Annotated in this window: 98 protein-coding genes, 3 rRNA genes and 2 pseudogenes (2 of these 103 running past the window's edge); 39 read left to right on the top strand and 64 right to left on the bottom strand. The window is 73.5% G+C overall.

The window, feature by feature from the left end:
• Positions 1-305, bottom strand: the beginning of a protein-coding gene (locus KSE_RS28425) for a CTP synthase (protein WP_014138813.1). Its footprint begins 1366 nt before the window's first position; the window shows 305 of its 1671 coding nt (coding positions 1-305); its start codon is at positions 303-305; its stop codon lies off the left edge, out of view.
• Between the two features lie 397 nt (positions 306-702).
• Here KSE_RS28425 and KSE_RS28420 point away from each other — a divergent pair, with 397 nt between their 5' ends.
• Positions 703-2649 (top strand): glycoside hydrolase family 15 protein, encoded by a 1947-nt coding sequence (locus tag KSE_RS28420; protein WP_014138812.1) that lies wholly within the window; start codon positions 703-705, stop codon positions 2647-2649.
• 7 nt (positions 2650-2656) lie between these two features.
• Here KSE_RS28420 and KSE_RS28415 read toward each other — a convergent pair whose 3' ends face one another.
• From KSE_RS28415 to yczE, 3 genes are all read right to left on the bottom strand, one after another.
• Positions 2657-3814 carry a glycosyltransferase family 4 protein gene (locus tag KSE_RS28415; protein ID WP_014138811.1) on the bottom strand — a complete coding sequence of 386 codons (1158 nt, stop codon included), beginning with the start codon at positions 3812-3814 and terminating at the stop codon, positions 2657-2659.
• A 126-nt stretch (positions 3815-3940) separates the two neighbouring features.
• Entirely contained in the window at positions 3941-5674 is a 1734-nt protein-coding gene (gene recN / locus KSE_RS28410; protein ID WP_081539917.1) for a DNA repair protein RecN, read from the bottom strand.
• Positions 5675-5775: 101 nt separating this feature from the next.
• Positions 5776-6462 carry a membrane protein YczE gene (gene yczE, locus KSE_RS28405; RefSeq protein WP_014138809.1) on the bottom strand — a complete coding sequence of 229 codons (687 nt, stop codon included), beginning with the start codon at positions 6460-6462 and terminating at the stop codon, positions 5776-5778.
• A gap of 113 nt (positions 6463-6575) precedes the next feature.
• Between yczE and yczR the strand changes: the two genes are divergently transcribed.
• Positions 6576-8048: a MocR-like transcription factor YczR gene (gene yczR / locus KSE_RS28400; protein ID WP_033259921.1), complete on the top strand. Its 1473-nt coding sequence runs from the start codon at positions 6576-6578 to the stop codon at positions 8046-8048.
• Positions 8049-8189: 141 nt separating this feature from the next.
• On the opposite strand, the gene KSE_RS28395 is transcribed toward yczR, so the two are convergent.
• The 4 genes from KSE_RS28395 to KSE_RS38820 all read right to left on the bottom strand — a co-directional run bounded on the left by KSE_RS28395 (position 8190) and on the right by KSE_RS38820 (position 11485).
• Complete coding sequence (locus KSE_RS28395) at positions 8190-9092, bottom strand: NAD kinase (protein WP_014138807.1); 903 nt, start codon at positions 9090-9092, stop codon at positions 8190-8192.
• Between the two features lie 92 nt (positions 9093-9184).
• Positions 9185-9991, bottom strand: coding sequence for a TlyA family RNA methyltransferase (locus tag KSE_RS28390; RefSeq protein ID WP_014138806.1), 807 nt, complete (start codon positions 9989-9991; stop codon positions 9185-9187).
• 37 nt (positions 9992-10028) lie between these two features.
• Positions 10029-10238, bottom strand: a complete 210-nt coding sequence (locus KSE_RS43255) for a hypothetical protein (protein WP_033259920.1) — start codon at positions 10236-10238, stop codon at positions 10029-10031.
• Positions 10239-10345: 107 nt separating this feature from the next.
• Positions 10346-11485, bottom strand: coding sequence for a hypothetical protein (locus tag KSE_RS38820; RefSeq protein WP_014138804.1), 1140 nt, complete (start codon positions 11483-11485; stop codon positions 10346-10348).
• Between the two features lie 126 nt (positions 11486-11611).
• Here KSE_RS38820 and KSE_RS28375 point away from each other — a divergent pair, with 126 nt between their 5' ends.
• Positions 11612-11959: an SCP2 sterol-binding domain-containing protein gene (locus KSE_RS28375; RefSeq protein WP_014138803.1), complete on the top strand. Its 348-nt coding sequence runs from the start codon at positions 11612-11614 to the stop codon at positions 11957-11959.
• 15 nt (positions 11960-11974) lie between these two features.
• On the opposite strand, the gene KSE_RS28370 is transcribed toward KSE_RS28375, so the two are convergent.
• The 4 genes from KSE_RS28370 to KSE_RS28355 form a co-directional block, all read right to left on the bottom strand.
• The gene (locus KSE_RS28370) at positions 11975-12550 is read right to left on the bottom strand and encodes a nucleoside-diphosphate kinase (RefSeq protein ID WP_014138802.1); all 576 of its coding nucleotides are present in this window, start codon (positions 12548-12550) and stop codon (positions 11975-11977) included.
• A 123-nt stretch (positions 12551-12673) separates the two neighbouring features.
• A complete protein-coding gene (locus tag KSE_RS28365; protein ID WP_148283168.1) occupies positions 12674-13201 on the bottom strand; it encodes a hypothetical protein in 528 nt (175 codons plus the stop codon).
• Between the two features lie 258 nt (positions 13202-13459).
• A complete protein-coding gene (locus tag KSE_RS28360; protein WP_014138800.1) occupies positions 13460-14506 on the bottom strand; it encodes an HAD-IIA family hydrolase in 1047 nt (348 codons plus the stop codon).
• 68 nt (positions 14507-14574) lie between these two features.
• Positions 14575-15084: a tetratricopeptide repeat protein gene (locus KSE_RS28355; protein ID WP_014138799.1), complete on the bottom strand. Its 510-nt coding sequence runs from the start codon at positions 15082-15084 to the stop codon at positions 14575-14577.
• Between the two features lie 111 nt (positions 15085-15195).
• Between KSE_RS28355 and KSE_RS28350 the strand changes: the two genes are divergently transcribed.
• On the top strand, positions 15196-16551 hold the full coding sequence (locus KSE_RS28350; RefSeq protein ID WP_014138798.1) for a DUF1015 family protein: 1356 nt from the start codon (positions 15196-15198) through the stop codon (positions 16549-16551).
• Between the two features lie 87 nt (positions 16552-16638).
• Here the strand turns inward: KSE_RS28350 and KSE_RS28345 are convergent, their stop codons facing one another.
• The 5 genes from KSE_RS28345 to tyrS all read right to left on the bottom strand — a co-directional run bounded on the left by KSE_RS28345 (position 16639) and on the right by tyrS (position 26208).
• Positions 16639-17526: a tetratricopeptide repeat protein gene (locus KSE_RS28345; RefSeq protein ID WP_014138797.1), complete on the bottom strand. Its 888-nt coding sequence runs from the start codon at positions 17524-17526 to the stop codon at positions 16639-16641.
• Positions 17527-19184: 1658 nt separating this feature from the next.
• Positions 19185-19301 (bottom strand): 5S ribosomal RNA (rrf, locus tag KSE_RS28335).
• Positions 19302-19409: 108 nt separating this feature from the next.
• Positions 19410-22516, bottom strand: a 23S ribosomal RNA gene (locus tag KSE_RS28330).
• A 291-nt stretch (positions 22517-22807) separates the two neighbouring features.
• Positions 22808-24331, bottom strand: a 16S ribosomal RNA gene (locus KSE_RS28325).
• Together the 16S, 23S and 5S rRNA genes form the textbook arrangement of a ribosomal RNA operon.
• 611 nt (positions 24332-24942) lie before the next feature.
• Positions 24943-26208 carry a tyrosine--tRNA ligase gene (gene tyrS, locus KSE_RS28320; RefSeq protein ID WP_014138796.1) on the bottom strand — a complete coding sequence of 422 codons (1266 nt, stop codon included), beginning with the start codon at positions 26206-26208 and terminating at the stop codon, positions 24943-24945.
• Positions 26209-26433: 225 nt separating this feature from the next.
• On the opposite strand from tyrS, the gene KSE_RS28315 reads away from it, so the two are divergent.
• On the top strand, positions 26434-26961 hold the full coding sequence (locus KSE_RS28315) for an HNH endonuclease (protein ID WP_014138795.1): 528 nt from the start codon (positions 26434-26436) through the stop codon (positions 26959-26961).
• A gap of 102 nt (positions 26962-27063) precedes the next feature.
• On the opposite strand, the gene KSE_RS28310 is transcribed toward KSE_RS28315, so the two are convergent.
• The 6 genes from KSE_RS28310 to KSE_RS28285 all read right to left on the bottom strand — a co-directional run bounded on the left by KSE_RS28310 (position 27064) and on the right by KSE_RS28285 (position 32811).
• Positions 27064-28950, bottom strand: coding sequence for an outer membrane protein assembly factor BamB family protein (locus tag KSE_RS28310; RefSeq protein ID WP_014138794.1), 1887 nt, complete (start codon positions 28948-28950; stop codon positions 27064-27066).
• Between the two features lie 124 nt (positions 28951-29074).
• Complete coding sequence (locus tag KSE_RS28305) at positions 29075-29371, bottom strand: 4a-hydroxytetrahydrobiopterin dehydratase (RefSeq protein ID WP_014138793.1); 297 nt, start codon at positions 29369-29371, stop codon at positions 29075-29077.
• Positions 29372-29464: 93 nt separating this feature from the next.
• Positions 29465-30232 carry a sulfite exporter TauE/SafE family protein gene (locus KSE_RS28300; protein ID WP_014138792.1) on the bottom strand — a complete coding sequence of 256 codons (768 nt, stop codon included), beginning with the start codon at positions 30230-30232 and terminating at the stop codon, positions 29465-29467.
• Between the two features lie 204 nt (positions 30233-30436).
• The gene (locus tag KSE_RS28295; RefSeq protein ID WP_014138791.1) at positions 30437-31471 is read right to left on the bottom strand and encodes an SPFH domain-containing protein; all 1035 of its coding nucleotides are present in this window, start codon (positions 31469-31471) and stop codon (positions 30437-30439) included.
• Positions 31472-31481: 10 nt separating this feature from the next.
• Complete coding sequence (locus KSE_RS28290) at positions 31482-31916, bottom strand: NfeD family protein (protein ID WP_014138790.1); 435 nt, start codon at positions 31914-31916, stop codon at positions 31482-31484.
• 103 nt (positions 31917-32019) lie between these two features.
• Positions 32020-32811 carry an ABC transporter ATP-binding protein gene (locus tag KSE_RS28285; protein WP_014138789.1) on the bottom strand — a complete coding sequence of 264 codons (792 nt, stop codon included), beginning with the start codon at positions 32809-32811 and terminating at the stop codon, positions 32020-32022.
• A 132-nt stretch (positions 32812-32943) separates the two neighbouring features.
• On the opposite strand from KSE_RS28285, the gene KSE_RS28280 reads away from it, so the two are divergent.
• A complete protein-coding gene (locus tag KSE_RS28280; RefSeq protein ID WP_014138788.1) occupies positions 32944-33744 on the top strand; it encodes a hypothetical protein in 801 nt (266 codons plus the stop codon).
• Between the two features lie 16 nt (positions 33745-33760).
• On the opposite strand, the gene KSE_RS28275 is transcribed toward KSE_RS28280, so the two are convergent.
• From KSE_RS28275 to KSE_RS28265, 3 genes are all read right to left on the bottom strand, one after another.
• On the bottom strand, positions 33761-34408 hold the full coding sequence (locus KSE_RS28275) for a response regulator (protein ID WP_014138787.1): 648 nt from the start codon (positions 34406-34408) through the stop codon (positions 33761-33763).
• Positions 34401-35540: a GAF domain-containing sensor histidine kinase gene (locus KSE_RS28270; RefSeq protein ID WP_014138786.1), complete on the bottom strand. Its 1140-nt coding sequence runs from the start codon at positions 35538-35540 to the stop codon at positions 34401-34403. The genes KSE_RS28275 and KSE_RS28270 overlap by 8 nt, the downstream gene beginning before the upstream one ends.
• Positions 35541-35680: 140 nt before the next feature.
• Positions 35681-38380 (bottom strand): FHA domain-containing protein, encoded by a 2700-nt coding sequence (locus tag KSE_RS28265; RefSeq protein WP_014138785.1) that lies wholly within the window; start codon positions 38378-38380, stop codon positions 35681-35683.
• Positions 38381-38667: 287 nt separating this feature from the next.
• Between KSE_RS28265 and serB the strand changes: the two genes are divergently transcribed.
• Positions 38668-39930: a phosphoserine phosphatase SerB gene (serB, locus tag KSE_RS28260; RefSeq protein WP_014138784.1), complete on the top strand. Its 1263-nt coding sequence runs from the start codon at positions 38668-38670 to the stop codon at positions 39928-39930.
• Positions 39931-40014: 84 nt separating this feature from the next.
• On the opposite strand, the gene KSE_RS28255 is transcribed toward serB, so the two are convergent.
• The 3 genes from KSE_RS28255 to KSE_RS28250 all read right to left on the bottom strand — a co-directional run bounded on the left by KSE_RS28255 (position 40015) and on the right by KSE_RS28250 (position 42119).
• Positions 40015-40542 (bottom strand): SixA phosphatase family protein, encoded by a 528-nt coding sequence (locus KSE_RS28255; RefSeq protein WP_014138783.1) that lies wholly within the window; start codon positions 40540-40542, stop codon positions 40015-40017.
• Between the two features lie 130 nt (positions 40543-40672).
• The gene (locus KSE_RS45940; protein WP_014138782.1) at positions 40673-40795 is read right to left on the bottom strand and encodes an SGM_5486 family transporter-associated protein; all 123 of its coding nucleotides are present in this window, start codon (positions 40793-40795) and stop codon (positions 40673-40675) included.
• A 10-nt stretch (positions 40796-40805) separates the two neighbouring features.
• Entirely contained in the window at positions 40806-42119 is a 1314-nt protein-coding gene (locus KSE_RS28250) for a CynX/NimT family MFS transporter (protein ID WP_014138781.1), read from the bottom strand.
• A gap of 81 nt (positions 42120-42200) precedes the next feature.
• Between KSE_RS28250 and KSE_RS28245 the strand changes: the two genes are divergently transcribed.
• Positions 42201-42872, top strand: coding sequence for a FadR/GntR family transcriptional regulator (locus tag KSE_RS28245; RefSeq protein WP_014138780.1), 672 nt, complete (start codon positions 42201-42203; stop codon positions 42870-42872).
• A gap of 73 nt (positions 42873-42945) precedes the next feature.
• On the opposite strand, the gene fabI is transcribed toward KSE_RS28245, so the two are convergent.
• Together fabI and fabG are read right to left on the bottom strand one after the other, a co-directional pair.
• Positions 42946-43713 (bottom strand): enoyl-ACP reductase FabI, encoded by a 768-nt coding sequence (gene fabI, locus KSE_RS28240; RefSeq protein WP_014138779.1) that lies wholly within the window; start codon positions 43711-43713, stop codon positions 42946-42948.
• Positions 43714-43715: 2 nt separating this feature from the next.
• Positions 43716-44435, bottom strand: coding sequence for a 3-oxoacyl-[acyl-carrier-protein] reductase (gene fabG, locus KSE_RS28235; RefSeq protein ID WP_014138778.1), 720 nt, complete (start codon positions 44433-44435; stop codon positions 43716-43718).
• A 245-nt stretch (positions 44436-44680) separates the two neighbouring features.
• Here fabG and KSE_RS28230 point away from each other — a divergent pair, with 245 nt between their 5' ends.
• From KSE_RS28230 to KSE_RS28205, 6 genes are all read left to right on the top strand, one after another.
• Positions 44681-45811: an MBL fold metallo-hydrolase gene (locus KSE_RS28230; protein WP_014138777.1), complete on the top strand. Its 1131-nt coding sequence runs from the start codon at positions 44681-44683 to the stop codon at positions 45809-45811.
• Between the two features lie 150 nt (positions 45812-45961).
• Positions 45962-47488, top strand: a complete 1527-nt coding sequence (locus KSE_RS28225; RefSeq protein ID WP_033258712.1) for a TldD/PmbA family protein — start codon at positions 45962-45964, stop codon at positions 47486-47488.
• The gene (locus KSE_RS28220; RefSeq protein WP_014138775.1) at positions 47488-48882 is read left to right on the top strand and encodes a metallopeptidase TldD-related protein; all 1395 of its coding nucleotides are present in this window, start codon (positions 47488-47490) and stop codon (positions 48880-48882) included. The genes KSE_RS28225 and KSE_RS28220 overlap by 1 nt, the downstream gene beginning before the upstream one ends.
• Before the next feature lie 50 nt (positions 48883-48932).
• Complete coding sequence (locus KSE_RS28215) at positions 48933-49481, top strand: RNA 2'-phosphotransferase (RefSeq protein ID WP_033258739.1); 549 nt, start codon at positions 48933-48935, stop codon at positions 49479-49481.
• A 106-nt stretch (positions 49482-49587) separates the two neighbouring features.
• Complete coding sequence (locus KSE_RS28210; RefSeq protein ID WP_033258711.1) at positions 49588-49980, top strand: DUF3099 domain-containing protein; 393 nt, start codon at positions 49588-49590, stop codon at positions 49978-49980.
• A 225-nt stretch (positions 49981-50205) separates the two neighbouring features.
• Positions 50206-50508, top strand: coding sequence for a hypothetical protein (locus tag KSE_RS28205; RefSeq protein ID WP_033258710.1), 303 nt, complete (start codon positions 50206-50208; stop codon positions 50506-50508).
• Between the two features lie 42 nt (positions 50509-50550).
• Here KSE_RS28205 and moaA read toward each other — a convergent pair whose 3' ends face one another.
• The 4 genes from moaA to KSE_RS28185 form a co-directional block, all read right to left on the bottom strand.
• Complete coding sequence (gene moaA / locus KSE_RS28200) at positions 50551-51540, bottom strand: GTP 3',8-cyclase MoaA (RefSeq protein WP_033258709.1); 990 nt, start codon at positions 51538-51540, stop codon at positions 50551-50553.
• A 104-nt stretch (positions 51541-51644) separates the two neighbouring features.
• The gene (locus tag KSE_RS28195; protein WP_014138770.1) at positions 51645-53252 is read right to left on the bottom strand and encodes a solute symporter family protein; all 1608 of its coding nucleotides are present in this window, start codon (positions 53250-53252) and stop codon (positions 51645-51647) included.
• Entirely contained in the window at positions 53249-53626 is a 378-nt protein-coding gene (locus KSE_RS28190; RefSeq protein WP_014138769.1) for a DUF485 domain-containing protein, read from the bottom strand. Before KSE_RS28190 ends, KSE_RS28195 begins: the two co-directional genes overlap by 4 nt.
• Positions 53627-53860: 234 nt before the next feature.
• The gene (locus KSE_RS28185) at positions 53861-54904 is read right to left on the bottom strand and encodes a zinc-dependent alcohol dehydrogenase family protein (RefSeq protein WP_014138768.1); all 1044 of its coding nucleotides are present in this window, start codon (positions 54902-54904) and stop codon (positions 53861-53863) included.
• Between the two features lie 135 nt (positions 54905-55039).
• Between KSE_RS28185 and KSE_RS28180 the strand changes: the two genes are divergently transcribed.
• On the top strand, positions 55040-56029 hold the full coding sequence (locus KSE_RS28180) for a DEDDh family exonuclease (protein WP_014138767.1): 990 nt from the start codon (positions 55040-55042) through the stop codon (positions 56027-56029).
• Positions 56030-56060: 31 nt separating this feature from the next.
• Positions 56061-56852, top strand: coding sequence for an SURF1 family cytochrome oxidase biogenesis protein (locus KSE_RS28175; RefSeq protein ID WP_014138766.1), 792 nt, complete (start codon positions 56061-56063; stop codon positions 56850-56852).
• A gap of 6 nt (positions 56853-56858) precedes the next feature.
• Here the strand turns inward: KSE_RS28175 and KSE_RS28170 are convergent, their stop codons facing one another.
• A complete protein-coding gene (locus KSE_RS28170) occupies positions 56859-59159 on the bottom strand; it encodes a SpoIIE family protein phosphatase (RefSeq protein WP_033258708.1) in 2301 nt (766 codons plus the stop codon).
• Positions 59160-59287: 128 nt separating this feature from the next.
• On the opposite strand from KSE_RS28170, the pseudogene KSE_RS45040 reads away from it, so the two are divergent.
• From KSE_RS45040 to KSE_RS28160, 3 genes and pseudogenes are all read left to right on the top strand, one after another.
• Positions 59288-59755, top strand: a pseudogene (locus tag KSE_RS45040) (carbohydrate binding domain-containing protein); the annotation flags it as partial.
• A 66-nt stretch (positions 59756-59821) separates the two neighbouring features.
• Positions 59822-60847 (top strand): right-handed parallel beta-helix repeat-containing protein, encoded by a 1026-nt coding sequence (locus KSE_RS45030; RefSeq protein ID WP_407927475.1) that lies wholly within the window; start codon positions 59822-59824, stop codon positions 60845-60847.
• A gap of 58 nt (positions 60848-60905) precedes the next feature.
• A complete protein-coding gene (locus KSE_RS28160) occupies positions 60906-61661 on the top strand; it encodes an SDR family oxidoreductase (protein ID WP_014138763.1) in 756 nt (251 codons plus the stop codon).
• Positions 61662-61691: 30 nt separating this feature from the next.
• Here KSE_RS28160 and KSE_RS28155 read toward each other — a convergent pair whose 3' ends face one another.
• From KSE_RS28155 to KSE_RS28115, 9 genes are all read right to left on the bottom strand, one after another.
• A complete protein-coding gene (locus KSE_RS28155) occupies positions 61692-62327 on the bottom strand; it encodes an Asp23/Gls24 family envelope stress response protein (protein WP_014138762.1) in 636 nt (211 codons plus the stop codon).
• Positions 62324-62845, bottom strand: coding sequence for a DUF6286 domain-containing protein (locus tag KSE_RS28150; protein WP_051055404.1), 522 nt, complete (start codon positions 62843-62845; stop codon positions 62324-62326). The genes KSE_RS28155 and KSE_RS28150 overlap by 4 nt, the downstream gene beginning before the upstream one ends.
• Positions 62846-62934: 89 nt before the next feature.
• Entirely contained in the window at positions 62935-63267 is a 333-nt protein-coding gene (locus tag KSE_RS28145) for a hypothetical protein (RefSeq protein ID WP_014138760.1), read from the bottom strand.
• Positions 63267-63458, bottom strand: a complete 192-nt coding sequence (locus tag KSE_RS28140; protein ID WP_014138759.1) for a hypothetical protein — start codon at positions 63456-63458, stop codon at positions 63267-63269. The genes KSE_RS28145 and KSE_RS28140 overlap by 1 nt, the downstream gene beginning before the upstream one ends.
• A gap of 61 nt (positions 63459-63519) precedes the next feature.
• Positions 63520-63999 carry an Asp23/Gls24 family envelope stress response protein gene (locus tag KSE_RS28135; protein WP_014138758.1) on the bottom strand — a complete coding sequence of 160 codons (480 nt, stop codon included), beginning with the start codon at positions 63997-63999 and terminating at the stop codon, positions 63520-63522.
• A gap of 139 nt (positions 64000-64138) precedes the next feature.
• On the bottom strand, positions 64139-64939 hold the full coding sequence (locus tag KSE_RS28130; protein ID WP_014138757.1) for an enoyl-CoA hydratase/isomerase family protein: 801 nt from the start codon (positions 64937-64939) through the stop codon (positions 64139-64141).
• Positions 64940-65178: 239 nt separating this feature from the next.
• Positions 65179-65412, bottom strand: a complete 234-nt coding sequence (locus KSE_RS28125) for a helix-turn-helix domain-containing protein (RefSeq protein WP_014138756.1) — start codon at positions 65410-65412, stop codon at positions 65179-65181.
• Between the two features lie 396 nt (positions 65413-65808).
• Complete coding sequence (locus tag KSE_RS28120) at positions 65809-67407, bottom strand: ABC-F family ATP-binding cassette domain-containing protein (RefSeq protein WP_014138755.1); 1599 nt, start codon at positions 67405-67407, stop codon at positions 65809-65811.
• Positions 67408-67524: 117 nt separating this feature from the next.
• Entirely contained in the window at positions 67525-68418 is an 894-nt protein-coding gene (locus tag KSE_RS28115; protein ID WP_014138754.1) for a PQQ-binding-like beta-propeller repeat protein, read from the bottom strand.
• A 199-nt stretch (positions 68419-68617) separates the two neighbouring features.
• Between KSE_RS28115 and ypfJ the strand changes: the two genes are divergently transcribed.
• Positions 68618-69505 (top strand): KPN_02809 family neutral zinc metallopeptidase, encoded by an 888-nt coding sequence (ypfJ, locus tag KSE_RS28110; RefSeq protein ID WP_014138753.1) that lies wholly within the window; start codon positions 68618-68620, stop codon positions 69503-69505.
• Positions 69506-69610: 105 nt separating this feature from the next.
• Positions 69611-70693 (top strand): glycoside hydrolase family 26 protein, encoded by a 1083-nt coding sequence (locus KSE_RS28105; RefSeq protein ID WP_014138752.1) that lies wholly within the window; start codon positions 69611-69613, stop codon positions 70691-70693.
• Here the strand turns inward: KSE_RS28105 and KSE_RS28100 are convergent.
• The 9 genes and pseudogenes from KSE_RS28100 to KSE_RS28060 all read right to left on the bottom strand — a co-directional run bounded on the left by KSE_RS28100 (position 70670) and on the right by KSE_RS28060 (position 81845).
• Positions 70670-71851, bottom strand: coding sequence for a GNAT family N-acetyltransferase (locus tag KSE_RS28100; protein WP_051055402.1), 1182 nt, complete (start codon positions 71849-71851; stop codon positions 70670-70672). The genes KSE_RS28105 and KSE_RS28100 overlap by 24 nt on opposite strands.
• Positions 71848-72537: a YveK family protein gene (locus KSE_RS28095; RefSeq protein ID WP_014138750.1), complete on the bottom strand. Its 690-nt coding sequence runs from the start codon at positions 72535-72537 to the stop codon at positions 71848-71850. The genes KSE_RS28100 and KSE_RS28095 overlap by 4 nt, the downstream gene beginning before the upstream one ends.
• 725 nt (positions 72538-73262) lie before the next feature.
• Positions 73263-74390 (bottom strand): annotated as a pseudogene (locus tag KSE_RS45025) (glycosyltransferase); the annotation flags it as partial.
• Positions 74387-75187 carry a polysaccharide deacetylase family protein gene (locus KSE_RS28085; RefSeq protein WP_014138748.1) on the bottom strand — a complete coding sequence of 267 codons (801 nt, stop codon included), beginning with the start codon at positions 75185-75187 and terminating at the stop codon, positions 74387-74389. The gene KSE_RS28085 and the pseudogene KSE_RS45025, both read right to left, overlap by 4 nt.
• Entirely contained in the window at positions 75177-76943 is a 1767-nt protein-coding gene (locus tag KSE_RS28080) for a lipid II flippase MurJ (protein ID WP_014138747.1), read from the bottom strand. The genes KSE_RS28085 and KSE_RS28080 overlap by 11 nt, the downstream gene beginning before the upstream one ends.
• A complete protein-coding gene (locus KSE_RS28075) occupies positions 76940-78262 on the bottom strand; it encodes an O-antigen ligase family protein (RefSeq protein WP_014138746.1) in 1323 nt (440 codons plus the stop codon). The genes KSE_RS28080 and KSE_RS28075 overlap by 4 nt, the downstream gene beginning before the upstream one ends.
• Positions 78263-78266: 4 nt before the next feature.
• Complete coding sequence (locus tag KSE_RS28070; RefSeq protein ID WP_014138745.1) at positions 78267-79826, bottom strand: sugar transferase; 1560 nt, start codon at positions 79824-79826, stop codon at positions 78267-78269.
• Between the two features lie 295 nt (positions 79827-80121).
• The gene (locus KSE_RS28065; protein WP_014138744.1) at positions 80122-81285 is read right to left on the bottom strand and encodes a glycosyltransferase; all 1164 of its coding nucleotides are present in this window, start codon (positions 81283-81285) and stop codon (positions 80122-80124) included.
• A 119-nt stretch (positions 81286-81404) separates the two neighbouring features.
• Positions 81405-81845 carry an SRPBCC family protein gene (locus tag KSE_RS28060; RefSeq protein ID WP_014138743.1) on the bottom strand — a complete coding sequence of 147 codons (441 nt, stop codon included), beginning with the start codon at positions 81843-81845 and terminating at the stop codon, positions 81405-81407.
• 113 nt (positions 81846-81958) lie between these two features.
• On the opposite strand from KSE_RS28060, the gene KSE_RS28055 reads away from it, so the two are divergent.
• Positions 81959-82858, top strand: a complete 900-nt coding sequence (locus KSE_RS28055) for a HipA family kinase (RefSeq protein ID WP_014138742.1) — start codon at positions 81959-81961, stop codon at positions 82856-82858.
• Positions 82859-82928: 70 nt separating this feature from the next.
• On the opposite strand, the gene KSE_RS28050 is transcribed toward KSE_RS28055, so the two are convergent.
• Positions 82929-84407 (bottom strand): S8 family peptidase, encoded by a 1479-nt coding sequence (locus KSE_RS28050; protein ID WP_014138741.1) that lies wholly within the window; start codon positions 84405-84407, stop codon positions 82929-82931.
• A 191-nt stretch (positions 84408-84598) separates the two neighbouring features.
• Positions 84599-87526, bottom strand: a complete 2928-nt coding sequence (locus KSE_RS28045; protein WP_014138740.1) for a glycoside hydrolase family 48 protein — start codon at positions 87524-87526, stop codon at positions 84599-84601.
• A 346-nt stretch (positions 87527-87872) separates the two neighbouring features.
• Between KSE_RS28045 and KSE_RS28040 the strand changes: the two genes are divergently transcribed.
• Positions 87873-89441 (top strand): cellulase family glycosylhydrolase, encoded by a 1569-nt coding sequence (locus tag KSE_RS28040; protein WP_014138739.1) that lies wholly within the window; start codon positions 87873-87875, stop codon positions 89439-89441.
• A 363-nt stretch (positions 89442-89804) separates the two neighbouring features.
• Here the strand turns inward: KSE_RS28040 and KSE_RS28035 are convergent, their stop codons facing one another.
• Both KSE_RS28035 and KSE_RS28030 read right to left on the bottom strand, forming a co-directional pair.
• Positions 89805-90125: a YrdB family protein gene (locus KSE_RS28035; RefSeq protein ID WP_051055400.1), complete on the bottom strand. Its 321-nt coding sequence runs from the start codon at positions 90123-90125 to the stop codon at positions 89805-89807.
• A complete protein-coding gene (locus KSE_RS28030) occupies positions 90122-90469 on the bottom strand; it encodes a hypothetical protein (RefSeq protein ID WP_014138737.1) in 348 nt (115 codons plus the stop codon). Before KSE_RS28030 ends, KSE_RS28035 begins: the two co-directional genes overlap by 4 nt.
• Positions 90470-90528: 59 nt before the next feature.
• Between KSE_RS28030 and KSE_RS28025 the strand changes: the two genes are divergently transcribed.
• Complete coding sequence (locus KSE_RS28025; protein WP_014138736.1) at positions 90529-90975, top strand: MarR family winged helix-turn-helix transcriptional regulator; 447 nt, start codon at positions 90529-90531, stop codon at positions 90973-90975.
• Positions 90976-91217: 242 nt separating this feature from the next.
• On the opposite strand, the gene KSE_RS28020 is transcribed toward KSE_RS28025, so the two are convergent.
• A complete protein-coding gene (locus KSE_RS28020) occupies positions 91218-91976 on the bottom strand; it encodes a DeoR/GlpR family DNA-binding transcription regulator (protein WP_014138735.1) in 759 nt (252 codons plus the stop codon).
• Positions 91977-92025: 49 nt separating this feature from the next.
• On the opposite strand from KSE_RS28020, the gene KSE_RS28015 reads away from it, so the two are divergent.
• Positions 92026-92442: a hypothetical protein gene (locus KSE_RS28015; RefSeq protein WP_014138734.1), complete on the top strand. Its 417-nt coding sequence runs from the start codon at positions 92026-92028 to the stop codon at positions 92440-92442.
• Entirely contained in the window at positions 92439-93134 is a 696-nt protein-coding gene (locus tag KSE_RS28010; protein ID WP_014138733.1) for an NUDIX domain-containing protein, read from the top strand. Before KSE_RS28015 ends, KSE_RS28010 begins: the two co-directional genes overlap by 4 nt.
• 127 nt (positions 93135-93261) lie before the next feature.
• Here the strand turns inward: KSE_RS28010 and KSE_RS28005 are convergent, their stop codons facing one another.
• From KSE_RS28005 to KSE_RS43020, 3 genes are all read right to left on the bottom strand, one after another.
• The gene (locus tag KSE_RS28005) at positions 93262-93822 is read right to left on the bottom strand and encodes a GNAT family N-acetyltransferase (protein WP_014138732.1); all 561 of its coding nucleotides are present in this window, start codon (positions 93820-93822) and stop codon (positions 93262-93264) included.
• 96 nt (positions 93823-93918) lie between these two features.
• Positions 93919-94401, bottom strand: a complete 483-nt coding sequence (locus KSE_RS43025; protein WP_014138731.1) for a MarR family winged helix-turn-helix transcriptional regulator — start codon at positions 94399-94401, stop codon at positions 93919-93921.
• A gap of 245 nt (positions 94402-94646) precedes the next feature.
• Complete coding sequence (locus tag KSE_RS43020) at positions 94647-95234, bottom strand: hypothetical protein (RefSeq protein WP_014138730.1); 588 nt, start codon at positions 95232-95234, stop codon at positions 94647-94649.
• A 152-nt stretch (positions 95235-95386) separates the two neighbouring features.
• Here KSE_RS43020 and KSE_RS27990 point away from each other — a divergent pair, with 152 nt between their 5' ends.
• Together KSE_RS27990 and KSE_RS27985 are read left to right on the top strand one after the other, a co-directional pair.
• Complete coding sequence (locus KSE_RS27990) at positions 95387-95923, top strand: SigE family RNA polymerase sigma factor (RefSeq protein ID WP_014138729.1); 537 nt, start codon at positions 95387-95389, stop codon at positions 95921-95923.
• Between the two features lie 196 nt (positions 95924-96119).
• Positions 96120-97388: a hypothetical protein gene (locus tag KSE_RS27985; protein ID WP_014138728.1), complete on the top strand. Its 1269-nt coding sequence runs from the start codon at positions 96120-96122 to the stop codon at positions 97386-97388.
• A gap of 69 nt (positions 97389-97457) precedes the next feature.
• Here KSE_RS27985 and KSE_RS27980 read toward each other — a convergent pair whose 3' ends face one another.
• A complete protein-coding gene (locus tag KSE_RS27980; RefSeq protein ID WP_014138727.1) occupies positions 97458-98807 on the bottom strand; it encodes a type I glutamate--ammonia ligase in 1350 nt (449 codons plus the stop codon).
• Between the two features lie 337 nt (positions 98808-99144).
• Between KSE_RS27980 and KSE_RS27975 the strand changes: the two genes are divergently transcribed.
• Both KSE_RS27975 and KSE_RS27970 read left to right on the top strand, forming a co-directional pair.
• Positions 99145-99780 (top strand): TetR/AcrR family transcriptional regulator, encoded by a 636-nt coding sequence (locus KSE_RS27975; protein WP_014138726.1) that lies wholly within the window; start codon positions 99145-99147, stop codon positions 99778-99780.
• Positions 99781-99921: 141 nt separating this feature from the next.
• Positions 99922-101415 carry an MFS transporter gene (locus KSE_RS27970; protein ID WP_033258706.1) on the top strand — a complete coding sequence of 498 codons (1494 nt, stop codon included), beginning with the start codon at positions 99922-99924 and terminating at the stop codon, positions 101413-101415.
• A 73-nt stretch (positions 101416-101488) separates the two neighbouring features.
• On the opposite strand, the gene KSE_RS27965 is transcribed toward KSE_RS27970, so the two are convergent.
• On the bottom strand, positions 101489-102070 hold the full coding sequence (locus KSE_RS27965; RefSeq protein WP_014138724.1) for a Uma2 family endonuclease: 582 nt from the start codon (positions 102068-102070) through the stop codon (positions 101489-101491).
• A 422-nt stretch (positions 102071-102492) separates the two neighbouring features.
• Here KSE_RS27965 and KSE_RS27960 point away from each other — a divergent pair, with 422 nt between their 5' ends.
• The 9 genes from KSE_RS27960 to KSE_RS27920 form a co-directional block, all read left to right on the top strand.
• Positions 102493-104292: a 3-hydroxyacyl-CoA dehydrogenase family protein gene (locus KSE_RS27960; protein ID WP_014138723.1), complete on the top strand. Its 1800-nt coding sequence runs from the start codon at positions 102493-102495 to the stop codon at positions 104290-104292.
• A 206-nt stretch (positions 104293-104498) separates the two neighbouring features.
• A complete protein-coding gene (locus KSE_RS27955; RefSeq protein ID WP_014138722.1) occupies positions 104499-105401 on the top strand; it encodes a TetR family transcriptional regulator in 903 nt (300 codons plus the stop codon).
• 369 nt (positions 105402-105770) lie between these two features.
• Positions 105771-107108 carry a crotonyl-CoA carboxylase/reductase gene (ccrA, locus tag KSE_RS27950; protein ID WP_014138721.1) on the top strand — a complete coding sequence of 446 codons (1338 nt, stop codon included), beginning with the start codon at positions 105771-105773 and terminating at the stop codon, positions 107106-107108.
• Positions 107108-109132 carry a protein meaA gene (locus tag KSE_RS27945; protein ID WP_014138720.1) on the top strand — a complete coding sequence of 675 codons (2025 nt, stop codon included), beginning with the start codon at positions 107108-107110 and terminating at the stop codon, positions 109130-109132. Before ccrA ends, KSE_RS27945 begins: the two co-directional genes overlap by 1 nt.
• Before the next feature lie 21 nt (positions 109133-109153).
• On the top strand, positions 109154-110113 hold the full coding sequence (locus KSE_RS27940; RefSeq protein WP_014138719.1) for an HpcH/HpaI aldolase/citrate lyase family protein: 960 nt from the start codon (positions 109154-109156) through the stop codon (positions 110111-110113).
• 4 nt (positions 110114-110117) lie between these two features.
• Positions 110118-110615: a MaoC family dehydratase gene (locus tag KSE_RS27935; RefSeq protein ID WP_014138718.1), complete on the top strand. Its 498-nt coding sequence runs from the start codon at positions 110118-110120 to the stop codon at positions 110613-110615.
• A gap of 163 nt (positions 110616-110778) precedes the next feature.
• Positions 110779-111981 (top strand): acyl-CoA dehydrogenase family protein, encoded by a 1203-nt coding sequence (locus KSE_RS27930; protein WP_014138717.1) that lies wholly within the window; start codon positions 110779-110781, stop codon positions 111979-111981.
• A 378-nt stretch (positions 111982-112359) separates the two neighbouring features.
• Positions 112360-113037: a phosphatidylserine decarboxylase gene (locus KSE_RS27925; RefSeq protein WP_014138716.1), complete on the top strand. Its 678-nt coding sequence runs from the start codon at positions 112360-112362 to the stop codon at positions 113035-113037.
• On the top strand, positions 113024-113304 hold the beginning of the coding sequence (locus KSE_RS27920) for a CDP-alcohol phosphatidyltransferase family protein (RefSeq protein ID WP_407927454.1). The gene runs 595 nt beyond the window's last position; the window shows 281 of its 876 coding nt (coding positions 1-281); the start codon lies at positions 113024-113026; its stop codon lies beyond the right edge, outside the window. The genes KSE_RS27925 and KSE_RS27920 overlap by 14 nt, the downstream gene beginning before the upstream one ends.

The following is a 113304-nucleotide window of genomic DNA, read 5'->3' as shown; positions in this document are numbered from 1 at the left end:
GCCGAGCCGTGCAGGTTGGTGTCGAGGAAGCGCTCGTAGTGGCCGATGTCGAGGTCGGTCTCGGCGCCGTCGTCGGTGACGAAGACCTCACCGTGCTGGAACGGGTTCATCGTGCCCGGGTCCACGTTGAGGTACGGGTCGAGCTTCTGCATCGTCACTCGCAGGCCGCGGGCCTTGAGCAGGGCGCCGAGGCTGGAGGCGGTGAGCCCCTTGCCGAGCGAGGAGGCGACACCCCCGGTGACGAAGAGGTGCTTGGTCGTCACGGCGCGGCCGCTGGCCGACTTGCCGGAATGGGGCTGTGCCAAGAGGGGGCTCCCGTGGGTCGCGTGTCGGAGGGTGACGCCGGTGGAGGGGCTCCCGGCCCTCGTTCCCACCAGTTCCACGGGATACCAGCGTATCAGTGCCCCGGCGAGTGCTCGCCCGCGTCCGGGTGCACCGGCCCCGGACGGGTCGGCCGGACGGCGCATCGGGGCTGCTCGGACGGGGGTTGCCCGGTAGGGCGGGCGGCGCGCGCGGGCGGCGGGCGGCGCGCGCGAAAGCGGCCCAACCCCCCGGATCCACGTATTCTGCTCGAAGTCGACAATCCCCTCCCGGGGTCCCGGGCCTCCGGGAACCCGGACCCCGGGACGCCCCCTCCCGAGGAGCCCCCCGCCCGACCCGTGCGCGCCCGACCGCCGCGGGGCCCGCACGGAACGGAGCACCATGGCCGGTCGCATCGAGGACTACGCGCTGATCGGGGACATGCAGACCGCCGCGCTGGTCAGCCGGGACGGCGCGGTCGACTGGCTGTGCCTGCCCCGGTTCGACTCGCCCGCGGTCTTCGCCGGGCTGCTGGGCACCGACGAGCACGGCTTCTGGCGGATCGGCCCCGCGCTGCCGGTCGAGCCGCCGCCGCCGGCGCCCGCCGACCGGCCCCGGGCCGGCCTGCTCGACACCGGGGAGCTGCGGATCCCGCCGGTCACCGCCGCCGCCCCCGCGCTGCCCTGCGACCGGCGCCGCTACCGGGGCGACTCGCTGGTGCTGGAGCAGGAGTGGGACACCCAGGGCGGCACCGTCCGGGTGATCGACTTCATGCCGCCGCGCCACCTGCTCGGCACGCCCGACGTCCCGCAGATGGTCCGGATCGTCGAGGGCCTGGCCGGCACCGTCCGGATGCGCTCGGCGGTGCGGATGCGCTTCAGCTACGGCCGGGTCGTCCCCTGGGTGCACCGGGTCGAGCACCCGGAGGCCGGGCAGCGCACCGTCGCCGTGGCCGGGCCCGACTCGGTCTGGCTGGACGGCCACGCCGAGACGTACGGGCGCGACCTGACCACGTACGCCGACTTCACCGTCACCGCGGGCCAGCGGATCGCCTTCGGCCTGACCTGGAAGGCCTCGCACGAGCCCGCCCCGGCCCCGCCGGACGCCGAGGGCGCGCTCGCCTCCACCGAGCGGTTCTGGCGCGAGTGGGTCGCCCAGTGCACCTACCAGGGCCCCTACCGGGAGGCCGTGGTCCGCTCGCTGATCACCCTCAAGGCGCTCACCTACGCCCCCACCGGCGGCATCGTCGCCGCCCCCACCACCTCGCTGCCCGAGGACCTCGGCGGCGAGCGCAACTGGGACTACCGCTACACCTGGCTGCGCGACGCCGCGATCACCCTCTCCTCGCTGCTGCGCACCGGCTACCGCGAGGAGGCCCGGGCCTGGCGCGAGTGGCTGCTGCGCGCGGTGGCCGGCGACCCGGAGAACCTGCAGATCATGTACGGCATCGCCGGGGAGCGCGAACTCACCGAGTCCGAGCTCGACTGGCTGCCCGGCTACGAGGGCTCCCGCCCGGTCCGGGTCGGCAACGGCGCCGCCGGGCAGCTCCAGCTCGACGTGTACGGCGAGGTCGTCGAGGCGCTGCACCTGGCCACCATGTCCGGCCTGTCCCGGCACGACCACGCCCACCACCTGCAACTGCGCCTGATCGAGTACCTGGAGGGCCACTGGCGCGAGCCGGACGAGGGCATCTGGGAGGTCCGCGGCCCGCGCCGGCACTTCGTCCACTCCAAGGTGATGGCCTGGGTCGCCGTCGACCGCACCCTCAAGCTGCTCGCCCAGTCCGAGGAGCCGCCCACCGACCTGATCACCCGCTGGACGGCGCTGCGCGCCGAGATCCACGCCGACGTGTGCGCCCGCGGCTACGACCCGCAGCGCAACACCTTCACCCAGTACTACGGCGGCAAGGAGCTGGACGCCTCGCTGCTGCTGATCCCGCAGGTCGGCTTCCTGCCGCCGGACGACAAGCGGGTGATCGGCACCATCGAGGCGATCCAGCGCGAACTCGCCACCGAGGACGGCTTCGTGCTGCGCTACCCGACCCACGACGAAGGCCGGGGGAGCACCGCCGTGAATGTGGACGGGCTGTCCGGGCACGAGGGGGCGTTCCTGGCCTGCTCGTTCTGGCTGGCCGACGACCTGGCGATGATCGGCCGGGTCGGCGAGGCCCGCGAGCTGTTCGAGCGGCTGCTGTCGCTGCGCAACGACGTCGGGCTGCTCGCCGAGGAGTGGGACCCGCGGGCCCGCCGCCAGGTCGGCAACTTCCCGCAGGCGTTCAGCCACGTCCCGCTGATCGACACCGCGCTGCGGCTGACCGCGGCGGGCGGCCTCAACCTGTCGTCCGGCTGACGGCGGCTCAGCCCCGGCGCTGCACCAGCTCGTCGTAGATGGACAGCACCTGGGCGACGGTCGCCGCCTCGTCCGGCCAGGTCGCGGCCTGCGCCCGGCCGGCGGCGGCCATCGCGGCCCGGCGGGCCGGGTCGGCGAGCAGGTCGCGGACGGCCCGGCCGAGCGCCCGCGGGTCGGCGAACGGGACCAGCACGGCGGCGTCGCCGACCAGTTCGGGCACCCCGCCGACGGCGGTGGCCACCACCGGGACGCCGGCCCGCATCGCCTCCTGGGCGACCAGCGAGCGGGCCTCCCAGCGCGAGGAGAGCACCACCAGGTCGGCGGCGGCCAGCAGGTCGGGGATGTCCGCCCGGTAGCCGAGCAGTTCGACCGGCAGCCGCTCGGCCGCGACCCGCTCGCGCAGGCCCTGCCGCTCCGGCCCGTCCCCGGCCAGCAGGACGCGCGGCGCCGGGCCGCCGGGCGCGGCGAACTGCCCGGCGGCGTCGAGCAGCAGCGCGAAGCACTTCTGCGGGACGAGCCGGCCGATCGCCAGCACCACCGGGCGGCCGTCGTCGCCGCCGGGCAGCGCCGCGCGGGCGGCGTCCCGGTCGAGCGTGCCGGGCGGCATCGGCGGGGCGGCGACCGGGCCCAGCCGGGCGTCGGTGGCGCCGAGCTCGCGGGCCCGGGCGACCAGGTCGGAGGAGGCGCCCAGGACCAGGTCGGCGGCCCGCACCACCCGGCGCTCCATCAGCCGCTGGAGCCGCCGGTCCAGGCCGGTGGTGAGCAGCGCGTGGTGCGAGGTGACCACCAGCGGGGTCTCCGGGCGGATCCCGGGGAACCGGCCGGCGGTGCGCAGCGCCAGGTCGGACAGCAGGCCGGCCCGCAGGCCGTGGGCGTGCACGACGTCGGCGCCGGTGAAGGCCCGGCGCAGCTCGCCGATCGCGGTGGCGTCGCTGCGGGCGCCGGAGGTCGGGGTGATGTCGACGGTGTGCAGCCGGGCGCCGGCCGCGGAGAAGCCGAACAGCCGGTCGGTGCCCTCGGGCGCGCAGACCGTGACCGTGACGCCGTGCGCGACCAGGCCCCGGGTCAGCGAGCGCACGTGGGCGCCGATGCCGCCGGTCGCGGCGGCGAGGACGAGCACCACGTGCAGCTGGGGGGCGGCGGCCCGGGCGGCGGAATGGTCCACGTCTGTCTCGCTCCGACTCGTTGTCAGCTGGTGTCCGTTCGCCACGATGCCAGGTCCGTCCGCCTCTTGGACAGTCGGCACCGCCGCTGGCGCGTCGCCCGCGGCGGTGCCGGACCGTCCGGCCGGTCAGCGCGCCCGGGCGGTGCGGGCGGCCGCCAGCAGTTCCTCCGCGTGCGCCCGGCCGAGCTCGGAGTCCTCCAACCCGGCGAGCATCCGGGACAGTTCGCGCACCCGCTCCTCGTCGTTGAGGGTCTTCACACCGCTGCGGGTGACGGTGCCGTCGTTGGTCTTCTCCACCACCAGGTGCCGGTCGGCGAACGCGGCGACCTGCGGGAGGTGGGTGACCACCACGACCTGGGCGCTGCGGGCGAGTTTGGCCAGCCGGCGGCCGATCTCGACGGCGGCCTTGCCGCCGACGCCCGCGTCCACCTCGTCGAACAGGTAGGTGGGCACGGGGTCGGCGCCCGCGAACACCACCTCGACGGCCAGCATCACGCGCGACAGCTCGCCGCCGGAGGCGCCCTTGGCGATCGGGCGGGGCTGCGCGCCGGGGTGCGGGGCGAGCAGCACCTCGACCTCGTCGACGCCGTGCGGGCCGTAGGCGACGCTGCGGCCCTCCAGCTCGATGCCGGCCAGGTCGTCGACCTGGCCGATCGCGAAGGTCACCCGGGCGTGCGGCATGGCGAGTTCGGCGAGCTCGTCGGAGACGGCGGCGGCGAACTTGTCGGCGGCGGCGTGCCTGGCCCGCGACACCTCGGCCGCCAGGTCGGCCAGCCGGGCCCGCAACTCGGTCTCGCGGGCGCCGAGTTCGTCGATCCGCTCGTCGTCGCCGTCCAGCTCCAGCAGCCGCACCGAGCCGGCCTCGGCCCAGCCGACCACCTCGGCGAGGGTGCCCTCGGCGCCGCCGTACTTGCGCACCAGGTGTGCCAGGACGCTGCGGCGGTCCTCGACGGCGGCCAGCCGGACCGGGTCGGCGTCCAGGTCGTCGGCGTACCCGGCGAGGTCGCCGGCCACGTCGGCCAGCAGGTAGCCGCACTCGCCGAGCCGGTCGGCGAGGGCCGCCAGCCGCTCGTCGTGGTGGCGGACCGCGTCGACGGCCCGGCGGGCCTGGGCGAGCAGGGTGCCCGCGTCGACGCCCTCCGGGTCGGCCGGGTCGCCGGCCAGCGCGGCGTGCGCGAGCGTCGCGGCGGAGGACAGCGCGTCGGCGTGGCCGAGCCGCTCGGCCTCGGCCGCGAGCTCGGCGTCCTCCCCGGGCACCGGCTCGGCGGCGGCGACCTCCTCCAGGCCGAAGCGCAGCAGGTCGGCCTCCTGGGCCCGCTCCCGGGCCCGGGTGGTCAGCTCCTCCAGCGTCGCGGAGACCTCCCGCAGCTCCCGGTACACCTCCCGGTAGCGGGCCAGCGGCTCGGCGACGGCCTCGCCCGCGTACCGGTCCAGCGCGCCGCGCTGCCGGGACGGGCGCAGCAGCCGCTGCTGGTCGGTCTGGCCGTGCACCGCGATCAGGTCCTCGCCGAGCTCGGCCAGCAGCCCGACCGGCACCGACCGGCCGCCCACGTGCGCGCGCGAGCGCCCCTCGGCGGAGACCGTCCGGCTGACCAGCAGCTCGCCGTCGTCCAGCTCGGCCCCGGCCTCCAGCGCCCGCGCGACCACCGGCGAACCCGGGTCGAGCGTCAACCGCCCCTCCACCACGGCCCGTTCCGACCCGTTGCGCACCAGCGCCGGGTCGGCCCGCCCGCCGAGCAGCAGGCCCAGGCTGGTCACCACCATGGTCTTGCCCGCGCCGGTCTCGCCGGTGACGGCGGTGAACCCGGGGGCGAGTTCCACCACCGCATCGTCGATGACGCCCAGATCCCGTATCCGCATCTCGTCCAACACGGAGACGACCTTACGAGGTTCCACCGTCGCTTTGCGACGACCGCCCCCGGTTTCCCCCCTGAGTGGCGGCGCCGCCGGACGCCGCCGGGCTAGTGCCGGGCGGTTGCTCCGGGCACGGTCAGCCGGGGCAGCAGGAACTGCACCAGCGGCCCGATCGCCAGCGCGTACGCGACCGTCCCGACGCCGAAGGTGCCGCCGAGGGCGATGCCCGCGGTCAGGACGGTCAACTCGATGCAGGTGCGGATCAGCCGCACGGAGCGGCCGGTGCGCCGGTGCAGGCCGGTCATCAGGCCGTCGCGGGGGCCGGGGCCGAGCCGGGCGCCGATGTAGAGGCCGGTGGCGAGGGCGTTGAGCAGGATGCCGGCGGCCAGCAGCGGGATCCGGACGGCGAGGGCGTGCGGGGCCGGGACCAGCCCGAGGGTGGCGTCCATCGCGACGCCGAGGACCAGCACGTTGCCGACGGTGCCGACGCCCGGCTTCTGCCGCAGCGGGATCCACAGCAGCAGCACCAGCGCGCCGACCAGGGTCACCCAGGCGCCGACGCTGAGGTGCAGGTGCCGGGCCAGGCCCTGGTGCAGGACGTCCCACGGGTTGCCGCCGAGCGAGGAGCGCAGCACCAGGCCCATCGAGGCGCCGTACAGCACCAGGCCGACGGCCAGCTGGCCGAGCCGGCGGGGCAGCCGGCGGGCGGCGGCGGCCGGGGTCGCCCCGGCGCGGGTCGGGGACGGGGGCGGGGTCAGGGACGGGGACGGGGACGGGGTCAGGACGGCCGCCATCGGTGGACCTCTTCTCGGTGCGGTGCTTGCCGTTCTCCGGCACTGCGCGCCACTATGGGCAGTCCAATGCGCGGCCCGACAGGGCCAATCCGAACCGAGTGGACTGGTCGACGATGTCCGAGTGGCACAGCACGCTGACCCCGCACGCGCTGGCCCGCCAGCTCCCCGCCCCGGACGGCCGCCGCCCCGCCTACCGGACGCTGGCCGCCCAGGTCTCCCGGCTGGTCGCCGACGGCCGCCTCCCGGTCGGCACCCGGCTGCCCGCCGAACGCGAACTCGCCGCCGAACTGAACCTCTCCCGCACCACCGTCGCCGCCGCCTACGAGGCACTGCGCGCCGACGGCTTCCTGCACTCGCGGCGCGGCGCCGGCTCCTGGACCGCCCTGCCGGCGGGCACCGCGCCGCCCGCCGACGCGCTGCACCCGGTCTCCCCCGACCAGGACACCGTCCTCGACCTGGGCCTGGCCGCCCCCACCGCACCCGGGCAGCTCGCCGAGGCCGCCGCGCACGCCCTGGACCGGCTGCCCGCGTACACCGGCGGGCACGGCAACTACCCGACCGGGCTCCCGGTGCTGCGGGAGGCCGTCGCCCGCCGCTACACCGAGCGCGGGCTGCCCACCGGGCCGGAGCAGGTGCTGGTCACCACCGGGGCGATGAGCGCCCTGCACCTGGCCCACCAGGCGCTGCTGGGCCGCGGCGACCGGGTCGCCGTCGAGGCCCCCAGCTACGCCAACACGCTGCGCGCCCTGGACCGGGCCGGCGCCCGCCTGGTGCCCGTCCCGTTCGCCCCGGACGCCGCCGGGCGCACCGGCTGGGACCTCGCCCAGTGGCAGCGGGTGCTGCGCGGCGCCGCGCCCCGGCTGGCCTCGGTCATCCCCGACTTCCAGAACCCGACCGGCGCGCTCGTCGACGAGGAGCAGCGCCGCGCCCTGCTCGCCCACGCCCGGGCCGCCGGCACCACCGTGATCGCCGACGAGACCTGCGCCGAACTCGGCTGGGACGTCCCCGAGTCCGCGCTGCCCAGGCCGCTGGCCGCGCTCGACCGGGACGCCCAGGTGATCACCGTCGGCTCGGCCGGGAAGATCCTCTGGCCCGGCCTGCGGATCGGCTGGCTGCGCGCCCAGCCCTCCCTGGTCCGGAAGCTGGCCCAGGACCGGGCGCTGTACGACCTGGGCACGCCCGTCCTGGAGCAGCTGATCGCGGCCCGGCTGCTGACCGACCACCTGCCCGCCGTCCGGGCCGAGCGGCACGCCCAACTGCGGGCCACTGCCGAGGCGTTCGCCCGCGAGCTGCCCCGGCACTTCCCCGGCTGGCGGTACACCCCGCCGCCCGGCGGCCTCGCCCTGTGGGCCGCCACCCCCGGCCTGCCCGCCAGCGCGCTGGCCCGGGCCGGCGAACGCGTCGGCGTCCGGATCGCCTCCGGCTCCCGGTTCGGCACCGACGGCGCCTTCGAGGAGCACCTGCGGCTCCCGCTCACCCTGCCCGCCGCCCGCGTCCCCGAGGCCCTGCGCCGGATCGCCGCCGCGGCCGACCTGGCCCGCACCGAACGCCTCTCCGGCGAGGACCCGACCCCGGCCGCGCTCTGAACCCCCGGAGCGCCCACGGGCGTTGCCGGGTCCGGCCCGCCAACCCGCCGAAGATCACCGGCCGTTGCCGGGGCGGCCCCGCCAACCCGCCCGCGGGGCCGCCGGATCACCGGCCCGCGGGCGCCGACTACCGCCGCCCGCTCAGCAGTTGTCCGAGCGGCCGCGCCAACCCGTCACCGGGAGCGCGAACTTGGCGACCAGCCGGTCCGTGAACGGCGCCCGGTGCAGCCGGGCCAGTCGGACCGGCGTCTTGCCCCGGCGGACCTCCACCCGGGAGCCGGCCGGGAGTTCGGCCGAACGGCGGCCGTCGCACCACAGCACCCCGTGCTGGGTCTTCGGCTGCACCTCGACCGCCAGCACCGAGTCCGGCGAGGTCACCAGCGGACGGGCGAACAGCGCGTGCGCGCTGATCGGCACCATCAGCAGCGCCTCCACCTCCGGCCACACCACCGGCCCGCCGCCGGAGAACGCGTACGCCGTGGAGCCGGTCGGCGTGGACAGCACCACGCCGTCGCAGCCGAAGTTCGACACCGGGCGGCCGTCCACCTCGGTGACCACCTCCAGCAGCCGCTCCCGGGACGCCTTCTCCACCGAGGCCTCGTTCAGCGCCCAGTCCTCGTGCAGCACGTCACCGTTGGCGCGCACCAGCACGTCGATGGTCATCCGCTCCTCGACCTCGTAGTCCGCGGCGACCACCCGCTCGACCACGGTCGCCAGGTCGTCGCGCTCCGCCTCGGCGAGGAACCCGACCCGGCCCAGGTTGATCCCGAGCATCGGCAGCCCCGACTCGCGGGCCAGTTCGGCGCCGCGCAGCAGCGTGCCGTCCCCGCCCGCGACCAGGATCAGCTCGCAGCCGTCCGCCGCCCCGTGCCCGCCGGGCACCAGCTCGACCCCGTCCGGCAGGTCCAGGCCCACCGCCTCGGTCTCCAGCAGTCTGATCCGGATCCCCGCCCGCAGCAGGCCGTCCACCAGCCCCTCGACGCTGCGCAGCGCCGCCTCCCGGCCGGTGTGCGCGATCAGGAAGACCGTTCGACGATCGCTCATTCCCCGCTGCCCTCTCCCTACGCCCGCCGGGCCATTGCGGCACCGACCACGACCAGCCAGTCTGCGCAACGCCCGGACGCCTGCCAAGTACCCTACTGGGGCCCTTCCGCCACGGCCCGGTCCGCCGCCGCCGGATCCAGCGGCTCCGCGTCCCGGCGCAGCCACAGGAAGTACTCCACGTTCCCCGACGGCCCCGGCAGCGGCGACGCCGCCACCGCCCGCACGCCCAGCCCCGACCGCCACGCCTGCCCGGCCACCTGGCGGATCGTCTCGGCCCGCAGCTCCGGCGACCGCACCACGCCGCCCGAACCGAGCCGCTCCTTGCCGATCTCGAACTGCGGCTTCACCATCAGCACCAGGTCCGCGTCCGGCGCCGCGCAGCCCGCCAGCGCGGGCAGCACCAGGCCCAGCGAGATGAACGACAGGTCGCCCACCACCAGATCGACGAGCTGCCCGCCGATCAGCTCCGGCGTCAGCTCCCGCACGTTGGTGCGGTCCATCACCGTCACCCGCCCGTCGCTCTGCAGCGACCAGGCCAGCTGCCCGTAGCCGACGTCCACCGCCAGCACGTGCGCCGCGCCCGAACGCAGCAGCACGTCGGTGAACCCGCCGGTGGACGCGCCCGCGTCCAGCGCCCGCCGGCCCGCCACCACCAGGCCCAGCGGCACGAACGCCGCGAACGCGCCCGCCAGCTTGTGCCCGCCGCGCGACACGTAGTCCGGGTCCGCGTCGTCCTTCGCGACCACCACCGCCGCCGCGGTCTCCACCTGCGTCGCCGGCTTCGTCGCCACCGCCCCGCCGACCGTCACCCGGCCCGCCGCGATCAACTCGCTCGCGTGCTCCCGCGAACGGGCCAGCTTGCGGCGCACCAGCTCCGCGTCCAGACGGCGTCGTGCCACTGCCACTGCTACGTCAGCTCCCACATCGGACGGTCTGCTACCCGCGGTCCAGCGCCGCGAGGGTCGCGGCGAGCCGCGCATGGACATCTTCGTACACTTCGGCCCGCTCCTCCGACCCTGCCCCGTCCAGCTCCCCCAGCCGGGCCAGCGCCGCATCCACCTCCCGCTCCCCCGTCCACACCCCCGCCACCCCGGCCCCGGACGCCTCCACCACCGGACCCCCGGACGCCTCACCCACGGCCACCACCCGCCGCCACCCCGGCCCCGGACACCCGGCGCCACCCGCTCCCGACCGGACACGGAAACCCGGCGCCCGCCCCCGCCCCGGACGCCTTCCACCCCGCCCCGCGCAGCTCACTCACCGCCACCACCACCCGTCTCCGACCCGGACGCCGGGGCGGGCTTCGCCGGGGCGGGCTTCGCCGGGGCCTTCTTCGCGGCCGCACCGGCCCGGGGCGCCTTCTTCGCCGGGGCCTTGCGCGCACCCGCACCCGTGCCCGTGCCCGCGCCCGCGCCACCGTCGGCCGCCCCGCGCGGCGCCGAGCGCTTGGCCGGGGCCTTCCTCGCGGGCAGCGGCGCGCTCGGGGACTCCCCCGCCGACGCCGCGTCCGCACCAGCGCCCGCACCCGCGCCCGCCTGCGCCGTCGTCTTCTTCGCTGCGGTCTTCCGCCCGGCCGCACCGGCCGCCACCGCCCGCGGCGTGGGCACGTCCGCGCCGGTCGCGCCGCGCTTCGCCGCCGGGGCGTGCTTCGCGGGCGCCGGCGCCCCGGCCGCCTTGCGCGGCACCGAGCGCTTCGCCGAGGTCTGCTTCGCGGCCGCGCCCTTGCGCGCGGCGGTCTTCCGCGCCGGGGCACCGTCCCCCACCGCAGGGGCCTCCGCCGTCGGGGCCTTGCGCGCGGCGGCCTTCTGCACGTCCGCCGCCGAGCCGGCCGCCTGCTTGCGCGCCGCGGTCTTGCGGGCCGTCGCCTTCCGCCCCTTGGCGGTCGCGGCCACCGACTCGTCCGGGAGGTCCGGCTCCTCGTCCCAGCCCGCGTCGAACAGGCCCTGGGCCCGCGCCGCCGGACGGACCACCGGGGGCTGCTCGAACCCGCCCTCGAACTCGTCCCCAAAGCCGTCCCCGAAGCCGTCCCCGTCCGGCTCCGCGCCCGCCGCCGCGCTCCCGTCCCCGGCGCCCGCCGCGGGCTCGTCGACCTCGCGCAGCTTCGACTCCAGGAAGCTCAGCACCACGCCGACCTTCACCACCTGGTCGCCGACCTTCTCGAACACCCGCTCGGCCTCGCTCCGGGCGACCCCGGCGACCAGGTCGATCCCGGCCCGGCCGGCCGTCACCGCCTCGTTCGCCAGCACCCGCAACTGCTCGACGGCGGGCGGAAGTTCACCACCCTGCTTGAGCAGCTCCTCGGCCGTGCCCAGCACCCGGCGGCCCGCCTCCTCGGCCAGCTCGCCCGCCACCACCAGCACGCCCCGCACACCCCGCACCGCGTCCTGCAGCATCCGTACCCGCCTCCTCGTCGTCGCGACCGAACGCCGCCACCGACGCTACCCTCTCCGGGCCGCCCCCGTACGGCGCTGCGCTAGCGTGGAACGCCGAACGACCACCGACGGGAGCAAGCAGCGCACATGGCCACCATCGAGGAGTGCCGCACCGCACTGGAGCAGCTGAGCCGCAACCTGGCCTCGGCGGGCGGCGACGTCCGCAAGGCGGCCGCCCTCGACCGCTCGCTCAGCTGCCACCTCACCGACCTGGACCTGACCTTCACCGGCCGGCTCGCCGACGGCCGGCTGACCGGCGTCACCGACGCCCCCGGCCCGCCCGCCGCGAAGGCCGACATCCGGCTCGCCACCACCGGGGACGACCTGGTCGCCCTGGTCGACGGCAAGCTGCCGTTCCCCACCGCCTGGGCGACCGGCCGCCTCAAGCTGGACGCGAGCTTCCGCGACCTGCTGCGGCTGCGCTCCCTGCTCTGAGCGGGCCTGTCCCGCTCAACGGCAGTCGGGGCCCTGGCCTTCCGTCCCCAGCAACTGCGCCTCCTCCGTGGCCTCACCGGTCGGCCGGGTCACCGTCAGCACCACCCGGCCCCACTGCGCGGGGCTCCTGACCACGAAGTAGAAGGTGCGGACGCCGTCCCCCACCGGCCGGGCCCCGATCTCCACCAGCGTCAGCGGACCGCCCGCACAGCTCACCGCCCGGACCTGCTCCCCGTCCGCGTAGAGCCAGCGGAAGTCCTGCTCCCCGAGCGGGGCGCCGAAGCCGTCCCGGACCTGCGGCGGGTCGGCCGGCGGCCGCTCCTCGCCGTCCAGGCACCCCCACGCCATCGACCCTTCCAGCGGAACGCCCCCGCCGAAGCACAGGGCGCCGTCCGATGCCCTGCTCCACGCGAACAGGCCGCTCCGGCCCGACGCGTAGAGCAGCCTCAGCGTCCCCGGCGCCGGCTCGTTCGCGGAGGACGAGCCGAGCACCGTCCGCGCCCGCGCGAGCGCGTCCTGCGTCTCCAGCAGCCCCGCCTCCGGCCCCGCCGCGCACCACGCCGCCAGCGTCAGCGCCACCACGAGCCCCACGGCCCGCAGAGCCCGCCATGCCCGAATCCCCCGCGTCATCATCCCCCCGAACGACGAACCCCGCTCAGGGATACCCGGACCGCCGAACGGCCAACCCGCCGCGCGGCGGCCACTACCCGCCGCTCACCCGCACCACTTGGACGGCAGCCCGCCACCGACCGGCTCCTGCGGGACGTCCAGCACCGCCTCGCCCGGCTGCCCCCCGTCGACCAGCACGTGCGCCACCGGACGGCCCGTCAACTGCCAGTCGGAGAACACCAGGTAGTGCCGCCGGGCGCCGTTCGCGGAGAACTCGTCGCCGATCGGCACCACCTTCAGCCGCTCGCCCCCGCACTCCACCCCGACCAGCCGCTGCCGGTCCGCGTCGACCTGGACGTACCAGCGGCCGTCCGCCCGGCCGTCCGGGATCACCTTCAGCCCGGGCTGCTCCGCCAGCGGCCTGGACGCCTCGGTGTCGCACCAGCTGAACCGCCCGGAGGACTTCCCGCCCTCCGTCCGGCCCAGGCACTGCTGCCCGCCCGGCTTGCTCCAGACCAGGAAGCCGACCGCCCCCTCCTGGTGGACCAGCCGGACCGACTCCCGCACCGTGTCGTCCTGCGCCTCGATCCACTCCCGCATCCGCGCCACCCGCGCGTCGAGCTGCACGTCCACGGCCTTGACGTTGGCCTTGCCCGTCGACCCGGACCCGGACCCGGACCCGGACGGGCTCGCGGCCGCCGCCGGCCGCCCGTCCGAGGTGCACCCGACCGCCCCCGCCAGCACCGCACCGCACACGGCGGCCACCGCCACCGCTCTCCCCCGCACCATCACGCGCACGACTCCCCCTCCCCCGGACACTGCCGGACGCACCGTACACCGCGCGCCCGGCCACCCGCCGGTCAGATCAGGGAAGCCGCGGGAACGGCGGCGTCACCCCGCCGCCGGCAGCCCCGCCAGCGCCTTCGCGGACTCCGGCGCCGCGCCGCCGTGCGCGTCCGCCCACGTCCAGGCCGCCGCGCACAGCGCCCGCAGCGCGTCGATCCGGCTGCCCGCGCCGTCCAGCGCCAGCACCCCGCCGTCCGCGCCCGCCGTCCAGCCGCCGCAGCCGAACCGGCCGCCGCCCGCCGCCGCGACCTCGGGCTGCGCCTCCAGCAGGCCCCGCAGGTCCTCGGCCAGGTACGTCGGCCGGTGCCGCAGCGGCGCGGCCAGCACCTCCTCGGGGGTGGCGATGCCGGTGAACACCAGCAGCGAGTCCACCCCGCCGTTGAACGCGCCCTCGATGTCGGTGTCCAGCCGGTCGCCGACCACCAGCGGACGCTTCGCGCCCGTTCGCAGCACCGTCTCCCGGTGCATCGGCGGCAGCGGCTTGCCCGCGACCTCCGGCTCCACCCCGGTCGCCGCCCGCACCGCCGCCACCAGCGTCCCGTTGCCCGGCGCGATGCCGCGCGCCGTCGGAATCGACAGGTCCGTGTTCGAGGCGACCCACGGCAGCCCCCGGCCCACCGCGTACGAGGCTTCCGCCAGGTCCGCCCAGCCCACCGACGGGTCGTAGCCCTGCACCACCGCCGCCGGGTCGTCGTCCAGCGAGCGCACCGGCACCAGCCCGCGCTCCTCCAGCGCCTCCAGCAGGCCCGCCCCGCCGACCACCAGCACCCGCGACCCGGCCGGCACCTTCTCCGCCACCAGCCGCGCCGCCGCCTGCGCCGAGTTGATCACGTCCCCCGGCTCGGCCGGCACGCCCAGCTCCGTCAGGTGCCCGGCGACCACCCGCGGCGGCCGCGACGCGTTGTTGGTGACGTACGCCAACCGCATCCCGGCCGCCCGCGCCCGGTCCAGCGACTCCACCGCGTGCGCGATCGCGTGCGGCCCGGCGTACACCACCCCGTCCAGGTCCAGCAGCGCCGTGTCGTACGCCTCCGTCAGCGCCACCGCACTGGCCCCCGGCACGCTCCGCACCGCCGCGGCGTTCTCCGTCATCGCTGCTCCACCCTCGTCACCTCGAAGTCACCTCGAAGCCGTCCCGAACCGGACGGGCACCCGCCAGCCTAGGACCCCGCCGGGTCCTCCGGCCCCGCCAGGTACCCGGGCGCGCCCGGCAGCAGCGGCCCGTACGCCCCCGCCCGGGCCGCCAGCGTCGCCCGGGTCTGCCGCAGCGCCGCCTGGTAGTGCCGGTTGCCCGGCTGCATCGCGACCGCCAGCGCCAGGTGCTCCGCCGAGGTCTCGAAGTCGCCCAGCCGGGCCGCCGACACCCCCCAGCCGAACTGTGCGTAGTCGTCCGACGGGTCGGCCTCCGCGACCACCCGGAAGCTCTCCAGCGCCGGCCCGTACTGCCCCGCGTCGAACTGGGCCCGCGCCAGCGCCTCCCGGATCGACCCCGACCCGGGCTCCGCCTCCGCCGCCCGCGCCAGCAGCTGCACCGCCGCCGCCGGGTGCCGCTCCTCCAACAGCCGTACCCCGCGCCGGAACCAGTCGTACACGCCGCCGCCCGGCGCGCCGCCGCCGTTCCCGCCGTCCAGGCCGTTCACGCCGTCGCCCTCGTGCTCCCGGTGCCCCATCCGCCCTACCCCGCTTTCCCGTCCGCCCCGCTCGCCATCCCGCCCACAGCAGCCGGGCGGCCGTACCCAACGCGATCTCCCAACAAGGACTACCCGACTAACATGCCCAGAATGAGCGCCCCTCGTGCCGAAAGCGGCAACGAGCCCTCGGGCGGTCCCGGAGACCCCGGGCACGTCGCCACCGCAGGGCTTTCCCTCTCCCCGTTCCGCGGCCTGCGCTACGACCCGCACCGGGTCGGCGACCTGGCCGCCGTCACCTCCCCGCCGTACGACGTGGTCGACCCCGGCCGCCGGCTCGACCTGGAGACCGCGGACCCGCACAACATCGTCCGGCTGATCCTGCCCCGCCCCGAGCCCGAGGACGCCGGCGACCGCCCCGACCGCGACACCCGCTACCGGCACGCCGCCCGCCTGCTCCGCGACTGGCGCCACCAGGGCGTCCTGACCGCCGACCCGGACCCGGCGCTGTACGTCTACGAGCAGCGCACCCCGTCCGGCACCCTGCAGCGCGGCCTGATCGGCGCCCTCGCCGTCAGCGGCCCCGAGGCCGGCGTCGTCCTCCCGCACGAGGACGTCATGCCCAAGCCGGTCGCCGACCGGGTCGGCCTGATGCGCACCACCCGCGCCAACCTCGAACCGCTGCTGCTCACCTACCGCGGCCACGGCCGCGCCGCCGACGTCATCGAACGCACCGCCGCGACCGAGCCGCTGCTCGCCACCACCACCAGCGACGGCACCCACCACCGCCTGTGGGCCGTCACCGACCCCGCCAACCTGGCCGCCGTCACCCGGGACCTGGCCGGCTGCCGCGCCCTGATCGCCGACGGCCACCACCGCTGGGAGATGTACCTGCGGCTGCAGCGCGAACACCGCCACCTCCCCCGCAGCCCGTGGGACCGCGGCCTGGTCCTGCTGGTCGACACCGACCGCTACCCGCTGCGGGTCCGCGCCATCCACCGCGTCCTGCAGCGCCTCCCGCTGGACGCCGCGCTGGCCGCCCTCGACCCCGCCGCCTGGAAGGCCACCGACCTGCCCGGCGCCCTCCCCGACGCGCTGCACGCCCTCGCCGAGGCCCACCGCACCCCCGGCAACTCCTTCGTCCTCACCGACGGCGCCGGCCGCTTCCACCTGCTCACCGGCCCCGACGAGGCCACCCTCGCCGCCACCGTCCGCACCGACCGCCCCGAGGAGTGGCGCCGCCTGGACGCCACCGTCCTGCACGCCGTCCTGCTCGACCGCACCTGGCACGTCCCCGACAGCCCCGAGCACATCGGCTACCTGCACTCCGCCGAGGCAGCCGTCCGCGAGGCCGCCCGCACCGGCGGCACCGCCGTCCTGCTCCACCCCGTCGAGGAACGCGTGGTGCGGCGCCTCGCCGAGCAGGGCGTCACCATGCCGCGCAAGTCCACCTCCTTCGGCCCCAAGCCGGCCACCGGACTCGTCCTGCGCTCCCTCGAACTCGGCTGACACCCCCGCCGACACCCCCGCGCCCACGGAAAAGGCCCCCGCTCCTACCCGGAACGGGGGCCTTCCCTCACTGCTCACGACGGCGCATCAGCCCTGCTTCGGCTGCTGCTCCTCGAACGAGTCCTCGTCGTAGTCCTCGTCGATCTCCTCGTCGTCCTCGTCGTAGAACTCCTCGACGTCTTCTTCGTCCTCGAAGATCATCCGGTCGTCGCCGACGTCGTCCTTGTCGATCTGGCGGCGCACCGGCTCCACGGCCTCCGCGCCCTCGTCCTCGGCCTCGGCGTCCTCGTCCAGCGCGTCGGTGAACTCGATGCCGTCGATCTCCGCCAGCCGCTCGGCCGCGTTGGTCGAGCCGTCGGTGTCGGCCTCCACGGCCTTCACGAACCACTCGCGGGCCTCGTCCGCCCGACCCGCCGCGATCAGCGCGTCCGCGTACGCGTAGCGCAGCCGCGCCGTCCACGGGTGGATCGCCGAGGACGCCAGCTCCGGGCTCTGCAGCGTCACCACGGCGGCGTCGAACTGCTCCAGGTCCGCCCGGGCACCGGCCGCGACCAGCCGCATCTCGACCTGACCGGCCTTGTCCAGCTGCTTCACCTCGGGCTCACCAGCCATCGCCAGCGCCCGCTCCGGCCGGCCCAGACCGCGCTCGCAGTCCGCCATCACCGGCCACAGGTCGACCCGCCCGGTCATCCGCTTCGCCGCCCGGAACTCGGTCAGCGCCTCCGAGTACCGCTGCGTCATGTACGAGGCGAAACCGGCCGCCTCACGCACGCTCGCCACCCGCGACGCCAGCCGCAGCGCGACCTTCGCGTAGTTGTAGGCCTCCTCCGGCTCGCTGTCGAGCAGCCGCGCCACCATCACCAGGTTGCGCGCCACGTCGTCCGCCAGCGTCTTCGGCAGGCTCTTCAGGTCCTGCTTGACGTCCGCGTCGATCTCGAACCCGGTCACGTCGTCCGGGATCGGCAGCCGCTTCACCGGCTCCTGACGCCGCTCGTCGTACCCGCCCCGGTCGTCCCGACGCTCGTACCCACCGCTGCGCTGCGGACGGTCGTCCCGCCCACGGAACCCGCCGCGGTCATCGCGACGCTCGTACCCACCACTGCGCTGCGGACGGTCGTACCCACCGCTGCGCTGCGGACGGTCGTCCCGGCCACGGAACCCGCCGCGGTCGCCGCCCTGCGGGCGGTCGTACCCGCCACTGCGCTGCGGGCGGTCATCGCGACGCTCGTAGCCACCGCTGCGCTGCGGACGGTCGTACCCGCCGCCGCCAGCGCCACCGCGCTCGTCCCGATCCCGCCCGTACGACGGCCGGTCCTCACGCGGACGGAACCCACCACGGTCCCCACCCTGCGGACGGTCGTACCCACCACTGCGCTGCGGCCGGTCATCGAACGACCGCTCCTCGCGCGGGCGGTAGCCACCACCCTGCGGCCGGTCGTCCCGCCCACGGAACCCGCCGCGGTCGCCGCCCTGGGGGCGCTCGTAGCCGCCGCTGCGCTGCGGACGGTCGTCGCGACGCTCGTAGCCACCGCTGCGCTGCGGACGGTCGTACCCGCCGCCGCCAGCGCCACCGCGCTCGTCCCGGTCCCGCCCGTACGACGGCCGGTCCTCACGCGGACGGAACCCACCACGGTCCCCACCCTGCGGACGGTCGTACCCACCACTGCGCTGCGGACGGTCCTCACGCGGACGGAACCCGCCACGGTCGCCACCCTGGGGGCGCTCGTAGCCGCCGCTGCGCTGCGGGCGGTCATCGCGACGCTCGTAGCCACCGCTGCGCTGCGGACGGTCATACCCACCGCCGCCGGCGCCACCACGCTCGTCCCGGTCCCGCCCGTACGACGGCCGGTCCTCACGCGGACGGAACCCACCACGGTCCCCACCCTGCGGACGGTCGTCCCGGCCACGGAACCCACCGCGGTCGCCGCCCTGCGGACGGTCCTCACGCGGACGGAACCCACCACGGTCCCCACCCTGCGGACGGTCGTCCCGGCCACGGAACCCACCGCGGTCGCCGCCCTGCGGACGGTCGTCACGCGAGCGGTAACCGCCGCCACCACCGCCGTACGACGGGCGGTCGCCGCCCTGCGAACGGTAGCCGCCACGGTCGCCGCCCTGGGGACGGTCGTCCCGACCACGGAAGCCACCACGGTCGCCACCGCCGCCGTACGACGGACGGTCATCACGGGAGCGGAACCCCCCACGGTCGCCGCCACGGTCACCGCGGTCGTCACGACCCCGGTAGCCGCCGCCTTCACCACGGTCGTCACGGCGCGGGCCACGGTCGTTGGACCAGCCCCCACGCGACCTGGGTTCGTAACCCCGGCCGCCGTCGTTACGGCGCTCGGGCCGGTCCTGGGGCGGGTTCGACATGCTGGTGACTCCTGTCTGCACACTGCGAGTTCGAGAGGCGCCACTGCCGTTCGACCGACACCAGCGCGCGAGATCCGGACGCCTCCGCCCCCACCGGGGTCCGGAACGTCCGCCTTGTCCATTGTCCGGCATACGGCAGGACACCGCGTCCGGGTGCCCCCGACCGCGCCGTCCGCCGGCCGTACGCGTGTCCGGCCGATGCCCAACAAAAAAGGCCAAGGCCCCAGCGAATCGCTGGGGCCTCGGCCTTTTGAAGAATTGTTCGGCGGCGTCCTACTCTCCCACAGGGTCCCCCCTGCAGTACCATCGGCGCTATGAGGCTTAGCTTCCGGGTTCGGAATGTAACCGGGCGTTTCCCTCATGCTATGACCACCGAAACCCTATCGGGTATTCAGCGAACACACTTTTCAATTGAAAGTGATGTTACTTGTTCGCCGGCGATAGCTGTTCGCTACCCGGGAACCACACAGTGAACGCGAGCGTCTGAGGACAAGCCCTCGGCCTATTAGTACCGGTCAACTCCACCCCTCACAGGGCTTCCATATCCGGCCTATCAACCCAGTCGTCTACTGGGAGCCTTACCCTCTCAAGGAGGTGGGAGTGCTCATCTCGAAGCAGGCTTCCCGCTTAGATGCTTTCAGCGGTTATCCCTCCCGAACGTAGCCAACCAGCCATGCCCTTGGCAGGACAACTGGCACACCAGAGGTTCGTCCGTCCCGGTCCTCTCGTACTAGGGACAGCCCTTCTCAACACTCCTACGCGCACAGCGGATAGGGACCGAACTGTCTCACGACGTTCTAAACCCAGCTCGCGTACCGCTTTAATGGGCGAACAGCCCAACCCTTGGGACCTACTCCAGCCCCAGGATGCGACGAGCCGACATCGAGGTGCCAAACCATCCCGTCGATATGGACTCTTGGGGAAGATCAGCCTGTTATCCCCGGGGTACCTTTTATCCGTTGAGCGACGGCGCTTCCACAAGCCACCGCCGGATCACTAGTCCCTACTTTCGTACCTGCTCGACCCGTCAGTCTCACAGTCAAGCTCCCTTGTGCACTTACACTCAACACCTGATTGCCAACCAGGCTGAGGGAACCTTTGGGCGCCTCCGTTACCCTTTAGGAGGCAACCGCCCCAGTTAAACTACCCACCAGACACTGTCCCTGATCCGGATCACGGACCCAGGTTAGACATCCAGCACGACCAGAGTGGTATTTCAACGATGGCTCCACCATGACTGGCGTCACGGCTTCAAAGCCTCCCACCTATCCTACACAAGCCGAACCGAACACCAATATCAAGCTATAGTAAAGGTCCCGGGGTCTTTCCGTCCTGCTGCGCGAAACGAGCATCTTTACTCGTAATGCAATTTCACCGGGCCTGTGGTTGAGACAGTCGAGAAGTCGTTACGCCATTCGTGCAGGTCGGAACTTACCCGACAAGGAATTTCGCTACCTTAGGATGGTTATAGTTACCACCGCCGTTTACTGGCGCTTAAGTTCTCAGCTTCGCCACGACGAATCGTGACTAACCGGTCCCCTTAACGTTCCAGCACCGGGCAGGCGTCAGTCCGTATACATCGCCTTACGGCTTCGCACGGACCTGTGTTTTTAGTAAACAGTCGCTTCTCGCTGGTCTCTGCGGCCACCACCAGCTCAGGGAGCTAAGTCCCGTCACCAGCAATGGCCCCCCTTCTCCCGAAGTTACGGGGGCATTTTGCCGAGTTCCTTAACCACAGTTCACCCGAACGCCTCGGTATTCTCTACCTGACCACCTGAGTCGGTTTGGGGTACGGGCCGCCATGAAACTCGCTAGAGGCTTTTCTCGACAGCATAGGATCATCCACTTCACCACAATCGGCTCGGCATCAGGTCTCAGACTACGTGTTGCGCGGATTTGCCTACGCAACGTCCTACACCCTTACCCCGGGACTACCACCGCCCGGGCTGGACTACCTTCCTGCGTCACCCCATCGCTCACCTACTACAGGCTTGGACCGGCGGCTCCACCACGTCCCATCGTCCGAAGACTCCGGGCCGGCTTCACGGCCTTAGCATCACCTGGTTCGACGTTGGCGCTTCAAAGCGGGTACGGGAATATCAACCCGTTGTCCATCGACTACGCCTGTCGGCCTCGCCTTAGGTCCCGACTTACCCTGGGCAGATCAGCTTGACCCAGGAACCCTTGGTCAATCGGCGCAAGAGTTTCCCACTCTTGTATCGCTACTCATGCCTGCATTCTCACTCGTGAACCGTCCACAACTCGATTCCTCGGCTGCTTCACCCGGCACACGACGCTCCCCTACCCATCACAGCCTCCGTTGGGAGTATTGCTGCAATGACACGACTTCGGTGGTGTGCTTGAGCCCCGCTACATTGTCGGCGCGGAATCACTTGACCAGTGAGCTATTACGCACTCTTTCAAGGGTGGCTGCTTCTAAGCCAACCTCCTGGTTGTCTCTGCGACTCCACATCCTTTCCCACTTAGCACACGCTTAGGGACCTTAGTCGGTGTTCTGGGCTGTTTCCCTCTCGACCATGGAGCTTATCCCCCACAGTCTCACTGCCGCGCTCTCACTTACCGGCATTCGGAGTTTGGCTAAGGTCAGTAACCCGGTGAGGCCCATCGCCTATCCAGTGCTCTACCTCCGGCAAGAAACACGCGACGCTGCACCTAAATGCATTTCGGGGAGAACCAGCTATCACGGAGTTTGATTGGCCTTTCACCCCTAACCACAGGTCATCCCCCAGGTTTTCAACCCTGGTGGGTTCGGTCCTCCACACGGTCTTACCCGCGCTTCAACCTGCCCATGGCTAGATCACTCCGCTTCGGGTCTTGGGCATGCAACTCGAACGCCCTGTTCGGACTCGCTTTCGCTACGGCTACCCCACACGGGTTAACCTCGCTACACACCGCAAACTCGCAGGCTCATTCTTCAAAAGGCACGCAGTCACAGCCCGAAGGCTGCCCCCACGGCTTGTAGGCACACGGTTTCAGGTACTATTTCACTCCGCTCCCGCGGTACTTTTCACCATTCCCTCACGGTACTATCCGCTATCGGTCACCAGGGAATATTTAGGCTTAGCGGGTGGTCCCGCCAGATTCACACGGGATTTCTCGGGCCCCGTGCTACTTGGGAGAAGCTCAAGCGAGCCGTACGGATTTCGTCTACGGGGGTCTTACCCTCTACGCCGGACCTTTCGCATGTCCTTCGACTACCCATACGGTTTCTGACTCGCCCAGCCGCCGGCAGACGACTGAAGAACTTTCCCACAACCCCCAAGCGGCAACCCCTGCCGGGTCTCACACCACTTGGGTTTGGCCTCATCCGGTTTCGCTCGCCACTACTCCCGGAATCACGGTTGTTTTCTCTTCCTGCGGGTACTGAGATGTTTCACTTCCCCGCGTTCCCTCCACATACCCTATGTGTTCAGGTATGGGTGACAGCCCATGACGACTGCCGGGTTTCCCCATTCGGACACCCCCGGATCAAAGCTCGGTTGACAGCTCCCCGGGGCCTATCGCGGCCTCCCACGTCCTTCATCGGTTCCTGGTGCCAAGGCATCCACCGTGCGCCCTTAAAAACTTGGCCACAGATGCTCGCGTCCACTGTGCAGTTCTCAAACAACGACCAGACACCCAAACCCGACACCCCCAAGACAGGGACGCCCGGCATGAGGCCGGCAACCTGAAGACAACGACCACTGGCCGTTCCCTCAGGACCCAACAACGTGCCCGACACACCCGCCTCCGGAACACCGCTTTCCACGCCCCGGAAGGGCAGTACTCGCGATCTCCATCACCGTGTGTGCCGAATAGTCAACGTTCCACCCATGAGCTAGCACTCCGGGACATTCGCCCGAAGCTGCCGTGTGCTCCTTAGAAAGGAGGTGATCCAGCCGCACCTTCCGGTACGGCTACCTTGTTACGACTTCGTCCCAATCGCTGGTCCCACCTTCGACGGCTCCTCCCCTCACGGGTTAGGCCACCGGCTTCGGGTGTTACCGACTTTCGTGACGTGACGGGCGGTGTGTACAAGGCCCGGGAACGTATTCACCGCAGCATGCTGATCTGCGATTACTAGCAACTCCAACTTCATGGGGTCGAGTTGCAGACCCCAATCCGAACTGAGACCGGCTTTTTGGGATTCGCTCCGCCTCGCGGCATCGCAGCCCTTTGTACCGGCCATTGTAGCACGTGTGCAGCCCAAGACATAAGGGGCATGATGATTTGACGTCGTCCCCACCTTCCTCCGAGTTGACCCCGGCAGTCTCCTGTGAGTCCCCATCACCCCGAAAGGCATGCTGGCAACACAGAACAAGGGTTGCGCTCGTTGCGGGACTTAACCCAACATCTCACGACACGAGCTGACGACAACCATGCACCACCTGTACACCGACCACAAGGGGGCTGATATCTCTACCAGTTTCCGGTGTATGTCAAGCCTTGGTAAGGTTCTTCGCGTTGCGTCGAATTAAGCCACATGCTCCGCTGCTTGTGCGGGCCCCCGTCAATTCCTTTGAGTTTTAGCCTTGCGGCCGTACTCCCCAGGCGGGGAACTTAATGCGTTAGCTGCGGCACCGACGACGTGGAATGTCGCCAACACCTAGTTCCCAACGTTTACGGCGTGGACTACCAGGGTATCTAATCCTGTTCGCTCCCCACGCTTTCGCTCCTCAGCGTCAGTAATGGCCCAGAGATCCGCCTTCGCCACCGGTGTTCCTCCTGATATCTGCGCATTTCACCGCTACACCAGGAATTCCGATCTCCCCTACCACACTCTAGCCTGCCCGTATCGAATGCAGACCCGGGGTTAAGCCCCGGGCTTTCACATCCGACGCGACAGGCCGCCTACGAGCTCTTTACGCCCAATAATTCCGGACAACGCTCGCACCCTACGTATTACCGCGGCTGCTGGCACGTAGTTAGCCGGTGCTTCTTCTGCAGGTACCGTCACTTGCGCTTCTTCCCTGCTGAAAGAGGTTTACAACCCGAAGGCCGTCATCCCTCACGCGGCGTCGCTGCATCAGGCTTTCGCCCATTGTGCAATATTCCCCACTGCTGCCTCCCGTAGGAGTCTGGGCCGTGTCTCAGTCCCAGTGTGGCCGGTCGCCCTCTCAGGCCGGCTACCCGTCGTCGCCTTGGTGGGCCGTTACCCCACCAACAAGCTGATAGGCCGCGGGATCATCCTGAACCGCCGGAGCTTTCCACCACCCCCCATGCGGGAAGCGGTCGTATCCGGTATTAGACCTCGTTTCCAAGGCTTGTCCCAGAGTTCAGGGCAGATTCCCCACGTGTTACTCACCCGTTCGCCACTGATCCACCCCGAAGGGCTTCACCGTTCGACTTGCATGTGTTAAGCACGCCGCCAGCGTTCGTCCTGAGCCAGGATCAAACTCTCCGTGAATGTCTTCACAAAGAGCGGCACGGCGACCAGCCGGAATAAGGCGGTCCCGCGCACTGCGTCCTCGCTAGTGTTACTTCATAAAGGAATCTCCAACCAACCGAACGAGTCGGCCGGCCGGGGATGTCAACATATCTGGCGTTGACTTTTGGCACGCTGTTGAGTTCTCAAGGAACGGACGCTTCCTTCGACCGGCCTTCCGACCGCATCTCCGGGCGCTTCGTTCTTTCGTGTTTCCAGCTTAGCAGATGTTTTCCGCTCCGTTTTCCGGAGTTTCATTCGATCTGCTTCGCTTTTGCCTTTCGGCGCTCCCGAACTCTACCAGAGTTATTCGGCCCGCTTTTCCGTCCGGAAATCCGAACGGACGCGCGACGAATCGCTCATCAGGGTTGGGGTGGGGTTTCGCCTCCCGGTCTGTCTCAGCCGGTTCAGGCGACTCGGACTACGTTAGGACACCGGAGCGGGCGAGTCAAACACCGAGGGGCCGGATCTGGCTGGATCCGGCCCCTGTTCGCGGTGTCCGCAGGTCAACTGCGGTCTGTTTCAGGCCCGCTGAGCGCCTGTCCGAGGTCTCCGGGGGCCTGCGGGGATGTTCGGCAGGCTCCGGGTGGGGGTTACGCGTCGGCGAGTTCGACGGCGGCGAGGTTGCGCTTGCCGCGGCGGAGCAGGATCCAACGGCCGTGCAGCAGGTCGGTGGTGGTGGCGACGGCCTCCTCGTCGGTGACCTTCGCGTTGTTGAGGTAGGCGCCGCCCTCCTTGATGGTGCGGCGGGCGCCGGAGCGGCTGGGGGCGAGGCCGGTTTCGACCAACAGGTCGACGATCTGGCCGAGTTCGGCGACCGTGGCCTTCGGGACCTCGGCGAGGGCGGAGGCCAGGGTGGCGGGTTCGAGGTCGACGAGGTCGCCCTGGCCGAAGAGGGCCTTGGAGGCGGCGACGACCCGCTCGTACTGGTCGGCGCCGTGGACGAGGGTGGTGAGCTCCTCGGCGAGGGCGCGCTGGGCGAGGCGGGCGGCGGGGCGCTCGGCGGTGTCGCGTTCGAGCTGCTCGATCTCCTCGCGGGTGCGGAAGGAGAAGATCCGCAGGAACTTGGCGACGTCGCGGTCGTCGGCGTTCAGCCAGAACTGGTAGAAGGCGTAGGGCGTGGTGAGCTCGGGGTCGAGCCAGACCGTGCCGGACTCGGTCTTGCCGAACTTGGTGCCGTCGGCCTTGGTGATCAGCGGGGTGGCGAGGGCGTGCACGGAGCGGCTCTCGGCCTTGCGGATCAGGTCGGTGCCGGCGGTGAGGTTGCCCCACTGGTCGCTGCCGCCGGTCTGCAGGGTGCAGCCGTAGCGGCGGTTCAGCTCCAGGAAGTCCATGCCCTGGAGGATCTGGTAGCTGAACTCGGTGTAGCTGATGCCCGCGTCGGAGTTCAGGCGGCGGGCGACCGCCTCCTTCGCGATCATGTTGTTGACCCGGAAGTACTTGCCGACGTCGCGGAGCAGCGAGATCGCCGACATGCCGGACGTCCAGTCCAGGTTGTTGACGATGCGGGCGGCGTACTCGCCCTCGAAGTCGAGGAAGCGGGAGACCTGGGCGCGCAGGCGGTCGACCCAGGCGGCGACCGTCTCGGGGTCGTTGAGGACGCGCTCGGCGGTGGGCTTGGGGTCGCCGATCAGGCCGGTCGCGCCGCCGACCAGGCCGAGCGGGAGGTTTCCGGCCCGCTGGATCCGGCGCATGGTGAGGAGCTGGACCAGGTTGCCGAGGTGCAGGCTGGGCGCGGTCGGGTCGAAGCCGCAATAGAACGTGACCGGGCCGTCCGCGAACGCCTTGCGCAGTGCGTCCTCGTCAGTGGACAGGGCGATCAGCCCGCGCCACTGCAGCTCGTCGACGATGTCGGTCACGGTCCCGCGTCTCCTTCGGTCGGGTGTCCGCGGCGCGGGGGGTGCGCCCGGACGGGTACGGCGGGCTGGACGGTACCAGCGGAGTAGAGCCTACGCGGTCGGGGGGTCCGGGGGTTTAGCCGCTGGTCGGTGCGGGGTGGCGGAAATTCCGTTGTTCGGCGGGGTGCGGGCGTTCACAGTGGTGCCACCGCCGTGCGGCGGGGCGAGCACCGGAGGTGGCCCGTTATGCGCAACACCCTTGTCCTGAACGCGAGCTACGAACCCCTGAGCACGGTGCCGCTGCGCCGGGCCGTGGTGCTGGTCCTCCAGGACAAGGCCGTGGTCGAACAGGCGCATCCGCTGCGGGTGGTCCGCGGTTCGGGGGTGCAGCTGCCGGTGCCGCGGGTGATCAGGCTGACCAGGTACGTCCGGGTGCCGTTCCGACAACGGGCTCCGTGGTCGCGGCGGGGGGTGCTGGCGCGCGACCAGTTCCGGTGCGCGTACTGCGCGCGGCGGGGCACCACGGTGGACCACCTGGCGCCGAGGTCGCGCGGCGGGGCGGACAGCTGGATGAACACGGTGGCGGCCTGCGCGGAGTGCAACCAGCGCAAGGCGGACCGGACGCCGGAGCAGGCGGGGATGCGGCTGCTGCGGCGGCCCTTCGAGCCGACGCCGGAGGCGACGTTGATGCTCGCGCTCGGGCTGCGGGCGGGCGAACTGGGGGAGCTGGCGGCCTGGCTGCCGGAGCCCGCCGAGGCGGCCGCGAGCGCGTGAGAGGCCGACGGGCCCGACCTGATCAGGGGACAGGTCGGGCCCGTCGTCGTGCGTACGGGGCCGGGCGGGCCGGGCGGGTCGGGAGAACCGGCGCGGGGGAGGTCAGCCCTTGCTGCTGAAGGCCGTCGCGACGCCGTAGTTGCCGGCGTGCTCGGGGACGGCGACCAGGTGGCCGGCGGCGTTGTGCACCCGACCGGTGGTGAGCAGCGAGCCGGTGCCCTGCGGGAAGGCGCCGCCCTGGGTCTCCTGGCCGCCGGTGAGGGCGAACCGGCTGAGGTGGGCGGGCTGCCCGGTGCGTTCGTCGACGGCGACGACCAGGCCGCCGGCGTCCACCCCGACCGGCCGGGCCTTGCCCTTCTCGGCGATCGGGGTGCGCCACAGCGACTTGCCGGTGCCCAGGTCGTACGCGGCGATCGCGCTCGGGTTGCCGCCGCCGTCGGGGACGACCGGGGCGAACATGGTGCCGCCCTGGAAGTAGGTGCCGGGCACGGCGGCGAAGCTGCCGTGGTCGACGTCGAGCCGGCCGCCGCCCTCGACGGCCAGCGGGATCTCGACGGCCGGGTCGCCCTCGGCGCCCCAGGCGAACACCCGCTCGTCCTCCGGCTTGGCGCCGGTGGTGAGGACGGCGGCGGGCTCTGCGGAGAGCACGGTGACGGTGGTGGGCTGGTTGTTCAGGCCGCGCCAGTACTTCACCTTGCCGTCGGCGAGGTTGAGCGCGACGGCCTGGTCGTGCGGGGTGCTGTCGGCGCAGGCGCTGTGCAGCAGCACGGTGGCGGCGCCGGCGCTGCCGGAGAGCGTGCAGAACTTGCCCTGGCCGGTGTACTGCCAGACCTCGGCGCCGTCGGCGGCGGCCCACGCGGCGGCCTTGTCCTCGCCGACCGCGATCACCTTGTCGTCGGTGACGGCGACGTGCGCGGCGTAGCTGTCCTTGGCGTCGGAGAGGGTCTTCGTCCAGACCGCCTGGCCGGACTTGGTGTCGACGGCGGCGAGGGTGCTGCACGGGCTCTTCGGGTCGGCGGCGGGGCGGTAGACGACCGCGCCGAGGCCGGACGCGTTGACGGCCGGGGAGAGCCCGCAGGGGACGGCGCCGTCGGCGGGGGCCTTGAGCGTCCAGACGGGCTTGCCGTCGGCGAGGCCGTAGGCGTGCACGCCGGTGCCGTCGGCGCGGACCACGGCGTCGGCCAGCAGCCAGCTGCCGGCCAGGGTGTCGTCGGTGCCCTGCGCGGCGGTGGCGGGGTCGGCGGCGACGGTCCAGGACTTGGTGTGGGCGACCGAGATGTTCTGGCCGCCGCCCTGGGCGGCCTGGCCGGCCGGGGCGGCCTCGTCCTCCCCGGAGACCGCGAGCACGCCGGCGGTGACCAGGACGGCGAGGGCGGCGACGCCCGCGCCGACCCGGATCGCCAGGCCCCGGCGGCTGGGCGCGCCCTCGCCGGAGAGCACCGCGGCGCGCGCCCTGGCGGCGAACCCGCGCGGCGCGGGCCGCTCCCGGCCGGGAACCTCGCCGGCGGCCGCGGCGGCGCTGATCGCGGCGGCCGACGCGCCGTCGGAGCCGGGGGCGAACGGGTCCTCGGCGCTGGTCCGCGGGTAGTCGGCGGGCGTGGCCGGGGCGGGCTCGGCGGCCGGCGCCGACTGCGCGTAGGCGGGCTCGTACGGGGCGTACGCCTGCTGCTGGGCGGCCTGCTCGGGGTAGCCGTACGCCTGCTGCTGGGCCGCCTGCTCGGCGTACCCGTAGCCCTGCTGCTGCTGCGGGAACTGCTGCCCGTACGCCTGCTGCTGCTGGGCGGCCTGCTCCTGGTGGCCGTAGACCTGCGGGTCGCCGTACGCCTGCTGCTGCTCGGCGTAGCCGTAGCCCTGCTGCTGCTGCGGGAACTGCTGCCCGTACGCCTGCTGCTGCTGGGCGGCCTGCTCCTGGTGGCCGTAGTCCTGCGGCTGGGGGTACCAGGGCTGCTGCTGGTCGTACCCGGGTGTCGTGGGAGGTTCCTGAGCCATGCGTTCCGTCCGTCCCGACTGCGGTCTGGCAAGGGGCCAGCATCTCACGGCGCGGGGACGGGATTTGCCGGGGCTTTGCGGTCGCTCGGGGGCGCTCGGGGGCCGGTGGCGGCGGGGCGGCCGGTCAGGCGGCGGCGTCGAGGGCGCGGTCGATGAGGTGGGCGAGGGTGATGTCGAGGCTGGTCAGGCCGCCCGCGCTGTGGGTGGTGAGGAGGAAGGTCAGGGTGCGCCAGCGGATGTCGATGTCGGGGTGGTGGTCGAGGGCCTCGGCCTGTTCGGCGACGGCGTCGACGACCTTGATGGCGGTGGGGAAGCTCGCGGTCTCGGCGGTGCGGGTGATCGCGTCGCCGGTGCGGGTCCACTCCGGGAGTTCGGCGAGGGCGTTGGCGAGCTGTTCCTCGTTGAGGCGGTCGCGGCTCATGGCGGTCTCCGTCCAGGGGTCCGGGGCCCGGGGGCCCGGGGGCCCGGGTGCCGTGCGGGCTGCTGTCACGGCCGAGCCTACGTCCGGGGGCGCTCAGGCGAGCAGCAGTTTGGTGACGGCGGCGAGGCCGACCAGCACGATCAGGGTGCGCAGCGCGACGGGCGGGAGGCGGCGGCCGATCCGGGCGCCGAGCGCGCCGCCGAGGGTGGCGCCGGCGGCGATCAGCAGGGCGGCGGTCCAGTCGATGTGCGAGGTGAAGAGGAAGAAGACCGCGGCGACGCCGTTGACGAGCATGGCGAGGACGTTCTTGATGCCGTTGATCGTCTGCAGGTCGTCGGGGAGCAGCATGCCCATCAGGGCGAGCAGCAGGACGCCCTGGGCGGCGCCGAAGTAGCCGCCGTAGACGCCGGTGAGGCCGATGCAGGCGAGCAGCAGCGGGCCGCCGTCGGTGCGGGCGGGGGCGGTGCCGGCGGCGCGGCGGGCGGCCATCGCGCGGGCGACCCGGGGCTGGATGACGACCAGCACGAGGGCGGTGAGGATGAGGACCGGGACGACGGCTTCGAAGGCGCTGCCGGGGAGGGTGATCAGCAGGGCGGCGCCGACGAGTCCGCCGATAAGCGAGGCGCTGCCGTAGCGGATCAGGCGGCGGCGCTGGCCGGCGAGTTCGGCCCGGTAGCCGATGGCTCCGGCGAGCGAGCCGGGGACCAGGCCGAGGGTGTTGGAGACGTTGGCGGTGACGGGCGGCAGGCCGACGGCGAGCAGCACGGGGAAGGTGATCAGGGTGCCGGAGCCGACGATGGTGTTGATGGTTCCGGCGGCGACGCCGGCCAGCAGGACGGCGGTCATCTCCCACAGTGTCATCGGCTTCCCCCTCGTTGGCTGCTGTCGCGCGCCGGTCGATCATGCCGGAGGGGTGCGCGGCTTGGCGAGGGGCGGTCCGCCATCCGGACCTGCCCTTCCGTGATGCGGAACGGCGGGCCGGCGGGAAAGGCGCGGGCCCCGGCCGACCGGAGGGGTCGGACGGGGCCCGCGCGGTGCCGTCACCGGGACCGGTCCCGGTGCCGGCTACTCGTCGATCTTGGGGTACTGCCGGGTGGGCTCGACCCGGGGCCGGGCCGTCTTGTTCTCGGTGTCGACCGGGCGGGGGCCGGCGGCCGGGTCGACCGGGACGCGGGCCGCGGGCGGCTGCACCGGGGCGGGGGCGGGCGCGGCCGGGGCGGCGCCGCCGCCGGTGACGCCCTGGAAGGCGCCGCCGAGGCCCTTGAGCGCGTCGCCGACCTCGCTGGGGATGATCCACAGCTTGTTGGCGTCGCCCTTGGCGAGCTCGGGCAGGGTCTGCAGGTACTGGTAGGCGAGCAGCTTCTGGTCGGCGTCGCCCTCGTGGATGGCCTCGAAGACGGTGCGGATCGCGGCGGCCTCACCGTCGGCCTTGAGGACGGCGGCCTGCGCCTCGCCCTCGGCCTGGAGCACGGCGGCCTGCTTCTCGCCCTCGGCGCGCAGGATCTGGGCCTGCCGGGCGCCCTCGGCGGTGAGGATCGCGGCGCGCTTGTCGCGGTCGGCGCGCATCTGCTTCTCCATCGAGTCCTGGATGGAGGTCGGCGGCTCAATCGCCTTCAGCTCGACCCGGTTGACCCGGATGCCCCAGCGGCCGGTGGCCTCGTCCAGGACGCCGCGCAGGCCGGCGTTGATGACCTCGCGGGAGGTCAGGGTGGACTCGAGGTCCATCGAGCCGATGATGTTGCGCAGGGTGGTGACGGTGAGCTGCTCGATGGCCTGGATGTAGCTGGCCACCTCGTAGGTCGCGGCGCGCGGGTCGGTCACCTGGTAGTAGATGACGGTGTCGATGTTGACGACCAGGTTGTCCGAGGTGATGACGGGCTGCGGCGGGAACGGGACGACCTGCTCGCGCAGGTCGATCCGGTTGCGGATGGTGTCGATGAACGGGACGACGATGTTCAGGCCGGCGCTGAGGGTCCGGGTGTAGCGCCCGAAGCGCTCCACGATCGCGGCGCTGGCCTGGGGGATCACCTGGATCGTCTTGATCAGGGCGATGAAGGCCACCACGACCAGGACGATCAAGACGATGAGGACGGGTTCCAACGCTTCTCCCCTAGACGACCAGGGCGGTCGCGCCCTGGATTTCGACGACGTCGACCTGCTGCCCCGGCTCGAAGACCGAACCCGGGTGGAGCGCGCGGGCCGACCAGATCTCGCCGTTCAGCTTGATCCGTCCGCCCTCTCCCCCGTCGACTGTTTCCTGTACCACCGCGGTGGCGCCGGTCAGCGCCTCCACGCCCGTGCGGTACCCCGGGCCCTTCTTCAGCTGGCGGTACGCGATCGGGCGCACGAAGACCAGCAGCGCCGCCGAGACGCCGACGAACACCAGGAACTGCGGGACCGTGCCGCCGCCGAGGCCCGCCGTCAGCGCGGCGGCGCCGGCGCCGATCGCGAACATGGCGAACTCGGGCATCGCGGTGACCACCAGCGGTATGCCCAGCGCGACGGCGAGCAGCAGCCACCAGATCCAGCTGTCCACGGGCTCCATCCTAGGGAAGTCGGTGCTCTCCCCGCGTAGCTTCCCGCAGGTGGGGCGACGGAAACCGGCCGCGTGTGCGACCGGTTGCCGCCGTGCGCCGCGGCGGTGCGATTCAGCCGAGCGGGAGGCCCTGCGCGGTCCAGCGGTCGCCGCGCCGCTCCAGGGTCAGCGGCAGGCCGAAGCAGTGCGAGAGGTTGCGGGCGGTGAGGGTGGTCTCGATCGGACCGGCCGTCATCACCTTGCCCTGGCGGATCATCAGCACGTGGGTCATGCCCGGGACGATCTCCTCGACGTGGTGGGTGACCATCACCATGGACGGCGCGTACTCGTCCTGGGCGAGCGCGGCGAGGCGGCGGACCAGGTCCTCGCGGCCGCCGAGGTCGAGGCCGGCCGCGGGCTCGTCGAGCAGCAGCAGCTCGGGGTCGGTCATCAGGGCGCGGGCGATCAGGGTGCGCTTGCGCTCGCCCTCGGAGAGGCTGCCGAACTTGCGGCCGGTGAAGCCGGCCATGCCGAGGCGGTCGAGCAGCACCAGGGCGCGGGCCTCGTCGGGGGCCTCGTAGGTCTCCTTGCCGTGCACGGTCTGGCCGTACGCGGCGGTCAGGACGGTCTCCAGCACGGTCTGGCCGGTCGGCAGCTTGTCGTACATCGCGGCGCTGGCCAGGCCGATCCGGGCGCGCTGCTCGAACACGTCGACCTGGTCGAGCTTCTCGCCGAGCACCACCGCGTCGCCGGAGCTCGGGAACAGGTAGGCGCCCGCGATCTGGAGCAGCGTGGTCTTGCCCGCGCCGTTCGGTCCGAGCACCACCCAGCGCTCGCCCTCCTTGACCGTCCAGGACACGTGATCGACGAGTGCGCGTCCCTCCCGGACCACGGAAACGTCCACCAGCTCCAGAACGTCGCTCATGCCTACGCCTTCCCCAAATGCAAGATTCCGGCCGTCCTTGGACCTGGGCGTGCGGTCCTCGGGGTGCGGTCCACCATGTGTCAGGGCAAACCTACGCCACCCGCTCGACGCAGTTGTCCGTAGGCTGGTCCGATGCTCGCCACTCCTGCCGACAATCCGTACCAAGAACCCCGTTCGGGGCGGTTCACCGCCTGGGGGAACGCCGTGCTGACCGGTGCCGCCTCGCCCGACGACGCGGCCACCGCCGTCCAGGGCGCGGACGACGCCCACCGGGTGACCGGGCTGCCCGGCGAGGCGCCGGACTCGCTGCACGGGCTGACCTGGGCGCTGGGGCGGCTGCGCGCGCGGGGCGCGAAGGGGCTGCGGCTGGCCCTCCCGGCGGCCGGGCACCCGCTGGGGCTGACCGGGCCGGCCGCGTTCAACGCGCTGGCGATGGGCGCGGGCGAGGCCGTGCTGGCGGTCGGCGTCCCGTACGGGCTGGTGCCGGAGGTCGAGGCGTACGGGCCGCAGGGCGACCAGGGCGTCCGGGTGCTGTGGCAGTGCCTGCCGGTGAACGACGCGCCGCCGGCCGACGTGCCCTCGCTGGACGAGGCCGAGCGGGAACTCGCCGACGGGCTGCGGCAGGCCACCGCGGCACTGGTCCGGCTGGACGTGGCGGGCGCCGGGCCGGAGGCGCTGCGCGCCCTGGACTCGCTGCGCCGGCAGGGCCACCGGGAGCTGCTGGCGCCCGGCTACCCGCCGCGCGCGGTCCGGGTGCTGGAGTCCGCCCGGCAGGTGTCGGCGCTGCTGCGGATCGCCGCCGGCGGCCACGGCGCGGCGGTCTCCGCCGGCGAGATGGCCGCCCGCCGGGAGGTCCTGGCCCCGCTCGACCGCACCGCCCGCCGGGCCCAGGTCGCGGCCTACAACGCGGCGGTGGACGAGCAGCGGCGCTGAGCGGTTCCGGGCGGCCTCAGGACGCCTGGTTCCGGACGGCCCAGAGGGCGGCCTGGGTGCGGTCGGCGACGTCCAGCTTCATCAGGATGTTCGACACGTGCGTCTTGACCGTTTTCTCCGACAGGTGCAGCGTGCGGGCGATCTCCCGGTTGGAGCGGCCGTCGGCGATGTGCGAGAGCACCTCGCGCTCGCGCTCGGTGAGGTTGCCGCCGCGGCCCTGCGGCGGGGCCGGGACGTCCTCGGCGAGCAGCGCGGCGGCCAGTTCGGGCTGGAGCAGGACGTGGCCGGCGTGCACCGAGCGGATCGCGCCGGCCAGCGCCTCCGGGTCGACGTCCTTGTACACGTAGCCCGCGGCGCCGGCCCGCAGCGCCGGGACCATCGTGCGGTGCTCGGTGAAGCTGGTGACGATCAGCACCCGGGCGGCGCTGCCGCGCTCGCGCAGCAGGCGGAGCGCCTCGATGCCGTCCACCCTGGGCATCTTGAGGTCCATCAGGACGACGTCGGGGGCGAGTTCGGCGGTCCGCTCGACCGCCTCGGCGCCGTCCGCGGCCTCGCCGACCACCTCGATGTCGTCCTGCACCTCCAGGAAGGTGCGCAGGCCGCGCCGGACCACCTGGTGGTCGTCCACCAGCAGCACGCGGATCGGGGGCGGGGTGTCAGGCACCGGGGACCTCCAGTTCGACCAGGGTGCCCCGGCCCGGGGCGGACTCCAGGGACAGCCGGCCGCCGACCGCGGCGGCCCGGTCGCGCATCGACACCAGACCGAGGTGCCGGCCCGCGCGGCGCACCGACTCCGGGTCGAAGCCGCGGCCGTCGTCGCGGACGGTCAGCCGGGCGCCGCGCGGCGCGGTGCCGGTCAGGGTGACCGTGACGGTGTCGGCGCCGGCGTGCCGCAACGCGTTGTGCAGCGCCTCCTGGGCGACCCGTAGGACGGCCGCCTCCTGGGCGGCGGGCAGCGCGCGGACGCCGGTGGCGGTGAAGGCGACCCGGGCGCTGTGCGCCCGGTCCAGCACCTGGGCCTGCGAGGCGAGGGTGGCGACCAGGCCGTCCTCCTCCAGCGCGGCCGGGCGCAGTTCGACCACCACCGCGCGCAGTTCGTCGGCCGCCTCGGCGGCGAGCCGGGCCACCTCGGCCAGGTTCTCGCGGGCCCGGGCCGGATCGCGGTCGACCTGCCGGGCGGCGGCGCGGGCGGTCAGCCGGAGCGAGAACAGCTTCTGCGAGACGGCGTCGTGCAGGTCGTGCGCGATCCGGGCCCGCTCGCCGGACAGGGTCAGTTCGCGGCTGCGCTCGTACAGCCGGGCGTTGCCGAGGGCGAGCGCGGCGTGCGCGACCAGGATCCGCAGCAGCTTCTCGTCCCGGTCGGTGAAGCCGCCCGGCTTGTTGGCCAGGAACAGCGCGCCGGCGATCTCGTCCTCGTCCATGATCGGCATGCCGAGGAAGTCGGTCATGTCCGGGTGGGCGTCCGGCCAGCCGCCGAACGCGGGCGCGGTGCGGACGTCGGTCAGCCGGGTCGGTTCGCGGTCGTGCAGCATCGACGCCAGGACGCCGTGCTGGCGCGGCAGCGGGCCGATCGCCCGCCACTGCTCGTCGCTCACCCCGTCGACGACGAACTGCGCGAACCCGCCGTGGTCGTCCGGCAGCCCCAGCGCGGCGTACTCGGCGCCGAGCAGCGTCCGGGCGGACGCGGTGATCCGCCGCAGCACCTCCCGCACCTCCAGCGGCCGGGACATCGCCAGCACGGCGGCGCTGAGCGCCTCGATCGCCTGCAGCGACGGATCGCACCGGGGAGTGTCCATGCCGCCCACGCTACCGCCGCGATCACGCCCGCCACCTCGGGCGCGGGGCCTAGGTCGCAGGGCCCGGGAGCAGCGCCCGGGGCCGTCCGCCGGAACGCCGAAGGGCCCCCGGAGGGGCCCTTCGGCGTGCGCGCGACGGGTCAGCCGTTCTGCATGACGTCCGGCTCGTGGCGCTTCTGGAAGCGCTGGATGGCCAGGCCCAGGCCGACCGAGATGAGGATCATGGCGGTCCAGTTGAGGAACATCATGCCCGCGGAGTGGTCCCAGAGGGAGTCGAGCGGGGCGACCTCCGGCGGCTTGGCGATCACGACCGGGGAGGTGTGCGCCAGGTCGAGGGTGTTGCCGCTGGCGGCGACGCCCCAGCGGGCGGGCATCAGCCAGGCGAGCTGTTCGAGGCCGGGCTTGTCGAAGAGCTGGAAGATCGCGCCGGTGAAGACCATCTGGACGATGGCGAACATGACCAGCAGCGGCATGGTCTTCTCGGCGGTCTTGACCAGCGAGGAGATCGCCAGGCCGACCATCATGGAGGTGAAGCTGAGCAGGATGACGCCGATGGACATCTCGGCGGCGGGCAGGTGCTTGAGGATCAGCCCCTCGGCGGGGAGCTTGCGGACCTTGAAGGCGATCGCGGAGATCAGGCCGCCCTGCAGGAAGCTGATCGCGCCGAGCACGATGAACTTCGAGGCCAGGTAGGCGGAGCGGGACAGGCCGGTGGCGCGTTCCCGTTCGTAGATCGCGCGTTCCTTGATGAGTTCGCGGACCGAGTTCGCCGAGCCGGCCAGGCAGGCGGAGAACGCGACGACCATCAGGATCAGCCGGGCGGCGTCGTTGCGGTGGCTCCCGGTGTCGCAGGCCGCCAGGCCGCACTTGTCGGGGATGACCGCGGAGACCGCGCCGAGCACCAGCGGCAGCAGCACGGACAGCGCGATGAAGCCCTTGTCGGAGGCGATCACCGCCAGGTAGCGGCGGATCAGCGTCCACAGCTGGGAGCCCCAGCTCTGCGGCTTGGGCGGGCGCAGCTGGGTGAGGGTGTTGGGCTTCTGGGCCTGGGAGACCGCGGCGTCCACGTTGGCCGAGTACTGCTGGTAGTGGACGGAGTTGCGGTAGCGGCCGGCCCAGTCGTGGTCGGGGTAGTTCTCGAACGCCTGGAAGACGTCGGCCCAGGTCTCGTAGCCGAAGAAGTGCAGGGCCTCGCCGGGCGGGCCGAAGTAGGCCACCGAGCCGCCGGGGGCCATCACCAGCAGGCGGTCGCAGAGCGCGAGTTCGGCGACCGAGTGGGTGACGACCAGGACGGTGCGGCCGTCGTCGGCGAGGCCGCGCAGGGTCTGCATGACCTCGCGGTCCATGCCCGGGTCGAGGCCGGAGGTGGGCTCGTCCAGGAAGATCAGCGAGGGCTTGGTGAGCAGCTCCAGGGCGACCGAGACACGCTTCTGCTGGCCGCCGGAGAGCGCGGTGATCCGGTTGTCGGCGCGCTTGTCCAGGCGCAGCTCGTACAGCACCTCGTCGATCCGGCGGTCGCGCTCGGCGGCCTCGGTGTCGCCGGGGAAGCGCAGCCGGGCCGCGTACTTGAGGGCGGTGCGGACGGTGAGTTCCTTGTGCAGGATCTCGGACTGCGGGACGAGGCCGATCCGGGAGCGCAGTTCGGCGAACTGGCGGTAGAGGTTGCGGCCGTCGTACAGCACGTCGCCGCGGTCGGCGGGGCGGTAGCCGGTGAGGGCGCGCAGCAGGGTGGACTTGCCGGAGCCGGACGGGCCGATCACCGCGACCAGGGACTTCTCCGGGACGGAGAAGCTGACGTCGTTGAGCAGGACCTTCTTGCCGCCCTTGAAGTCGACCTCGACGGTCAGGTGGTGGGCGGAGAAGGAGACCTCGCCGTTGTCGACGAACTCCTGGAGCTGGTCGCCGACCAGCACGAAGGAGGAGTGGCCGACGGTCAGCCGGTCCTGCGGGCCCATCAGCTGGCGGCGGGTGGGCTGGCCGTTGAGGAAGATCCCGTTGTGGCTGCCGAGGTCGACGATCTCCCAGCGGCCGTCCGGGAGTTGGCGCAGTTCGGCGTGGTGGCGGGAGACCTGGAGGTCGGAGACCACGATGTCGTTGTCGAGCGCGCGGCCGATCCGGATGGTGCGGCCGCCGGCCAGGCTGCGGATCATCGTCGGGTTGCCGAGCCCGCCGGCCGGGGCGCCCTGCTGCGGCGGCTGCTGGAACTGCTGCTGCTGCGCCGGGGGCTGCTGCTGGAACTGCTGCTGCGCCGGCTGCTGCTGCTGGAACTGCGGGGGCACCGGCTGCTGCTGGTAGGGCTGCTGGAGCGGCGGGTGCTGGACCGGCGCGGCGCCGGACTGCTGCTGCGGGAAGCCGGGGCGCGGGGTGGGCGCGTCCCAGCCCTGCGGGATCGGCTGCTCGACCGGCGGCGGGCGGTGGCCCTGCTGCGGTGCGGCGGCCGGCCCGGGGCCGAACGGCGGCTGCTGGAACGGGGCCTGGCCCGACTGCGGGCCGGGGGCCCGGCTGGTGGCGGCCTCGTGGATGCCGCCCTGCGGGACGGGGGCCGCGGCGGGCGCGGTGAAGGCGAGCCGGGGGCCGTTCTGGCCGTTGCCGAGGTGCACGACGGTGCCGGGGTGGAGCGCGGTCTGGGCGACCCGGGCCCCGGCGACGAAGGTGCCGTTGGTGGAGCCGTGGTCGGCGAGCTGCCAGGTGGCGCCGTCGAAGTTCAGGCTGGCGTGCCGCCAGGAGACCCTGGCGTCGTCGAACGGGAAGTCCGACGCCGGATCGCGGCCGATGGTGTAGGCGCGGCCGGGTTCCAGCACCCGCTGCCGGCCGTCGATTTCCAGTACAAGTTGCGGCAACTCTCCGCCCGCCCCGCTCTCCGGTCCCCCAGGATGTTGCATCTGTCAGGGGGGATCATTCCAGCCCCCCCGGTGTACTCGGAAGTCGGGCCGCGGATCCGTGACCGCCCGGCGGTCGGCCGGGGGCCTCGTCAGGATCACGTCACGACCTCGGCGGTTCCGCGCCGGAGCCCGGCGGAGCTCCCGGCGGAGCCCTGCCGGAGCCCTGCCGGAGCCCTGCCGGGGCGTCCCACCTCGCGGACGCCTGCGGTCGGCGCGGGGTCGGGCCCGGTAGCGTGGGGGGCACCATGAACGCAACCGCCCAGGCCGCCCAGGCCCTCTCCGCCGCGCCGCCCGTGCGCACCGACGCCGAGCGCACGCTGCTGGTCAAGGTGTTCGGCAAGGACCGCCCCGGGATCACCGCGGGCCTGTTCGACCGGCTCGCCGGCTTCGACGTCGAGGTGATCGACATCGAGCAGGTGGTGACCCGTGGCCGGATAACGCTGTGCGCGCTGGTCACCCCGCCGGCCGCGCCGGGCGCCGAGGGCGCGCTGCGGGTGACCGTGCACCGCTGGGCGGAGGAGCTGAGGCTCCAGGCCGAGATCATCTCCGGCACCGGCGACAACCGGGCGCGCGGCGAGGGCCGTTCGCACGTGACGGTGCTCGGCAGCCCGCTGACGGCGGGCGCGGTGGCGGCGCTGACCTCCCGGGTCTCGGCGGCCGGCGGCAACATCGACCGGGTCTTCCGGCTCGCCAAGTACCCGGTGACGGCGGTGGAGCTGACCATCTCCGGGGTGCCCACCGAGGAGCTCCGCGCGGTGCTGGCGGCGGAGGCCGCGGCCCAGCGGGTGGATGTCGCGGTGGTCCGCTCGGGCCTGCACCGGCGGGCCAAGCGGCTGATCGTGATGGACGTCGACTCCACGCTGATCCAGGACGAGGTGATCGAGCTGTTCGCGGCCCACGCGGGCTGCGAGGAGCAGGTCGCCGCGGTGACCGAGCAGGCGATGCGCGGCGAGCTGGACTTCGCCGAGTCGCTGCGGGCCCGGGTCGCGCTGCTGGCCGGGCTGGACGCCGGGGTGACCGAGAAGGTCCGCGCCGAGGTCCGACTGACCCCGGGCGCCCGGACGCTGATCCGCACCCTGAAGCGGCTCGGCTACCAGGTGGCGATCGTCTCCGGCGGGTTCACCCAGGTCACCGACCACCTGGTGGAGCGCCTGGGCCTGGACTTCGCGGCCGCCAACACGCTGGAGGTCGAGGACGGGAAGTTCACCGGCCGGGTCACCGGCGAGATCGTCGACCGGGCGGGCAAGGCCCGCTGGCTGGCCCGGTTCGCCGAGCGGGCCGGGGTGCCGCTGGAGCAGACGGTGGCGATCGGCGACGGCGCCAACGACCTCGACATGTTGAACGCGGCCGGTCTGGGCGTCGCCTTCAACGCCAAGCCGGTGGTCCGCGAGCAGGCCGACACCGCCGTGAACGTCCCGTTCCTGGACACCGTGCTCTACCTGCTCGGGGTGACCCGCGAGGAGGTCGAGGCGGCCGACGAGCTGGACGGCACGCCCACCGAGGACTGAGCACGCGGCGCGGCGGAGGGGCGGCACCCGTACCCCGGGTGCCGCCCCTCCGCCATGCGCTCGGGCGGTCGTGCGCTCGCGCGGTCAGTCCTGCGGCATGAAGTACGAGTCGAGCCGGGCGACGCCAGGCTCGACCAGCTTCCACGGGCCCTCGAAGCTGAGCACGGCCACCGCGGCGGGCGGGAAGCCGTTCAGGCGCAGCCGGTTGAGCGCGTCGGTGTCGCCCTCGTCGCCGGCCAGCACCTGGGTCAGGCCGAGGACGCCGGGGTTGTGGCCGACCAGCAGCAGGTCGGCGTGCTCCTCGGGGGTCTCCTGGATGACCTCGATCAGCCTGCCCGGCTGGGCCTCGTACACCCGGTCCTCGTAGACCGTCCGGCGGGCCCGCTTGGGGAGCTCGTGGGCGACCAGCTTCCAGGTCTCCCGGGTGCGCAGCGCGGTGGAGCACAGCACGTGGTCCGGGTTGACCCCGGAGTCCGCCAGCCAGCGGCCCGCGTCGGACGCCTGGCCGCGGCCGCGGTCGGCGAGCGGGCGGTCGTGGTCGCTGACCTGGTTGGGCCAGTCCGCCCGGGCGTGGCGGAGGACGATGATCCTACGGGGGTTGTCGGCGCTCATACCCCTAGAGCTTCGCAGAAAACCGCCGTCCGGTCGCGTGGTCCGGGAAGCTGCCACCCGCAGGGGTGGCGGCCGCCCGGAACCCGCACGGACGAGCGGTCCGGCCCCTCGCGTCCGCGCGGCGGACGGTTCAGCCCATCGCGTTCGCGAGGCTGGCGACGATCGCGATCACCGTCACGATGCCGGCGATCAGGCCGAGCATCTGCAGCAGCTTCTTCTGCCCGCCCTGCGGGTTGGGATCGAGTACTGGCATGCGGCCGAGCCTAACCGACGGCCTCGTCCTCGATGTGCCGGGCCCGGGCCGCCCGCAGGCCGACCAGCATCTGCGGCACCAGCAGCAGCGCGAGCAGGCCCAGCGGCAGGTACCACTGGCCGGTGCTCTGGTAGAGCGCGCCCATCAGGATCGGGCCCGGGATCGAGATCAGGTAGCCCAGGCTCTGCGCGAACGCCGACAGCTGGGTCACCCCGCCCGGGGTGCGGGCGCGCAGGCCGAGCATGGTCAGCGCCAGCGGGAACGCGCACATCGACAGGCCGACCAGGACCGCCCACAGCCACGGCACCGTGCCGGCGGCCAGCATCAGTCCGAGGAAGCCGGCGATCCCGCACAGGCCGAGCACCACCACGTACAGCCGCTGGTCGCCGCGGCGGGCCGCCAGGTTCGGCAGCAGGAAGGAGACCGGGACGCTGACCGCCATCACCAGCGCCAGCAGCACGCCGGACGCCGACTCGGAGACCCCGGCGTCGTGGTAGATCTTCGGCAGCCAGCCCATCGCGCTGTACGCGCTGGTCGACTGCAGGCCGAAGAAGAAGGCCAGCGCCCACGCGGTACGGCTGCGCAGGATCGGCAGCTTCACGTGCGGGCCGGCCGCCGGGGAGGAGGCGGCGCCCCGCTCCCGGCGCGCGAACAGCACCACCAGCCAGAGCGCCAGCGCGGCCAGCGCGAGCAGGCCCCAGACGCCCAGGCCGAGCCGCCAGTCGCCGCCCAGCGCGTTCGTCAGCGGGACGGTGGTGGCGGCGGCCAGCGAGGTGCCGACCGAGAGCGCCATCGAGTACAGGCCGATCATCGGCGCCACCCGGTCCGGGAAGTACCGCTTGATCACGACCGGGATCAGCACGTTCGCCAGCGCGACGCCCGCCAGCGCCAGCGCCGTCAGCAGCAGGAAGACGACGGCCGAGCCGGTGAACGAGCGGGCCAGCACGCCCGCGGTGATCGCCGCCAGCGCGGCCGTCACCACCGCGATCGGCCCCAGCCGGCGGGCCAGCGCCGGGGCGCAGATCCCCAGCACCGCGAAGCACAGCGGCGGCACGGCGGCCAGCAGGCCGGCCATCGTGGCGCTCATCCCCAGGCCGTCCCGGACCGGGTCGAGCAGCGCGCCCAGGCTGGTGACCACCGGACGCAGGTTCACCGCGGCGGCGGCCACGGCGACGGCGAGCAGGACGGCGGCGGCGTTGCGGGCGGGCGCCTCGGCGCGGGCGCGGACGCCGGCGGGGGCGTCGACGGGGGCCCCGGCGGGCGTTTCGGCGGTGGGTGGGCGGCTTCCGGTCTCGGTCGCGGAGGGCTCTGCTGCGGTAGGCATGGCGTAATCATAGAATCATGGGATGACTTAGCGCACGCCGGTATCCTGATGACGTAGACCACACAGAAAGCGAGCACGACCTTGGCGCTGTCGGCCACTCGCCGCACCCCGCTCTCCGACCAGGTGATCGCCCAGCTCCGGGCCCAGATCACCTCCGGCGAGTGGCCGGTGGGATCACGCATCCCCACCGAAGCCGAGCTCGTCGACCAGCTCGGCGTCGCCCGCAACACCATCCGGGAGGCCGTCCGCGCCCTGGCGCACAACGGGCTGCTCGACATCCGCCAGGGCTCCGGCACCTACGTGCTGGCCACCAGCGAACTGGCCGGCGTGCTGCACCGCCGCTTCGCCGACGCCGACCAGGACCAGGTCGCCGAGCTGCGCTCGACCCTGGAGACCTCGGCGGCCGGCTTCGCCGCGCTCCGCCGCACCCCGCGCGACCTCGAACTCCTCGACGCCGCGCTGGGCCGCCGGGACGCGGCCTGGCACGCCGGCGTCCCGGAGGACTTCATCCAGGCCGACGCCGCCTTCCACCAGGCCGTGGTCGCCGCCGCCCACAACGACGTGCTCGCCGCCGTCTACGCCGACCTCGGCGAGGTGCTCCGCGCCCACCTCCGGCACGACGTCGGCCCCGACCTGCTCCCGCACCGCTGGGTCCCGCACGACGCCATCCTCGACGCCGTCCGGGCCGGCGACCCCGAGCGGGCCGCCGACGAGGCCGGCCGCGCCATCGGCTTCTGCAAGAAGAACCCGTAGCAACGCGCGCGGGCGCGGCCGCCCCGGAAGGGGGCGGCCGCGCCCGTCGGTGGAGCGGCCCGGAGCGGAGCGGCTACGCGCCGATCGCGTGCAGCCCGCCGTCCACGTGGACGATCTCGCCGGTGGTCTTCGGGAACCAGTCGCTGAGCAGCGCGACGACGCCGCGGCCGGCCGGCTCCGGGTCGGTGAGGTCCCACTTGAGCGGGGAGCGGGTGTCCCAGGTGGCGGCCAGGTCGGGGAAGCCGGGGATCGACTTCGCGGCCATCGAGCCGATCGGGCCGGCCGAGACCAGGTTGCAGCGGATGTCGCGGGCGCCGAGGTAGCGGGCCAGGTACCGGTTGGTCGACTCCAGGGCGGCCTTCGCCGGGCCCATCCAGTCGTACTGCGGCCAGGCGAACTGCGCGTCGAAGGTCAGGCCGACCACCGAGCCGCCGTCCTGCATGAGCGGGAGCAGCGCGGTGGTGAGCGACTTGAACGAGTACGCGGAGACGTGCATCGCGGTGGCGACGGACTCCCACGGGGTGTCGAGGAAGTTGCCGCCGAGGGCGTCCTGCGGCGCGAAGCCGATGGAGTGGACGATGCCGTCGAGGGTGGGCAGGTGCTCGCGGACCTTGTCGGCGATGCCGTCCAGCTGCTCCGCACTGGAGACGTCGAGCTCCAGCACCTGGACGGGGTTGGGGAGCTTCTTGGCGATGCGCTCGGTGAGGCTGGGGCGCGGGAAGGCGGTGAGGATGATCTCCGCGCCCTGCTCCTGGGCCAGCCTGGCGGTGTGGAACGCGATGGAGGACTCCATCAGCACACCGGTGATCAGGATCCGCTTGCCTTCGAGAATTCCAGTCATGGTCAGTGGCCCATGCCCAATCCGCCGTCCACGGGAATGACGGCTCCGGTGATGTACGCGGCCTCGTCGGAGGCCAGGAACCGCACGGCCGAGGCGATCTCGGCGGGGGCGGCGTAGCGGTTCAGCGGGACGCCGGAGACGATCTCCTTGCGGCGCTCCTCGCTGAGCACGGCGGTCATGTCGGTGTCCACGAAGCCGGGCGCCACCACGTTGACGGTGATGCCGCGCGAGCCGAGTTCGCGGGCGAGCGAGCGGGCGAAGCCGACCAGGCCGGCCTTGGAGGCGGCGTAGTTGACCTGCCCGGCGGAACCGCTGAGGCCGACCACGGAGGAGATCAGCACGACCCGGCCCTTGCGGGCGCGGAGCATCTTCGCGGCGGCGCGCTTCACGACCCGGAAGGTGCCGGTGAGGTTGGTGTCCAGGACGGAGGTGAACTCGTCCTCGGACATGCGCAGCAGCAGGGTGTCCTTGGTGATGCCGGCGTTGGCGACCAGCACCTCGACCGGGCCGTGGGCGGCCTCGATCTCGGTGAAGGCGGCGTCGACCTGCTCCGTGTCGGTGATGTCGGCGCGGACGGCGAGGACGCCGTACTTGGCGAGTTCCTCCGGGACCTCGCCGTTGCGGCTGGTGATGGCGACCTTGTCGCCCGCCTCGGCGAAGCTCTGGGCGATCGCCAGACCGATGCCCCGGTTACCTCCGGTGACCAGTACCGAGCGGCTCAAGGTTCCACCTTCTTTCTGTCACTGTGCGCGCGCAGCAGCGCCCGCAGTACACCAGCGACGCTATCGGTAGGGTGCGAGCCGGGGCGAAGCGGCCTCCGACAGGGGCGTCCGGTGAGATCTGTCGCCTTCCCACAACGGGGTGTCCCGGGGGAAGGGGAACGCGGCGCGGCTGGCGGGCGTTGCCCCGGAGGTGTTCCGGAGAGTCCGGGACGCCGGTTCGAGGCGAGCCGATCGGAGCGGACGCGATGAGTGGTGCAGACCCTGGCCGGAAGGCCCGGCGGCGGCTGGCGGCCGCGGCGGCCCTGGCGCTGGCGGGTGCGGCGGCGTGGGCGCTGCGCGAGGTGCCGGCCCAGTTCGGGCGGCGGCCGGACGCGTCGGACCCGCGGCTGCGGGCGTCCCCGCAGTACCGGGACGGAGTGTTCCACAACGCGCCGTCCGAGGTGTCGGCCGGGGCCCCCGGTCGGCCGGACGGGGCGACGCTGCGCCGGATGCTGTTCGAGAAGGAGGGCCGGGTGCCGGACGGTCCGGTGCCGCTGGCGGTGCCGGAGGTGGCGGACGGGGCGTCCCGGGGCGTCGCGGTGACCTGGTTCGGGCACGCCTCGGCGCTGCTGGAGCTGGACGGCTGCCGGGTGCTGGTCGACCCGATCTGGTCGGACCGCTGCTCGCCCTCGCAGCTGACCGGCCCGAAGCGGCTGCACCCGGTGCCGGTGGAGCTCGCCGAACTGCCGCAGGTCGACGCGGTGCTGATCTCGCACGACCACTACGACCACCTGGACATGGCGACGGTGCGCCGGCTGGTGGAGCTGCAGTCGGCGCCGTTCGCGGTGCCGCTGGGCATCGGCGGGCACCTGCGCCGCTGGGGCGTGCCGGAGCACCGGATCATCGAGCTGGACTGGGACGAGACCTGCACGCTCGGCGAGTTGACGCTGACGCTGACCGCCGCGCACCACTTCTCCGGCCGCAGCCTGGTCCGTAACACCACGCTGTGGGGCTCCTGGGTGGTGGCGGGCCCGGAGCGGCGGGTGTTCTTCACCGGCGACTCCGGCTACTTCGAGGGCTTCGCCCGGATCGGCGAGCTGCACGGCCCGTTCGACGCGGCGCTGATGGCGATCGGCGCGTACGACCCGGCCTGGGCGGACATCCACCTGAACCCGGAGGAGGCGGTGCGGGCGCATCTGGACCTGCGCGGCGGGCTGCTGCTGCCGATCCACTGGTGCACCTTCAACCTGGCGCCGCACCGCTGGGCGGAGCCGGTGGAGCGGCTGCTGGCGGAGGCCAAGCAGCAGGGCGTGCCGGTGGCGGTGCCGCGACCGGGGCAGCGGGTGGAGACCGCCAACCCGCCGGAGCCGGACGGCTGGTGGGAGGCGCTCTCCTGACCTGGAGCTGACGGGGCGTCAGCGCGGCGCGGTGAATATTTGCTGGCCGAACGCCGTGCGGGCGGGGATGATGCGAGCGGGTGCGCCCTCGGCCGGGGGCGGGCCCGCCGCGTTGTGATCCTCGCCGTGACCCTCGACCCAGGGAGCCCGATGCCCCCCTCCGCGCTGGACCCTCAGTTCCTCTCCTACCCGTTGCGCCCGCTGGCCGACGCGGCCCTGTCGCGGGCCCGGCAGCTGGGCGTCTCGCACGCCGACTTCCGCCTGGAGCGGGTCCGTTCGGCGTCCTGGCGGCTGCGGGACGCCCGGCCGGCCGGCTCGTCGGACACGGTGCAGCTGGGCTTCGCGGTCCGCGTCCTGCTGGACGGCGCCTGGGGCTTCGCGGCCGGCGTCGACCTGACGCCGGAGGCGGCCGCGGCGGTCGCCGAGCAGGCGGTGGCGGTGGCCCGGCTGTCGGGCGGGATCAGCCGGGCGGCGGGCTCGGCCGAGCGGGTCGAGCTGGCCCCCGAGCCGGTCTACCCGGCCGCCGAGTGGGTCTCCGCGTACGAGCTGAACCCGTTCGACGTGCCGGACGCGGAGAAGACCGGCCTGCTGGCCGACTGGTCGTCCCGGCTGCTGGCCGCCGACGGCGTCTCGCACGTGTCGGCCGCCGTGCTGACCGTGCAGGAGAACAAGTTCTACGCGGACACCGCGGGCACCGTGACCACCCAGCAGCGGGTGCGCCTGCACCCGTGGCTGGAGGCCACCAGCGTGGACGAGCGGACCGGCGCGTTCGACTCGATGCGCACCATCGCGCCGCCGGCCGGGCGCGGTTGGGAGTACCTGCGCGGCACGGGCTGGGACTGGGACGCCGAACTGGCCGAGCTGCCCGAGCTGCTGGCGCAGAAGATGCGGGCACCGAGCGTCGCCGCGGGCCGCTACGACCTGGTGATCGACCCGTCCAACCTGTGGCTGACCATCCACGAGTCGATCGGCCACGCCACCGAGCTGGACCGCGCGCTGGGCTACGAGGCGGCCTACGCGGGCACCTCGTTCGCCACCTTCGACCAGCTGGGCAGCCTGAAGTACGGCTCCGAGCTGATGCACGTCACCGGCGACCGGACGGCCGAGCACGGCCTGGCCACCATCGGCTACGACGACGAGGGCGTGGCCACCCAGTCCTGGGACCTGATCCGCGACGGCGTCCTGGTCGGGTACCAGCTCGACCGCCCGATGGCCCGGTTGAAGGGCTTCGGCCGCTCCAACGGCTGCGCCTACGCCGACTCCCCGGCGCACGTGCCGGTGCAGCGGATGGCCAACGTCTCGCTCCAGCCGGCCGCCGGCGGCCCGGACACCGCGGGCCTGGTCTCCCAGGTCGAGAACGGGCTGTACATCGTCGGCGACCGCTCCTGGTCGATCGACATGCAGCGCTACAACTTCCAGTTCACCGGCCAGCGCGCCTACGCCATCCGGGACGGCGAACTCGCGGGCCAGGTCAAGGACTTCGCCTACCAGGCCACCACCACCGACTTCTGGGGCTCGATGAGCGCCGTCGGCGGCCCGCAGACGTACGTGCTCGGCGGGGCCTTCAACTGCGGCAAGGCCCAGCCGGGCCAGGTCGCCGCGGTCAGCCACGGCTGCCCGTCCGCGCTGTTCCGCCAGGTCAACGTGCTCAACACCCAGCAGGAGGCGGGTCACTGATGTCCCTCACGCACCCCCACGAGCTGGTGGAACGCGCCCTCGAACTCTCCCGCGCCGACGGCTGCGTGGTGATCGCCGACGAGGAGTCCACCGCCAACCTGCGCTGGGCCGGCAACGCCCTGACCACCAACGGCGTCACCCGCGGCCGCCGCCTCACCGTGATCTCCACCGTGGCCGGCGCCACCGGCACCGCCTCCGGCGTGGTCGCCCAGGAGGCCGTCACGCTCGACGAGGTCGAGCGGCTGGTGCGCGCCGCCGAGGCCGCCGCCCGGGCCGCCGAGCCCGCCGAGGACGCCCAGCCGCTGATCGCCGGCCGGGCCGCCGACCCGCGCTTCACCGAGGCCCCGGAGACCACCGACATCGGCGTGTTCACCGCCTTCGCCCCGGCCCTCGGCGAGGCCTTCGCCCGGGCCCGGGCCGGCGGCGAACTGCTGTACGGCTTCGCCCGGCACGAGCGCACCACCTCCTACCTGGGCAGCTCCACCGGCCTGCGGCTGCGCCACGACCAGCCCACCGGCACGGTCGAACTGAACGCCAAGACCGCCGACCTGTCCGGCTCGGCCTGGGCCGGCGCCGCCACCCGGGACTTCACCGACGTCGACGTCACCGCCCTGCACACCGACCTGACCCGCCGCCTGGGCTGGGGCCGCAAGCGGGTCGACCTGCCGGCCGGCCGGTACGAGACACTGCTGCCGCCCTCGGCCGTCGCCGACCTGATGGTCTACCTCTCCTGGTCGGCCGGCGCGCGGGACGCGGTGGAGGGCCGCTCGGTCTTCTCCAGGCAGGGGGGCGGCACCCGGATCGGCGAGCAGCTCAGCCCGCTGCCGCTGACCCTGCGCTCCGACCCGGCCGAACCCGGCCTGCAGGCCGCGCCGTTCGTCCTCGCGCACTCCTCCGGCGAGAACGACTCGGTGTTCGACAACGGCTCCCCGCTGGCCGCCACCGACTGGCTGCGCGACGGTCGGCTCGCCCACCTGCTGACCACCCGGCACTCCGCCGGCCTGGCCGGCCTGCCGCTCACCCCGCCGGTCGACAACCTGGTGCTGGAGACCTCCGCCCCGGGCGCGCCCACGCTGGAGGAGATGGTCGCCCGCACCGAGCGCGGCCTGCTGCTCACCTGCCTCTGGTACATCCGCGAGGTCGACCCGGCGACCCTGCTGCTCACCGGCCTCACCCGGGACGGCGTCTACCTGGTCGAGAACGGCGAGGTGGTCGGCGCCGTCAACAACTTCCGCTTCAACGAGTCCCCGGTGGACCTGCTCGGCCGGATCACCGAGGTGGGCCGCACCGAACGCTGCCTGCCCCGCGAGTGGGGCGACTGGTTCACCCGGGCGGCGATGCCGCCGGTCCGGGTGCCCGACTTCAACATGAGCTCGGTCAGCCAGGCCTCCTGAGCCCGGCCGGCCCGTACCCCGGGGGGACCCCGATGGACCCGATGGACCCGATGGACCAGAAACGCACCGTGAAGACGTCGAAGACGCTCTCCCGCATCCTGCGCCACGACCCGGGCGCCGTCGGGATCACGCTGGACGCGGCGGGCTGGGTGGAGGTCGACGCCCTGCTCGCCGCGCTGGCCCGGCACGGCCGGCGGCTGAGCCGGGCCGAGCTGGACCACGTCGTCGCCACCAACGACAAGCGCCGCTTCGCCTACTCCGAGGACGGCCGCTCGATCCGCGCCAGCCAGGGCCACACCGTCGAGGTCGACCTCGGCCTGCCCGCCGCCACCCCGCCCGACACGCTGTTCCACGGCACCGCCGAGCGGACGCTGCGCCACGTCCTGGCCGAGGGCCTGCGCCCGATGAGCCGACGGGACGTGCACCTCTCGGCCGACACCGAGACGGCCGTGAAGGTCGGCTCCCGGCACGGCCGCCCGGTCGTCCTGGCGGTCGACGCGGCGGCGATGGCCCGGGACGGGTACGAGTTCCGGGCGTCCGCGAACGGCGTCTGGCTGACCGACGCCGTCCCGGTCGGGTACCTGCGCCGGACGCCCTGACCACCCGCCGCGCGCCGACCCGACCCGGGTGGGTCCGATCGGCGTCAGCGGGGTTACGGTGGTCGACGGTGGGGCCGGACCGGCCCGAGGAGTGGATGGGGACGACATGTCCAAGAAGGCGGACGACGGCCAGGTCTTCCGGATCACCGGGGCCCGCAGCAGCCTCAGCGAGGACGTCCGGGGGCGGCAGCGCCGCTACGTCGTCTCCATGCTGATCCGCACCGCCTGCGTCCTGCTCGCGGTGGTCCTCTGGGACGTCCAGCGCTGGCTCGCCTTCGTGGCGCTGGCCGGCGGCATCCTGCTGCCCTACTTCGCCGTCCTGATCGCCAACGCGGGCCGCGAGCGCGCCCCCGGGCTGCCCTCGACCTTCGCCTTCGCCCCGGACACCCCGCTGATGCTCGGCCCCGGCGGCACGGGCGGCGGCGGTGCGGCGGCCGCCGCCGCCAAGGCCGCCGCCGCCAAGGCCGCCGCGAACGGCGAGAACCAGCCACAGAGCTGAGAATCCCTCAACCCTGAGGCCCGCTATGTCCGTTCATGCGGTGGTATGACCGTCCGAAAGCTCAGACGATCCTCAAATTAATCACCGGACAGGCCCACCCAGCCCCCTCCCGCCGTGCCATACTTCCTTAGCGCTCCGCATCCCCCGTCGGAGCGACAGACCGACGCCGGGCAGCTCCCCCCGTGGCTGCCCGGCGTCGTCATGCCCGGGCATAGGATCACACCCATGGACACCGCGCACCCCCTCTTCGGCACCCCCACCGGCCCCGACGGCCCCGTCGGCCCCCCGAAGTGCTCCGCCAAGGGCTGCCGCGACCTCGCCCGCTGGTCCCTGCTGTGGAACAACCCCACGCTGCACACCCCCGACCGCCGCAAGTCCTGGCTCGCCTGCGACACCCACCGCGACAGCCTCAGCCAGTTCCTCGCCGTCCGCGGCTTCCTCAAGGAGACCGAGCCCTTCCCCGAGCCCGGCGCCCAGCCCGGCGCCCAGCCCGCCGCCGGGCCCGCCGGCGCACCCGCCTCGGAGTAACGCCGACCCCGGGTCCGCCCGCTCACCCGCCCGTACGGGCGCTCAGCCGCCGATCGCCGACATCGGCCGCTCGGGCTGGTGGAACTCCGGCTGGTCGATGCCCGCGCCGGCCTTCTTGCCCCACATCGCCGCGCGCCACAGCTCGGCGAGTTCCGCGTCGCTCGCGCCACTGCGCAGCGCGCCGCGCAGGTCGGTCTCGCCGGTCGCGAAGAGGCAGTTGCGGATCTGCCCGTCGGCGGTGAGCCTGGTGCGGTCGCAGGCGCGGCAGAACGGCCGGGTCACGGAGGCGATGACGCCGACCGTCGCGGGGCCGCCGTCGACGAGCCAGCGTTCGGCGGGGGCGGCGCCGCGGGCGGTGGACGGTTCGGGGGTCAACTCGAAGCGGGCGCGGAGCAGTTCGAGGATCTCCTCGGCGGTGACCATCCGGCTGCGGTCCCAGCCGTGCTGCGCGTCGAGCGGCATCTGCTCGATGAAGCGCAGCTGGTAGCCGTGTTCGATCGCCCAGCCGAGCAGGTCGGCGGCCTCGTGGTCGTTGACGCCGCGCATCAGGACGGCGTTGAGCTTGACCGGCCGCAGTCCGGCGGCCTCGGCGGCGGCCAGGCCGTCGAGGACGTCCTGGTGGCGGCGGCGGCGGGTGAGGGTGGCGAAGGTGTCGGGGTCGAGGGTGTCGAGCGAGACGTTGACCCGGTCGACGCCGGCGTCCCGGAGCGCGGGCGCGATCCGGGCGAGGCCGATGCCGTTGGTGGTGAGCGAGACCTCCGGCCGGGGTTCGAGCGCGGCGCAGGCGGCGATGATGCCGACCAGTCCGGGCCGGAGCAGCGGTTCGCCGCCGGTGAAGCGGACTTCGCGGACGCCGAGGGTGCCGACGGCGAGGGCGACCAGCCGGACGATCTCCTCGTCGGTGAGCAGTTCCGGCTTGCCGAGCCAGCTGAGGCCCTCTTCGGGCATGCAGTAGGTGCAGCGCAGGTTGCACCGGTCGGTGAGCGAGACCCGCAGGTCGACCGCCCGCCGGCCGTAGGTGTCGAGGAGCATCCCGGCGCCCGCCTCCCTGGAGGTCGAAGAAAACAGAACCGGCCCGGCCACCGTGCGGCGGCCGGGCCAGCTTAGCGCCGCCCTGGCGGGACGGGGCGGACGGCTCAGTGCGCGCCGAGGCCAGTGAGCGAACGGACCTCCAGTTCGGCGTACTTCGCCGGGTCGGCCTTCTCCCGGGCGAGGTAGGTGCCGATGACGCCGGCCAGGAAGCCGACCGGGATGGAGACCAGGCCGGGGTTCTCCAGCGGGAACCAGTCGAAGGAGCTGTGCGGGAACAGCGCCTTGGCGTTGCCGGAGACCACCGGCGAGAAGACCACCAGGGCGACCGAGGTGATCAGGCCCGCGTAGGTGGAGGCGACCGCGCCGGTGGTGTTGAACCGCTTCCAGAACAGCGAGTACAGCAGGGTGGGCAGGTTGGCGGAGGCGGCGACGGCGAAGGCCAGCGCGACCAGCGCGGCGGCGTTCAGCTTGTCGGCGAAGATCGACAGCAGGATGGCGACCGCGCCGATCGCGACGGCGGCGAGCTTGGCGCTGGCCACCTCCTCCTTCTCGGTGGCCTTGCCGCGCCGGATCACGTTGGCGTAGAGGTCGTGGGCGAAGGAGGACGAGGAGGCCAGGGTGAGCCCGGCGACCACGGCCAGGATGGTGGCGAAGGCGACCGCGGAGATCACCGCGAGCAGCACCGCGCCGCCGGTGGTGCCGGCGCCGCCGCCGAGGTGTTCGGCGAGCAGCGGGGCGGCGGTGTTGCCGGACTTGTCGGCGCTCAGCGCCTTGCTGCCGACCAGCGCGGCGGCGCCGAAGCCGAGGGCGAGGGTCATCAGGTAGAAGACGCCGATGATGCCGATCGACCAGAGCACCGACTTCCGGGCGGTGCGCGCGGTGGGCACGGTGTAGAAGCGCACCAGGATGTGCGGCAGCGCGGCGGTGCCGAGGACCAGGGCGATGCCGAGGCTGACGAAGTTGAGCTTGGTGGTGCCGTTGGTGCCGTACTTGACGCCGGGTTGCAGGAACTTGTCGCCGTGGCCGCTGGCCTTGGCGGCGGCGCCGAGCAGTTCGGAGAGGTTGAAGTGGAACTTGGCGAGCACCAGGACGGTCATCAGTCCGGCGCCGGCGATCAGCAGCACGGCCTTGATGATCTGCACCCAGGTGGTGCCCTTCATGCCGCCGATGACGACGTACAGCACCATCAGCGCGCCGACCGCGACGATGGTCCAGCGCTTGGCGGAGTCGCTCTGCGCGCCGAGCAGCAGCGAGACGAGCGAGCCGGCGCCGACCATCTGGGCCAGCAGGTAGAAGATCGACACCACGATGGTGGAGATGCCGGCGGCGGTGCGGACCGGGCGCTGGCGCATCCGGAAGGCCAGCACGTCGGCCATGGTGTAGCGGCCGGAGTTGCGCAGCGGTTCGGCGACCAGCAGCAGGGCGACCAGCCAGGCGACCAGGAAGCCGATGGAGTAGAGGAAGCCGTCGTAGCCGGCGAGCGCGATGGAGCCGGTGATGCCGAGGAAGGACGCGGCGGACATGTAGTCGCCGGAGATCGCCAGGCCGTTCTGGAAGCCGGTGAAGCTCCGGCCGCCGGCGTAGAAGTCGGAGGCGTCCCGGGTGCTGCGGCCGGCCCAGAGCGTGATGCCGAGGGTGGCCAGGACGAACACCCCGAACAGCGACATGATCAGGGTTCGGTGGTCGCTCGCGGAGGTGGCCAGCTGGTTCATTCGGCGGCCTCCTCGGCCACGGCGGTGTGGTCGGCGGGCTGCGCGGGCAGCGTGGCGTCGGCGCGGCCGCGGATGACGGCGGCCCGCGGGTCCAGCCGCCGGTCGGCGAACCGGGCGTACCAGGCGGCGATGGCGAAGGTGCTGACGAACTGCAGGATGCCGAGCACCAGCGCGAGGTTGATGTTGCCGACGACCTTGGTGCTCATGAAGCCGGGGGCGTAGCAGCTGAGCAGGACGTACAGCAGGTACCAGAGGACGAATCCGGCCGTGACCGGGAATGCGAAGTTCCGGAAGGAGCTGCGGAGTTGCCGGAACTCCTGGGATTCCTCGATACGTTGGAACGATTCGGGGACTGGCTCGGGCGGGGGTGCCACGCGGGGTCTCCTGACGTCTTCGGTGCGACGGACGATCAGATGGACGTGAGTGACGTCACGTTGGGTGCGCTGCATGCTAGATCCAGGAGCGGGTGTCGAGAAGCTCCCCCACGCGATGTGGCCGAAAACTGACCAGAACACGCCACCGGGGCGGCCATTTTATGGCTACCACGGTGTGATGATCCTTCAATTACCCCTGTTCACAGGGCATTTGGCGGCATTCTGACCGCCCGGTCAGAACGCGATCCGCACCTTCAGCGCCGTCCGCTCGTCCATCGCCCGGTAGCCCTCCGGCACCCCGTCCAGGTCCACCGTCCGGTCGAACACCGCGCCCGGCGCGATCGCCCCGGAGAGCACGTCGGGCAGCAGCTCGGGGATGTACGCCCGGGCCGGGGCGACGCCGCCGACCAGCCGCACGTTCCGGTTGAACATCTGGCCGATGTCCACGCCCGCGCTGCCGCCGTGCGGCACACCCACGTAGCCGACCGCGCCGCCGTCCCGGGCGATCGAGAGCGCGGTGCGCATCGACTCCTCGGTGCCGACCGCCTCCAGCACGGCGTGCGCGCCCTGGCCGCCGGTCAGCTCGCGGACCGCCTCGACGGCCGCCTCGCCGCGCTCGGGCACCACGTCGGTGGCGCCGAAGGAGCGGGCGATCGCGGTGCGGCCCTCGTGCCGGCCGAGCGCGATGATCCGGCCCGCGCCGAGCCGGTGCGCGGCCAGCACGCCGCACAGCCCGACCGCGCCGTCGCCGACCACCGCGACCGTCGCGCCGGGCCGCACGCCGGCCGAGACCGCCGCGTGGTGCCCGGTCGCCATCACGTCGGAGAGCGCCAGCAGCCCGGGCAGCAGCTTCTCGTCGCCGGCCGCCTCCTTGGGCAGCTTCACCAGCGTCCCGTCCGCGTACGGCACCCGGACCGCCTCGCCCTGCCCGCCGTCCGACCCGGGGGTGCCCCAGAAGCCGCCGTGCGGGCAGGAGGTCTGCAGGCCCTCGCGGCAGTACTCGCACACGCCGTCCGACCAGACGAACGGGGCCACCACCAGGTCGCCGACCGCGAAGCCGCGCACCTCGGCGCCCGCCTCCTCGACGAAGCCGAGGAACTCGTGCCCGATCCGCTGCCCGGCCTGCCGCTTGGCGACGCCCCGGTAGGCCCACAGGTCGCTGCCGCAGATGCAGGCGTTCAGCACCCGCACCACCACGTCGGTGGGGCGCTCGATCCGCGGGTCGGGCACCTCCTCGATCCGGATGTCCTGGGGGCCGTGGATCACGGTGGCGCGCATGAGGGGAGTCCTTCGTCGTACGGGTGCGGCGGGCGTCCGCGCCCGCCTTTCCCACTGTAAGCCGACGTTCACGTCCGACTGTTCCCGCCGCATCCCGTCCCGGGCCGCCCGCCGTTCCCCGTAAAGTGGTGCGTTATGTACGCGCCATTCCCGCCCCCGCCGCTCCCGGCACCGCGCACCGGCCCCGGCGGGGACGCCGGGCGCGGGTTCGCCGTGGTCGACGTGGAGACCACCGGTCTCGGCCGCTCCGACCGGGTCATCTCGGCGGGCGTCTACCAGCTCGACCCGGACGGCGAGATCACCGACCACTGGTACACCCTGGTCAACCCGCAGCGGGACCCGGGCCCGGTCTGGATCCACGGCCTGACCAGCGAGGTCCTGGCCGGGGCGCCGACCTTCCCGGAGGTCGCCGCCGAGTTCGCCGAGCGGCTGCGCGACCGGGTGCTGGTCGCCCACAACGCGCTGTTCGACTGGAACATGATCTCCCGCGAGTTCTCCCGGGCCGGCCTGCGCGCCCCGGTCGAGCAGCGGCTGTGCACCATGGTGCTGGCCCGCGACCTGCGACTGCCGCTGCCCAACGGCAAGCTCTCCTCGCTGGCCGCGCACTTCGACGTGCGCCAGCGCCAGGCGCACCACGCGCTGGACGACGCCCGGGTGCTCGCCGAGGTGTTCCGCCCCTCGCTGGAGCTGGCCCGCAGCGGCGGCGTCCCGCTGCCGCTGACCGCCTGCGTGGCGGTCACCGACCTCGGCGAGGAGTCGCCGGCCGCGGCGGCGGGCCCGGCCCGCGGCTCGTGGAGCTCCTCGTACCGCCCCAGCCGCAAGCGCCCGGCCTGCCCGTACCCGAACCCGGGCCGCTGGGCGGACGGCTCGCCGCTGGTGCAGGGCATGCGGGTGGCGATCACCGGCGACACCGCCACCGACCGCGAGCTGCTGGAGGACCGCGCCACCGAGGCCGGCCTGCACATCGCCTCCTCGGTGAGCCGGCTCACCAGCCTGCTGGTCACCAACGAGCCGACCTCGTGGAGCGGCAAGGCCCGCAAGGCCCGCGAGTACGGCACCCCGGTGGTCGGCGAGGACGCGTTCCTGCAGCTCCTGCGCGAGGTCGCGCCGCACCCCGGTGCCTGAGGGCGCGGTAAGGAGGGCTAGCGTGCCGGGTGTGTACCGATTCCTGCTGTCCGCGCGCTGGGCGGTCATCCTGCTGGTTGCCGCGGTGCTGGTCCCGACCATGATCAAGCTGGGCTTCTGGCAGTACCACCGGCACGAGGCGCGGGTGGCCCGCAACGACCTGGTGGCCCGCAACCTGGGCAGTGCTCCGGTCGCCTTCGACGCGCTCTCCTCCCCCGGCTGGTCCGTCCCCGGCGGCGAGGTGTGGCGCACCGTGACCGCCACCGGCAGCTACGACACCGCGCACGAGGTGGTGATCCGCGGCCGCACCGAGCCGGGCGGCTCGACCATCGGCTACTTCGTGGTGACCCCGCTGGTGCTCGCCGACGGCAGGGGCTCGGTACTGGTCAACCGCGGCTGGGTGGAGTCCGGCGCGGACGCCGCCAGCCTCCCGGACGTCCCGGCCCCGCCGTCCGGCGAGGTGACCGTCACCGGCCGGCTGCGCGCCGACGAGACGTACGCCTCGCTGGGCGTGAAGAACCGCGGCGGCCTGCCGGAGCGGATGTTCAAGGTGATCAACACCGCCGAGCAGGCCGGCTACGCGGGCAGCACCGTGCTCGGCGGCTACCTGGAGCTGGCCTCCTCGCGGCCCGCCGCCGGCCCGTCCCCCGAACCGCTGGCCGAGCCGGGCCACTCCGACATCGGCCCGCACATGGCGTACGCGATCCAGTGGTGGCTGTTCACCTCGCTGATCCCGGTCGGCCTGGTGGTGATGGCCCGCCGCGAGGCGAAGCAGAGCGCCGCCGAGCGGGAGCCCGCGGAAGAACTGGTCGCCGCCGGCTGAGCTGCGCTACCAGCCGAGCGGCGGCGGGTCGAAGGACTGCTCGGCCCAGATGGTCTTGCCGCCGCGGGTGTAGCGGCTGCCCCAGCGCTCGGTCAGCTGGGCGACCAGGTAGAGGCCGCGGCCGCCCTCGTCGGTGAGCCGGGCCCGGCGCATCCGCGGCTGAGTGGCGCTGGGGTCGGAGACCTCGCAGGTCAGCACCGAGGAGCGGATCAGCCGGACCATCACCGGCCCGCCCGCGTACCGGATCGCGTTGGTGACGAGTTCGCTGAGCACCAGCTCGGTGGTGAACACCAGCTGGTCAAGACCCCACCCCTCCAGCGTCCGGGTGGCGGCCTCGCGGACCCCGGCGACGGCGGCCGGGTCGGCGTCGATGGTCCAGGCGGCGGTGTCGGCGGGCGGCACGGGGTGCAGCCGGGCCAGCAGCAGCGTGACGTCGTCGCTCAGCCCGGCGGTGGACATCTCCGCGACGATCGCCCGGCCGGCCGCGGCCAGGTCGCCGCCGAGGTCGGCCTCGCCGAGCCGGGCGGCGAGCTGGGCCATGCCCTCGTCGAGGTCGCCGCCGCTGCCGCCGCCCTCGATCAGCCCGTCGGTGTACAGCGCCAGCACGCTGCCGCCGCGCAGCGCGCACTCGACGGCCTCGAACGGCAGTCCGCCGACGCCGAGCGGCGGCCCGGGGTTGACCGGCAGGTACTCGACCCGCCCGTCGGGGTGCACCAGGGCGGGCGGCGGGTGCCCGGCGCTGGCGGTCTGGCAGATCCCGGAGACCGGGTCGTAGACGGCGTACACGCAGGTCGCCCCGGAGGGGTCGGCGACGCCGCGCTCGCGCTCCTCCTCGCTGCCCTCGACGACCAGCTGGGAGACCAGGTCGTCGAGGTGGACGAGCAGCTCGTCGGGTTCCAGGTCGAGGTCGGCGAGAGTCCGCACGGCGGTGCGCAGCCGGCCCATGGTGGCGCTGGCCTGCAGGCCGTGGCCGACCACGTCGCCGGCCACCAGGGCGACCCGGGCGCCGGAGAGCGGGATCACGTCGAACCAGTCGCCGCCGACGCCGGTCGCGGTGTCGGTCGGCCGGTAGACGCTGGCGGTGGTGGCGGCGGGCACGGTGGTCTCGGCGGGCGGCAGCAGCGAGCGCTGGAGCCCGACGGCGGCCCGGTGCTCGCGGGTGTAGCGGCGGGCGTTGTCCAGCGCGAGAGCGGCCCGGGCGGCGATCTCCCGGAGCAGTTCGAGGTCCTCGTCCTCGTACGGGCCGTCGGCCTCGCCCCGGCGGACGGTGATCCGGCCGAGCGGGCCGCCGCGGGCGTGCAGCGGGGCGCTCATCGCGGGCGGTCCGGTGGTGGCGGCGGCCGGGCGGCCGAGCTGTTCGCGGCCGAGCGGGCCGAGCGGGCGGCTGTCGGGTCCGGGCGGCCCGGCGGTGGCGGTGCGGCGGACGGTGAGCAGGCCGTCGGCGCCGGGGGCGGGCTCGTCGCCGGTGAAGACGGCCTCGGCGATGTCGACCTCGGCGCGGTCGCCGAGGCCGGGCACCAGCACGCCGGCCAGGTCCTCGGCGGTGCCGACCACGGAGAGCGAGCCGCCGACGGCGGCGGTGGCCCGGTGCAGCACGTCGGCGCGCCGCCGGTAGCGGTGCAGCTCGGTGACGTCGCCGAACAGCGCGGCCACCCCGATCAGCGTCCCGTCGGGGGCCTGCAGCCGGAACGCCTGGACCTCCATCACCACCCCGGGGTCGGGGTCCTCCAGGGTGCGGACCGGCAGTTCGGCGCGGACCACCGGCTCCCCGCTGACCAGCACGCTCCGCAGGATCTCCTCGGTGGCCCGCGCGTCGGCGGGCTGCAGGAAGTCGCCCATCCGCAGCCCGTCCAGGTCGGCGGGCAGGCCGGTGTACGGGAGCAGGTGGGTGTTGGTGCGCAGCAGCCGCAGGTCGGTGTCGAAGAAGGCCAGGCCGATCCGGTCCTGGAGGAACAGCTCGCGGGTGAACGCCTCGTCCTGGCGCCGCCGGGCGACGGTGCCGGCCGGGGTGGCCAGCACCAGGGCGCGGATCTCGCCGTGCGCGCCGGAGAGCGGCAGCACCTGGTAGGCGACCTCCAGCGGGGTGCCGTCGCCGGTGCGCAGCCGCACCCCGCCGGCCCGCCGGCCGAGCGCGTGGGCGTCGGCCGCGCGGTCGGCCAGCAGCTCGCGGGCGGGGCGGCCGGTGACCTGGTCGGCCGACAGGCCGAGCAGCTGCTCGGCGGCGGCGGTCCAGCCCACGACGCGTCCGTCGCCGTCGACCAGGGCCGCCGCGACGCCGTCGATGTTCGGCAACCGCCGACTGTCCATGCGCTGCACCTCGGGTGGGTGGTCCGGTCCCCCCATCTTCGGACGGTTCCGGGCCGCGCGCCATCGACACCCGGTCGGCGCCCACCCATTGACGCCCTGTAAAGGTCTAGTCCAAATTGGCCGTGCACATGCCCCGCACCGCTCTTTCCCCCACACACCGGAGCGACCCCATGTCACACCGCACCCCCCGCGCCGCCGCCGCGGCCGGCGTCCTCGCCCTCGGCAGCGCCGTCCTCGCGCTGCTGCCCGCCCAGGCCGGCGCGGCCACCGAACTCCTCGGCAACGGCGGCTTCGAGTCGGCCGCGCTCTCCCCCTGGAGCTGCGCCGGCACCGCCGCCACCACCGCCACCGCCCCACACTCCGGCGCCGCCGCGCTGAGCGCCGTCCCGGGCTCCGCCGACCTCGCGCCGTGCACCCAGAGCGTCACCGTCCAGCCGAACACCGGCTACACCCTGACCGCCTGGGTGAAGGGCTCGTACGTCACCCTCGCCGCCGCCGGAACCGGCGTGTCCACCTCCACCTGGGCGAACGCCCCCGGCTGGACGCAGCTCACCCGCACCTTCACCACCGGCCCGACCACCACCCAGGTCGCCGTCACGCTGAGCGGCTGGTACGGCAGCCCCTACCAGGCCGACGACGTCTCGCTGACCGCGCTCGGCGCGATCCCGTCCTCGCCCCCGCCCACCAGCGCCTCCCCGTCCCCCTCCACCGCGCCGCCCTCCACCTCCCCGTCCGGCGCGCCGTCCAGCGCGCCGCCGACCTCCGCGTCCCCCTCCGCCTCCCCCGCCGCCTCCACGCCCGCCAACACCGTCCGGGTCTCCACCGCCAAGGAGCTCCAGGCCGCGCTGAGCGCCGCCGTCCCCGGCCGCACCATCCAGCTCGCGGACGGCACCTACACCGGCAACTTCAAGATCACCACGGCCGGCACCGCCGCCGCCCCGATCACCCTGACCGGCTCCCCGAACGCCGTGCTGACCACCGCCACCGGCGGCGGCTACGGCCTGTCGCTGGCCAACGCCCCGTACTGGACCGTCCGGGGCATCACCGTCACCAACGCCCAGAAGGGCATCATGGTCGACGCCTCCGACCACGTGGTGCTCGACGGCGTGACCGTGCACCACACCACGATGGAGGGCGTGCACTTCCGCAACTCCTCCAGCTACGGCGTGCTGCGCGGCTCCACCGTCCGCGACACCGGCACCGCGCACGACGGCAAGGGCGAGGGCGTGTACGTCGGCACCGCCAACACGCTCACCGACAGGAGCGACCACGTGCAGATCCTGGACAACACGATCGGCCCGAACATCGGCGGCGAGAACATCGACCTCAAGGAGGGCACCACCGGCGGCCTGGTCTCCGGCAACCGCTTCGACGGCAACGGCCTGACCAACGTCAACTACGACGACTCCTGGGTCGACGTGAAGGGCAACGGCTACACCATCGAGAACAACACCGGCGTCCGCACCATGAACGACGGCTACCAGACCCACACCCAGCAGCCCGGCTGGGGCTGCGGCACCGTCTTCCGCGGCAACACCTCCGACCTGACCGGCGCGAGCGGGAGCAACACCGCCAAGTACGCGATCGACGTCACCAACTACTCCGCCGACTGCCCCACCACCGTCACCGCCGACAACACCGTCACCGGCGGCACCGCCCTGGTCAACCCCGGCGTGCCGGTGGGCTGACCCACAGCCCCCACGCCCCCTGGCCCGGGATCCGTGCCGACCGGCGACAATGGTCGGCATGGATCTCGGACTCAAGGACAGGGTGTACGTGGTCACCGGCGCGACCCGGGGACTCGGCCACGCCACCGCGCGACAGCTCGTCGACGAAGGCGCCAGAGTGATCGTCACCGGCCGCACCGGCGCGGCCGCCGAAGCCGCCGCCGACGCCCTCGGGCCGAACGCCCACGGCGTCGGCGCCGACAACGCCGACCCGGCCACCCCGCAGCGCCTGGTCGACGCCGCCCGCGAGCGCTTCGGCGGCTTCGACGGCATCCTGATCAGCGTCGGCGGCCCCAGCGCGGGCCCGGTCGCCACCGCCACCGACGAGGCGTGGCGGGACGCCTTCGACTCGGTCTTCCTCGGCGCGCTGCGGCTGGCCAGGACCGCCGCCGGACAGCTCCCGGCCGGGGGCGTGATCGCCTTCGTGCTCTCCACCTCGGTCCGCCAGCCGATCCCCGGCCTCGGCGTCTCCAACGGCCTGCGCCCCGGCCTGGCGATGGCCGCCAAGACCCTCGCCGACGAGCTCGGCCCGCGCGGCATCCGAGTCCTCGGCCTGCTGCCCGGCCGGATCGACACCGACCGGGTCCGCGAACTCGACGCCCTCGCCCCCGACCCGGCCGCCGCCCGCGAGGCCGCCGCCGCCGGCATCCCGCTGCGCCGCTACGGCACCCCGGAGGAGTTCGGCCGGGCCGCAGCCTTCCTGCTCTCCCCCGCCGCCTCCTACCTCACCGGCCTGATGCTCCCGGTCGACGGCGGCGCCATCCGCGGCCTCTGAACGAACCCCCGCCGCCCCGGGCCGCGCCGGTCAGCGCACCCGGGGCGGCTTCTTCGCGCTCCGCTCCCGGCGCGGCTTGCCGCCGCGCAGCCGCAGCTCGGCGGGGAGCGCGGCCAGCCCGAGCGAGCGGCGGGCGTGCTCGACCGGGCCGGCGCCGTAGGCGGCGACCAGGGCGCCGGTGTCGGCGCCGGGGGCCAGCCGGACGGCGGTGCGGACCCGGGGGCGGCGGGCCGCGCCGACCACCTTGACGCTGACCCGGTCGACGTCCGGGAGCGCGACCGTCTCGGTCTCGACCGCCTCCTCGACGGCCCGGCTGCGCACGTGCAGCGCGAAGTGCGGCTCGCCGGGCGCGGCGGGCGAGGGCAGGTCGACGCCGGCCGGGCCGCCGCGGCGCAGCTGGGCGAACAGCCACCACAGGCAGCCGGCGATCACCAGCGCGGGGACGGCGATCGCCACCGGCCACCACCAGTCGCGGTCGGCCCAGCGGGTGCGGCTCTCGGCGCTGAGCACCGGCTGGTCGGGCGAGGTGAGCGGCCACCAGTCGGGCGGGGTGATCCCGAGGTGCCGGTAGGCGTCGAGCCCGCCGAGCAGCACCAGCGCCCCGCCGGCCAGCAGGCCGAGCCCGACCAGGCCCAGGACGGTGCGGTTGACGGCGCGTCGGCTCATCGGGGCGGCTCCAGCTCGGCGAGATCCCGGCGGCGGTGGCGTTCGTGGACGGGCCGGGTGCGGACGTCCAGCCGGTGCGGCGCGGCCAGCGGGATCCGGGCGAGTTCGGCGCGCAGCTCGCGTTCGGCGCCGGCCGGGTCGGTGGTGCCGGTCAGGGTGACCCGGGTGCGCCGCCGGCCGGTCTTCACCTGCCAGGAGTGCACGTCGGCGCGCTGCCGGGCGCGGCCGGCGATCAGCGCGGCGACCGCGCTGCGGTGGATCGCGGCGCCGCGCGGCTCCAGCGCGAGCCAGCCGCGCAGGCCGCGGGCGCACGCCAGCCAGAGCAGCAGCAGGCCGAGCGCGGCGGTGCCGCCCGCGATGCCGAGCACCCACGGGTCGTCCAGGTGCCGGGTGGCCAGCTGCTCGGACAGCTCCCGCCGCCACGGCCTGGCCTGTCCGCCGGCCCGCACCGCGACCACGTCGTACAGCAGCGTCCCGGAGGCCACCAGCAGCACCGCGACCACCAGCGCGGTCGGCACCGCCCGCTCCGAGCGCAGCCACCGGCCGGCCCCGCGCCGCGGCGGCCGTCGGGGTGCTTCCACCGGCTCCGGCGCCGGTTGGGCCGCGGTCATCCGGCGGCCGCCGGGTGCAGCCGGTCGACGATCACGTCGGCGCCGGTCACCGGCGTGCCGGTGAGCTCGGTGACGGTCCGGCAGGCCGCGTCCCGGGCGCTCCGGGAGAGCGCGCCGACGTCGGACGGGAACGGCAGTTCCAGGTGCAGGGTGAGTCGGACCCGGCCGTGCGAGAGCAGCGCCGAGACCTTCGGGTACGGGCCCCGGCCGGGCCGGCCCAGCCAGGCCGGGGCGAGCGCGTCGGCGGCGGCCTTGGCCGCGATCCGCCGGTAGACCCGGTCCGCGACCCGCTCGCCGCCGCGCTGCGCGACCACCCCCGGCCGGTCCATCAGCGCCGCCGGTCCCGGCCGCGCAGCAGGTCGCCGAGGTCACCGAGTTCGATGTCCCCCTCGATCAGCCGCCCGACCACGAAGCCGACCGCCCCGAGCACCGCCACCAGCAGGAACGCGGCGAAACCGCCGAAGTATCCGGCGAAGCCGAGGGCCATGCCCACGAGCAGGCCCACCAACGCCAGGTTCATCCACTGCTCCTTCGCGATCCTGCTCGGCTCTCGGGACGGTCAAGACTGCACTGCGCGCGGGTCACTGCACCCGGGGGCGCTTCCCGGAGGACGGGGTCTCCTCCTCGTCCTCCTCGTCGGGCTCGTCGGGCAGGTGGACGTCGTTCACGGAGATGTTCACCTCGACCACCTCCAGGCCGGTCATCCGCTCGACCGCCTCGATGATGTTGGCCCGCACCTCGCCGGCCAGCCTGGGGATCACCACCCCGTACTCGACCACCAGCGCGATGTCGATGGCGGTCTGCTTCTCGCCGACCTCGGCCTTGATCCCGCGCCCCACGCTGGACTTCGAGCCCGGTACCCGGTCCCGCATCGCGCCGAAGGTCCGGGAGAACCCGGAGCCGAGGGCGTGGATCCCGGAGACCTCGCGGGCCGCCATGCCGGCGATCTTCTCGACCACTCCGACGGCGAGCGCCGTGCGGCCGCGCTCGCCGCCGGACTGGCTGTCGGTCGCGTTCTTCTGGAGGTCGGCGGGGGTGGGGGTGTGGGGCTGCTGCGTCATCTCGGGTCTCCTGACGTTCGACACCAGCTATATCGCAAATCACCCCAACCCTGGCATTCAGCCACGCGGAGCGCATGGCAAGAAGGTGCGAACGGGGGGCCGTCCGCCCCGCGTCCGCACCTCCGGCGGGCCGCCGCCGCTACATCCCGGCGAGGTCCCGGAGCCGGCGCGCCTGGGCCTCGCGCTCGGCGGCCCGCTGCTGGTCGTAGCTGCGGTCGATCGCGCCGCGCAGCAGGGCCTTGGTCTCGATCACGGCGGCGCGCGGGGCGGCCAGCAGGGCGGCGGCGAGGTCGGCGGCCGCGGCGTCGAGGTCGGCGGCGGGGACGGCGAGGTTGGCGAGGCCGGTGGCGACGGCCTCCTCGGCGCCGACCCGGCGGCCGGTCGCGCAGATCTCCAGGGCCCGGGCGTAGCCGACGAGTTCGGTGAGCGGCTTGGTGCCGGCCAGGTCGGGGACGAGGCCGAGCGCGGTCTCCTTCATCGCGAACTGGACGTCCTCGGCGACGACCCGCAGGTCGCAGGCGAGGGCGAGCTGGAAGCCGGCGCCGACCGCGTGGCCGCGGACGGCGGCGATGGTGACCAGGTCGTTGCGGCGCCACCAGGTGAAGGCCGCCTGGTAGGAGGCGATCGCGGCGTCGAGTTCGGCGTCGGTGGAGGCGGCCAGCCGCAGGAAGCCGGTCTCGCCGGGGATGCCCTCGGGGGTGAACATGGCGCGGTCGAGGCCGGCCGAGAAGGAACTGCCCTCGGCGGTGAGCAGGACGACCCGGACGTCGCCGGGCAGCGCGCGGCCGACCGCGGCGAGGGCCCGCCACATCGCGGGGGTCTGGGCGTTGCGGCGGGCCGGGTCACAGAGGGTGACGGTGGCCAGCTCGCCGTCCAGCTCCAGGCGGACGCCGGCCTTCTCCCAGGCGGTGCGGTCGGCGTCGGGGATGTCGGTGCTCATGGCGGGTTACCTTCCAGCGGCGGGGAGGGGCGCCCGCCGACCCCGACGAGCTACTGGAGAGTAACAAAGCCTTCGGCGCGCGTACAGGGACGGCGGCCCGGGCCCGGAAACGGCGGTCGGCGGCTCGGGAGGTCCCGGCCGCCGATCCGTTGTGGAGCGTCGTGCGTGGCGAGCAGCGCGCTGGTGTGGCGCGGGCGGCCGAGGCTGCTCGGATGCCGCCCGCCCGGAGTGACGCCCCGTCAGGAACCGGCGGCGGCAGCGGCCTTGCCCTTGCCGCGGGTGGCACCGCCGCGACCCCGGAGGTTGACCCCGGACTCGCTGAGCATGCGGTGGACGAAGCCGTAGGACCGGCCCGTCTCCTCCGCGAGGGCGCGGATGCTCGCCCCGGAGTCGTACTTCTTCTTGAGATCGGCCGCGAGCTTCTCACGCGCCGCACCTGTTACCCGGCTGCCCTTTTTCAGAGTCTCGGCCACCCGTGCCTCCTCGTAGAGGTGATCGGTCAGAATCCCATGATCACCCATAGCAAGGCTCCTGGCCACCCATTCGACAAGGTCGGTCGCCGGAAAGCGGGCGCGGGCGGTGGTGCGCGCTCCGCACCAGGGCGCTCACGGAGGGTGTGCGCGCCCCTCCGCGATTCGCTCCCCTGAGCGAATCCGCTGCTCAGCCCGGACCGTCAGCGGGCAAACCGCGCGCTCCGACAGGAAGAACCGCCGGGGCCGTCCCGGTGTTCCCGTGATCGACGCGGGACGAGTTCCCCTCGTACCGAAAGCGGACCCCGCGTCTACGCGCGAGGTCCGCGCGGTGGCCCGGAGCGGGCCGGGAGGTGGCCGGCCGGGGCCCTCGGGCCGGGGAGGCGGCCGGCCGGGGGGTCAGGCCAGCGAGACCAGGTCGTGGTAGGCCGGGCTCCACAGGTCCTCGACGCCGTCCGGGAGCAGGATGATCCGCTCCGGCTGGAGCGCCTCGACCGCGCCCTCGTCGTGGGTGACCAGCACGACCGCGCCGGTGAAGGAGCGCAGCGCGCCGAGGATCTCCTCGCGGCTGGCCGGGTCGAGGTTGTTGGTGGGCTCGTCGAGCAGCAGCACGTTCGCGCTGGAGACCACCAGGGTGGCCAGCGCCAGGCGGGTCTTCTCGCCGCCGGAGAGCACGCCGGCCGGCTTGTCGACGTCGTCGCCGGAGAACAGGAACGAGCCGAGGATCTTGCGGATCTGCACCAGGTCGGTGTCCGGCGCGGCGGAGCGCATGTTCTCCAGCACGCTGCGCTCCGGGTCGAGCGTCTCGTGCTCCTGGGCGTAGTAGCCGATCTTCAGGCCGTGGCCGGGGATCACCTCGCCGGTGTCCGGCTTCTCCACCCCGGCCAGCATCCGCAGCAGGGTGGTCTTGCCCGCGCCGTTCAGGCCGAGCACGACGACCTTGGAGCCGCGGTCGATCGCCAGGTCGACGTCGGTGAAGATCTCCAGCGAGCCGTACGACTTGGACAGGCCGGCGGCGGTCATCGGGGTCTTGCCGCACGGGGCCGGGTCGGGGAAGCGCAGCTTGGCGACCTTGTCGGAGACCCGGGCCTGCTCCAGGCCGGAGAGCAGCTTCTCGGCGCGGCGGGCCATGTTCTGCGCGGCGACCGTCTTGGTCGCCTTGGCGCGCATCTTGTCGGCCTGCGCGTTCAGCGTCGCGGCCTTCTTCTCGGCGTTGGCGCGCTCGCGCTTGCGGCGCTTCTCGTCGTCCTCGCGCTGCTGCTGGTACTGCTTCCAGCCCATGTTGTAGATGTCGATGGCGGCGCGGTTGGCGTCCAGGTAGAAGACCTTGTTGACGACCGTCTCGACCAGGTCGACGTCGTGCGAGATGACGATGAAGCCGCCCTTGTAGGTCTTCAGGAAGTCCCGCAGCCAGACGATCGAGTCCGCGTCGAGGTGGTTGGTGGGCTCGTCGAGCAGCAGGATGTCGGCGTCCGAGAACAGGATCCGGGCCAGCTCGACGCGGCGGCGCTGGCCGCCGGAGAGGGTGTGCAGCGGCTGGCCCAGGATGCGGTCCGGCAGGCCGAGCGCGGCGGCGATGGTGGCGGCCTCGGCCTCGGCGGCGTAGCCGCCCTTGGTGAGGAACTCGGTCTCCAGCCGGGCGTACTTCTTCATCGCGTTGTCGCGGGTGGCGCCCTGGCCGTTGGCCATCCGCTCCTCGTTCTCGCGCATCTTCCTGAGCACGGTGTCGAGGCCGCGGGCGGACAGGATGCGGTCCCGGGCCAGCACGTCGAGGTCGCCGGTGCGCGGGTCCTGCGGCAGGTAGCCGACCTCGCCCGAGGAGGTGACCGAGCCGCCGGCCGGGAGGCCCTCGCCGGCCAGCACCTTCGTCAGCGTGGTCTTGCCCGCGCCGTTGCGGCCGACCAGGCCGATCCGGTCGCCGGGGGCGATCCGGAAACTGGCGGACTCGATCAGGACGCGGGCACCGGCACGCAGCTCCAGGGCGTTCGCGGAAATCATGGCTGGGGTCTCTCCTCGGCACGGGTATGGCTCTCAGCCATTGGAACCGAGTTTACGGGAGTATCGGCAAACTCTTTTTCGCGCCGGCCGCCGCGGCCACCGGGCCCGTGAGACCGGTCACTTGTCGCACGCCTGCCGGGCCGCCGCGAACGGGGTGCCGCCGGTGCCGCAGACCGCCTCCCGGCTGCCCAGGGCGGTGTCGTACACCCAGCTGCCGATCACCGGGCCGTCCTCGACCGAGACCCGGTGCCCGTCCAGCGGGCGCATCACCACGTCGGGGCCGGTGTTGAGGAAGTTGCCGTGGTCGGTGAGCGAGAACACCATGACGCCGCCGCCGCTGCCGGGCGGGCAGAGCCGGGGCACCAGCACCGCGTCGTCGGTCTCGGCGGTGCGCTGCGGGGAGAACGCGCAGCCGGTCGGGGGGCGGGAGTTGAAGCGCAGGTCGCCGTCGCGCTCGCGGAAGCCCATCAGCAGGCCGGGCGTGACCACCGTCACGAACGCGTCGTTGACCCGGTCCGCGGACGGGTGCAGGGCCTCGGCGGCGCGCTGCGCGGTCAGCTGCTTGCGCTGCTCCTCGGTGCGCGCCTCGGCGCCCGGCTCGCCGTCGGCGCGCAGCCAGTCGGCCAGGCCGGGGACGCTGCGGTGCCAGCGCACCGAGTGGTCGGCGGTGTTCACCGCGGTGACCATGCCGTCGTCCCAGACCACGGCAGCGTCGTCGCCGACCAGCTCCAGGTGCAGCGCGGTCGCGCCCTCGCGGCGGTAGGACCACAGCCGCTCGCCGGTGGCCTTGGCGTACGCCTCCACGCCGGGGCCGGTGCGGAAGTCGATCTCGCTCGGGCTGGGCGACTGCGCGCTGACCGGGCTGGCGTCGGCCGCGCCCGGGACCACCCGGTCGCCGAACGGCTCGGGACGGTTGGCGTGGGCCGCGGCGCCGGCGCCGAGCACCAGCAGGACGGCGGCGGCGGGCAGGACCGATCGGGGCGACAGGCTTCGCAGCGGGTTGGAGGACACGGCCGGAGTTTATCCGGCGGGTACGGACGGCAGCCCCCGGTTTACCGCCCGGCGGCCCCTGGCGTGTCCTTGGTCCAGACCTTTATCCGGCCCTCACGCGACCCGGCCCGACCTGCGCGGCAACGGGACCGGCCGAGGGTCCCCGGGCGGCTAGGGTACGGCTGCGGTGATCCACCGACTGTTACAGAGGTGAGACGGAATGCAGTTCGACGACGAAGCGGAGCTCGACGGCTCGCAGGTCCAGGACCGGCGCGGGGTGCCCGGCGGCGGCCTGGCGATCGGCGGCGGGGTGGTCGGCCTGCTCGGGCTGGTCGTGGCCCTGCTGTTCGGCGTCGACCCCGGGCTGTTCGGCGCCGCCGACCAGCCCGCCGCGCCGCCGGTCGGCAAGGCCACCAGCTCGGCCCAGCTCGGCTCGGCGTGCCGGACCGGGGCGGACGCCAACAAGCGGCAGGACTGCCGGATCCTGGCCGTGGTCAACAGCGTCCAGGCGTACTGGCAGGGCGACTTCGCCGCCCGCGGCCGCGAGTACGTCCAGGCGCCCACCGTGCTGTTCACCGACCGGGTGGCCACCGCCTGCGGCACCGCGACCTCGGCGGTCGGGCCGTTCTACTGCCCCGGCGACCGCAAGGCCTACTTCGACCTGGGCTTCTTCGACGACATGACCAGGCAACTGGGCGCCCAGGGCGGCCCGTTCGCCGAGGCGTACGTGGTGGCGCACGAGTACGGGCACCACGTGCAGAACCTGCTGGGCACCATGGACCGGGTCGGCACCGACCGGCAGGGCGCGAACAGCGCCTCGGTCAAGCTGGAGCTCCAGGCCGACTGCTACGCGGGGGTGTGGACGCACCACGCCACCACCACCCCGCAGCCGTCCACCGGCCGGCCGCTGATCACCCGGCTGACCGACCAGGACATCGCGCTGGCGCTGGACGCCGCCCAGTCGGTGGGCGACGACCGGATCCAGCGGCGGGCCACCGGGCGGACCAACCCGGAGACCTGGACGCACGGCTCGGCGGCGCAGCGCCAGCAGTGGTTCACCACCGGCTACCGGACCGGCGACCCGGCCGCCTGCGACACCTTCGGCTGATCCGCCACCGGGTTGACCCGTTGGGGTGACATGGGGCATTTCTGACAGTTCGTCAGGCTAGGCTCCTGGGGCCGGAATCACTCCCCGCACCCGTACGGAGATCCCATGCGTCTCGGCCGCCTGACCCTGGCCGCGGCCGCGCTGCTGCTGGTGACCACCGCGAGCGTGCCGTCCGGCACCCCGCTCAGCCAGACCGAGCGCCACGCGGCGCTCTCCTCGGACGCGGTGCAGCCGCGCGGGGCGGCGCCCCGGCCGGTGGTGCAGCGGGCGATGCACGAGGTGCCGTTCGGGGCGTTCGTCGGCTCCTGGGACAACTACATCCCGAACATCGCGCGGATGGCGTCCTGGCTGAACAACGCCAACATGCAGGTCGGGCACACCTACCTGGCGGGCAACGGCTGGCAGGACATCGAGGGCGAGCCGATGGTGCTCGGCCTGTGGTCGCAGTGGCGGCAGTCCGACCCGGGGCGGCGGCTGGTGCTGGGCGTGCCGATGCTCGTCCCGAACGAGGGCAACGTGCCGGACGCCGAGGTCGCCCGGCTGCTGGCCCGCGGCAACCAGGGCGAGTTCGACCAGCACTTCCTGCGGCTCGCCCGGAAGCTGGTGGCGTTCGGCGGCGGCGACACCGTCATCACCCTGGGCTGGGAGATGAACGGCGTCACCTACACCTCGCGCTGCAAGCCGGACCCGGCGGCCTGGAAGGCGTACTGGCGGCGGATCGTCGGCGTGATGCGCTCGGTGCCCGGGCAGCGCTTCTCCTTCGACTTCACCCCCACCCGCGGGCTGGACGCGATCCCCTGGACCCGCTGCTACCCCGGCGACGACGTGGTCGACATCATCGGCATGGACAGCTACGACCAGCCCGCCGGCGGCACCTTCGACGAGTACGTCGCGGAGCCGTACGGGCTGCAGGACCAGGTGGAGTTCGCCGCCAAGCGCGGCAAGCCGGTCTCCTACCCGGAGTGGGGGCTGTTCCGCAACGGCGACAACCCGGAGTTCGTCCGGCGGATGCTGGAGTGGATGCGCACCCACGACACCGCCTACCAGACCGTCACCGACTACTGCCCGCACGGCTTCTGGCAGTGCAAGGACAACCCGAGGTCGGCGACGGTCTACAAGCAGCTGATGGCGGGCTCCTCCGGCGCCGTCGGGCCGGTGAGGACCTCACCGCAGTCGGCGCTGCGCTAGCGCGTCCTTCAGCCGCGGCATCCGGGTGCGCAGCAGGTGGACGGCGGCGTTCCGGGCCCGGACCCGCAGCGCGCGGACGGCGGCGGCGGGGGCCAGCCGGCCCGGGCCGAGCACCAGGCGCTGGTTGTGCAGCCGGTCGGGCCGCCAGCGCTGCTTGTACGGCTCCTGGCCGCGCAACAGGCTCAACTGCGGTATCCCGGCGGCCCGGGCCTCGTCCAGGGCGGCGTTGAACAGCATCCCCGCGATGTCCACCTTGTCGCGCAGCTTCGGGTGCGCGCCGTACATGTAGAGGCCGCCGAACTGGGCGCCCAGGATCACCAGGTTCACCGCCACCACCTCGCCGTCCAGCTCGAACCGGTGTATGGCCGCCCGCCCGGTCGCCACCAGGCCGGTGGTCGACTCGGTCAGGTGCGCGGCGAAGCGCGCGGTGCGGTGCTCCGGGGTGACCCCGCGGTCCTGCCACTGGACGGTGTGCAGCCGCAGCAGCTCGGCGACCGTCTCCGGGACCTCGTCGGCGGTCGCGGAGTGCACCAGCACCCCGGCCTTGGCGATCTTGCGGAGCTTGACCCTGGTCCGCTGGGCGGTCTTGCCGGGCAGCCGCTTCAGCAGCTCGTCCATCTCGACGGCCGGCAGGTACTGGCAGAGCGAGTCGGCGTACCGGTGCCGGCGGCCGCGCCAGTGCGCGTACACCCGCTGCACGGCGGCCGAGGGGTGCACCTCGCGCAGCTCCAGGCTGTGCCAGAAGCGGCGCAGCGGGAGGGCGGCGGCCAGCTCGGCGGCGGCCCGGTCCGCGCAGTCGTCGTCGAGCAGCACGTCGGTGAAGTCGACCAGCCCGGCACCCAGGTTGGTCAGACCGCCGAACGGGCCGCGGCGGCGCAGCGCGGCGGCACCGACCAGCCGCCCGTCGCGGCGGACCAGCACCAGCACCAGCGCGCCGGGACGGCCGTAGCCGCGCCACCAGGAGCGCAGCCAGGGCGCGGCCTGGAAGGCGGTCGCGGTGGCGCAGCGGCGGTGCAGGCCGTCCCACTCGTCGGCGACCCGGTCGAGGGCGTCGTCGGCCCGCAGCACCTCGGCCGTCCACCGCTCCCGGTCGGCCGCCGACCGGGGCGGCTGGGCGGGCACCCGGGGGCCGGGCACGGACCGCTGGCGGAGCTTCACCGGGCCGCCACCGGCTGCTGCTCGGCCTGCCGCTCGACGCGCTGCTCGGCGCGCTGCTCGGCCTTGGGGCCGGCCTGGGCGGCGGGCTCCGGCGCGGGCTGGGCGGGGAGTTCGGCCCGGACCGCCGGGCCGTCCTTGCGGCGGGTGAGCATCGCCAGCGTGCCGAGCAGCACGCCGGCGGCCGCGCCGACCCCGGTGTCCAGGGCGGCGGACGGCGAGGCGGGCGCGTCCGGCTCGGCGGCGGGCGCCAGCGGGACCAGCCGGACGCCGGTCTCCTTGCTGCTGGCGTTGCCGAACGCGATCAGCGACTTGGCGACCGCGTCGGCGTTCCTCACCGCCTCCCCGCCCCGGGCGCCGGTACCGGTGATCTCGATCATCGGCGCGTCCGGCGAGGTGGTGCCGCGCACCAGCCCCGACAGCACGGCCACCGTGTGGCCGGTCTCGGCGGCGGCACCGATCAGCACCTGCGGCTGGCCGGTCAACCGGCCGTACGCCTGCGCGAAGTTGACGGCGGTCGAGTTCTCGCCGGGGGTGTTCGGGACCACCACCACGTACGAGCTGGCGGCGTAACTCGGGTGCGAGACGGCGGCGTAGCCGGCCCCCGCCACCGCACCGAGCGGGACGGCGACGGCCAGCGGCCACCAGCGGCGGGCCAGCGCGCGGGCGCTGCGGCGTGGTTCGGGCATCGGTGACTCCAGAGAGGTCGTAGGGGTGAACGGACGTCAGTGCGCGGCGCGGCGGCCGCCGGAGGCCGGGGAGCGGATCGCGGCCGGGCGGCCGGGCGGGGCGGGACGGTGGGTCGGTGGGTCGGGGCGGCGCGGGGCTAGGGCCGCCCGCCCGCCCCGCGCCGGGCTCCGCCCTTCCGCCCCGCCCGCCGAGCGGGCGGCACGGACCCGACGGGATTGGCGGCGGGATTGGCCGACTTGGCGGACCCGGCGGGCTTCGCGACCGGCTTCGCGGCGGGCTGGGCAGGCCGAGCGGGCTCGGGGGCGCTCACCGCCGGACGCGGGCCCCCGCCGTCCGGGGTGGCGGCGGGCTCGCGCCGGACCCGGCTCCGGAGCCCCGCGATGAGCGCCGCCAGGCCCACCGGGGCACGACCGGTGCTCCCGTCCGGGGCGCCGCCCCGGACGGCCGCCGCCGGAGCGGGCGCCGGGACGCCGGGCTCGCGCCCGGAACGCCCCCGCCGGCCCCCACTGCGCGCCACCGGGCCGGACGCCTCGACCGGGGTACCGGCCCGGCGGGCGGGCTCGCGCCCGGCCCGCCCCCGGAGGGCGCGGGCGGGTGCGGGCGAGCGCGGTTCCTCCCCCGGGGCCGCCGCAGGGTCGTGCCCGGACCGGAACCGGGTCGTCCGGTCGTCCCCCGCCGAACCCGGGCCCGCACCGCCCGGAACGGCAGCAGCACCGGCACCGGCATCGGCGGCGGTGCGGCGGGTGGGCGCGGCGGCGGCCGACTCGCGGTAGAGGGTGGCGAGTTCGGCGGCGATCCGGGCGATGTCGTAGTGGGCGACGGCGGGCGGGGCCGGGTGGGGGCCGGGGCGGGTGGTGGCGAGGAGGGCCAGCTCGCGGGCGTAGGGCTCGGGTTCGGAGGGGAGCAGGCGGGCGTGCGGGGCGGCGTCGGGGGGGAGTTCGGCGAGGGCGGGGCAGGCGGAGTGCAGCAGGGGCAGTCCGGCGGCGAGTCCTTCGAGGGCGGCCAGGCCGAAGGTCTCCTCGCGCGAGGGGGAGACCAGCACGTCGGCGGCGGTGAGGAGTTCGGGGACGTCGTCGCGTTCGCCGGTGAGCACCAGCCGGTCGCGGACGCCGAGCCGGGTGGCCAGGTCGAGCAGGGCGGGGCGTTCGGGGCCCTCGCCGATCAGCAGCAGCCGGGCGTCGGTGAGCCGCGGCAGCGCCTCCAGCGGGACGTGGAAGCGCTTGCCGGGGACCAGCCGGCCGACCGCGCCGATCACGAACGCGCCGATCGGGAGGCCGAGTCGGGCGCGCAGCCGGCCGCGGTGGGCGGCGCGTTCGGTGGGGGTGAAGCGGTACCGGGCGGCGTCCACGCCGTTGGGCAGCAGCCGGACCCGGTCGGCGGGCACGCCCCACTGGTCGAGCACCGCGGCGACCTGGCCGGAGACCGCGAGGGTGGTGCTGCCGAGGCGTTCGGCGCCCAGGTAGAGGGCCTTGACGCCGCGCGAGGTGGGCCGGCCCTCGATCACGCCGGTCTGCAGCGAGTGCTCGGTGGCGAGCACCGCGCGGACGCCGGCCAGCCGGGCGGCGAGCCGCCCGTACAGCATCGCCCGGTAGAGGTGGGTGTGCACCAGGTCGTAGCGGCCGGCCCGGATCAGCCGGGTGAGCCGGGGCAGCACGCCGAGGTCGCGGTTGCCGCGCATGTCGAGGTGGTGGACGGTGAAGCCGGCGGCGCGCAGTTCGCGGGCGACCGTGCCGGGGTTGCTGAGGGTGGCCACCTCGTGCCGCTGGTCGGCGGGCAGGTGCCGTAGCAGCAGGGCGAGTTGGCGTTCGGCGCCGCCCGCGTGCAGGCCGGTGACCACGTGCAGGACCTTCATCGGAGCTCTCCCACGGCGGCCTTCGGCACGGTCTTCGGCGGGGCCCAGCGCAGCCCGGTCACGGCGTCCCGCCAGCGGTGCCGGCCGTGTTTGGCGCGCAGCCGCCAGGCGCCGTCGCGGTCGCCGACGTAGCAGCGCGGCAGGGCGTAGCGGCTGGTCAGCCAGGAGTGCTCGATCGCGCAGGCGTACTCGTACCCGGCGTCCCGGACGGCCCGGGTGGCGGGCAGGTCGACGGCGCCGTACGGGTAGCAGAAGCCGGTGACCCGGCCGCCGACCAGGTCTTCGAGGGCGCGCCGGCTGTCGGCCGTCTGGCGTTGCAGGGCGGCCGGGGAGAGGCCGGGGAGGGCCTGGTGGCCGAGGCCGTGCGAGGCGATCTCCCAGCCGGCGCCCGCGAGTTCGACGACCTGGTCGACGGTGAGGAGCTTCTTGCGCGGGCCCTCGGCGTCCCAGCCGTTCTCGCTGCCGAGCAGGTCGGGGACGACGTACGCGGTGGCGGTGAAGCCGTACTCGCGCAGGACCGGGACGGCGTGCCGGGCGAAGTCGGCGTAGCCGTCGTCGAAGGTCAGGCCGACCAGCCGGTCCTCCCGGCCGCGGGACTGCGCGGCCAGCAGCTCGCGGACGCTGACGCCGCGCCGACCGGTGCGGTGCAGCCAGTCCATCTGCTCGGCGAACCGCTCGGGGGCGACGGTGAGCAGGTAGGGGTCCTCGGCCTCCTCGGCCACCGAGTGGTACATCAGGATCCAGGGCGCGAGCCTGGGGGCGAGGGCCTGGGCCGGCAGGCGGTGATCAGCGGCCATGGGGCGACTTCCCTTCGGCGGCGGGTGACGGGACGGGCCGCGGCCGGCGGGCCCGGGCCAGCAGGCCGAGCACCGGGCCGCGCACCTCGGCGGCGCCCAGCAGCGCGCCGAGCGCGGCGAAGGCCAGCAGGACGGTGGTACCGCCGAACAGCCCGGCGGTCAGCGGCGCGGCCGCGGAACGGGCGGCGAGCCAGCCCAGCGCGGCGGCGGCGACGGCGGCGGCGAGCAGCCGGGCCTGGCCGCCGAGCACCCGGCGCAGCCGGAGCGCGACGCCGCGCAGCACCAGGCCGCGCATCAGCAGCGCCGCGGTGGTGGTGATGCCGGCCGCGTTGCCGGCCGCCAGGCCGAGCGCGCCGTAGTGCGGGGTGGCGCCGACGCCGACCGCGACGGTGACGGCCAGGCCGAGCAGCATCGCGCCGACCGGGTACCAGTCGGGCCAGGTGATCCGGTCGCCCTCGGCCCTCGGGGTGTCGGCGCGGCGCACCACCGGGCGGACGCAGAAGTACGGCCGGACCATCACGCCGATCATCGCCTGCGCGGGCAGCCCGAAGGAGTAGACCCGGATCACGGCGGCGGTCGCGGAGGTGTCGGCGGGGCCGAACGCGCCGCGCTGGAACAGCAGGGAGACCAGCGCGGGGGCGCAGGCCATCAGGAAGGCGGTGCCGAGCAGGACGAGCGCCGCCGCCTGCCCGAGGTCCTTCTCGACCCGGTCGCGGGCCGCCTCGAAGTCGCCGGCGGCCATCGCCCGGGCCACCACCGGGAAGGTCACGGTGACGATCAGGATGGCCGAGGTCATCGCCAACTGGCTGACCTTCGCGGCGTAGTTGAGGTGCGAGATGGTGCCGGGCGGCAGGCCGGAGCCGAGGTAGCGCTCGATGAACACCTGGGCCTGCCGGGTCAGCGTGAACGCGGCGACCGGCAGCAGCGCCAGCGGGATCAGCACCAGCCGGCGGGCGGCGCCCCGGCTCAGCCCGCGCCGCCGCCCGCCGGAGCGCAGCCGGCGGGCGAACGGCAGCAGCAGCACCCCGGCCATCAGCGCGCTGCCGACCGCGACGCCGATCGCCGCGGAGCGCACCCCGAGCAGCCGGTGGCCGCTGAGCAGCAGCGCCAGGATGCCCAGGTTGTACATCACGTAGATGACGGCGGGCGCGGTGAACGCGTGCAGGGCGCGCAGCGCGGAGGCCAGGTAGCCGGCGACGCCGAACGGCAGGATGGCGAGCGCGGTGATCCGGGTGCAGGTGACGGCGAGCTGCGGGTCGGCCAGCCCGGGGGCGAGCAGTTCGACCAGCTGGGGGGCGCCGAGCGCGGCGCCGGCGGAGAGCGTGCAGAGCGCGAGCAGCAGCCAGGGCAGCGTGGAGCGGGTCAACTGCCGTACCGGGTCCGGGCCGTGCGGGCGCTCCTCGCGCAGGACCAGGGCCAGGCTGAAGGCCGGGACCATCAGGAACGCCATCGCGTCCTCGATCAGCAGCGGCGCGGCGGTCTCCGGGACCGTCCAGGCGACCAGGAAGGCGTCGGTGCCCTGGTTGGCGCCGAAGTACCGGGCCAGCAGCAGGTCGCGGAGCAGGCCGAGGCCGGAGCCGGCCGCGCTGAGCAGCGCGGTGACGCCGAGGGCCTTGGCCAGGAAGCCGCGTCTGGCGGGCTCGGCCGCCGCGCCGGGGCGCGGGGCGGGGACGGCGGCGGCCTCGGCGGCGGGGGCGCCGGGGACGGGGGCGCCGGGGGCGGGGGCGATCTCCGCCAGCGGCTGGTCGGTGGTCATGCGCCGTTCGCCTCACGGGGTTCGGGGCCGGGGAAGGCGGTGCGGGCGGCCAGGCCGAGCACCACCGAGGTCAGCACGGTGGTGGTGCCGCCGATGTCGGCGTAGAGGAAGTCCCAGAGCACCCAGCAGAGCAGGGCGAGCGCGGCCAGGCCGGGGCCGGTGGCGCGGCGCAGGCAGCCGAGCAGCAGGGCGAGGAACAGCGCCAGGTAGGCGACGACGCCGAGCAGGCCCTGTTCGCTGAGCACCAGGAAGTACATGTTGTGCGGGGAGAGCAGCGGTTCGCGCTGGAAGCCGATGGTGGGGTCGGCGGCGTCGCTGCCGGAGGAGAGCCGCAGCGGGGCGTGGCTGTCGCGCAGTTGCTGGAACGCCTTCGGCCCGGCGCCGGTGACCGGGTGGTCCTGCCAGATCCGGCCGGCGGTGGCCCACAGGTCGTAGCGGTCGGAGACGGACTGGTCGGGGGCGGCGGAGACCGAGCCGATCGAGCTGAGCCGCTCGGTGACGCCGGAGGCGCCGAGGCCGAGGCCGCCGACCAGCACCACGGCGGCGGCCGCGCCGACCAGCACGCCCTTGACGGCGAGCCGGGCGTCGGCGCGCAGCAGCAGCACGCTCGCGGCGACGGCGGTGGCGATCCAGCTGCCCCGGCTGAAGGAGACGGCGAGCGGGAAGGCGAGGAACGCGGCGGCGGCCCACATCGTCCGGCGCAGTGCGGCGCTGCCGCCGGGGCGGCGTTCGGCGAGGGCCAGGCCGAGGGCGGCGAGCAGGCCGTAGGAGACGACGGTGGACATCGCCATGATGTCGAGGGCGCCGAAGGTGCCGACGGCCCGGATCGGCTGGCCGGTGTAGGAGGCGCCGGTGCGGGTGAGGTACTGGTCGGCGCCGACCGCGCCCTCGATCAGGGCGGCGAGGACGAACGAGCCGAGCACCAGCCGCCGGTCGAGGGTGTCGCGGACGGCGAGCAGCACGGCGGCGGGGACGAGCACGAAGATCTGCACCAGCCGGACGAAGCCGGTGACGCTGCTCGCCGGGTCGATGGAGTGCGCGGTGGCGACGGCGGCGGCCAGCACCACGCCGCCGAACAGCGCGCAGGCGGCGGGGTCGAGCCGGGGCAGCCGGCCGCGCAGCAGGTCGAGGGCGGTCAGCCCGACCAGGGCCAGCGAGGCGAGGTCGGCGGGGGTGACGTGCACGGACGCGGTGACGTCCTTCTCCCCCGTGGGCACGCACACCAGAAGGACCGTCGCGGCCGCCAGCCAGCTCGGCCTGGCCGGGACTATCGCGGCCAACCGCTTCGCGGGGTACGGGAGTTGGAGGGCGATGGCCATGGGTTCAGCTCCCGTCCGGGCGGACCACCAGGGCGGCGGTGCGGAGCAGGACCTTGACGTCCCCCCACAGGCTCCAGCCCTCGATGTAGCGGTTGTCGAAGCGCGCCCGGTCCTCGATCGAGGTGTCCCCGCGCAGGCCGTTGACCTGGGCCAGGCCGGTCAGGCCGACCGGGACGCGGTGCCGGTCGGCGTACTCGGGGTACGCCTGGCCGAACCGCATGACGAAGTACGGGCGTTCGGGCCGCGGGCCGACCAGGCTCATGTCGCCGGTCAGCACGTTCCACAGCTGGGGCAGCTCGTCCAGCGAGGTGCGGCGGAGGAACTTGCCGATGGCGCCCATCCGGTGGTCCTGCGCGATGTTCCAGCGGGTGGCCGACTCGTGCTCGTTGGAGGGGCGCAGGGTGCGGAACTTCAGGACGGTGAAGACCTTGCCGTCCAGGCCGGTGCGCTGCTGGCGGAAGAGCACGCCGGGGCCGGTGTCCCAGCGCACCGCGAGGGCGCAGGCGGCCAGCACCGGGGAGATCAGCAGCAGGCCGAGGCCGGCCGCGGCGATGTCGAAGCCGCGCTTGGCGATCCAGCCGCCGCGCCGCATCGCGGGGGCGCCCAGCCGCAGACAGGGGAACCCCCAGAGGTGGTCGCCCGCGCCGCGGACCGAGTCGAACTCGCGCAGGCCGGGCACCAGCCAGACCTGGCAGCCGAGCCGGGCGGCCTGCCGCAGCGCGGCCAGCGTCTCGGCCTCGTCGGCGGCGCCCGCGGTGGCCAGCACGTGGTGGATCCGGTAGCGGCGCAGCACCCGGCCGAGCACCTCGCGGCCGCCGAGCACCGGCAGCGGGCCGCCGGCGGGCAGCAGCACCGGGTCGGGGTCGAGGTAGCCGACCGGGCGCAGGCCGTACTCGGGGCGGGCGGTGAGCACCGCGGCGATCTGCTGGCCGAGTTCGCCCGCGCCGAGGATCAGGACCGGGCTGGGGCGGCGGCGGCGGGCCTTGCGGGTCAGGTGGTGGACGAAGGCCCGGCCGAGCGCGGCCAGCGGGAGCACCAGTACCAGCAGGGCGAGCAGCCGCAGCGGGCTGACCGGGCCGAGGTCGGCCCAGCGGCCGGCCAGGCAGGCGTCCGCGGTGATCGCGAAGGCGGTGGCGACGGCGGCCCGGGCGGCCAGCGCGGGGAGTTCGTCGAGCGCGGAGAGGCTGAGCCGGCCGCGGTAGAGGCCGCCGGCCAGGTTGAGCGGGAGCAGCGCGGGCAGCAGCAGCGCGGCGGTGGTGATCGGGCGGGTGCCGGCGGGGGTGGTGGCGGCGGCGGCCAGGCCGACCGCCAGGACGTCGGCGGCGGCCAGCGCGAGCGGCAGGGCGACCCGGGAGTGCAGCCGGCCGCGGTGCCGGCCGACGGCGGCGGACGGCCGGGGCGCGGCGGCGCGCTGCCGGGGCCGGCCCTTCTGCCGGATCCTCGGCCGGTCGAGCACGTCACCGCCGGGGCGGTTGCCGGGCCCGCTGCCGGAGCGGCCGGGGCCCGGCCCGGGGCCGGTCAGCGTTCTGCCCGGTCGCGGGACGCTCTCGTGGTCAATGGTCATCAGCGCACGAACTCCCCTGCTGTGTACCCGCCGCGACCGGGCAGCCGGACCGGACGCGCACCGGTTCGGCGCCCCGGCCCGGTGGACGCGGTCCAGGTAAGCACCTGCTGCCGTGAAAGGCGGTCGACCATTTCGATTCCGAAAATGGAGACGAAGCAGGCAAAATCAGACATTACCGAACGCCGACTGGCACGCAGGGGGCTGACATGCCATTTCATTCCACCCGCCCAATAATCAGACATTCAGGAAAGAGGTCCGCACCTGCGCGGGCGGGCGTTCACGGCCTGACAAACGATCAGAATCCCTGCGGGACACGGTCCGTACGGCCCACCGGCACCGCCCCGCTCCGAACAATCATCCGGTAGAGCGCCGCCACCTGCTGAATCACTCCGCGAATATCGTGATGATCTGCCATGTATGCGCGGGCCGCCGCACCGCGGCGTTCGCATTCGATCCGGTCGCCCAGCAATTCGACCAACCGTTCGGCCATCGCACCGGAATTCTCCGGCGGCACCACCGCACGCTCCCGGTCGGCCGGCGGCAGGCACTCCCGGGCGCCCGGCACGTCGGTCAGCAGCACCGGCCGGCCGCAGGCCATCGCCTCCAGCGGCGCCAGCGCCATCCCCTCCCAGCGCGAGGGCAGCACCGCCAGGTCGGCCGCCGCCAGCCACAGCCGCGGGTCGGCCACGTCGCCGACCATCCGCACCCGGGACGGGTCGGGCAGGCCGCGCACCTGCTCGGCCAGCGCCTCCGCGTCCGGGCCGCCGCCGACCAGCACCAGCCGGGCCGCCGGGCGGGCCAGCTGCACCCGCGTCCAGGCGTCCAGCAGCACGTCCTGGCCCTTCTGCCGGCACAGCCGCCCCACGCAGACCGCCAGCGGGTCGCCCTGGTCCAGGCCCAGGGTCATCCGGGCGGCGCGCCGGGAGGCCGGGTCGGCGGGCGCGAAGTGCTCCAGGTCGACGCCGTTGGGCACCACCCGCCAGTCCGCGACCAGCCCGGCCGCCGCGCCGTCCGCCCGCTCCCGCTCGCTGACGCACAGCACGGTGCGGGCCCAGCGGGTGGCGTGCCGCTCCCAGCGCAGGCTGGCCTCGGCCAGCGCGCCCTCCACGGCGGCGAACGACCAGGCGTGCGGCTGGAACACCGTCGCCGGGGTGCCGCGGGCCGCCAGCCGCCCGGCCAGCCCGGCCTTCGCACTGTGCAGGTGCAGCACGTCCGGCTCGGCCTGGCGGATGATCCGGCGCAGCCGCCAGACCTCCCCGGCCGTGCTGGTGCCGGGCGAGCGCCCGGCGGACCAGTCCAGCACCCGGGCGCCGGCCGCGGCGGCCTCCCGGGCGAGCCGGCCGCCGGACGGGCACGCCACCAGCACCCGGCACCCGGCCGCGCGCTGCCCGCGCACCAGGTCCACCACCACCCGGGCCACCCCGCCGTCGACCGGCTGGGACACATGAAGGATCGTCATCTGCACGGCCCGGAGCCTAAGTTGAGGACACCCCCGGGCCGGGCCCGCTTCACCCGTCCCGGGGAAGTCAGACACCCGTACGGCTGACGCGCCGTACGGGTGTCCGATTGCCCGGGGGATCAGCCGAGTTCGGCCGCCAGGTTGGCCAGCACCTGGTCGTGGATCCGGTTCAGGCCCTTCGGCGCGAAGGTCCGCTCGAAGAAGCCGCCGATGCCGCCGGCGCCCGTCCAGCTCGCCTCGACGGTGACCCGGCTGCCGCTCTCGCCGACCGCCGACACCGTCCAGGTGATCACCATCGAGGAGTTGGCGTCGGTCTCCACCAGCTTCTCCGGGCTGGGCGCCGACACCGTGAACAGGCAGTCCCGGACCCGCTTCTCGGTGGCCTGCAGCTTCCAGTGCACCTGCGTCCCGGCGCCCTGGCCGCCCGCCCGGACCTCGTACTCGCTGTACTGCGCGGGCAGCAGCTTCGGCCGGGTCACCGCGTAGTCGGCCAGCGCCTCGTACACCTCGGCCGGAGCCGCCCCGTACGTCCGCTCGGTGGTGGCGTGCACCTTGCCCATCGCTTCACTTCTCCTCGGTCGGCTGCTCGACGGTCGGCCCCACCCAATCATCGCCCCGGACGGCCGCCAAACCGGGGCGCCCTTCGCGTTGCCCTTCGCGTTAGGGTGGACGAATGCTGGATGAAGTGAAGGCGCTGCGCTACGTCGACCCGCTGCGGGCGGGCGGGTCGGTGCCCGGGGTGGTCGAGACCGACGACCTGGGGACGTACGTGGTGAAGTTCACCGGGGCCGCGCAGGGCGTGAAGGCGCTGGTGGCCGAGGTGGTCGTCGGCGAACTGGCCCGGCGGCTGGGGCTGCGGGTGCCGCCGCTGGTGCTGGTCGACTTCGACCCGGCGGTCGCCGCGGACGAGCCCGACCAGGAGATCCAGGACCTGCTGCGGGCCAGCGCCGGACGCAACCTCGGCATGGACCTGCTGCCCGGCGCGCGGGACTTCCGGCCCGGCCTGATCGAGGTCTCCCCCGCCGAGGCGGGCCGGGTGGTCTGGCTGGACGCGCTGACCGGCAACGTCGACCGCAGCGTGCACAACCCCAACCTGATGGTCTGGCACGGGCGGCTGTGGCTGATCGACAACGGCGCGGGCCTGGTCTTCCACCACCGCTGGGCGTCCGCCGCCGCCTCGGTGCACAAGCGCTACGACCTGAGCGGCCACGCGCTCGGCGGCTACGGCCCCGACCTGGCCGCCGCCGACGCCGCGCTCGCCCCGCTGGTGACGCCGGAGCTGCTGCGCGAGGTCACCGCGCTGGTGCCGGACGCCTGGCTGGCCGACGAGCCGGGGTTCGACTCGCCGGCCGCGGTGCGGGAGGCGTACGTGGCGCACCTGGCCGCCCGGGTGGCGCACTCGGCGGCCTGGCTGCCGGAGGGCTTCGCGACGCCCGCGCAGATCCGGGCCGCCGAGGAGCGGGCCGCCGCCGCGCGGCTGGCGGCCCGTCCGGCCTGGCTGAAGCAGGTGCCGAACCGGGCCGGCCTGGCCCCGGTGGAGCCGGACTGGTCGCGGCACGTCGGCGGCGAGTGAACTACCTTCCGGCGCGGGTCGGTTGCGCCGGCGGCCGACCCACGGCGGGCGAACTACCTTCCGGCAGAGGTCAGTTGCGCCACCAGTCGGCCGCCTTCGCGGCGGAGACCACGCCCGTCCCGTAGAAGCCGTTGTTCGCGTCGGGGCCCTCGCAGGTGGCGGTGAACGCGCCGGTGCCGCCCGGGTTGTAGACGCCGGTCGGGCAGGCGTGCGCGTCGGCCTGCTTCAGCAGCAGGGCGCGCAGCTGGTCAGGACCGGCCCACGGGTGGGTGGAGGCGAGCAGCGCGGCGACGCCGGCCGCGTGCGGGGCGGCCATCGAAGTGCCTTGCATGTAGGCGTACTTGTTGCCGCGGACGGTGGACAGGACCCGCCCGTTGCGGTCGGGGGTGTCGGGCAGCTGGTAGCGGGCGTCGCCGCCGGGCGCGGCCACCGCGACCTTGTTCAGGCCGTAGCTGGAGTAGTACGACTTGTCGCCCTTGAAGCCGACCGAGGAGACCGCGACCACGCCGGGCAGCTCGGCGGGCAGGTCGAGGCAGTTCTCGTTGATCGGCCGCTCGACCGGGGTGGTGTCGTCCGGGCTGGAGACGTCGACGGTCTTGTGCGCCAGGTCGATGTTCTCGTTGCCAGCCGCGGCGACGTTCAGCACGCCGTTGCGGCGCGAGTAGTCGACGGCCCGGCGGACGGCCTCGCTGATCGCGGCCTGGTCGGGGTCGTCGGCGCAGTTGAACATCCACGGGTCGACGTAGTAGCTGTTGTTGGTGACCTGGAAGTGGTGCTCGGCGGCCCAGACGAAGCCGCAGATCGCGTACTCGGGGTAGATGAACCCGCCGTCGTCGACCACCTTGACGGCGGCCAGCCGGACGCCGGGCGCGATGCCCTCGATGCCCTTGCCGTTCTTGGCGGCGGCGATGGTGCCGGCCACGTGGGTGCCGTGGTCGCTGCTGGTGGGCTGCCAGGACTGCCAGCTGGTGTCCGGGCTGCCGCCGAGGCAGGACGCGGAGAGCGCGGGGTCGACGTTGGCGGCGAGGTCCTCGTGGGTGGCGTCGACGCCGGCGTCGAGCACGCCGACCACCACCGAGCGGCTGCCGAGCGTGGTCCGGTGCGCCCGGTCGACGCCGATCTGCCGCATGTCCCACTGGTTGGCCCAGAGCGGCTCGCTGCCGTCGGCGGGCACGGCGGCCGGGACGGCGGCCTCCTGGACGGTGTCCTCCACGTCGGCGGCCAGGATGCCCGCGGTGCGGCTGGCGCCGACCGAGTCGATCGCCTTGGAGGCGCGCAGCGTGGCGGCGAAGCCGGGGTCCGCGGAGTGCGCGATCACCACCCCTATCCGCTCGTACGAGGCGACGACGGTGCCGCCGGCCGCGCGGATCTCCCGCTCGGCCTTCTGGGTCTGGCCGTGGTTGGCCTTGGTGTTGACGACGTAGCTGAGCAGCGGGCCGTCGGCGGGGGCGGCGTTCGCCGCCGTGGCGGGCAGGGCCAGTGCGCCGGCCGTCGCGAGGACGAGACAGGCCGCGGTGAGTGCGGAACGGCGGATCCGGGGAACGCTCATAGGGGTTGACCCTCCCGAGTGTGGGCGTACGCGGTCGAGGGTGATCGACGGCGTGCGAATGGGCCGGAGACTATGTACCCCATACGACAAAAATCAAGAGGTAGTACGACAATCTCCACAGAACGGACGAGTGCCCGGTCCGCTGTCGGTCGGACCGGGCACTCGCGTCGTGGTGGAGCGGTGACCGCCCGTCAGCCGCCGAACAGCTCCCCGTAGGTCGCCATCGCCGTGGCGATGTCGGCCTGCGCCCAGAAGCGGTGGTAGGTGAAGGTCGGCGCCGCGCCGCCGTTCAGGTACGCCTGGACCTTCGCGAACGACGGGTCGTTCCTGTACCAGGAGCGGATCGACAGGAAGGTCGAACTGCCGTTGATCGGGTCGCCGTTGGGCATGGTGCCGGTCCAGCCGCTCGGCACCGAGACCGAGTCGTTGAAGCGGCTGTAGTCGGCGCGGGTCTCCGGGATCGAGATGCCCAGCGCGTCCTGGCTGTTGGCCCACATGCCGTCCAGCAGCTTCTGCGCCGCGGTCCTGGCCGCCGCGTTGCCGGACTTGGCCGCGTAGTAGGCCAGCAGCTTGGCGTAGGAGCCGGCCACGCCGACGTCCTTGGTGTAGTCGACGACGCTCACGTGCAGGCCGGTGTTGGCGCCCGGGGAGGCCGCGTTCCAGGTGTCCGGCTTGCCGCTCCAGGCCAGCGTGGACGGGATCTGGTAGCCGCCGTCCGCGGTGAAGGTGGTCTGGGACAGCGCCCAGGTCACCCACTTGTCCAGGATGGCCTTGGCCTTGGCGTCACCGCTGGAGTAGTAGTACTCGGCCATCCGCTCCAGGCCCCAGGCCTGGAAGCCGAACCACTGGTTGGACGGCGGGTCGTGGTAGACCGGCGCCTCGTCGTAGAACATCCCGTAGAAGGTCGGGGTGCCGGCCGGCGGCGTCCCGTAGTTCCCCTCCCAGCTGTTGGTCGCGCCGCCCGCGATCGCGCCCTCGTTGGACTGCAGCCACTGGGTGAACTCGACCTGGCGGCCCATCGAGGTGGACCAGTCGGACTTGCCGGTGGTCGACTTCGGGGCCATCGCCGGGTCGTTGACCAGCGCGTACGCGGCCATCGGGTTCTGGTAGCCGCCGTGCGCCGCGCTGTCGCCGATCCGCCAGGACCAGCCGGCCGAGGTGTCGGTGGCACCGCCCCAGGCGTAGTACCAGGACAGCAGGTAGTGCTCGGAGCTCTTGCCGCTGCCAGCCGCGCAGGCGCTCGCCCCGACGCAGTTGCCGATCTGCTTGAAGTACTTGTCGAAGAACGCGTACCGCAGGTAGTCGCCCATCTTGCCGGCCTTGGCCACCGTGCCGGCCACCTGGGTGCCGTTGCCCTGCGCCTTGGCCCAGGTGTCGGCCCAGTACGCGGCCTGGATGGCGCGCGCGTCGGCGTCCGGCGCGTCGGTGTACTTCCACTGCTTGGCGTACGAGTTGTCCTTGACGAACAGGTCCAGGTAGCCGTTCTTGCCGCCGTACTTGAAGTTGTCGCAGGTCGGCTGCGGGATGGTCTCGAACACCGACTCCTGCGCGCCGCGCTGGTAGGTGTTGATGAACGACGGGCCGGTGTCGGCCGGGCCCGCCTCGCACTTGCCGGGCGCGTTGCCGTAGCCGTAGACGTTGTCGACGTCCTGCAGCCAGTGCATGCCGTAGATGTCGTCGGTGCCGTACGCGCTCTTCAGCTCACCGGCGATCGGGTCGCTGCCCGCGGTGATCGAGGTGTCCAGCGCCGCCGGGTAGTCGCTCGGCAGCGGGCGCTCGGGCGCGTAGGTGGCCGGCTTCGAGGCGTTGTAGAACGAGTTGGTCGGCTGGTCGGCGTGCCCCGGGATCATGTACGTCTCCATGAGCGTCCACGCCGCGTTGAACTTCGACCAGTCCTTGGTCACCCGCCCGTACTGGGCCTCCAGCCAGATCAGGTACGAGTACGCCTCCGAGGTGGTCTCGTGCCCCTGGTCCGGGGCCTCGACCAGCAGGGTCTCCACCGAGTGGTACGGGATGCCCTCCGGCGAGAAGTAGCCGTTCGCCGGGTCCTTGATCTTGTTGTACAGCTGCAGGAACCGGTCGTTGTACACGCCCGAGGCGACGGCCAGCTCGGTCACCGTCACCGCCGAGGAGGTGTACCCCGTCGCGCTGGAGGTGAAGGTCGCCGAACCGGTGGAGGCGGCGTCGGCGGTGAGCGTGACGGTCTGCGGCGTCGACCAGTTGCTCGGGGTGAAGGTCAGCGTCCCGCCCGAACTGACCGACAGCCCGGTGTTGCCCGCGGTGCGGGTGGTGGTGACCGTGACGTTCGCGCTCGGCTGGCTGGTCAGCTTCAGCGCGAAGCCGCCGGTCTTGCCCTGGTTCACCGACAGCGTCAACGGCGTCGCGCTGATCGCCGGCCCCGCCGCCACCGTGATGCCCGCCGGGGTCGACTCACTGCTCGCGCCCAGGCTGTCATACGCCTTCGCGTAGACCGAGTGGCTGCCGCTCGCCGCACCCGTCCAACTGAAGGCGTACGGCGCGGCGGTCGCGGTGCCGATCAGCGTGGTGTTGTCGTAGAACTCGACCTTGCTGATGCTCGCGCCGTCCGCCGCCGAAGCCGTCGCCGACAGCGGAATCGCCGCCCCCGCCTGGTAGTTGGCACCCGGCGCCGGGCTGGTCAGGGCGGTCGTCGGAGCCGCGTGCGCCCCCGTGCAACTGGTGCCGTTGACCGCGAACCCGGTCGGCGCCGCATTGCTGCCGCTGTACGAGAAGTTGGCACCGGCGGTGGCCGAACCGCCCGCCGCGATGGTGCTCGCCCAGGCCGGGGCGACGACCGTGACGTTCTTGCCGGACTGGCTCCAGGTGCCGTTCCAACCGGAGCCGGACAGGGTCTGGTTGCCCGCGTAGGAGTAGGTCAGCGTCCAGCCGTTGATCGCGGCGGCGCCCTTGTTGTTGATCGCCACGTTGGCGGTGAAGCCGCTGCCCCAGTCGTTCGTCGTGTAGTCGACGGAACACTGGACGACGGCGGCGGACGCCGGGACGGCGACCGCGGTCGACAGGCCGGCGGCCAGCAGCGTGAGCGCGGCGGTGGCCGCCGAGACCCGGCGGCGGGGGGCTCGGTTGAGCGGTGGAGACGACATGACGGCTCCTCGGGTGGGGTGGGTGGGGGAGTCCGGAGAGAGTGGTGCGGACGCGGTGGTGCGGAAACGGTGGTGCGGACGCGGTGGTGCGCGTGGCTTGCCCGACCGGGGAACGAGGTTCCGCCGGGGTCTTCCGGGGTGGGGTCGCCGGGGCCGTTCTGTGTGGGAGCGCTCCCAAATATCGGGAGGGGCATGCGCACTGTCAAGAGAGTGCGCACAGGGTCACCCTTGGGATCACTGGGGAGTGTCCAGTAGGGGAGCGTTGGCAACTGCCCTGCCCCTGGCTATGGTTCGGGGCGGGCCTGTGGGAGCGCGCCCACTTTTTCCCTCCCCTGAGGAGTCGGACATGACTCTCCGCACCACCACCCTGGCGCTGGTCACCGCACTGGCCGCGACCGCTGCGGCCACCCTCGCACTCACCGGTGCCGGCCCCGCGGCCGCCGCCGGCGTCCAGTGCTCCGTCGACTACACGACGAACGACTGGGGCAGCGGCTTCACCGCGAACGTGAAACTTACCAACGCCGGCACCACCCCGATCGACAACTGGAGCGTCGGCTACTCCTACACCGGCAACCAGACCCTCTCCGGCTCCGGCTGGAACGGCACCTGGACCCAGTCCGGCAAGAACGTCACCATCACCGCCCCCGCCTGGGCCACCACCCTCGCGGCCGGCGGATCGGTCAGCGCGGGCGCCAACTTCGCCTACAGCGGCAGCAACCCGGCACCGACCGCCTTCACCGTCAACGGCACGGCCTGCAACGGCGCGACGAGCCCCTCGCCGTCACCGTCGGCCTCCGCCTCGGCTTCCCCCTCCCCCTCCCCCTCGGCGTCTGCCTCTCCCTCTGCCTCCCCCTCCCCCTCCCCTTCCGCCTCCGCGTCTTCGAGCACCGGGACCGGCACCGGAAAGGCCCCGGCGCTGCACGTCTCCGGCAACAAGCTGGTGGACGCCAACGGTTCGCAGGTGATCCTGCGCGGCGTGAACCGTTCGGGCATGGAGTTCATGTGCGTCCAGGGCTACGGCTTCTCCGACGGACCGGTGGACGCCGCCTCGATCACCGCCATCAAGAGCTGGAAGGCCAACGCCGTCCGCGTCCCCGTCAACGAGGACTGCTGGAACGGCTACGCCAACGTCAAACCCGAGTACGCGGGCCAGAACTACCGCACCGCGGTGAAGAACTTCGTCTACGCGCTGCGGGACGCCGGCCTCACCCCGATCATCGACCTGCACTGGACACAGGGCCTCTACACCGGCAACTCCTCGGGCTGCTCGGACGTCAACTCGACCTGTCAGAAGCCGATGCCGGGCGCCGGCGCGGCAACCTTCTGGTCCTCCGTCGCCGACACCTTCAAGAACGACCCCTCGGTGGTCTTCGACCTGCTCAACGAGCCGTACCCGGACCGCGCCGTCTCCGGCATCGACCAGGCCTGGAACTGCTGGCGGGACGGCGGCAGCGCGTGCCCCGGCATCACCTACCCGGTCAGCGGCATGCAGACCCTGGTGAACGCGGTCCGCACGGCCGGCGCGAACAACGTCATCCTGCTCGGCGGCCTGGCCTACTCCAACGACCTCGGCCAGTGGCTCGCCCACAAGCCGACCGACCCGGCCGGCAACCTGGCGGCCTCCTGGCACGTGTACAACTTCAACACCTGCTCCAGCCAGTCCTGCTGGAACTCGACCGTCGCACCGCTGGCCGCCCAGGTCCCGGTGGTGGTCGGCGAGATCGGTGAGAACGACTGCGCCCACTCCTTCATCGACCAGGTGATGTCCTGGGCCGACGCCGCCAAGGTCTCCTACCTCGGCTGGACCTGGAACACCTGGGACTGCGCCCAGGGCCCGTCGCTGATCTCCGACTTCGACGGCACCCCGACCGCGTTCGGCCAGGGCTTGAAGAACCACCTCGCCGCCGTCAACTGACGCCGCCCCCGCCCCCGGCCCCGCGCGACCGCCCGCCCCTGGGCCGGATCGTGCGGGGTCGGGCGGCGGGGGCGCGGGGCGGGCCTCGGGGCGGGGGCGCCGTTAGCGGTCCATGTCGTGTCATGCGTGTTGTGTCATGCATGCCGTGTCATGCGTGTCGCGACATCGATGACGTGACACCCATGTCGAGGCATGTGATGTCGCGGCATCCGTGTCACATCACACGTGAGGCGTCATACATGTCGCGTCATCGATGTCACCTCATCGATGACGCGACATCGATGCCACAACATCCGTGTCGTGACATCGGTGCTGCGGCATGCATGGTGCGACACCGATGTCGTGACACCCATGCCGCGACACTCACGCCGCCCGCTGCCGGTACGCCCGCACCCCGGCGACCGCTCCCGCACCGAACCAGCAGACCTCGAACGCCACCCGGGCCGCCCCGCGCAGCGGATGCTCCGCCGTCGGGGCCGCGAACTGCCCCCACAGCACGGCAAGAACGGCGACCGCCCCGATCGCCGACGCCAGTCGCACCACCCGGCGGCCCGGTCGGCGCCAGGCCCACCAGCCTGCTGCCGCGTACACCGCCAGTTCCGCCGCGAATGCCGCCACGTCGAGCACCGTCAACCCCACCAGCCCCGCCGCCGCCGCCTGCAAACTGTTCGCCAGGCCGTTCATCGGGTGGTCCACCAGGCGGTGAGCAGGTGCAGGACGGCGCACGCGCCGGCGCCGAAGGCCATGCCGAGGTTGCGTCGGCGGAAGCCGATCGCGGAGTCCCCCACCTGGGCCAGGCCCGATATCAGCAGCAGCGGCCAGGCCGCCGCGGCGTCCGCCCACGCCGCCACTGCCGTGGCCAGGCCCAGCGGGAGGGCTCGGGCGGCGTAGGCCCAGGCGTACAGGTGCGTCCCGGCGGTGACCGGCTCGTCTGCGGACAGCGCCAGGCCGGGTCGGAGCGCTCCCGCCACGCTTGATCCGGCGCCGGCCAGTGCGGCCAGCGCGTTGGCCGTCGACAGGGCGTCCATTTCGTCTCCCCATGAATCATTCGAGCCATGAACGATATGACGAAGTTATCATTCGGCCCATGAGCGATGTCAAGGGAGCGGCCGCGCTGCGCGCCACACTCGTGTTCAACCTGGGCACCCTCGGCGCGCTGGCCGCCGACCGGTTCGCGGGCCGGGTCGAAGCGCTGGGGCTCAAGCCCAAGCACGCCGGGCTGCTGGCCGCGCTGGACGGCGGATCCGCCGCTTCCCAGCAGGAGTTGGCGACCCGGCTCGGCGTCGCGCCCAGCCTGATCGTGGCCCTCGCGGATCAGCTGCAGGAGCTCGGCGCGGTCGAGCGCGTCCGCGATCCGGAGGACCGTCGGCGCCAGGTCCTCACCCTCACCGCCGAGGGGCGCCGCCTGCTGGACCGCTGCGCGGAGGCCGCCGAGGCCGCGGACGCCGAGCTGACCGCCGGACTCACCACCGCCCAGCGCACCGCCCTCACCCGCGGCCTGCGCACTCTCGGCGACCGACAGGTTCCGCACTGACGGCACGCCCGCCGGAGGAAGCGGTGCATGGCTCGACTCAGGCCCCCCGCAGACGGTTTGCCGCCATGCCGAGACCGTGGCTGTGACCGTGGCCGAGGCCGAGGCCGTGGCCGTGGCCGTGGCCGTGGCGGCCGAACCGCTGGCGCGGCGCCGGGCGTTCGGGGTCGTCGCGCGCGGACGCCCCCGCCCGCACGGGGGAGAGCCCAAGAAGCCCAGTGGGCAGGGGAGTTCGCGTGCTCCGGTCAGTTGGCCCGGCGGATCTCCACCCCGGCGGCGGCGAGACGCTCCAGCGTCGGGTGATCGGGGGCGGCGTCGGTGATCAGGCCGACGACGCGGTCCCAGGGGAGGACGCGGAACGGGGAGGCGGTGCCGATCTTCTCGGCCGAGGCGAGGATCCAGGTCTCGGCCGCGCGGGCGGCCAGGGCGCGCTTCATCGCGGCCTCGTCCGCGTCGCCGGTGGTGAGCCCGGCGTCGGGGTGGACGCCGGTGACGCCGAGCAGGCAGAGGTCGGCGGAGACGTTCTGGGCGGCCTCGACGGCGGCCGCGCCGCAGGCGACCGCGGAGTGTTTGAAGATCCGGCCGCCGAGCAGGAACAGTTCGGCCCGGGGGTGGTCGAGGAGGGCCGCCACCACCGTCGGGCTGTGGGTGATCACGGTGCAGTCCAGGTCGGGCGGGAGCAGTCCCGCGACGGCGAGCGCGGTGGTGCCGCCGTCCAGGATCAGCGTGCCGCCGGGGCGGATCAGGTCGACGGCCGCGGCGGCGACCCGCCGCTTGCCGCCGGGCGTCACCGACTGCCGCTCGGCGTAGCCCACCACAGCCGGCGAGGCCGGCAGCGCCCCGCCGTAGACCCGCTGGCAGAGGCCCTCGGCGGCGAGGTCGCGCAGGTCGCGGCGGATGCTGTCCTCGGAGATGCCGAGTTCGGCGGCGACGTCCTTGGCCACCACCTTCCCCTCCCGGGCGAGCAGGTCGAGCAGGTGGTCGCGCCGTTCAGCAGCCAGCATCCTCGTTGTCTCCTGTTCTTTCACGTTCTTGCATGTATCGTAGCGTCCCATGACCGCACCAGCAGCAGCACGCACCGCCCCAGACTCCCCCACCGCCCCCATGCTCGTCCTGATCGCCGGGCCGTACCGCTCCGGCACCGGCGGCGACCCGGCCGCGATGGCCGCCAACCTGGCCCGGCTGGAGGCCGCCGCCTGGCCGGTGTTCGCCGCCGGACACCTGCCGGTGATCGGCGAGTGGATCGCGCTCCCGGTGCTGCGCTCGGCCGGCGCGGGCCCGACCGACCCGCTGGCCGACCAGGTGCTGTACCCGACCGCGGACCGGCTGCTCGCCCGCTGCGACGCGGTGCTCCGCCTGCCCGGCGACTCCACCGGCGCGGACCAGGACGTCGCCACCGCCCGCCGCCGCGGCCTGCCGGTCTACCACGACGTCTCCGAACTCCCTTGCGCACGGCGGGAGGACGCGTGAGCGCCCGCCCGGGGATCGACCTCCCCGACCACCGCGGCCGGACCGGCCTGGACCGCGCCGGACGCGAGCTGCACCGCAACCCGGACGTGCGGGTGCGCGAGGTGGAACTCACCTCACAGGGCTGGCACGTCCTGCGCCGCACCACCTTCGACTACCGCCGCCGCGACGGGCGTTGGACCACCCAGCAGCGCGAGACCTACGACCGCGGCAACGGCGCCGCCGTCCTGCCGTACGACCCCGAGCGCGAAGTCGTCCTGCTGACCCGCCAGTTCCGCTACCCGGCCTACGTCAACGGGCATCCGGACGGGATGCTGATCGAGGCGGCGGCCGGACTGCTCGATCCGGGCGACGCGGACGACCCGTCCGCCGCCGTGCGCCGCGAGAGCCTGGAGGAACTCGGCGTCAGGCTGGGTCGGTTGACGCACGTACTGGACGCGTACATGAGCCCGGGATCGGTCACCGAGCGGGTGCACTGCTACGCCGCGCCCTACCGCCCCGCCGACCGGACCGGGCGCGGCGGCGGCCTGGAGTCGGACGGCGAGGACATCGAGGTGATCGAACTGCCCTTCGCGCTGGCGCTGGCGATGACCCGGGACGGGCGGATCGCCGACGGCAAGACCGTCCTGCTGCTGCAATGGGCCGCGCTGCACGGACCGTTCGCCCGACGGGCGGAGGCGGCGACGCGGGGATAGGCCGCCCGCCGACTCCGCCTCCGCCTCCGCCTCCTGATCATCCCGGGCAGGAACGTGCAAGAACGTGCAGAGCGCCTTCGAGGGGATGCGGAGCGGGCGTCGCTCGGACCCTCGGGCCGCCCCTCGGTCAGAGCTTGGCGGGGCCGCCGTGACGGGCGAAGAACTCCTCGGCGAACATCGCGAACAGCACCACGTCGCGGTACTCGCCCGCCACGAAGAGGTGTCGGCGCAGCCGGCCCTCCTCGGTGAAACCGAGCTGGCGCTGGAGGGTGAGCGAGGGCTCGTTGTGGGCGAACACCCGGGCGGTGGCCTTCTGGTGGCGGCGCTCCTCGAACTGGTGGCGCAGCACCAGCCGGACCGCCTCGCTCGCGTAGCCGCGGCGGCGGTGCTCGGTGCCGACCGTGATGCCGTACTCGAACAGCCCGCTGCGGGCATCGGCCCGGTGCACGCTGATGCCGCCGACGGCGGTGCCGTCGGCGCGGGACTCGATGACCAGCTGGTAGGTGTCGGCGGTCGGGTCGGCGGCGGCCTTCTCGCGGGCGAAGGCCGTCCATCCCTCGGCGGAGCGCGGCGGGTTGAGCGCGTCACCGAGCCGCTCCTCCTGCTCGGAGAGCCGGGCCAGCAGCGGACCGTCCTCCGGTTCGACCGCCCGTAGGCGCACTCGTTCACCCGTCCAGTAGCTCGTCATCCGATCTTCGTATCACGAGCGGCCCGACCCCGTCCGGGAGTTGCCGGCCGGCCCCGGACCGCCCCGGACCGGGGTACGGGGCGAAGCGGGGCGCAGTCAGCTACGGGCAGGGACGGGGAAGCGTGCGGCGACCGCGGCTCCGCCGGGGGTGCCGTCGAGCAGGCGGCGCAGCAGGTCGGCCAGGGCGCGGGCCTCGTACTGGTCCAGACGGCCGCTCATGTGCGCGAGCAACGGGGCGGCGGTGTCCGCGAGTTCGGTGAGCTTGGCGTGGCCCTCCGGGGTGATCGCGAGCAGCACGGTGCGACGGTCGGTCGGACTGGGGGTCCGGGCCACCAGCCCCGCCTTGACCAGCGAGTCGACCAGCCGGCTGGGGCTGCCCGCCTCGCAGACCAGCCGGCGTCCGACCTCGGCCAGGGTGAGCCGCTCCCCCTCGGCCAGCACCTCCAGCACCTCGCTCTGGGCGGGGGTGATGCCGGCCTGCTTGAGCGTGTGTCCCAACTGCCGACTGCCTTCGCGCTGGGCCGCCAGCACCAGCAGCCGGATCTCGCTCATCATCCGGGCGTGTTCGGCCGTCTCCATCGTCCTGGTCCTCTCTACCGATGACGTGACACCAAGTTGTCGCGACATTGGGTGCGCTGGCATGAGTTGTCGCAGCACCGATGCCCGCTCGGTGCCCAGGAGGCTACGCGACCGGCCACGCCCGTCGCACCCTTCCTCACCCGCCCGGCTCACCCGACCGGCGCACTCGCCCACCCCACCCGTTCGGCCCACTCTCCCCGCACCTCTCTGCGCCCGTTCGCGCTTCCTCACCACGGGCTCCGCCGCTAGAAGCCGTACTTGACGTAGTAGGCGGCCAGGCCGAGGAGGATCGCGGCCAGTACACCGAGCAGCGGGCCGCGGAGCGGTACCTTCGGTTCGGTGACCCGGCTGCTCTCCGGTGCGGTGTCCAGCGGGATCAGCGCGCCGCTGTCCGCGCAGCGGGACGGGGCCTGGATCCGCCAGGGCCGTTCCGGGTCGTAGGAGACGCCCAGGGTCCGGCCGGCCTCGAACTCGCGCAGGTGCATCACGTTGACCTTCGCCGTGGCGTGCGCCCGGTACGCGGGGCGTCCCTCGGGGGCGACGGTCAGGTCCAACTTCAGTCTGTGGTCCGGGCCTTCGCCGGTCGCCTCCGCGTCCTCGATCCGGGCGAGGGCGGGTGAGAGCGGGCTCTTCCGGTCCAGCCCGAACTGCCGGCGGCGGCCGCCGTACGTGACGGCGGCGGCGAGCAGGGCCGTCCAGGGGACGGCGTTCACCCCGATGACGAACTGCACGACTCCCGAGCCGTCGTCGTTCCCCAGGCTGCCGGCGCCCCGCACCACCGCCCCCAACTCGCCGCCCACGACGACGAACAGCAGCAGCCCCACCCAGAACATCCCCGCTCCCTCTCCTCGGCGCCCACACTCTAGAGGCGGCGGATTGCGCCTTCGGGGCCGGGGAGTGCAGCCTGCGGGCAGCCTGTGACATCCGGGGCGGTGAACCGCGTCTGAAGGGTGACAGGGTACGGAATCCTCGGGGAGCGGCGATCGTGGCAGCGAAGGAAGTTCAGGGCGGGGACGCGGAGTACGCGGAGTTCGCCACCTCCCGCTCCGGCCATCTCTACCGCTCCGCCTGCCTGTTGACCGGTGGGGACACCCATCTCGCGGAGGATCTGGTCCAGGAGACGCTGAGCCGGATGTACACGGCGTGGCGGCGACCCGGATGGCTCTTCGGCGGGCGGACGATCGAGAATCCGGCCGGGTACGCGCAGGGGATCCTGTACCGGCAGTTCATCAGCCACCGCCGGCGGCGCAGCGCGGGCGAGCGTCCGATCGCGCAGGTCCCGGACCGGGCGGGGCCGGAGAGCGACAGCACCCTGCGGGTGACGCTGCTGGAGGCGCTGGGCGCGCTCCCGCCGCGGGACCGGGCGGTACTGGTGCTGCGCTACTGGGAGGACGTCAGCGTCGAGGAGACCGCGGAGATCCTGCGCTGCGGCCCTGGCGCGGTGCGCACCCGGACGTCGCGGGCCCTGGTCCGGCTGCGGGCGCTGCTGGGCGACAGCCTGCCGGACCTCGTCCAGCGCTGAGCGCTGAGGGCTGGGCACAGGGCAAGGGGCGCAGGGCACGGAGCACGGAGTACGGAGTACGCGGCACGGAATGCGGGAGCCGGGGTCCGGGGCGCGGGGCGCGTTCCGGTCGAGGGTCAACAGGCGTTCAGCAGCAGGGACTTGGCGTCCCGACAGGCAGTTCTTCCCTTCACGTTCACGGAGACGGTGATCACGCATGTCCACAGAGCAGTCCGAGCAGGAGTCGACGCGGGAGCTCGACGGCCGCCTGGCGCGGGCCTTCCGGCAGGCCGGTGAGGACTTCATCGCCGACGTACCGCTGCTGGCCCGGGAGGGGGCGGTCCGGGGGCGGCGGCGGCGCGGGCAGTTGGCGGTGGTGGCCGGTGCGAGTGCGCTGGTGCTGGCCGTGGGGGCGGCGGGCGCGGTGGCGGGGTTGGGCGGGGCGGAGGGGCGTCCGCTGGTGGCGGTGGGTCCGGCGGCGCCGGGGGGCGAGGTCGCGACCGGTACCGGGGCGGGGGTCGAGCCGGCGGCCGCCCCCACCGGGGGGACGGCGACGGGGGCGGCGCTGCCGGATGAGTTGCACACGGTGTCGGTGCTGGGCGGGCTGCTGCCGACGGGGGTGCGGATCCTGCGGTCGTCCGGGTCGACGCACGGCATCGGCACCGTCCCGAGCGACGAGGCGACGGCGGAGCTGACGGTGGACAACGGCAGCGGCCCGAGCCTGCTGTCGGTGACGGTCGACGACTGGAAACTGGCGAAGCCGATGGCCGGCTGCACGGGTCAGGTCCAGGACCGGACCTGCACCGAGACGCCCACCGCCGACGGCGGCAAGCTGACCGTGCAGACCTCGCGCCCGAACGCGGACGCCGGTTTCCGGGACGTCCGGCTGGAGGCGGCGAACGGCCTGCGGGTGCGCCTGCAGTCCTTCCTCCCCAAGCCGTCCGGAGCGGCGAACGGGACGGCGGGGGCCTCGTCCGGGTCGGCGGGCCGGACGGGGGCGCTGCTGACCCCGCAGCAGCTGGCCGACCTGGCCACCGCCCCGAACTGGCGGGACCTGCGGGGGCTGCTGACCCGGGTGCCGACCGGGACCCGCCCGGATCCGGGCGTCAGGCTGGCGGACCTGGTGCCGGCCGGCCTGAAGGTGCGGAACGTCATGGGCAGTTGGTCGGAGCAGCGGGCGGTGCTGGACGACGGCGGCCGGACGGCGGAGCTGCGGGTGCAGGTCACGGTGGCCGACCAGGTGATGCGGGACTGGTTCGCGCTGGCGCCGGCGTTCGCCGACGGCACCCGGATCCGGTCGACGGCCGACCGGCTGGTCCGGAACGCGCAGGGGGCGGCCGAGACGGTGGTGGTCCTGCTGCGGCCGAGCGGTCTGCTGATGCGCGTGACGGTGACGGACACCGACAGCAAGGGCGTCCTGATGTCCCTGCGGCAGGTGGAGGAGCTGGCCCTGGCCCCGGCCTGGGCGGCGCTGGACCGGAGCTGACGGATACCGGGGCCGGGAACAGGAACGAAGCCGGGGCCGGGGCCGAACGGCGGCGGCGGCGGCGAGACGTCAGTAGCGGTAGCGGACGGCGTCCACGAGCTGGGCGGGGTCGAGGTCGGCGAAGCGTCCGATCTCGGCCTCGCGGACGTCGAGGACCGCCCGCCAGAGCTGGTCGCCCATCGCGGCGCGCAGCACGTCGGAGGCGCGCAGCGCGTCGACGGCCTGGCCGAGGGTGGCGGGAAGGCGTTCGGCGGCACCGCCCGAGCCTTCCGAACCGCCGGCGCCGCCGGCGCCACCGCCCGGGTCGCCGGTGGTCTCGGCCGGGAGGCGGAGGGCCGCGCGGAGGCCGGCCAGGCCGGCGGCGAGGACGCCGCCGACGGCGAGGTAGGGGTTGGCGGCGGCGTCGAAGCACTTGATCTCGGCGTTGGCCTGTTCGGGCGCGGAGCCAGTGATCAGGCGGAGCGCGGCCTCCCGGTTCTCCAGGCCCCAGCAGCGGTAGGGCCCGGACCAGCGGCCGGGGGCGAGGCGGAGGTAGCTGGCGACGGAGGGGGCGCCGAGGGCGAGCAGGGCGGGGAGTTCGGCGAGCACCCCGGCCAGGAAGCCCTCCGCTTCCCGGGTGAGGCCGTGCGGTCCGGTGCCGCCGTGGCCGAGGTTGCGGCCGTCGCGCCAGAGGCTGAGGTGCAGGTGGCCGCCGTTGCCGACGCCGTCGGGGCTGGTGACGGGGGCGAAGCTGGCGCGCAGTCCGTGCCGCAGTGAGACGGCCTGGACGGTGTGGCGGACCAGCAGGGCGGTGTCGGCGGCTTCGACGGGGCCGCCGGGGGCGACGGAGAGTTCGTACTGGCCCTCGGTGTACTCGGGGTGCAGTTGCAGGACGGTGAGCTGCTGTTCGCGCAGGGTGCGCAGCAGGTCGCGCAGGTAGTCGCTGTTGCCGATGAGGCGGCGCATGCCGTAGGCGGGGCCGGGTTCGCCGCCGTCGACGATCCATTCGACCTCGATGCCGGCCCGGACGGTGAGGCCGTGCTCGGCGAGCGCGTCGGCGGCGCGGCGGGTGAAGCGGCGCTGGCAGCCGGGGTGGGGTTCGCCGTGCTGGGTCCAGCGGTCGCCGGGGGCCCAGGCCCAGCCGGGCTGGGCGGCGAGGCGGTGCAGGGCGGTGAGGTCCGGGACGAGGCGCAGGTCGCCGACCGGGCTCGCGGTGGGGGCGAGCGAGTCGTCGACCAGGAAGGCGTCGAAGCAGGGGGCGGCGCCGACGCCCCAGCGGGCGGCGGACTCCAGGCCGCGGACGGGGACGGTCTTGGCCCGGGTGACGCCGGCGTTGTCGACCCAGCTGACGATCACTCCGTCGACGCCTTCGGCCTCGATCCGGGTGGCGGCGACCCGGGCTTCGGCGGCGCGTTCGGCGGGTGGCTTCTCGGTGCTCATGCACCCATCCTGACCAGGGGTTTCGCGGCGTTCGGGGGAACGCGCCGACGGGTCACCCGTCCGTGGCGACCATGGCGTGACGCAGGTCACATCGAATGATGAAATTTCCGGGGACCAATTCCCCGTTTGGACATCCGTACGCAATAAAACGGGGAGACGATCCCCACTACCGCGGGTTAGCCTGGCTCCGCCGCCGCAGCCCGGGCCGTCACAGCCCCGGCCGTCACAGTCCCGTCCGTCACAGTCCCGTCCGTCACAGTCCCGTCCGTCACAGTCCCGTCCGTCACAGTCCCGTCCGTCACAGTCCCGTCCGTCCGCCGCTCGAAGGGAGCGCACTATGACCGTCACCACCGCCGCTCCCGTCCGGCGCGCGGACGCCGCCCGCAACCGGGCGCGCATCGTGGCCGCCGCCCGGGAGGTCTTCGTCGAGCACGGCGGGCTGGCCTCGCTGGACGAGATCGCCCGCCGGGCCGGCGTGGGCAACGCCACGCTGTACCGGAACTTCGCCGATCGCCGGGCACTGATCCGCCAGGTGTCCGTCGCCGTGATGGAACGGATCGTCGCGCACGCGCACGCGGCCGTCGCCGAGGAGCCCGACTCCTTCGCGGCGTTCAGCCGCTTCGTGCACGCCGCGGCCGAGGAGCGGATCGGCGCGCTCTGTCCCCTGCTGTCCGAGACGATCGACCCGAACGAACCCGAACTCGCCGAGGCGCGCGCCGAGATGAAGCAGGTCACCGAAGACCTGATCGCCCGCGCCCAGGCCGACGGCCTGCTCCGCACCGACGTCGGAGCCGGCGACGTCGTCGTCGCCATGGCCCAGCTCACCCGACCGCTCCCCGGCTTCGGCTGCCTCGACCTGGACCCGCACGTCCGGCGTCACCTGCAGTTGCTGTTGGACGGCCTGCGGGCTCCCGCGCCGTCCGCACTGCCCGGCCGTGCCGCGACCCTGGAGGACCTCACGCCCCGCGCCTGACGCCGCACGACCGCCGCACGACGGCGCCCGGGGCCGGAGCACGGTCCCCGCACCACCCGTGACCTCTCGACGGGACGCCCCTGACGGGCCGCGGTCCCGCACGCACTCCGTACGCCCTCGCACACACAAGTGGGTACCTCCATGTCTGACACCCTCCAGCCGGACCCGCGCCGGTGGAAGGCCCTCGTCTTCATCGCCCTGGCACAGCTGATGGTCGTCCTCGACGCGACCGTGGTGAACATCGCGCTCCCGCACGCCAAGCAGGACCTCGGCTTCGCCGACAGCACCACCCAGTGGGTCATCACCGCCTACGCCCTGGCCTTCGGCAGCCTGCTGCTCTTCGGCGGCCGGGTCGCCGACCTGTGGGGCCGCCGCCGGACCTTCATCGTCGGCCTGGTCGGCTTCGCCGCGGCGTCCGCGCTGGGCGGCGCCGCCGTCAACACCTCAATGCTGCTCGGCGCCCGCGCCCTGCAGGGCGTGTTCGGCGCGCTGCTGGCGCCCGCCGCGCTGTCGCTGCTGGCCGTGATGTTCACCGACGGCAAGGAGCGCGCCAAGGCGTTCGGCATCTACGGCGCGGTCGCCGGCGGTGGCGGCGCGATCGGCCTGATCCTGGGCGGCGCGCTCACCGAGTACCTGAACTGGCGCTGGACCTTCTACGTCAACATCCCGTTCGCGGCGGTCGCCATCGCCGGCGCGGTCCTGGTCATCAGCGAGCCCGCCGTCGGCCGCAACCGCAACCGCCTCGACATCCCGGGCGTGCTGCTGGTCACCACCGGCCTGGTCTCCCTGGTGTACGGCTTCACCCGGGCCGAGCAGGAGGGCTGGGGCGACTCCAGCACCATCGGCCTGTTCATCGCCGCCGCCGTGCTGCTGGTCGCGTTCGCGGTCGTCGAGAGCAAGGTCAAGGCCCCGCTGCTGCCGCTGCGCGTGGTCGCGGACCGCAACCGCGGCGGTGTCTACCTCTCGCTCGGCATGGCCGTGATCGGCATGTTCGGCCTGTTCCTCTTCCTCACCCTCTACATGCAGGGCGTGCTGGAGTACAAGCCGCTGGTCAACGGCTTCGCCTTCCTCCCGATGGTGGCCGGCATGATCATCGGCTCCACCCAGATCGGCGCCCGCCTGATGACCCGGGTGCCGGCCCGGTACCTGATGGCGCCCGGCTTCGTGGTCGCCTCGCTCGGCCTGCTGATCCTCACCCAGATCGACGTCGGCACCTCGTACTGGCAGATCCTGCCCGGCCTGGTCCTGATGGGCCTCGGCATGGGCACCGCGTTCATGCCGGCGATGAGCCTGGCCACCTACGGCGTCCAGCCGCGGGACGCCGGCGTCGCCTCCGCGATGGTCAACACCTCGCAGCAGGTCGGCGGCGCGATCGGCACCGCGCTGCTGAGCACCGTCGCCCACAGCGCCGGCACCAAGTACCTGGAGAGCCACCAGGCGGCGGCCGCCACCACCGACCCCAAGCTCTTCGCGCTGCAGGCCCAGGTGAACTCCTACTCCCACGCCATCTGGTGGGCCTTCGGCATCCTGATCCTGGCGGGCGTCACCGCGTTCGTCCTGATCAACGCCGGCAAGCCCGAGCACCACGCCGAGGGCGCCGACGCCGAGGACGCCGTCCCGGTCATGGCGCACTGACGCACCGCCGGTCACACCAGCGCGCGCACGCGAACGGCCCGCCCGGAACCCTCCGGGCGGGCCGTTCGGCATCTCAGCGGCTGAACTCCTTGAGCTCCTCGGTGTCGAGGGTGACGTTCACCGGCTCCGGCAGTTCCACCACGTGCCCGTAGGCCAGCGTCACGACGCTCCGGTAGCGCCCGCCCTCGGGCTCGCTGTGCACCGAGACGGCCCCGGCGTCCCGGTCCACCAGCAGGAACACCGGGATGCCGGTCTCCGCGTAGGCCTTCGGCTTCTCGATCCGGTCGCGCCGGCCGGCGTCGGCGTCGTACGAGGTCACCTCGACCACCATCAGCACTCCGGCCGGGTCCGCCCACTCGCCCTGGCCCGCGAAGTGCCGGCGCGGCGCGAGCGAGCCGTCGGGTTTGGCCAGCCCGTTCCGGTAGTGCGCCACCTGCAGGCCCTGCTCGGGGTAGAGCCTGAGGTCCGGGCGCTGTGCCATGCAGCGCTCCAGCAACCACATGACGATCTCCCCGTGGTCGCCGTCGGGCACCGGCTTGACTCCGATCCTGCCGTTGACGAACTCGAGCACCACGTCCTCCCGCTCGGCCGCTATGGCGATCACTCTGAACTGGTCGAGTTCCATCTGCGGGCGCCCGGTCGTCATGACAGCCATGGTGTCCTCCTTCGGCAGTTGCGGCCACAGTATGGGCGCGTCGTCGCTCCGACGTGCCGCACTTCCCCCTTCCTACCCGCCGGTAGCTGGGCTACAGTGTCGGCACGCGTCAGCGCCGGGCTTCGGGAGCCGCACCGGTGGGCCGCGTTCTCCTCTCTTTCTCCTTGCGTGCGCGTCGGCGTCGCTCCGTGACCTGGTCGGAGCGCCCGGGCACCTCGGCAGCACCCCCCACTCGACGGAACCGGAGCGGACCGGTCCGTACGCGCGGGGGCCTGTTCCCTCTCGCGTTCTCCCGTTACCTCCCGTTTCTCCCGTGCCGCCGGCACTCCCTCCCCCGCCACACCCTCCGTCCGGGTCCGCGTCGTCGCGGCCGGGCGGTGGCGGGGGCCGCGGCGCGGGCCACGACCTAAGGAGTCTGGACAATGGAGCGTCCTTTTCCCACTGTCGCCGTGGTCGGCCTGGGCACCATGGGTGCCGGAGTGGCCGTGGCGTTGGCGCGCGGCGGGCGGCGGGTGATCGGCGTGGAGGCCGGCCCGACGCAGGCGCTGCGGGCGCTGGACCGGATCGAGGCGTCGACCGCGCGGGCGGTGGAGCGTGGGCGGCTCACGGCCGGGGAGCGGGCGGAGCTGCTGGCGCTGATCGAGGTCGGTGACGACCTGGGCGCGGTGGCGGCGGCCGGCCTGGTGATCGAGGAGGTGCCGGAGGACCTGGAGCTGAAGCGGGCGCTGTTCGCCGAGCTGGACCGGATCTGTCCGCCGGAGACGGTGCTGGCGACCGGGACGACGGCGCTGAGCGTGACCCGGATCGCGGCGGCCACCGGCCGGCCGGAGCGGGTGCTGGGGGTGCACTTCTTCAACCCGGTGCACACGATGCGCCTGGTGGAGGTGGTCCGCACGGTGCTGACCGACCCGCGGGCGGCCGAGCTGGTCGCCGAGTTGGCGCGCGACCTGGGCAAGGAGCCGGTGGCGGCGGGCGACCGGGCGGGGTTCATCGCGAACGGGCTGCTGTTCGCGTACCTGAACCAGGCGGCGGCGATGTTCGAGTCCCGGTACGCGACCCGGGAGGACATCGACGCGGCGATGCGGCTGGGCTGCGGCCTGCCGATGGGCCCGCTGGCGCTGCTGGACCTGATCGGGATCGACACCGCCCGCACCGTGCTGGAGGCGATGTACGCGCAGTCGAAGGACCGGCTGCACGCCCCGGCTCCGGTGCTGGGGCAGCTGGTCGCGGCGGGCCTGCTGGGCCGCAAGTCGGGCCGCGGCTTCTACACGTACGAGGCGCCGGGCTCCTCGCAGGTGGTCACCGAGCAGGAGCAGGAGCAGGAGCAGGGGCAGGGGCGGGCGGACGCGGCGCGGGCGGCCGGGCGCGCGGTGCGCAGCGTCGGGGTGTGCGGCAGCGGGACGATGGCGGCCGGCATCGCGGAGGTGTTCGCGAAGGCGGGCCTGCCGGTGCTGCTGGCGGCCCGCAGCCGGGAGAAGGCGGAGCGGGCGAAGGCCCGGCTGGCGGGGTCGCTGGAGCGTTCGGTGGCCAAGGGCCGGCTGTCGGCGGAGGCCAGGGACGCGGCGCTGGCGCTGGTCACGCCGACCGGTTCGTACGGCGACCTGGCGGAGGCGGACCTGCTGGTGGAGGCGGTGGCGGAGGACCTGGCGGTGAAGCGCGAGCTGTTCGCGGCGCTGGACGCGGTCGCCAAGCCGGGCGCGGTGCTGGCGACCACCACCTCCTCGCTGCCGGTGATCTCGTGCGCGACGGCGACCTCGCGGCCGCGCGACGTGGTGGGGATGCACTTCTTCAACCCGGCGCCGGCCATGCGGCTGGTGGAGGTGGTCTCCACGGTGCTGACCGCCCAGGACGTCACGGCGACCGTGCTGGAGCTGTGCGCGAAGGTCGGCAAGCACCCGGTGGAGTGCGGCGACCGGGCCGGTTTCATCGTGAACGCGCTGCTGTTCCCGTACCTGAACGACGCGGTGCGGATGCTGCAGGAGCACTACGCGACGGTGGACGACATCGACACCGCGATGAAGCTGGGCTGCGGCTATCCGATGGGCCCGTTCGAGCTGCTGGACGTGGTGGGGCTGGACGTGTCGCTGACCATCGAGCAGGTGCTGCACCAGGAGTTCCGGGAGCCGGGCCTGGCGGCGGCGCCGCTGCTGGAGCACCTGGTGGCGGCGGGGTGCCTGGGGCGCAAGACGGGGCGTGGTTTCCGCGACCACGCACGGCGATGACCGGCCGTCCGGTGCCCCCGCCGGTGCCCGCGCCGCAGGGCCGGCCGGCCCCGGCCAGCGGGGTCAACCCGCTTGTGGCGCGGCCTCCTTGGGGTGCGGGTCCGGTGGCCGCGCGGTGGCCCCGGCCGGCCGTGGCGCCGCCGGTCGCGCCGGTGCGCAGGGGCAGGCAGGTCGGTGGCGCACCGGGTGCGTGTAGCGTTCCGGGCATGGATCGCCAGACCTCGCCCGCCCAGCAGCAGCCGCCGGCCGCCGGGCCCGACCAGTCGCGTACGGGTGCGGAGTCCGGGCCGGGCAGCCGCCGGGCCGCCGCCCAGCGCCTGCAGATGCGCCAGGACCTGACCGCCGCGGCGATGGAGCTGTTCGCCACCCAGGGGTACGAGGAGACGACGGTCGACCAGATCGCGGCCGCCGCGGGGGTCGCCCGGCGGACCTTCTTCCGGTACTTCCGGTCGAAGGAGGAGGCGATCTTCCCGGACCACGACGACACCCTGGTGCGGGTGGCGGACCTGCTGGCCAGTGCCGACGCCGAGGAGCACCCGCTGGACGTGGTGTGCCGCGGCATCAAGGAGGTGCTGCGGATGTACGCCTCCACGCCGGAGATGTCGGTGGCCCGCTACCAGTTGATCCGGCAGGTCTCGGCGCTGCGCGAGCGCGAGATCGCGGTGGTGTCCCGGTACGAGCGGCTGTTCACCCGCTACCTGCTGGGCCGGTTCGACGCGGCGGAGCAGACGCCGCCGGGCTGGCAGCGCGGCGGGGACGACGACTCGATGCTGGCGGAGGTGTCGGCGGCGGCGGTGGTCGCGGCGCACAACCACGTGCTGCGGCGCTGGCTGCGGGCCGGCGGGCACGGCGACGTGGAGGCGCAGCTCGACCACTCGTTCGGGGTGATCCGGGGGACGTTCTGGCCGACTCCGCCGAGCGGGGCGCGCCGCCGCGGCGCGACGCTGGCACCCGGTGCCAGTGGGGAGGGCGGTGAGGCCGAGGCGGTGAGCGCACTGAGTGCCAGCCCGGGGGGCGAGGTCCTGATCACGGTCGCCCGGACGGACGCACCGCTGGAGACCGTGGTGGATTCCATCCGGGCTGCCCTGGCGGCGAGAACTCCCGCCTGATCCAGGCGGTTTCCGCAGATCACCGGTGGTTTCGAAGGCCCGTTCCCGATTTCGGGGACGGGCCTTCGGGCTGTCCGGGCGCGGCGGGCACCGCGTGTCCTGGCTCACTCCAGAACTTGGCACCGCGTGTCTTTACGAGTGGCACAGGGTGCCACTACGGTGTTCCCACCGGCTGCGGCGCCGCGGCTCCCCACCTCGGCGCGCCGTCTTCCGGCGTCCCCTACCGAGGGGGCGGACCAGCACCACCCGCGCGACTCCACCCATCCGTCGCACCCGCAGCACCCACCCACCCTCAGCGAAGCCGGTGTCCGCTCCCGGCTCCCCCAGACGCCCTGTGTCCCTCGCACAGGTACGCCTTCGGAGGCAGCCATGCAGGAAATTCTCGACGCGATCCTCAGCGGCGACGCCGCGTCCGCCGACTACGCCGCCCTGGCGCTGCCCGAGTCCTACCGGGCCGTGACGCTCCACAAGGGCGAGGAGCGGATGTTCGACGGCCTGGCGAGCCGGGACAAGGACCCGCGCAAGTCGCTCCACCTCGACGACGTCCCGCTGCCCGAACTCGGCCCGGGCGAGGCCCTGGTGGCCGTGATGGCCAGCTCGGTGAACTACAACACCGTGTGGAGCTCGATCTTCGAGCCGGTCTCCACCTTCGGCTTCCTGGAGCGCTACGGCCGCCTCTCGCCGCTGACCGCGCGCCACGACCTGCCGTACCACGTGCTCGGCTCCGACCTGGCGGGCGTGGTGCTGCGCACCGGCGCCGGCGTCAACGCCTGGAAGCCAGGCGACGAGGTCGTCGCGCACTGCCTGTCGGTCGAGCTGGAGTCCCCCGACGGCCACAACGACACGATGATGGACCCGGAGCAGCGGATCTGGGGCTTCGAGACCAACTTCGGCGGCCTGGCCCAGCTCGCCCTGGTGAAGACCAACCAGCTGCTGCCCAAGCCGAAGCACCTGACCTGGGAGGAGGCCGCCTCCCCGGGCCTGGTCAACTCCACCGCCTACCGGCAGCTGGTGAGCCGCAACGGCGCCGGCCTGAAGCAGGGCGACAACGTGCTGATCTGGGGCGCCAGCGGCGGCCTCGGCTCGTACGCCACCCAGTACGCGCTGGCCGGCGGCGCCACCCCGATCTGCGTGGTCTCCAGCCCGCGGAAGGCCGACATCTGCCGGGCGATGGGCGCCGAGGCGATCATCGACCGCTCCGCCGAGGGCTACCGGTTCTGGAAGGACGAGCACCACCAGGACCCGCGCGAGTGGAAGCGGCTGGGCGGGAAGATCCGCGAGTTCACCGGCGGCGAGGACGTCGACATCGTCTTCGAGCACCCCGGCCGGGAGACCTTCGGCGCCTCCGTCTACGTCACCCGCAAGGGCGGCACCATCGTCACCTGCGCCTCCACCTCCGGCTACATGCACCAGTACGACAACCGCTACCTGTGGATGTCGCTGAAGCGGATCGTCGGCTCGCACTTCGCCAACTACCGCGAGGCGTTCGAGGCCAACCGGCTGGTCGCCAAGGGCAAGATCCACCCGACCCTGTCGAAGGTCTACGCGCTGGAGGAGACCGGGCAGGCGGCGCTGGACGTGCACCACAACAAGCACCAGGGCAAGGTCGGCGTGCTCTGCCTGGCCCCGCGGGAGGGCCTGGGCGTCACCGACCCCGAGCTGCGTTCCAAGCACCTCACCAAGATCAACGCCTTCCGGAACGTCTGATGGGCGCCCAGGAACGCGACCGCCCCTGGCTGATGCGGACCTACGCCGGGCACTCCACCGCGGGCGACTCCAACGCGCTGTACCGGCGCAACCTCGCCAAGGGCCAGACCGGCCTGTCGGTGGCCTTCGACCTGCCGACCCAGACCGGCTACGACTCCGACCACGTGCTGGCCCGCGGCGAGGTCGGCCGGGTCGGCGTGCCGGTCGGGCACCTGGGCGACATGCGGACCCTGTTCGACGGGATCCCGCTGGAGCGCACCAACACCTCGATGACCATCAACGCCACCGCGATGTGGCTGCTGGCGCTCTACCAGGTGGTCGCCGAGGAACAGGGCGCGGACGTCGCGAAGCTCACCGGCACCACCCAGAACGACATCGTCAAGGAGTACCTGTCGCGCGGGACGCACGTCTTCCCGCCCGGCCCGTCGGTGCGGCTGACCACCGACCTGATCGCCTACACGGTGGCGCACCTGCCGAAGTGGAACCCGATCAACATCTGCAGCTACCACCTGCAGGAGGCCGGGGCGACGCCGGTCCAGGAGATCGCCTACGCGATGTGCACCGCGATCGCCGTCCTCGACGCCGTCCGCGACTCCGGGCAGGTCCCGGCCGAGCGGATGGGCGAGGTGGTCGGCCGGATCTCCTTCTTCGCGAACGCGGGCGTCCGCTTCGTCGAGGAGATGTGCAAGATGCGGGCCTTCAACCGGCTCTGGGAGAAGGTCACCCGGACCCGCTACGGCATCGAGGACGCCAAGCAGCGCCGGTTCCGCTACGGCGTGCAGGTCAACTCGCTGGGCCTGACCGAGGCGCAGCCGGAGAACAACGTGCAGCGGATCGTGCTGGAGATGCTGGCCGTGACGCTCTCCAAGGACGCCCGCGCGCGGGCCGTCCAACTGCCGGCCTGGAACGAGGCGCTGGGCCTGCCCCGGCCGTGGGACCAGCAGTGGTCGCTGCGGGTCCAGCAGGTGCTGGCGTACGAGTCGGACCTGCTGGAGTACGGCGACCTGTTCGACGGCTCGCACGTGGTGGAGGCGAAGACCGCCGAGCTGCTGGCCGGCGCCGAGGCGGAGATCGCCAAGGTGCTGGGGATGGGCGGGGTGATCCCGGCCGTCGAGTCCGGCTACCTGAAGGCCGGCCTGGTGGCCTCGCACGCCGACCGGCGGGCCCGGATCGAGGCCGGGCAGGACAAGGTCGTCGGCGTCAACTGCTTCGAGGGCACCGAGGAGAGCCCGCTGACCGCGGACCTGGACGCCGCGATCATGGTGGTCGACCCGGCGTCCGAGCGCGCGGTGCTGGCCGGCCTGGACGCCTGGCGGGCCGGGCGGGACGAGGCCGCCGTCCGGCGGGCGCTGGCCCGGCTGAAGGAGGTGGCGGCCACCGACGAGAACCTGATGGCGGCCACCCTGGCCTGCGCCCGGGCCGGTGCCACCACCGGCGAGTGGTCGTTCGCGCTGCGCGAGGTGTTCGGCGAGTACCGGGCGCCGACCGGCGTCGGCGGCGCCCCGGTCGCGGTCGCGGCCGAGCCGGGCGGCGAGCTGGCCGCGGTGCGCGAGGCGGTGGCGGCCACCGCGGCCGAGCTGGGCGCGGGCAAGCTGCGCCTGCTGGTCGGCAAGCCCGGCCTGGACGGGCACTCCAACGGCGCCGAGCAGATCGCCGTCCGGGCCCGCGACGCCGGGTTCGAGGTGGTGTACCAGGGCATCCGGCTGACGCCCGAGCAGATCGTGTCGGCGGCCGTCGCCGAGGACGTGCACTGCGTGGGCCTGTCGATCCTGTCCGGCGCGCACCCGGAGCTTGTGCCCGACGTCATACAGCGGTTGGGCCGGGCCGGGGTGGAGGATGTGCCGGTGATCGTGGGTGGCATCATCCCGGCGGCCGACGCGGAGGTCCTGCGGGCCGCCGGCGTGGCAGCCGTGTTCACACCCAAGGACTTCGGCATCACCACCATCATCGGCCGGATCGTGGACGAGATCCGGCTGGCCAACAGGCTCCAGCCATGGGCCGCGACCACCGCCGCGACCAGCTGACCCCGGAAGGAACCCCCTCACATGAGCGTCAACCGCCTCCGTCCGCGCCGTTCCTGCCTGGCCGTGCCCGGCAGCAACCCGCGCTTCCTGGAGAAGGCCCAGGGCCTGCCCGCCGACCAGGTCTTCCTCGACCTGGAGGACGCCTGCGCCCCGCTGGTCAAGGAGAGCGCCCGCCACCACATCGTGGACGCCCTCAACAACGGCGACTGGGGCGGCAAGACCCGGGTCGTCCGGGTCAACGACTGGACCACGCACTGGACCTACCGGGACGTGATCACCGTCGTCGAGGGCGCCGGCCAGAACCTGGACTGCATCATGCTGCCCAAGGTGCAGGACGCCCGGCAGGTGGTCGCGCTCGACCTGCTGCTCACCCAGATCGAGAAGACCGTCGGCCTGGAGGTCGGCAGGATCGGCATCGAGGCGCAGATCGAGAACGCCAAGGGGCTGGTCGAGGTCGACGCGATCGCCGCCGCCTCGCCCCGGCTGGAGACGATCATCTTCGGCCCGGCCGACTTCATGGCGTCCATCAACATGAAGTCGCTGGTGGTCGGCGAGCAGCCGCCCGGCTACGGCGCCGACGCCTACCACTACATCCTGATGCGCATCCTGATGGCCGCCCGCGCCAACGACCTCCAGGCGATCGACGGCCCCTACCTGCAGATCCGCAACCAGGACGGCTACCGCGAGGTGGCCCGCCGCTCGGCCGCGCTCGGCTTCGACGGCAAGTGGGTGCTGCACCCGGACCAGGTCGCCGCCGCGAACGAGATCTACTCGCCCTCGCAGGAGGACTACGACCACGCCGAGCTGATCCTGGACGCCTACGACTGGTGCACCTCGGAGGCGGGCGGCGCGAAGGGCTCGGCGATGCTCGGCGACGAGATGATCGACGAGGCCAGCCGCAAGATGGCCCTGGTCATCGCGGGCAAGGGCCGGGCCGCGGGCCTGGAGCGCACCACCAAGTTCGAGATCCCCGGGAGCTGACGCGATGCAGTTCGGACGCACCTACGAGGAGTTCGAGGTCGGCGCGGTCTACAAGCACTGGCCCGGCAAGACCGTCACCGAGTACGACGACCACCTGTTCTGCCTGCTCACGATGAACCACCACCCGCTGCACCTGGACGCCAACTACGCGACCACCACCGTGCAGGGGAAGAACGTCGTGGTCGGCAACTACGTGTACTCGCTGCTGCTCGGCATGTCCGTCCCGGACGTGTCCGGCAAGGCGATCGCCAACCTGGAGATCGAGTCGCTGCGGCACGTCGCGCCGACCTTCCACGGCGACACGCTGTACGGCGAGACGACAGTTCTCGACAAGCGCATGACATCGAAGCCGGATCGCGGCATCGTGTACGTCGAGACCAAGGGCTACAAGCAGGACGGCACCGTCGTCTGCACCTTCCGCCGCAAGGTGATGGTGCCGACCGAGACGTACGTGAAGGAGCGCGGGGGCGAGCAGCCCGGCCGCCCCGAGCCGCTCTCCTGACCGCCCCTGGCACCCAGGAGCCCCGGACCGGGCCGGCCGCCGTCATCGGCCGTGCCCGCACCCGGTTCCCGGGGGCTCCGCGGCAGCCACGCGCCGCGGAGCCCCCCCAATCCCCACCCCGAAACCCTCACCCCACCCTCACGAGCATTCACGGAGCCGCACGATGGGACGCCTCGCACAGACCGAAGGGCTCACCGAGATCCAGCGGGACATCCTCGCCACCGTGCGGGAGTTCGTCGACAAGGAGATCATCCCGGTCGCCACCGAACTGGAGCACCGGGACGAGTACCCGACCGCCATCGTCGAGGGCATGAAGCAGCTCGGCCTGTTCGGGCTGACCATCCCCGAGGAGTACGGCGGCCTCGGCGAGTCGCTGCTCACCTACGCCCTGGTGGTGGAGGAGATCGCCCGCGGCTGGATGTCGGTCTCCGGCATCGTCAACACCCACTTCATCGTGGCGCACATGATCGCCGCGCACGGCACCCCGGAGCAGAAGGAGCACTTCCTGCCCAGGATGGCGGCCGGCGAGCTGCGCGGCGCCTTCTCGATGTCCGAGCCGGGCCTGGGCTCCGACGTGTCGGCGATCTCCACCAAGGGCGTCCGGGACGGCGACTCGTACGTCCTGAACGGCCAGAAGATGTGGCTGACCAACGGCGGCACGTCCAGCCTGGTCGCGGTGCTGTGCCGGACCGACGAGGGCGGCAGCACCCCGTACAAGAACATGACCACCTTCCTGATCGAGAAGACCCCCGGCTTCGGGCCGAACGCGACGGTGCCCGGCCTGACCGTGCCCGGCAAGATCGAGAAGATGGGGTACAAGGGCGTCGACACCACCGAGCTGGTGCTCCAGGACGTCCGGGTCCCGGCCGACCGGGTGCTCGGCGGCGTCCCGGGGCGGGGTTTCTACCAGATGATGGACGGCGTCGAGGTCGGCCGGGTCAACGTGGCCGCGCGCGGCTGCGGGGTGGCCCGGCGGGCGTTCGAGCTGGGCATCGCGTACGCGCAGCAGCGGGTCACCTTCGGCAAGAAGATCGCCGAGCACCAGGCGATCCAGTTCAAGCTGGCCGAGATGGCCACCAAGGTCGAGGCCGCGCACCAGATGATGGTGATGGCCGCCCGGCGGAAGGACGGCGGGCAGCGCAACGACCTGGAGGCCGGGATGGCCAAGTACCTGGCCTCCGAGTACTGCAAGGAGGTCGTCGAGGACTCCTTCCGGATCCACGGCGGCTACGGCTTCTCCAAGGAGTACGAGATCGAGCGGCTGTACCGGGAGGCCCCGATGCTGCTGATCGGTGAAGGTACGGCGGAGATCCAGAAGATGATCGTGGGACGCCGGCTCCTGGAGGAGTACCGGCTCGCCGACTGACCGCGCCCCCGCCGCCGCCCCCGCCCCCCCGGCACCGGGGGGCGGCGCCCGGGGCGTTCCCCCCGCGTGCGGGTGCCGTCGAGCGCCGGGGGAACGCCTCCGCGCACCGCGTGTCACTCCGCCGTCACTGAGACGTGAATCACCCGTGACACCAGACCTCTTGGGGAACCGCCCCGGCTCCGGTTACGGTCGTACACATAGCAGGTACCCGTCTCGGCGGGCAGGCGTAGTTCGACTAGCAGGCGGCTTGCCCAGATACGGGCAGGTCCCGATAGCATCCACCCGGACAGCAGCCGTCCACACAACTCGATCCCCGCGGTGGCCCCCGTCCAGGGGCCATTCAGTGTCCCCGCGCGGGGCCGCGACTAAAGGTCCTCGATGCCCATCAGCCCGTCCCCTCACACCTCCGTCCAGGGTCCCGGACCCGAGGGTCGGCGTCCCCGCGTGACCATCGCGCGCGGTGCCACCCCCTGGTTCGTTCCCACGCTGGCCACCGCCGCCGTGACGACCGCCCTCACCCGGCGCTCCGGCAAGTGGGCCCTGGCGGCCGTGCCCGCCTGTGCCCTGAGCGCTGGCATGCTGTGGTTCTTCCGCGACCCGGAGCGCGAGATCGGCGCCGGACGGGTCATCTCCCCGGCCGACGGCGTGGTCCAGTCCATCGACGAGTGGCCGGACGGGCGCACCCGCGTCGCGATCTTCATGAGCCCGCTCAACGTGCACGTCAACCGCGCGCCGCTGGCCGGCGCCGTGACGTCGGTCGAGCACATCGCCGGTGGGTTCGTCCCGGCGTTCAACAAGGACAGCGACCGCAACGAGCGTGTCGTGTGGCACTTCGACACCGAGCTCGGCGACATCGAGATGGTGCAGATCGCGGGCGCAGTGGCCCGCCGCATCGTCCCCTACGTGGACGCCGGCACCAAGGTCGAGCAGGGCGAGCGGGTCGGTCTGATCCGCTTCGGCTCCCGCGTCGACACCTACCTGCCGGCGGGCGTCGAGGTCGGCGTCACGGTCGGCCAGAAGACCACCGCCGGGGTGACGCGCCTTGACCGTGACTGATCCTGAGACCCTGATGGAGCTCGACGACGAGTCGACCGAGCTCCGCCGCCGCCGCTGGGCGCGGGACCGCGAGCTGCGCGCCCCCCGCTCCCCCCAGCACCTGTCCACCGCCGACTTCCTCACCCTGGGCAACGCCGTCTGCGGCTTCCTGGCGATCTACTCGATCACCACCGGGATCCTCATGCCGCACCTGACCAACGAGTCGGCCGCCCCGGTCAAGCACAGCGCCGCCACCGCGGTGACGCTGCTGCTGATCGGCTCGATGTG

Origin of the sequence: Kitasatospora setae KM-6054 (assembly GCF_000269985.1) — a bacterium.
In the GTDB taxonomy this organism is placed as follows: Bacteria; Actinomycetota; Actinomycetes; order Streptomycetales; family Streptomycetaceae; genus Kitasatospora; species Kitasatospora setae.
The sequence above is the reverse complement of the archived record's forward strand: the minus strand, read 5'-3'. Positions and strand labels throughout refer to the sequence as shown.

Bases quoted from the DNA above. Each gene is read 5' to 3' on its own strand.
- KSE_RS28420 (WP_014138812.1), top strand. From the start codon at position 703: ATGGCCGGTCGCATCGAGGACTACGCGCTGATCGGGGACATGCAGACC.
- recN (WP_081539917.1), bottom strand. From the start codon at position 5,674: ATGCGGATACGGGATCTGGGCGTCATCGACGATGCGGTGGTGGAACTC.
- yczE (WP_014138809.1), bottom strand. From the start codon at position 6,462: ATGGCGGCCGTCCTGACCCCGTCCCCGTCCCCGTCCCTGACCCCGCCC.
- yczR (WP_033259921.1), top strand. From the start codon at position 6,576: ATGTCCGAGTGGCACAGCACGCTGACCCCGCACGCGCTGGCCCGCCAG.
- KSE_RS28395 (WP_014138807.1), bottom strand. From the start codon at position 9,092: ATGAGCGATCGTCGAACGGTCTTCCTGATCGCGCACACCGGCCGGGAG.
- KSE_RS38820 (WP_014138804.1), bottom strand. From the start codon at position 11,485: ATGCTGCAGGACGCGGTGCGGGGTGTGCGGGGCGTGCTGGTGGTGGCG.
- KSE_RS28375 (WP_014138803.1), top strand. From the start codon at position 11,612: ATGGCCACCATCGAGGAGTGCCGCACCGCACTGGAGCAGCTGAGCCGC.
- KSE_RS28360 (WP_014138800.1), bottom strand. From the start codon at position 14,506: ATGACGGAGAACGCCGCGGCGGTGCGGAGCGTGCCGGGGGCCAGTGCG.
- KSE_RS28355 (WP_014138799.1), bottom strand. From the start codon at position 15,084: ATGGGGCACCGGGAGCACGAGGGCGACGGCGTGAACGGCCTGGACGGC.
- KSE_RS28350 (WP_014138798.1), top strand. From the start codon at position 15,196: ATGAGCGCCCCTCGTGCCGAAAGCGGCAACGAGCCCTCGGGCGGTCCC.
- KSE_RS28315 (WP_014138795.1), top strand. From the start codon at position 26,434: ATGCGCAACACCCTTGTCCTGAACGCGAGCTACGAACCCCTGAGCACG.
- KSE_RS28310 (WP_014138794.1), bottom strand. From the start codon at position 28,950: ATGGCTCAGGAACCTCCCACGACACCCGGGTACGACCAGCAGCAGCCC.
- KSE_RS28305 (WP_014138793.1), bottom strand. From the start codon at position 29,371: ATGAGCCGCGACCGCCTCAACGAGGAACAGCTCGCCAACGCCCTCGCC.
- KSE_RS28300 (WP_014138792.1), bottom strand. From the start codon at position 30,232: ATGACACTGTGGGAGATGACCGCCGTCCTGCTGGCCGGCGTCGCCGCC.
- KSE_RS28290 (WP_014138790.1), bottom strand. From the start codon at position 31,916: ATGGAGCCCGTGGACAGCTGGATCTGGTGGCTGCTGCTCGCCGTCGCG.
- KSE_RS28285 (WP_014138789.1), bottom strand. From the start codon at position 32,811: ATGAGCGACGTTCTGGAGCTGGTGGACGTTTCCGTGGTCCGGGAGGGA.
- KSE_RS28280 (WP_014138788.1), top strand. From the start codon at position 32,944: ATGCTCGCCACTCCTGCCGACAATCCGTACCAAGAACCCCGTTCGGGG.
- KSE_RS28270 (WP_014138786.1), bottom strand. From the start codon at position 35,540: ATGGACACTCCCCGGTGCGATCCGTCGCTGCAGGCGATCGAGGCGCTC.
- serB (WP_014138784.1), top strand. From the start codon at position 38,668: ATGAACGCAACCGCCCAGGCCGCCCAGGCCCTCTCCGCCGCGCCGCCC.
- KSE_RS28255 (WP_014138783.1), bottom strand. From the start codon at position 40,542: ATGAGCGCCGACAACCCCCGTAGGATCATCGTCCTCCGCCACGCCCGG.
- KSE_RS45940 (WP_014138782.1), bottom strand. From the start codon at position 40,795: ATGCCAGTACTCGATCCCAACCCGCAGGGCGGGCAGAAGAAGCTGCTG.
- KSE_RS28250 (WP_014138781.1), bottom strand. From the start codon at position 42,119: ATGCCTACCGCAGCAGAGCCCTCCGCGACCGAGACCGGAAGCCGCCCA.
- fabI (WP_014138779.1), bottom strand. From the start codon at position 43,713: ATGACTGGAATTCTCGAAGGCAAGCGGATCCTGATCACCGGTGTGCTG.
- KSE_RS28230 (WP_014138777.1), top strand. From the start codon at position 44,681: ATGAGTGGTGCAGACCCTGGCCGGAAGGCCCGGCGGCGGCTGGCGGCC.
- KSE_RS28225 (WP_033258712.1), top strand. From the start codon at position 45,962: ATGCCCCCCTCCGCGCTGGACCCTCAGTTCCTCTCCTACCCGTTGCGC.
- KSE_RS28220 (WP_014138775.1), top strand. From the start codon at position 47,488: ATGTCCCTCACGCACCCCCACGAGCTGGTGGAACGCGCCCTCGAACTC.
- KSE_RS28215 (WP_033258739.1), top strand. From the start codon at position 48,933: ATGGACCAGAAACGCACCGTGAAGACGTCGAAGACGCTCTCCCGCATC.
- KSE_RS28210 (WP_033258711.1), top strand. From the start codon at position 49,588: ATGTCCAAGAAGGCGGACGACGGCCAGGTCTTCCGGATCACCGGGGCC.
- KSE_RS28205 (WP_033258710.1), top strand. From the start codon at position 50,206: ATGGACACCGCGCACCCCCTCTTCGGCACCCCCACCGGCCCCGACGGC.
- moaA (WP_033258709.1), bottom strand. From the start codon at position 51,540: ATGCTCCTCGACACCTACGGCCGGCGGGCGGTCGACCTGCGGGTCTCG.
- KSE_RS28195 (WP_014138770.1), bottom strand. From the start codon at position 53,252: ATGAACCAGCTGGCCACCTCCGCGAGCGACCACCGAACCCTGATCATG.
- KSE_RS28185 (WP_014138768.1), bottom strand. From the start codon at position 54,904: ATGCGCGCCACCGTGATCCACGGCCCCCAGGACATCCGGATCGAGGAG.
- KSE_RS28180 (WP_014138767.1), top strand. From the start codon at position 55,040: ATGTACGCGCCATTCCCGCCCCCGCCGCTCCCGGCACCGCGCACCGGC.
- KSE_RS28170 (WP_033258708.1), bottom strand. From the start codon at position 59,159: ATGGACAGTCGGCGGTTGCCGAACATCGACGGCGTCGCGGCGGCCCTG.
- KSE_RS28160 (WP_014138763.1), top strand. From the start codon at position 60,906: ATGGATCTCGGACTCAAGGACAGGGTGTACGTGGTCACCGGCGCGACC.
- KSE_RS28155 (WP_014138762.1), bottom strand. From the start codon at position 62,327: ATGAGCCGACGCGCCGTCAACCGCACCGTCCTGGGCCTGGTCGGGCTC.
- KSE_RS28145 (WP_014138760.1), bottom strand. From the start codon at position 63,267: ATGGACCGGCCGGGGGTGGTCGCGCAGCGCGGCGGCGAGCGGGTCGCG.
- KSE_RS28140 (WP_014138759.1), bottom strand. From the start codon at position 63,458: ATGAACCTGGCGTTGGTGGGCCTGCTCGTGGGCATGGCCCTCGGCTTC.
- KSE_RS28135 (WP_014138758.1), bottom strand. From the start codon at position 63,999: ATGACGCAGCAGCCCCACACCCCCACCCCCGCCGACCTCCAGAAGAAC.
- KSE_RS28130 (WP_014138757.1), bottom strand. From the start codon at position 64,939: ATGAGCACCGACATCCCCGACGCCGACCGCACCGCCTGGGAGAAGGCC.
- KSE_RS28120 (WP_014138755.1), bottom strand. From the start codon at position 67,407: ATGATTTCCGCGAACGCCCTGGAGCTGCGTGCCGGTGCCCGCGTCCTG.
- ypfJ (WP_014138753.1), top strand. From the start codon at position 68,618: ATGCAGTTCGACGACGAAGCGGAGCTCGACGGCTCGCAGGTCCAGGAC.
- KSE_RS28105 (WP_014138752.1), top strand. From the start codon at position 69,611: ATGCGTCTCGGCCGCCTGACCCTGGCCGCGGCCGCGCTGCTGCTGGTG.
- KSE_RS28095 (WP_014138750.1), bottom strand. From the start codon at position 72,537: ATGCCCGAACCACGCCGCAGCGCCCGCGCGCTGGCCCGCCGCTGGTGG.
- KSE_RS28085 (WP_014138748.1), bottom strand. From the start codon at position 75,187: ATGGCCGCTGATCACCGCCTGCCGGCCCAGGCCCTCGCCCCCAGGCTC.
- KSE_RS28080 (WP_014138747.1), bottom strand. From the start codon at position 76,943: ATGACCACCGACCAGCCGCTGGCGGAGATCGCCCCCGCCCCCGGCGCC.
- KSE_RS28075 (WP_014138746.1), bottom strand. From the start codon at position 78,262: ATGGCCATCGCCCTCCAACTCCCGTACCCCGCGAAGCGGTTGGCCGCG.
- KSE_RS28070 (WP_014138745.1), bottom strand. From the start codon at position 79,826: ATGACCATTGACCACGAGAGCGTCCCGCGACCGGGCAGAACGCTGACC.
- KSE_RS28065 (WP_014138744.1), bottom strand. From the start codon at position 81,285: ATGACGATCCTTCATGTGTCCCAGCCGGTCGACGGCGGGGTGGCCCGG.
- KSE_RS28060 (WP_014138743.1), bottom strand. From the start codon at position 81,845: ATGGGCAAGGTGCACGCCACCACCGAGCGGACGTACGGGGCGGCTCCG.
- KSE_RS28055 (WP_014138742.1), top strand. From the start codon at position 81,959: ATGCTGGATGAAGTGAAGGCGCTGCGCTACGTCGACCCGCTGCGGGCG.
- KSE_RS28050 (WP_014138741.1), bottom strand. From the start codon at position 84,407: ATGAGCGTTCCCCGGATCCGCCGTTCCGCACTCACCGCGGCCTGTCTC.
- KSE_RS28045 (WP_014138740.1), bottom strand. From the start codon at position 87,526: ATGTCGTCTCCACCGCTCAACCGAGCCCCCCGCCGCCGGGTCTCGGCG.
- KSE_RS28040 (WP_014138739.1), top strand. From the start codon at position 87,873: ATGACTCTCCGCACCACCACCCTGGCGCTGGTCACCGCACTGGCCGCG.
- KSE_RS28035 (WP_051055400.1), bottom strand. From the start codon at position 90,125: ATGAACGGCCTGGCGAACAGTTTGCAGGCGGCGGCGGCGGGGCTGGTG.
- KSE_RS28030 (WP_014138737.1), bottom strand. From the start codon at position 90,469: ATGGACGCCCTGTCGACGGCCAACGCGCTGGCCGCACTGGCCGGCGCC.
- KSE_RS28025 (WP_014138736.1), top strand. From the start codon at position 90,529: ATGAGCGATGTCAAGGGAGCGGCCGCGCTGCGCGCCACACTCGTGTTC.
- KSE_RS28020 (WP_014138735.1), bottom strand. From the start codon at position 91,976: ATGCTGGCTGCTGAACGGCGCGACCACCTGCTCGACCTGCTCGCCCGG.
- KSE_RS28015 (WP_014138734.1), top strand. From the start codon at position 92,026: ATGACCGCACCAGCAGCAGCACGCACCGCCCCAGACTCCCCCACCGCC.
- KSE_RS28005 (WP_014138732.1), bottom strand. From the start codon at position 93,822: ATGACGAGCTACTGGACGGGTGAACGAGTGCGCCTACGGGCGGTCGAA.
- KSE_RS43025 (WP_014138731.1), bottom strand. From the start codon at position 94,401: ATGGAGACGGCCGAACACGCCCGGATGATGAGCGAGATCCGGCTGCTG.
- KSE_RS43020 (WP_014138730.1), bottom strand. From the start codon at position 95,234: ATGTTCTGGGTGGGGCTGCTGCTGTTCGTCGTCGTGGGCGGCGAGTTG.
- KSE_RS27985 (WP_014138728.1), top strand. From the start codon at position 96,120: ATGTCCACAGAGCAGTCCGAGCAGGAGTCGACGCGGGAGCTCGACGGC.
- KSE_RS27980 (WP_014138727.1), bottom strand. From the start codon at position 98,807: ATGAGCACCGAGAAGCCACCCGCCGAACGCGCCGCCGAAGCCCGGGTC.
- KSE_RS27975 (WP_014138726.1), top strand. From the start codon at position 99,145: ATGACCGTCACCACCGCCGCTCCCGTCCGGCGCGCGGACGCCGCCCGC.
- KSE_RS27970 (WP_033258706.1), top strand. From the start codon at position 99,922: ATGTCTGACACCCTCCAGCCGGACCCGCGCCGGTGGAAGGCCCTCGTC.
- KSE_RS27965 (WP_014138724.1), bottom strand. From the start codon at position 102,070: ATGGCTGTCATGACGACCGGGCGCCCGCAGATGGAACTCGACCAGTTC.
- KSE_RS27960 (WP_014138723.1), top strand. From the start codon at position 102,493: ATGGAGCGTCCTTTTCCCACTGTCGCCGTGGTCGGCCTGGGCACCATG.
- KSE_RS27955 (WP_014138722.1), top strand. From the start codon at position 104,499: ATGGATCGCCAGACCTCGCCCGCCCAGCAGCAGCCGCCGGCCGCCGGG.
- ccrA (WP_014138721.1), top strand. From the start codon at position 105,771: ATGCAGGAAATTCTCGACGCGATCCTCAGCGGCGACGCCGCGTCCGCC.
- KSE_RS27945 (WP_014138720.1), top strand. From the start codon at position 107,108: ATGGGCGCCCAGGAACGCGACCGCCCCTGGCTGATGCGGACCTACGCC.
- KSE_RS27940 (WP_014138719.1), top strand. From the start codon at position 109,154: ATGAGCGTCAACCGCCTCCGTCCGCGCCGTTCCTGCCTGGCCGTGCCC.
- KSE_RS27935 (WP_014138718.1), top strand. From the start codon at position 110,118: ATGCAGTTCGGACGCACCTACGAGGAGTTCGAGGTCGGCGCGGTCTAC.
- KSE_RS27930 (WP_014138717.1), top strand. From the start codon at position 110,779: ATGGGACGCCTCGCACAGACCGAAGGGCTCACCGAGATCCAGCGGGAC.
- KSE_RS27925 (WP_014138716.1), top strand. From the start codon at position 112,360: ATGCCCATCAGCCCGTCCCCTCACACCTCCGTCCAGGGTCCCGGACCC.